Genomic DNA, 115343 nt, shown 5'->3' with positions numbered 1-115343 from the left:
AAAATGCGTTATGAACAGGCAAAATCTATGGCAAGAAATATGGTTATGCAAGATGTTAATAATAAATACATCGAATTGCAAAACAGAATGCAATATCAGCAAACCATGTCTAGGGCCACCGCTGATGAAACGCAGAAATTTGTAAATGAAATTAAAGGAACTGAAAACTATCAAAATATAATGAATTACGCTACTAATGAAGGACTTAAAAAATATTCTCCTTATGAACAAACAGCTATTCGAGAAGCTTATGCAAAAGTAAATGCTGGTGTAGGTAATGCAAGTGATATGATGGTTCTTCGTTCTTTTTGGAATAAAAGTGTAACAGATTTTAATAGTAATAATAATATCTCTACTAAGGATAATACTACTAAAGTAAAGGAACAAATTAATAAAAAAAATAAAATGCCTAGAGTTAGTCAACTTCAAGGTAGTGGCTCCAACAAGGGCAATATTTGGACAATTGATAAAATAAAAGATGCCTTAAATAGAGGTGCTATTGATGAAATACCACCTAATATTCAACAACAAATTGAAAAAGGTATGCTTTTATAAATATATATTTTTAAGAAAGGTGTGTTTTTTTATGGAAACAACAAACACAAAACAGCTTTTGGCGGTAGTAGCTCATACTAAGAAAAAACCGCATTGTATCAAAGTAAATATTCAACTTTTTGCGATTCCTGTACCAACAGAATTACGAAAACAGTATTGGGCAGAAAAAACAATTATGGCTGCTATGAATAATATTTTCTTTGGAAAATTCACTGGTACAGACGCCAATTCTATTATTCAAGTAGATGAAAATCTTGCTAAAACTAAAGGTGATAAAGCATGGTTTAACTTGCTTTTAAAACTTAATGGTGACCCAATCACAGGGGATAATGAATTGGAAGGTAACGAACAAGATTTAACATATAAAGCATTTGGTGTTACAATCGACCAAAAACGTTGGGCTGTTAAATCTTCTGGTAGAATGGAAGAACAAAAAAGTACATTAAAAGTCTACAAAGATGCTAAAGCTGCACTTGAAACACAAATTGCTGAATGGTTAGATAAAGAATTGTTCAAAGTATTAACTGCTAACCCAACATCTAATCGCGTTATTTATGCTGGTGGTAAAACATCTGAAAGCGCAATTACAACAACTGATGTATTTAATACAGACATTATTGGTATAGCAAAACGTAAGGCGCAAATGGCGAACCCAATTATTCGTACTGTTAACGTAGAAGGTGGAAATTATTATGTAATGGTAATTGATCCATATCAGGCACGCGACCTCAAAAAAGATGAAAAATGGTTTAATGCACAAAAAGATGCTAATATTCGTGGGCTTAAAAATCCTATTTTCAGTGGTGCATTAGGTATTTGGGATAAAGTTGTTGTTCATGAAGCAGAAACTTGTCCTCGCACAAAAACAGGTGCAGAAAGTGCTATGGTTGGTCATGCTTTATTGTTAGGTCCACAAGCAGGTGTCATTGCTCGTGCTGCTAAACCGCATTGGGACGAAGACACATTCGATTATAACAATAAATGGGGTGTGGCACTTTCTCAAATTCTTGGTATTGCTAAAACTAAATATACATTACCTACTGTGGGTGAAACAGATTTTGCAACCATCAACATTATTACTTCTTCTGCTGATGATGCTGCATAATGGTGGTGTTTTAAATGACTACTGTAAAAAATGCAATACAAAAAATAAGACTTCTTGCTCATGACGAACAGGAAACTGGATATGATGATATTGTTATTTTACAGGCAATAAACGATGGGATTGATTTTGTTGGGCGTATTATTAAAAATATACGTCCTAATTTATTATCTATAGAAGAACAAGGAAAAATAAATGCGTATGAAAAATCAATTATTACTAAAAATAAAATTGCTGGAATTTTAGATGTTAGAATAGACGGAAAGCGGTTATTGCCTACAAACAGAATGTGTATAAGTGATTTTAATCTTACGTCAAATTATGTTAAACAATATTATATGATTGGGTTTTTAGGGATAAATGTTTATCCCATTCCAAACAAAAATGTAAATTACGATATTCAATATGTACCAGAATTTGAAGAAGTATCATTGGAAAAAGATACTGAATTACCATTTCCAAATGATTTTCATAAGTTAATAATTGAATATGCAAATGCAAGATTAGCTATGACAAATGAATTTGATACAACACAAGAGATGACAACAATTCAAATGATAACAAGTCAAGTTCAAGATATGTTATATGCTTATCCAGACACACAACATCAAATAAAAGGTTATTGGGATAATGATAACGATGATGATTGTATTAAGGGGTATTTATAATGAGATTATCTACAAAACATGCTAATCAACAATCTGTGATGTTGCAAGACTTTACTGGCGGTCTTAATGTATCCTGTACAGAAAATCTAATAGCAGATAATGAATTATCTGAAGTAGTTAATATGGAAATAGACAGTAATTCTAAATTACTTCGCACAGTGCAGGGCACCAATACTTTATATACTACAACTGAATATACATTTAAAAGTGCAGCGTTTGATATTTTAAATTCTGCACTTATTTTATTTACAGAAGATAATAAAATTCTAGCCACAAAAACAAAAGATTTTTCTGAAGTAAAAGAAGTTGGAACTTTAACTGGTGATGGTGAAGTAATAACTGCTATGTGGGAAGATGGGCTTTTAATTGCTAGTGGCGGTAAGCTTCAATATGCTAAAGGAACGGAAAATGTAGAAACAATAGAAACAAGTCCACAGCATTGTAATGGTGTGTATATTCGTTCTGGTCGTGTACTTGTTTTTGATAATACAGACCAGGTATTATTTTCTGGTGTTGGCGATGAAACAAACTGGACACAAAATACTAATGATCCATCAGCAAGCTTATTTGCTCAAATTGGTTATAAGGTTGGCGGACATATTATTGGTATGGTTAATATGAGTAAAGACATTTTATTCATAAAATCTAACGGTATGGTATTTAGACTTGAAAACGAATATCCTGATTGGCGAATTAGTGAATTAGGAAGAAATATATTCTGTAAAGGTACTGCCAGTTATTGCAACATAATTAATAACGTTTTAATTATGAGCGATATATCCCTGCAAAGTATTCAAACTACGCAGGAATATGGCGATATGAAACCTACAAATATAGGTTCTAAAGTTGCTAGTAAGATTGCAAACCTACCTAGTAATACAAAGCTTCGTTATGTACCACCATTAAACCAGGTATGGTGTATAGGCGAAAATGGTTATGTACTTGTATTAGATTGCAATACAAGTGCTTTTTTTCAGAGGAAATTCAATAGTGTAATAGTTGATGTATTATCTATAAATAATGATGTATATGTGATAAAAGAAAAAACTGTTTGTAAATTAAATGCAGACAGTTTTTATGATGATAATGAGCCACTACGTTTTAAAGTGCAAATGAAAACACATATGGCAAATTATGAGTATTTAGTAAAACGAATAACACTATGTGTAACTTTGTTTAAATATGAACATAGCTATAATAGCCACTTTTTGGTAGGTAATATATGTATACCGTTGCCTAGAATGTATAGTAGCTATTTATTTGATAATACACGTCCGATTGTAGATAATTACGAACCAATAGAACATTTAAGAGATATCTATGTAGATACATCAGATAAACTAGAAGATAGCTATGAAAGTTTATATGAACTTGAATACGATAAAAAAGATATTCAAACGTTAGAAACTTTAAGACGTACAAGAAGAGTAGTATATAGAACTCCAGAAGTACGAATAAGCGGAGCAGGTATTGGAGAACCTTTTATTTTAAATTATATTCAAGCTGATGTAGTAGAAGTATAAGGTGGTGAAAAAATGGATACAGATGCTATTGAGATAAAATATGGATTACCAAAGGCATTACCAACAATTCAAAATGGGAAATTAGCACCAGTATTCCCTTTATATTTTCAATATAGAGGAGATAATGTAATAATTTTTTCAAAAAAATATATGGGAGAAATAGAGCATATTTATGAGCTTTTATATAAAATAGTAACTCACCAAACTATTGATGCAGACAATCCTTTACCGTACGAGTTTAAATTTGAAGAGAATAATTTATATGTAAGAGATAAAACCAACACAAAATGGACATTGATGGGCGATATAACTAAGTTATATTTTGGAGCTAAAGAATATGCTGACGAAACCTTCATTAAATCATTAAAAGCAGATGATGCAACAATCGTATTTACTAAGGGAGATAATTCCACAGGTAGTTTAACAATAAACAATGTAGCTCATGCGGATACAACCTTAAAAGATAACAAAAATCAGCAAATTGATACTACTTATGTAAAAGGTGTAACAGGCTCTAATGCTGAACTTACTATCACCAAAGGAAATGGTACAACTTCAAAAGTTACTATTAACAATGTAACTCATGCGATTAATTCAGATAATGCTAATTATGCTACAAAAACATTGCAAGATAATTTAGGTCAACAAATACATCAAACTTATATAAAAAAGTTATCAACTTATGGTGGTAACATAACAATGTATAAAGGTGATGGCGGTACTTCTATTGTAAAAATAAATAATGTTGAACTTGCTCAAAGTGCTGTTAAAGCTGCAAAAGATAACTTAGGACAACAAATAGATGTTACTTATGTAAAAGATGTATTAGAAAGTAATGGTATAGTAACTGTAACCAAAGGAAACAAACAAAGTGAAGTATTATGTTTTACTTCTATTACTAATGACATTATTGATGATATTTTAAAATTAAATGAAGATACAACTCTAGAAGAAAAAGAGGCTATTATTGATGAAACAATAATAGATATTTTTCTCAATAAAGGAGATGGATATATAACAGTATATAGTTTAAATTCTGCCATTGATACAGATACTATTGATGACTTGTATTTAAATAGTGGTTTATATCCTGAACCATCTGGAGATGAATGTATTAATTCTAGTGAAATGGAAAACATATTTATTAATGGAGGTGTAGTACATGAAGTTTTTAGATGCTAACGGATTAGCATTATTTACAAAAAAGATTTTTAGTAAGTTTGTATCTAATATAACTGGTGCAGACAACAAAATAACTATTACTAAAGGTGATGGAACAACAAATGAAATTAATCTAAACGAAGTTGTTAAAACTGATGTAATAGGTGAAGATCCGCCTGATGATGATAATTCAAATAAAATAGCAAGTACAAGATGGGTACAAAAATTTGTAACAACTATGGTATTTAAATTGATATCTAAATTAGCAGGCACAGAAGAAACAGGTGTAAGTAGTAGTGGAAGTTTTTTAGGTGTTAATTGGTTGATAGCTCAAAATGGTTATATTTGCTTAGGAAAATTATTTGGCGGACTAATTCTACAGTGGGGAATGTTTGTTACAAATGTAGAACAAGGGAAAAATAATACTTTTACATTTCCAATAGCATTTAAAAATAATTTATATTTTTATTGGGCTTTTGATTATACAGGATATTTTTATAATTTAATTATAAAAAACAAAGATATTAATTCTTGTTATATTTATGGAGCATATCCTAATGGAACAGAACAAACAGGGGAGCTAGCACCTACAGGTGTTAGTGGAATATCGGTGTTTATAGGAAGTTAATTATTTTCCGACAATTAGATAGTAGTGTTTTGTATCTGCATTATATGGATTTCTTCCTATTGTTAAAGTGGGCAATGTAGCATGAATATAACAATAAGTATTTATTAAGACATTACATGTAGATATTCCGCATACTACTATTTTTAAACTAATTGGCAAATTTAACGATTCTTGCACATAATTACTATCTGGCTCTTGCGTATGGTCTTTTTTTAATATTAATAATCCCCACTGTTTATATGAAACCTATGCTACCCCACATATATCCTCCTACAGTGTTTGTATAAAATCTAAAATTAGTTTTATCTGGAGCTACTGTATAAAACATATTAGTATAAATTAAAGTTCCATGTTTATTAACCCATGTTAAATAATTATTTTTAACAGTTAATGGTAAAGAAATTATATTTTCTACATCTTTCTGATTATCTTCAAGTTTAAAATATCCCCACTGTTTAAAGATATGAAATAGTAGCATATAAAACAGCATATTTTTCATTTCCCAAATTATGGCAAATAGAAAATGTATTAACAGTTTGGCTATTATCCATAAAAGCATTTGATATCGCTTGAGGTGTAGATGGTGATTTTTTTAATATATTTGTTGTTATAGCAAGTGTTTTGGAACTTATAGGAAGATTAACACTTATTATGTTATCTTTGCTAAATGCTGTAAATGCACATCCCCACTGTAGGTTGATACATCAACAGTGGGGATTAATTGTAGGTAGTGATAAATTAGTAAATATACCGACAAATATTACAATAAAACAATTATTATATTGTAATGCCTGTGATGGTATATCTAGCTTCGAAAATGATGGAATAGGTTATTTTTTAGGTGTAGCAGATGTAACACCAACTAACATTATTTTTAGGTTCAAAGAAAATCCTCAAACTTTTAGATGGTTTATATTAAGTAAATAATTATTTTCCTACAAAAAACACTCTAATTTGACCATTACTTCCTCCAGTAACGACACCTTTAATATTTACAATAATATTATTTAATTCTGTTGATGTTGATTTTACAACAGATATTAAATTTGCTTCTGAATCTGATGCTGGTGTAGCTATAGCAAATGATAGTTTTTCTTTAAAAGTTATTGCTGTATTAATTTTAACTGTTCTCAAATCGCCAGTATAATTTTCATCTAATCCGAACATTCTCCACTGTCTAATGAAAGGTTGATGCATATGTTTAATAATATATATACCAAAATAAAAAAACTATTTAACACGAAAGTGGTTGTAGAACCTAAAACAAAAAAGAGATTGAGTTCAAAAGCAAAATACCTGAGTATACAATGTGGGTACTGCCTACAACTTTAGAAGAAGAAAACAAAAAAAGAGATTGAGTTCAAAAGCAAAATACCTGAGTATACAATGTGGGTACTGCCTACAACTTTAGAAGAAGAGGACATATCTAATCAATATCAATGGGGAAGCTCAGATATGGTAAACATACATTTAACAAAAGAGGATATCGAAGAATTATCTTATATCTGGAGTACGGAGTCTAAAGAAATAATAGATACTATAAATAGTAGGACTAATGGTCATATTTATATTTCGCAAGAAGATTTAAGGCTACTATTAAATAAACTATATGATAATACGCAAGATTTATCTGTATTTACAGCAAATCATTTAGATAGTGATTACCATTGATATTTTTATAAATTATATATATAGAATAAACCGTTGCAATTAAAGGCTTAACAGATTTTGCAACGGTTTTTAAGTTTAAAAATATATTGTTTTAATGATTTTTAGAAGTAACATTAGTAACACTAGTATATACAGATAAATCCTTATTTTTACAAGTATTACTAAAATATAAGTATCTTATTAGTAACAATTATTTTATTTTGTTTATTGCTTTTCGTAGCTGCTTAAGATTTTTATGAGTATATACAGTATCTGTAACATCTCCTGTCGCATGACCGAGTATTCTTCGTTTGGCATTTTCGTTTGCCTCTGCATTATCTAATAAAGTTGCGCAGGTATGTCGACAATCATGGGTACTATGTTTTGCGTTTATTTGTTGCATAATTCTATTCCATAAAGTTCGATATTTACTGTAATTATAAGGGGTTTTGTTATTATCAGAGATTAGATACTTACCAGGTATATTCATTCTGTTATAAATCAATGGAAATATTTTATCATGAATAGGTATAGCCCTTAATCCAGACTTTGTTTTAGATTTAGTAATTTTGATGTATTTTTGTCGCATATAAATATTTTCTTTAGTAAGATTTAAAAGCTCTCCGACTCTCATTCCCGTATAAATTAGGATTAATACAGTATCGACACCTTCAATATTTAAATTAGACCATAACTTATTTATTTTTTGTCTTGTAAAAGGTTTGTGTGGACGGATTGCTTTATTTTTACCTAAATTTAATAGATTGGCATAGTTCTTATTGCAATACTCCATCATAATTCCATATTTAAACATAAGGCTAATTAAAGAACGGATTTTCTTACAACTACTGTAGGAAAGTCTTTTTTTCTTAACAGTATCAATTACATCTTGTAGATGATAATATTTAATTTTTTTTAATGGCATTTCATGTAAAGGTAGGCAATGTTTATAAGAATTTTTATAGCTATTTATGGTACTTTTGCTAGGTTGGTATTTATCTATATGGAATGGTAGCCACCTGTAATAAAGTTCCGAAAATGTAATTTGATGACCATGGAGGATTTTACTAGTATGCTTTTTATTATATTCTGCTGCATAAATTTCTGCTTCTGCTTGTGTACAAAAATAAGAAATAGGCTTTTGCTTTCCTTCGGCGGAGATGAGAAAAACGTAAGGTCTCCGCCTTTTACCACTTAATTTTTTAATGCTACCATATCCATTTGGTTTGCGCATTTAAATTACCCCTTTTTTAATAAAATAACAAGGAGATATTATAATGACTACAACATATTTTGCAAAATTCAATGACGAAGGATTGCCAGAAGGATTCATTCCATCGTTTCATGTTAATAATTATGGCGGAAAAAATAAACTCACGTCTGATGGATATATTGAAATTCCATTAGAAGAATACAATTACTATATAGGTAATATGAGTAATGAAGATAATAATTATGCTAAATTTAAGAGAGATAACCAAACAGGAAAACCAGTTATTTATATACCACCTGAACCAACACAAGAAGAATTACAGGCAAGAGCTTTAGTTGCTTTAGAAGTAGAATATAATGCACAAAAAGAAGGATTTAAACAAGATTTAGATACTGCTACGCTTGCTGGAAATACAGAGGCTATACAATCTATACAACAAGAATTTATGGAATTTAATCAGGCGTATGAGGTAGCTAAACAAGAAATATTAAAAGGAGAATAAATATGGATTACTTTATATGGCTTACACTTCTGGACACGGATACTATTAAAATACTTACACCGATTATTATATTATTAATAATTGGAGCGGTAATATATCTATATTATTTCAAACGCAAATTGCTTAATTTATTTGTACGAGATAAAGATTTCACGTCTAAAATGAAAAAATGCAAAACAAAAGAAGAATCGAATAAACTTGTATATGAAACATTAATAAAAAAATTAACTCAGGAGGATAAATAAAATGGCATTTTTTACTAGAAAAGAACGTTGTAAATATTGTGCAGGAGAATTAGCAGATGGTAAATGTACTAATCCTAATTGCATTGCATATCAAAATACAACAGAAAATGTAAATAAAAATAAAGAAGGTACAGACAATGCGTAAATTATTATTAGCGTTATGTTGTGCCTTCTTTTTATCTACAGCAACTGCAAGTGCTAATAGCCTGCATGATATACAGGATAATATTCCAACAGATAAAGCTTTACATTTTATGGCAGGATATGTAATTCAAGACCAGCTTCAGCGTAATGTAGGTTGCAGTGCGTTTGAAGCTTTTTTAATTACTTCAGCTATTGCCTGGGCAAAAGAAAAGTTTGTCGATGACCATGTAGATAATAACGACGCATACGCTACAATGGCTGGCGGTTTGTTTTATCAAATTAAATTTTAAGAAGGTGATTAAAATGCAGGAGTTTTTGGCGGATATGGTTTCATTTTGCAAGACGATTATACCAGTCCGATTAGAAATTGAATGGGGAGCGTGTTTCGCTACTGTGGGGACTATATGTAGTCATTTGTTTGGTAGTTGGTCTAATTTGTGGGAAGCTATTTTGTTACTAATGGTGTTAGATTATATAACAGGTCTTTTATCAGCCTGGATAAACCCTAATAAAAAATTAGACAGTAGAAAAGGTTGGCGAGGATTAGCAAAAAAAGCTGTCATCGTCATTATTATTATGGTGGCACATACGGCAGATATTGTTTTCAATCAGGGAACGATAACACGAGATATTGCGATTTTATTTTATATCGCAAATGAGGGCTTGAGCATATTAGAAAATGCTACAAACTGTGGTGTACCAGTTCCAACTAAATTAAAAAATAACTTAGCACAGTATGCTATGCAAAAAGAAAAAATTAGAAAATAAAAAGAAAGAAGGATTAATAATGCAAGAACAAGCAAGAAAAATTGTAATGGAATATTTTAATTCTCACGTAGATAAAACAGATAATAAACAAATTACATTAGATGATATTTATGTAGTTTGGTTTTCTAAAACATTGCAAAATTGGAAAGCTCTTGTAAGCACTACAGTTAGTGATGGTATGTACTACGAAATAACTCATAACGGCAATGAAAATGAAACTTATGTAGATGTTTATAAAAAATGGGAAAATTATACTGTTAAAGGAGAATAAAAATGAAAAATTATATTAGCGTAAAAATGATAAAAGCAGAACCATGCAAAGCATGGAAAGACTTCAAAGGTCATATGACTGGAGATGAAGGATATAAAATTTATTATCCTGATGGTTATATATCTTGGTGTCCTAAAGATATCTTTGAAGCACAGTATTTAGAACTAGAAAAAGAAGATACTATTACTCAAAAAGATGTTTGCAATTTTATTACAAGCACATCAATTACTGGAGCAAACCATGAAATTATCGAAACATCATGTAAAAATGGTTTTGTAATTACTAATTTCTATAATATGGGCATTGGTAAAGAAAATCATGAAAGATATATTTTTGCACAAATATATAATTTGCTTACATTTTTACTTCAATCTGCTAGAAAAGGATTTAATAATAAATAATGGGAAGTAATTCTATAAAAGTTTTAGGTGCAAGCAATCATGCTAAATCAAAACGTGAAGAAAATGATTTTTATGCAACTGAACCTAAAGCAACTATTTTATTAATGGAAAAAGAAAAATTTAATAATGTTATTTTAGAACCAGCATGTGGACAAGGACATATGAGTGAAGTTTTAAAAAGTTATAATTATAATGTTTTATCAAGTGATTTAATAGATAGAGGGTATGGGATACAAAAAGATTTTTTTGATTATAATAAATGGGCAGGTGATATAATAACTAATCCTCCTTATAAAATAGCTTTACCATTTTTGAAACATGCTTTGAATATTATTAATACTGGTTCAAAGGTAGCATTATTTTTAAGATTATTATTCTTAGAAGGTATAGAACGTGGTAAATTTTTTAAAGAATTTCCACCTAAAAAAGTTTATGTATCTAGTGCAAGATTAAATTGTGCTAAAAATGGAGATTTTAAAACATATAGTAAATCAACAGCAATGGCTTTTGCTTGGTTCGTATGGGAAAAAAATTTCAAGGAAAATACTATTATTGATTGGATTTAGAAAGGTGAAATTATGGAATTAAAAGATACTGTTAAATTAATGTTAAGTGCTGATTTTAAAGAAAGATTTCAAGCTGAATACGCACAGGATAAAAATAGAGCAGAAGGTTTAGCAAAAATGTTAAAAGCTTATAAAGCAGGAACATTACCATTTAAGCCTAAATGCAGTTATGAGCTTTTATATGAACAATTAATTTATATGAGAGCTAAATTAAAAGTATTAGAAAAACGTGCAGAAATTGAAAATATTGATTTGGCGGTGATTAATGATGAAAGTAATTGATATTTCTGCTTGGCAAGAATGGATCGATTGGCAGGCAGTAAAAGACGCTGGAATTGAAGGAGTTATTCTAAAAATAGGAGAACATTATAGTTTAGATGAAAAGTTTATAGAACATGTAAATAACGCTGTAGCGTATGGATTACGCTATGGCGTTTATTATTATAGTCATGCGTCATTTATTCGTGAAGCTGTAGCAGAAGCTAATTGGGTTGATAAACAGATTAAGACATATCTTAATGGGAAAAATCCTGAACTTGGTATCTGGTATGATGCTGAAGATAAAGATATGCTAGAAGGATACTTAAACGTAGTTTATCCTATTGCTAATTTTATCAGTACATTATTAGATAAAGGATATAACTATGTAGGCTTATATAGTTCTTATGATTGGCTCACAAATATTATAGACTTAAAAGCATTGCCTGATTATGTACCTATTTGGGTAGCTCAATATTATCCAGAAAATAGTTTTGCCATAGAAAATCCTAATCGTATATGTCGAATGTGGCAATACACCGATTGTGAACGAATTGGAAATATGGGGCTTGATTGCAGTGTCTACTATGAATGATTACCAGGATATAATAGATAATTTGCCAAAACCGACAACAGATTTAGAAGAACAATATTTATATTCAATAGTAATGGCAATGGCTGGTAAAGATTATCAGCCATTTACTAATCCTTTTTGGCGGAAAGAACAATATTTAAAAGCATGGTGGGAAATAACTAAATTGCAAGTAGCAGAAGGAAATATTCCAAATGATAATTCTGTAAGTACAGAAAAAATAATTGATGGTGCTGTTACCTTAATTAAGCTTGCAAAAGAAGTAATTGATAAACTATTAGCTGATGACAAAATTGAAACAAGCATGATAAAGAATTTATCAATAACTACAGAAAAAATAGTTAATAATGCCATAAGTGCGGAAAAAGTGTCAGATGATGCTATTATATTGAGTAAATTGTCTAAAGAAGTAACAAATTTGCTCTTAACCGCAAACCATGTAGGAATAATACAACAACCTCAAATAAATCAAATTACAGAAAGCGGAGATATGCTCACGTTAGATATAATAAAAAATAAAATTAACGAGATAATTCAATTATTAAATAACGCAGAAATAACAAAATAAAGGAGCGGTTTATCATGATTAAAACTATTAAACTTGTAAGTAAAGAACCAATTGAAGGTATTACAAAAGCAAAGATTAAAGATATTTTTGAAACATCTAAAAATCCTAACCAAGTGCTATTAGATAATGTACCTGAATTTTGCTTTATGCAAGGCGATGTACTTTATTTTGCAGGGCTTAGAGCATTAAATCCTTGTATTGAAGAAATGGAAGTGAACACACTTGAATGATGTGCTTAGTAAGATTAAAAAATATAAATATATTATTATTGGCGGTATTATTATTGTGGTCTTGTATGTGTGCAGTCTGTGGAGCGACAGAAAAGACGTATACGATAACGGAAAGCCAACTGACGCAATTAGAAACGAACTTGACCGAGCTGAAGGAGCAAAACAAGACATTGCAGGAACAGCTTCAAATATCGAAGGAACAAGTACAAAACTTGAAAACGCAATCGGAACAGCTACAGACGCAAGTGAACGATTTGACCAGCTCATTAACGAATGCCAATCAATTATTGACGCAGTACGAAAACAATCAACAGATTAACAAAGAAAAGAATTATGCTATTGGTCTAGGTATTGGAAATAATGGTATCGCCATAGCTGGGGATATAAAAAATACCTGGATAATCGCTGATGAAAAGACAGTTATTCTAGGTTATAAATTCAAGTTTTAATGCCATTTTTCCCACGTGGGAAAAATGGTTTATTTATGGGATTTTTTATATGAATAATACATTAGATGAATATATAAAAAAATATGAGCAAAAAACAAAAGATAAGTTTAAACCAAAAGAAGGGTTTAAGCTTTTTTATTTGCCTTCTCGTGGCTTTTGTGAAATTGGCACTACTCAAGATAATAGTATGCTAATGATTTATCAAATGGCTGGTGATGGCAAATTTTGGCGAGATTTTGCCACAGTATTTGCTCAAATGCTAGGAATAAAAAAAATAGGTACAATATGCATACGAGAAAATATAAAAGCTTATATTCGTTTTTGGGAATATAAGATAACTAAAAAAGAGCCGCTTCATGACGGCTCTTTTATCTATTATGCAGAAAACAAAGAAGGTAAGAAGGCTCGTATATCACCTGTACATATGCATGATGATATAACAAGGATTTCTTATTATGTAACATGGGATATTTAGATATAGAAAGTAGGTGAGGCTATGCATGCATACAAACCTAAAATTTATTATATAGATTTGCAGTTATTCAAAGGAAATACAACGGTAAACAACCAATCGTATCAACCAACAGAATATGAGCTACAGCTGCAAAAAGTTCAAGCTGACTTAGCTAATCAATATGCACCTAATGCATCATGGTTAAATGATACTGCTAAAAATATTCTGCAAAACTCAATAGGTGCTGTTCAATATGATTTTAACACAGCTAATAATCAAGCACAAAGTCAAATAAATCAAGCAAACCAAAATAATCAAGCTTTGGCTAATGGACAATTACCGCAAGCAGCACTAGACAATATAACTAATAATGTATCAACCATAGCTCAAAATAGTATGGGTAATTTATTAAATGGACTTGCTAATAATGGTGTATTGAATAGTTCTGTAACAACTACAGGAATTAAAGATTTATCTGATAGCGTGAATAATACTATTTCACAACAACAGCAAAGTTACATGAACTTATTAAATGGAATAAATAATGGAAATATCAATAATGCATCGGCAGGAATAACAACAGCAGCAGGAGCACAAGAAGCGGCCCAACAGCCAGCACTTAATTTATGGAATGCTTCAACAGGGCTTGCAAGTTCAGGTAATTCTACGCTTAATGCATTAGCAGGTAAAGGAACGACTACAACTACTCAAACCACTAGCGGTGGCGGATTACTTGGTGGATTATTTGGCGGATTATTTTAAGAAGGGAGTTTTTAATAATGGCTGGAAATTACAATTCAACTGGTCAAGACTGGTATCAACAAAGATTAAATCAAATAGCATCGATGATGAGTATGCAAAATTCAGATCCGAATTATTTACTTGGTTCATTAATTGGAGATACATTAAGAAAACCTTTCCAAAACTGGTTAGATAATAAAGTATTACCAACAATTACGGGGAGTGGGAATAATGATAATAATAAGCAAGCATTATCGTTAAAAGAAGAATTACTAAACACGCCTATTACTGGATATGATATAAATACTGCTGCACAAGCAAACAATCAAAATATGGATTTAAGCAGATTAGGGCAACAACAAGAACAGCCACAAACACAAGCTCAAATAAATGAAAATAATAATAACTTAACCAATCAAGCAGTAATGCAAGAAGCACAAAAAGATAATGGCTCGTTAAGTGGTAATAATATAATGTCTGACTTAGGTCAAAATGTAGTTAACAATGCAATTTCAAATGTATTTGGTATACCTTCTTTTTATCAGGCCTCATCACTAAAAACTGGTGGTGAGGCTAATTCTTATAATGGACAATCTATTGAACAAATGCTATATCAACAAATAATTGACGCTAAAAATAAATATGCTAGTGCTCAACAAAATGGAGATACTCAAGGAATGAAACAAGCTCAACAACAGGCAAATGGAGCAAGACAACTTGCTGATTTATACGGCATAAAATTAGATGTAGCAGGAGAAGAAAATACAGTTGAAGAAGTACAAAATCGCTTAAATAAAGTTCAAAATTTTAATGAGCCAACTTATGATGATATAAAAATGCAATTATTAAATGGTGTTTTGCAATCTAAACAAGACTATGCAAATGCTCAACAAAATAATAATACGGAAGATATGCAAAATGCGAATATGAGAGCAGAAGCTGTTAGACAATTAGCAGATGAAAATGGTATATCAATTCCAGAAGCTGGCTCTGATGTGAGCTTAGAAAACTTAACACGAATGATACAAGGAGAACAAGCTCAACAAAATGCTAAAAAACAACAAGAAGAAACTGAACGAATAAATAATTTAACGCCACAAGAATTGTTAAATCAACCTGATATTACAGTAAGTCCTAATATTTTTTATCAGCGAGCATATCAAAGTTTAAGCGATAAAGGTATCCCAGAATATAGAGCAAGACAAAAAGCTTCTGATATGGCTATGCAGTATGAAGCAAAATATATGAATAATCTTCAAAATGTCATGAATACAACAGGAGTTAATCCAGACGGTTCTTTAACTAATATGGGTATTGCTTTATTATCACAAGCAACATTAGCAAACAATCCTGAAATGGCTCAATTATATGCTAATCAATTTGCTTCACCTCGAGAACAATGGGGATTTGCTCGCGATATAGATAAGGCAAATTTACAACAAAAATTTAATCAAGAAAACATCAACACTAAATATAATCAAGATATTGATATGCTTGCTAGAAAAACAGCAGCTCAAAAAGACGTTAATTCTTTTAATACAGGATTACAACTACAAATAAGAAATCAAAGTGAACAAAATGAAAAAATTGCTCGTATGAATGCAGCTCAACAATTAGTAAGTGCTGGAGTATGGGACCAAGGACAGGGATTACTTTATGTTTTAACTGGTAAAATGCCTGATAGTGATAATAACTCGTCATCTGATAAAGCACCTGCATGGTCAAGACCATTAGCGGAAGGATTTTCAAAGGCAAAAGGAACGTTAGATGCTGAAGATATTGACGATTTTAAAAATGAGGTAGCTAAATATTTACCAGAAATGGACGAAGAAGATAGCACGTATGCCAATTCAATGATATTAGCACTTGAAGGACGGAGAGAACTTGAAGCTGGATATACCGATATGGCTGAAAAATATTTCAGTGGAATACCAGATAAATACAAAAAAGAATTAATTCCTGGATATTAAAAATAAGGAGATTATATTATGTCTAAATTTTTACAGAAATTTATTAATGCTACTGGACCTGTCGGAACTTATAACGCAGAAGAAGAAAAAAAACGACAAGAAGAAAATGAGTCTACATTAGATAAAGTATTCGATACTGCTGGTGATATAGCCAGCGGTATTTCTAATAATTATAATTGGGTAAAAAATACCTTAAGCGAAAATTTGCCTGAAGGTGTTCAAAATACATTAGCACCATTTGGCGACGCTTCACCATTGGCTTTATTGTTTGCTGGATTATCAGGTGCTAATGAACTTGAACATAATATGGAAAAAACATATGCACCAACTGCTGCTGAATATAATTATAATTTTGGTAAAGGTGCTGTTAGTGGAGCAAGTTCTGTATTTGGTGGTATTGCTGATATATTCGGTGCAGAAAAAACAGGAAATGAATTTAATGCTGTTACTAATTTAAATAAAAGAGATAAAGAATACAGCGGAGCAGATAACATTTTATCGTTAGACTACATAACCAATCCAGACGGATTAGTTTACGACGCTGGTAATATGGTCGGCTCAATGGCTGCATTATATCCATCTTCATTCTTAGCAACAGCTACAAAAGTAACATCAGCAGCACAAACATTAAAAAAATTACCTTTTTTACGTGGATTAAGCGACGATGCTTTAGAAACAATGATAAGAGGTTCTATAACATCTGTACCTGAAAGTTTATCTGAAGGTGGTAATGTAGTAAGACAAGCAAAAGAAGAAGGATTGGACGACCCTTATTTACGCGGTTGGAAAACTGCTGGATTGAATTTGCCAGCATTGGCAATATCGAATGGTCTTGAATATGGATTACTTGGCGGAAAGATATTTAAACCAGCTGGAAAAGTTGGTGAAAGTGTTCCAGAAAGAATGGTCAAAGGTGTATATCGTTCTATACCAGCAACAGTCGCTACATCAGCTCAACAAGGTTTAGAAGAATATGTACAGCAAGGCATTTCAAATGCGCAAACAGATAAAGACTGGGGATTATTACCTTGGAACGCTAGTCAAGACCAGATTGACTCTCTACTCATAGGAGCACTTACAGGAGCACCGATGAGTGGAGCTGCTTCTTATACTCGCTCAATAACCAATCAAAGACCAGAACAAGAAGCTAATACAGGCAATAAAGATATTGATTCATACATTAATGAGGCTTCTGTTACGTATGGAATACCAACGAATATTATTCAAGCTCAAATGCAAGCTGAAAGCAATTTTGACCAAAGTGCGGTATCGGGAGCAGGAGCGATAGGATTAATGCAACTCATGCCAGGCACTGCAGAAGAATTAGGTGTAGACCCTAATGATCCAAGACAAAATGTAATGGGTGGTGTTAAATATCTAAAACAAATGTATGACGCTACTGGCAATTGGCGTGATGCATTAATCGCATATAATGAAGGATTAGGAGCGTGGCAAGAAGGACATAGATATGCTGAAAGTGTAGCGTATGCAGATAAAATATTAAATAACTTAGATGGAGATATTAAAGCACCTACATCATCTTCAATTGATGATATAACAATTAATTTTACAAACGATATATTAAATAGCACCTTTAATGATGACGGTTCAATGAGAGGTGCAAATGAAGATGCATATAATTTCTTTAAAGATAAAACAGTTAAAGATAGTAATGGAAACTTTAGATTTAATGCTACAGACGAAAATATTACAGCTTTAAATAAAAAATATGGAGAACAAATACAATCTTATCGTTATAAAAATAATGAAACGCAAGATAATTTAACACTTAATAGTACAAATAATATTAATAAGCGTGGTAATGAAAATATAAATGCAACAAATAATAACGTTAAGATAAATACGCCTAATCTTGATAAATTGCGTGAATTTGCAAGACAACGAATTAAAACGAGTAGAAATCCAGCAGAAATAAACGACTTACAATCATTATTTAAGAATAATAACGAAGATAGTCAATTTTTAGATGATAATGCAGCTAAAAACTTTATCCTAAGAAATTATGGTAATGAATATAACAATTTTGTAAATAATAATAAAAAACAAGAAAATAAAATAACTAATTATGAAGAAGTAAAACAATCTGAATTAGATAGTAACTTAGTAAAAAATATAAATTCCTATAGACAAGCAGTTAATAGTGGATTTAATAGAAGTAAAAATAAACAAAACTCACTATCACCATTATCACTAATTTTTTCAAGAGATAGTATTCAAAAAGCACAAGATATCGTAAGAAAACTAGATGATAATAAATTACAAAATAGATTTAGTAATTTATTTGGTAATTTTAATGAGGATACATTAAATCCTAATACTGTTGGTGGCAATATTGCGGAAAATGAAGTCATAAATGGAACAAATGTTCCTGAAGTAGAACAAACGGGATTAATGCAGGGTATGTTTGATGATTTAAAAAACAAACAAAAAATAAATGAAAATGTTCAAAATTTATTACAACAACAAGCAACGCAAGAAGCTTTATATCAACAGCAATTGCAACAACAACATGTACCATATAAAACATACCAGGAAAAGAAAAGACGTGAAGTTGAACAGCAATATGCTAACGATATTTATAATGATACAGAAGTACCAGCAAGCGTAGGAACACAAGCAAGAAAAACAGAAAATCACGGTAGAACAAAAGCTAATAAAGATATATTAGATAAATTTAGAACTACTGAAAATCCAATTTTAAAACAAGGATACATTGATAAATTAGCTGAAAATATAAGTAATATGTTCTCTAGTGGTTATTCAGCTAAGAATAATAAAGGTTCATTAAAAAAACTATCTGATTTTATAAATGCTGAAAGTAGAAGAAATGAATTTTTAAAGCAATTGACAGAAGAAGAACAAAACGTATTAATGTATCTTGACTATACTTTTGAAAATACAGGCAAGGCGTTTAAAGATGTTCTTCAAGAAGCAGAAAACGAACGTAAAAAAATAATAGATAGATACAAAGATATTTTACGTTCACAAATGAAACAAGGTGTAACACCTCGTAGCGTTGCTTATAATAGGGAAACTGGAGAATATATAAATAGTCCAGGTTACTCTAATAATTATCAATGGTATAGAGATATGACCGCTAATGGTACACGTCGTATTAGTAAAAAAGAACTTGAAGATAATTTGGATTATATCGCTGTAGAGCATTTAACTGATGGATACTTTGACCCTCAATATGGCTGGCAAATACCAGGTGGGGGCGATGAACAATTTCATGAAATGGAGGATACAATAAATGTACTTAACTCAATCGCAACAAAAGCAGAAGCCTACGAAGCAGAACGCTTCATACCAACAAAAAATAAAAGAGGCGTTGCAAATAATAAAGGGAATGTGCAGCAAACAAAACAATCAGAAAAAATAGATTTAATAGGTTTAAAAGCTGTAACACAGGGATTATTAAATCGTTTAAGTGAAGCAAAAGAAAATGGAGAATTACAAAATCCTTCAAGCGTAAATATCAAAAAAGTAGAAAAAGATATTAATAGCGATAACTATACTAAGCAAAAGAAAGCTATTGATTTCATTGGTAATAAATTAGATGAAGTATTACCAGTTGAAGAAAAACAATCCATAAAGGAAAATATTTCAAGAACAATTTCTAATACATCTGAAACGGATACTGCTATTAAACAAAACAAACAAAATAAAAATAATGAACAGGAAACAGAAGCTACAAAAGAAAAAAATGTTGTAACTGTAACTGGTGATGAATTTGGTAAATATGTAGATTTAAAAGATTTACGTCAAAAGGCAAAAACATATTATAAAGAACATTTACAAGGAACTTCAGTTGAAAATAGTATTTTAGGTAGAGTTAATTTACCTGATAATACAATAGATTTTACAAGACGAGGTATAAGTAAATCAGTTTCTACCAGTGCCAAAGAAAATAAGTTACTACTTATAAAATATTTGCCTGATTTAATTCGCAATGCAACGGATATTTCTTCAAACAAAAATCAAAAAAACAAACGTGAAGCTATACAATATTCATATTTAAAAAGTAAAGCTATTATTGATGGAAAAGAGCAAAATGTTGAGATAACGATATTTACTGATGTTAATGGTAATAAATATTATAATCATGTCTTACCGGAAGAAGAAAATAAAAAAAGAAGCTTGTCCGTGTATCCGGTGCAAGCTCCTGAAAGGAACGGCATTCCGGCCATAAGACAACAAGCTTCTTCTACTAATAGTATATCAAATAGTGAAACTACTAACAACACTAATCATATATCATTAAATGAAGAAAGTATAAAAAAAGAAGATACAACGGTACATACGGAACCAGTATCTTCACAAGAAGCCCTCGGCACTCCGTCCGGCGTTATATCTTCTACTAATATTATATCAAATGAAGATATTAACAGTAATGAAGATGTGATACAATTAAAAGAAAATAAAAAAGATAGTCAAGAAAAGCAAACTTCATTTGTTGATGTAAAAACAGCAGAAGATGATTTATTGAAAGCGTTTGGATTAAAACGTGCTAATACTGAAAAACATAAGCAAAAAAAACGTGTAAAAATTGTAGATGATAGTGATAATGCATTAGAGGCTGAATGGGATAAATTAAACAAAGCACTAGATAATTTGTCAGCTAATCCACTATTTAATCCTGAAGTAGTAGTTCCTTTATTTAAAATAGGTATGATTTATGCTCAACGTGGTATAAATAATTTTGCTAATTTCTCTGAACGAATGATTGAAAAAGGTGGAGAACGTATAAAGCCTTGGATAAAACCTGCATGGAATATGACAGCTTCATATCAAGGTGATGATTTAGATGAGAATAAATTAGCGGCTGCATTTCAATATGTAGGTTCTAAATGGGAAAACGGAACAAAATCATTAGATAAAATAAAAAGCGATTTTGAAGAATTGGTAGGAAATGAACAAGCTGAACCATATATGCAATATATTGAAGTAGCACATAAAGGAGCACAAGCTTATTTCAATCCAGATATACCAGTGGTACAATTAAAAGAAAATGACAATATAGAGGTGAAAGAAAATGTTGATGGCAGCACCAGCAACAATACTGAACGAGATAGCGAAGGGAACAATAAAAACCCAGTGGGGGCAGATAATGAAAGCGAAGGATCCATTAGAGGAAATGGAGAAGAAAATAACGGACAGACTTCACAAGACAGAAAAGGACAGCGTAGTATACGCGTTCAGTCTAGTAGCTCCGATACTAGCAGAACGACTAGCGATAGCACAGTTCGCAAAGAAAGTTCCACAAATACGAATGGAAGCACCAGAAATACTAACTTATCAGGAAGCATTAGAGATAGCTATGAAGGAAGTACCGTATTTGACGAAGGAAGAACAGAACCAATTAGTAAACCTTCTGAAGAACGACAGCTCAATGAAGGAAATTTATTAAAACAAGATAAAGCAATTTCAAAAGAAAAGGCAAGTAGGCTTGATGATATTAAGCATGACTTGCCTATTTTATTGCCTGAACAACAAGGCGATGTATTGTTCGCGGAAGAACGTCTTATTGAAAATAAAAAACCTGGTGTAATGTTTACTAATGGTACAGGAACGGGAAAAACATATACAGGGCTTGGCATATTAAAAAGATTTGTAAATCAAGGTAAAAAGAATATTTTAATTGTTACTCCTAGCAATGATATCAATAAAGCATGGATAGACGCTGCTAAAAAAGATTTTGATATTAAAATCACTCCGCTAGAAAATACAAATGATATTGGAAAAGATGTTGTTGTTACAACATATGCTAATATGGGATATAACAATAATCTTGTTAATAGAGATTGGGATTTAATACTATGCGATGAATCACATCGTTTGATGAGCAGTGAGCAAGCGAAAGTTACAGCTTCATTAAATAATTTAAGAGCATTAACATATAATCATAATGGACTATATGAACGTTTCCAAAGATTAAGAGCTGAAGAATATAAAACTGTTGATGATTATGCACAAAAAATAAAAGCTGGAGAAGCTACTGAAAAAGAAGAGAAAGCAAGACAAGATTTAATAGATAAGTTATCAAAAGAAAGAGAAGAATTATTTAAACAATGGCAAGAAATAAAAGAAGAAGATAAGCCAAAAGTAGTATTTTTGTCTGCTACTCCATTTGCATATGTTCCGAATGTTGATTATGCCGAAGGCTATTTATTCAGTTATGGCGAGGATAAAGAAGAAGTTCGTTCTTATAATCAACCTAGTCCATATGAAGATTTCTTTATTAAACATTTTGGTTATCGCATGAGATATAACAAGCTAACAAAACCTGATGCCGATGTAAATACATCTCTTATGGAAATGGAATTTCACAAATTCCTTGAAGATAGTGGGGCTTTATCAGGAAGAATTTTAACTACAAGTCAAGATTATGATAGAGGCTTTATTTTAGTTGATAGTGGCGTTGGTGCCAAAATTGATGAAGGTATTCAATTCTTATGGGATAATAATAAAAAATATGATTTATTATTGGATCGTGTAAGAAATAAACTAAAAGGAAATAAAACTCGTTATATCTTAGAAGCAATAAAAGCAAAGTCGGCAATTGATTTAGTAAAAGAATATCTAAAAGGAAATAAAAAGGTAGTTATTTTCCATGACTTTAAAAAGAATGAAGCAAGCAATCCATTTGTTTTGACAAAAGAAGATTTCATTTATGTTGATGATGAGGGTAAAAGTGGATATAGCAAAGAAGCTATGGAGCAATACGAATTATTTAAACGTGAACGACCAGATTTATTGAATTTAAATTTAAAAGATTTAACATCACCTATAAATAGATTTATTGAAGCTTTTGGAGATAAAGTTGGTATATATAACGGAAGCGTAGATAAAAAGACAAGAAGCAATATGATAAAAGAGTTCAACAAAGATAATGACGGATTAGATGTAATTTTAATTCAAAGAGCGTCAGGTAAAGAAGGTATTAGCTTACATGATAGAACAGGTAAAAAGCAACGTGTTCTAATTGATTTAGGTTTACCAACTAGACCAACAGACGCTATTCAATGTGAAGGTCGTATCTATAGAGTAGGTGTAAAATCAAATGCTATATTCCGTTATTTAAATACGGGCACAAATACAGAAGCATATATCTTTTCATCAGTAATCGCCGAACGTTCATCAACAGCAGAAAATTTAGCGTTAGGTGAAAAAGCAAGAAATTTAAAAGAGTCATTTATCGAAACCTTTGAAGAAAGTAGAGATAGTGATAGCTGGAAAAAATATTTGCCTAATAGTAAAACAGAAGGTACGGGCGGTGTACAAAGAGATAGACAGCAACAGTTAAATATTACGCCTTTTGAACGAGCTAAAAGTTATTATTATGCTAACCAAAAGAAAACAAGCAAAAATAAAGCAAGAGAAGGTATAGACTATTATCCGACTCCAGAACCTATCGGTTATAAGATGGTTGAATTTGCTGATATAAAATCTGGTGATAGTGTACTTGAACCAAGTGCAGGTCATGGGGCTATTGCAAGATTTTTCCCAGAAGATACAAAAAATGTAGCTATAGAACCAAGTTCAGAATTAGCAAATACAATACGTTTAAGATTTAATAAAAACGGTCGTGTGATAGAAAGTACGTTTGAAAACTATGATGTGCATAATAAATTTAATGAAATTGTAATGAATCCACCTTATGGCACTGCTGCAAAAACAGCTATGGAGCATTTGGAAAAAGCATTTAATCATCTTCGTGATGGCGGTCGTATTGTTGCACTTTTACCTGCTGGAAACTCTATGGGCAAGCGATTAGATAAATGGTTAAATGGTGTACCTAATGCTAAAACAAAAGCTGAACGCGAAGGTGAAAAACGTGCAGTAATAATGAAAAAAATAGAGTTACCATCAGTAACTTTTGAAAGAGCAGGTACTAAAGTTGTAACAGACATTTATATAATTGATAAATACGAAAATGAAGCTGATAGAGAAGAAGCTTTAAAAATTAAAGAAGGTACTTTATCTTTTAGAAATATCGATGCAATAAATACGCTTTTTGATGAGATAGAAGATGTAATTGCCCCAAGAAGAATTTTAAAAGGTGAAGTTATTCGTGAAGAACAAAATACTCCAGTAGCTCAAGATAAAAAACAAGATTTATATAACAATCGCATAGTGGTAGGTACAATACCAAAAACAAATAAAGATGTAGAAATAGATGTTAATGATATATCGTTATCTAATGATGGAAAGAAAGTTTTTGAAAAAGCATATTCATTTTTGGATAATCAATCCAAGAATAGCTCTAGTGATATGTCCGATGATGAAAATAAAACTGCTGCTATGTTTATTGCGTATAGAGCAGATACAATATCCAATATAATCAAAGAAGTTTATCACGAAAATTATTCTCCTATTGATTATTGGGAAAGTTTAAATATTGAGTTTAAAGCACCTAAATATGACCCAATAAGAGGTGGTTTTGTTGCAGGAAGATTTGAGAGTTATATAAGATATTCACTTCAAGATGAATATACTTTGGGAAAAGTAATAAATAAACTAGACGAAGAAATAAAATATCTTGGTAAAGATGATTCTAGGATTATTGTAAATAATGAAAGTTCATCTCAAGCACTTTATCATGAATTAGGTCATAGATTTATACTTGATTTGTATTTATTAACAAAACAAGATAATTGTCCTCAACAATTAAAAGATGACTTTAATAATATTAGAGAGTGGATAACTACAGGAGAAAAAACAAACAAGGAATATTTACATGTTAAAAATTATGGAAGCAGTAAAGAAAATATAAACGAAGAAAAATTTGCAGAAAGTATAATTAGATATTTATATAAAGGTCAAACACCTATAAATAGATTAAATAAAGCTATTTATAAAATAAAAAAACGTATTGAGGAATTAGTTAATAAATTTATTAATAATTATCAAACAGAAAAATATAATGTTCCTTTAAATGTTGAAATACCTAAAAAGGTAAAATCTGCAATGGATAGATTAATATATTATCCAGGTTTAAACGAAAATATTTCTAATAGTGAACAAGAAAATAGCTTTGAAGATGATATTTTCATTTTAGATACTCATACAGATACTAGAAATGGCGAATTAAAATATCGTGTAAAAGTAAAAGAGCAAATGAATTTTCAGCAGTTGAAATCATTAGCAAAACAATCTGGCGGTGGATATAGTAGATTTGCTAAAGGTTTTTTATTTTCGTCATCAGAAGATAGACAGAAATTTGTTAATGCGGTTAGAGGAATAACAGATAAAGAACAATCTAGTAATTATTCTTTTGCTGAAGATATGTATAAAAAATTAGATGAGTATGTAGATATTAGGGAAAAAGCTGATTTCGATAATGTTAAAATTGGCGACTATGAAAAAGAAATATCTGCAATCGGTGATAGAATGGGAACTCCAATATATTGGTTTACAGGTCCAAAAGGATTTAGAGGTTGGCACTCTCACGGTACAACATATCTTAATGTAAATGGTAACTGGTCCCACCCTAAAGTATTTTGGCATGAAACATTCCATTGGATAGCCAGAAATAATCCTAGTTTGTTTAATGATATGTTAAATGATATGAAGAAGAGAATAACATCTAAACAAATTAATGATTATCGTAAAATTGTTTGGCGTGGTGATAAATTATCTGAAGATAAAATTATTGAAGAAATGATGGCTGATAGTTTTTATGATGTAGTTAAACGTGTTAAATATTTAAGAAATTTAGGCAAAGAAAATAAATCTTTGGCCAAAAGATTAATTTCATTTATTCGTGATTTAATGAATAAATTTACTGATTTCTTAAACAATCCTAAAGCTAGACTTACTACAACTCAAAAGAAATCAATGCTCAAAAACTTTAATAATCTAGCGTTATCTATTGTTGATAATCAGGGGAATAAACTATTTGAACGTGGAAAAGATGGCGAGATAAAAATTAATGATAATAGAGATTTTTATTCTATAAGTAAAGAAGAAGAGGAGTCTTTAATTCGTCAATATGGTGAGGATTATATGAGCGTTTTATTTGACGATGACGAATATAACTCTCAATTTTCTGCTGACAATGATAAAAGTGTTGATAGTGCTACAGGTATTTTTAAAGGTGCTTTTAAAAATATTAAAAATAGATTTACTAAAAATAAAAAAGATGAACGTATAAAGATATACAGTAAAAGTGCACATGATAAAAAAGTTGATGAGCTTGGTAATATTGGTGGTTTTGAATCTATATTATCATCACCAGCACGATTAGCCGAAAAGTATGTAGCATTTAAACCTGTACTTACTTATGCTGATAATGCTATGCGCAAATTGCTTAAAAATCGTAGTTACTATAATAAACAATTAAATGAAGCGTTTGATTATCTTGAAAACAAAGATAAGGATATAGAGGAATTAAATGACTTGATGTTTAAAGGTGATGCATTAAGCGAAGAGTATGGAAAAGGCATAACTGATTTTGAAAAACGTGCAGATAAAATCGTAGAAGAAACAGGAGTAAAAAAAGGTACAGCTAAAGCATATATTGCTATTAGAGGTCTTTTAAATGAGTGCTATGAGTTAATAAATAGAGCTAGAACGCAAATACAAACAAAATCAGAAATTATTTCTAAAAGTAAACTTGAAGGATTAAAACAAAATAAATTCGTCAATATCTTAGATGAGGTTCAAAGTGAAAAAGATAAGGACGATGTTTTGGTAACGTATGAGATTCGCCCTAGTCATATAAGACAAGATGTTTGCAATAAAGAACAATTAGAAGCTCTAAGAAATAATGAAGCTATTCAAATTTTAGAAGAAAAAGAAGGAGTAACGGAAAAAGATGGAAGCACTCATATTTACGGCGATGATTACAGTACACCAAAAGGCGAAAAAATAAACCTTGATAATAACAAGCTATATACTGTTAAATATCGTGAAGCTATTCCAAAAGTAAATAAATTAGAAGGATATGTACCACACTTTTTCCATGATTTCTATGTAGTACTTCAAAATGATGATGGAACTACTACAACTGTGGATAGTGGAAGAAATGTAAAAGAAGCCTATAAAAAAGCAGAACAGTATTTAAAAGACAATGAAAATGCTAAGTTAATAATTTGCCCTAAAAGGTTTGATTTTAATGAGGTCGGAATTGATGAAGAATATTATGCTGAAATGGTTGGCGATGGTGCTTATAAAAAAATAAATAAACGTATTGCAAATGAATTTGATATGAGTATTGATGTCGTCAAACAACTTTTGAATAAAAAAGGTGATAATAAAAACAAGGTAAGACGCTCTAGTAAACATCGTTTCTTTGGAAATATCCAGCATAGAACAGGTGCTAAAGGATATGAAGATAAAGATTTAAATTGGGTGTTAAGACATTACTTCAATAGTGCTTGTAGATATGAAGCATTAGAAACAGAATTTAAACCTAAGGCCATTTCTTATTTTGAACGTATATATGGAAGAATTGGTACGGATAATAAATATCTTAATGGTACAGCTAGATATATCAAAGACTATATCAATGATGTAAACGGTAATCCATCAGCATTAGAAAATTCTATAAGTACATGGCTCAATAATCGCAGACTGTGGAGATATTTATTTACATCGCGTTATGGTGAAAGAGCTGCATTATCTGTTGCTGGTAATATAACAAATAAAATATCTATTTTAAAACTCGGTGTATGGAATGTGTCATCGGCTATGCTTAATTTAACACAACTTTTAAATACGACAGCATTACTAACAGATAAAAATCCTATAAAAGCTGCTAGTGAAGTAATGAAGGCTGCAAAAGATATCGCTGCTTTAAAAGAAAGTCAAACAGAAAAGAGAATAGCAAAATTAAAACCTGATGAAAGAAAAGCCATGGAAGATACGGGCGTACTTCATGAATTAGGGCTTGATAGTGGTGCTGGTTATAGTAAAACAAGCTTTGGTAAATGGGGCGACCGCTCAATGATTTTATTTAAAGCTTCAGAAAGATTAGCACGTTGTGCAACTATTCTTGCAGCATATAGAAAAGCAAGAAATGTATTAAATAAAAATCATGATGATGCTGTTAAATATGCTCGTGATATAAACCGTAAGGCTAACTTTGATTATGGCGTAAATGATGCTCCAAACGTATTCAGACGTGGAAGCATTATAAGCCAGGTGTTATTTCAGTTTATGAAATATCCTATAAAACAATTTGAGTTAATGCGTGATTTTATTCCGTTTAATGGTAAAAAAGACGCAACATGGCAACAAAAAGCTACATTCTGGGGTGGTTGGATTTTCTTTGCGGGTGCATTTGGTTTACCAGCAGAAGATTTGTTATGGGCTCTTGTTGGCTTGATTTCTGAACCTGTATTTGGTGTAAGTCCAAAACAAGCAGTAAGACAATTTTTATTAGAAGCTAGTAAAGACGCAAATTTGCCAGAAAGAGTAGCTATAAGAACATTATTGTATGGTGGTTTGAGTAACGTTGGTATAGATATTAGTTCTCGTGTTGGTATGAATGATATAATACCAGGATTAGGAGAAGATTATAACAAAGATGCAAACCCTGTAATTAAAGCTATGGAAAAATTCGGCGGTGCTACTGGCGGTACTATTGCTCAATTTTATTTAAATGCTACAAAAGGTGATAATTTAGGAATGTTACGTTCTATATCACCAGGTATGTATAATATATATACCGCTGCTATTGGTGAAAGCAAGGACGGAAGAGGACGAATTACAACAAAATATGATGATGCTATGAGTAGAATTATTCGTGGTATGGGCTTTAAATCTACAAATGAAGCTATAGATACCGAATTAGGATCGCTTAAATATTACAATATGAATAAGACATCAAAAGAAAAACAAAATGCTATTGATGATTACCTCGATGCAGAAGAGCGAAAAGAAAACCTTGCACCATATGCAAAAAAATTAAAAGAGTTAGGAGTGAAAAGAAGTACAATAGTAAAAGCTAGAAAAGACCGTAAAAAAGATAGAAGAGAACGATTAAAAGAAAAAGATACTCCAGAATACTATCAAGGAGCAGAAGCTCTAAGTTGGTAAAATAAAAGGCTAGGAACGTTAATTCCTAGCCTTTTATATAAATATAGTTAATTAAATAATTTACATAAAAATGTAAAAATTCATTGACTAATACATATTTTTGATATTATACTTTAAATATAAAGGTTATTTTGCATGTTTTTTGCACGGTTTTTGCGTGGTATTTTTGGGGGACTTTATTATGGCAACAAAGAGCATTTTAAAAAATATTGTTATTAAAGATAAAAAAAGTTGTCGTTCATTAATTAATGCACTAGAAAATGCAAAAGGAAAAACAAGAAAAGAAGTTGTATTTTCTAGGGGTTATAGAACTGCAACAGAAGATGACATTGATAGAATTTTTTAATAATAGGGGTTGTTGAATGGAAGGTTATTTATTAGTAAAATTAGATGATGTTTTAAAAAAGAAAACCGAAGATGAAACAAAAAATATATTGTCAACATTTGAAAATAATTTAAATTCAGATGTTGACAATTTTTTGCATTGTAAGGCAATAGAATTTTCTAAAAAAGGATTATCAAAAACACAATTAGTTCTTGCTTCATATAAAAATAAATATGAAATTGCTGGCTATTTTACTATTGCTAATAAAAATTTTTCAGTAAAATCAAGGTCAAAAGCTATTAGTAATACAATGCGAAAAAGGATTGCTAAATTTGGCACTTATGAACCAAACTTTAAAATATATGTTATAACCGCTCCATTAATAGCTCAATTAGGGAAAAATACAAGATTTCCCTCATTGATTACAGGTGATGAATTATTAGAACTTGCTTGTAAAGAAGTAGAAAAAGTACAGGCTGTTGTTGGTGGAAAAATAGTTTATCTTGAATGTGAAGATAATGAGAAATTAAAGGAATTTTACAGTAGAAATGGATTTGTGGCATTTGATAAAAGACCATTAGATGCTGATGAAGAAGTTGATTTTAAAGGTAAATATCTTGTACAAATGTTGAAATATTTACATTAATAAAAGGCTAGGAATTAATATTCCTAGCCTTTATTTTTATTTACATAACTTTTATAATGCCCATTTGACAAGCTCCTGCTAAAGTGGTATGTAGTATTTCGCTTCTAGCATCAAAATATAATTGAGTCGATATATTGTTTTCTACTGTGGTAACAGTATGGTTTTCACCTTTTATATATCTACCATTAAAAACAATACTTTGTATTTTATTTTTTAAGGTGTTTTCTTTCACCCATTCATAAAGCTGGACCCACTTTAGCGGGTCTTTAATTTTTTTAATAAAAACATTTCCTTTGTTATCGTAAACATCTATATAAATTTTTGATATATAAGGTGGCTCTATTTCTCTTATGGCTTCATTGGCTGTTTTATCATTTATTAAAGCTTTGCCATTACTTCCACCAGTTTTATAATCAAACCTACGTTCATTTAAAACACATTCGTATTCTTTTTTTATTTGAGAATACATTTTAAAATTACTTTCAATTTTTTTGAAAATAATACTTTTATCGAACAATGATGATGACATATATACATTCCTCCTTTAAGTCCTGCCTGACTAAAGAAGTTATTTTTTAAAATGGAATTTCTTCATCTGGTGGTATTTCACTTCCAAAACTTTTAGCAGCTTCTGGAACTGCACCACCAGTATTAGTTGTAGATTTAGACCCCATAAATTCAACTGATTGAGCTATGACTTCAGTTACATAACGCTTACTTCCATCTTTAGCATCGTAGTTTCGTATTTGAATACGACCTTCAATTAAAACTTGAGTACCTTTTACCAGGTAATTTCCACATACTTCAGCTAGTTTATCCCATATAACAATTGGAATAAAATCGGCTTGCTGTTTATCTTTTTCTTTTGTAAACCTACGATTAACAGCTAAAGTGAAGCTCGCCACTGCTTTTCCTGTTTGTGTATAACGTACTTCTGGGTCTTTAGTTAGCCTTCCAGCTAATATTACTTTATTCATATAATCACTTCTTCCTCATGCTTATTATCAACTAAAAATATCTTACCTTTGCTTGTATCAAATGAATTATTTTCTTTCATTATTTTTATTAAGGCTAATAGCGATTGCTTAGAAGCAACCGCTATATTAATTTTATTTTCATTACTAAAAGGTTTATATACTAACTTCACTTTATCACTCCTTTTCTTCTTCTTTAAATTCAGCATCAATACATTCTCCTTCTCTAACTCTTCTATTCCATTGATTAATGGCAAACTCTATAGCTGCTTTATTTTCTGCTTCACAACAACTATATATAGTATCTGTTTCTTTTTCAACACCACATATAGTGCATTTTATTACTAGGCTAAATAAATTGATATTTGGGTTCATTAGTTTTCCTGTGTCTGAAATAACCAATGTATCTAAATCTGAATCATCAATATCGCGACCATATAAAACAGCTTCGCCACCACAAAATGGACAAGGTTTTATATATGGCAAATTTCTTTTTGCTGCTGTTATCATTTCGTTGTAAGAAAATCTCACCATATTTTCAAAGTGTCTTTCTCTTTCTGCTATCTTTTTTTTAATAATTTTACTTCTATAATAATCAATGCCTTTATTTTTCTTTGGCAAAATATTTTTTCATGGTTTATATATATCAATCATTTGTTTGCTCCTCGTTTATACTTTCAAGAAATCTAACCATTAAAGCCATAGCCTGAATGGCTTCTTCTTGAATATGTTCAATACCGCCTAAATGTTCTTTGGTTCTGTTTGGTAAATAAGTTTCATTGACAGCCTCTGTCATTTCGCCTATCTCTTCTGCTATAAGTCCTAACCATTGATGAGGTGATAAATGTTTTTCATCACCCCATTGTTCTTTTTGCTTTTCTACCATGTGTAAAATATCATATATTGCCATGCCAGCATAAGACATTTTACTATATCTTTCTAGCTTGTATGGTTTATTGAATAAAAAACAATGTTCTTGTTTTTCTTTGTATTCTTTATTTGTTTTAAGGTTCATTATTCTGCCTCATATAAATTAATTAGTGGTTGATTTTGGTTAAATATTTTCATTATTTTTTCTTTGTTAGCTTCAGCTTCTTCTACCGATTTAAAACAATTTCCTGTTAGAAATGAAGCTATATCAGTAAAATAATTATTCCATCTAGAACAATAAATATTTTTGCCGTCAAAATAATAATATTCTTCATTTAGTTTTGGCTTCCATGCCGATATGATTTTAAAGTTATTATTAAATAAAATATTTGTTAATGCTTCTTCCACTGCTAATGTCCAATCATTAAATAATGACGAAAAAACATATACTTCTGGTACGTAGTTATTTGTGGATTTAACTATTTTATATCTTTTCGTTTTGTTATCTATACTAACAAAAAAAGGCTCATCATAACTTAAATTATTTTCTTTCATAAAATCGTTCAATAAATCTTCATTTTTCATTTATTCCACCTCGTTTAAATCAATCAACGGTTTATTTCTTCTACATAATTTTTTTATTTTTTCTAGATTAGCTTCAGCTTCTTCTCTAGTTCTAAAACAATTACCAATTAGAAAGAACGCACAATCACAATCATTGCTTTCACTAAAAGTATCTTTAATAATATCCCAGCCATGAATAATTCTATAATATTCTCCTCCATTTTTAGGCTTAAACGGAATTTTAACAACCTGTACTGTATCGTTAAATACAATATCATAAAGAAGTTTATCTTCATCAAGTGGATTAGACATATCTTCTCTATCATCTTTCCAACGATTTTCAGAATCATAAAATCCTTCTATTGAAACAACGCTCACAAAACTTTTTCCATTACAAATACGTTTAATAATTTTTACTATGCCCTTTTTTTGTATATCTTTATATTCTTTAAACCATTTCCATTTAATAATAAATGGTTCATCGTATTTCAAATTATTTTCCTTCATGAACTGTTCAATCAAATGTATATTTCTCATCGTTACCACTCCTAACCCATATATTTAAAAGTAAGTTCTGATTCTAATACTCTTTCACCATTTTTATAAAATGTTATTAATCTCTCTTTATTTCCATTTATTTTGATTAGCACCTACAAAGAAGGCACAAACCAAAAATCCAATTATTCCACCAAAAACAAAAACTCCTAAAGTAAGCATCACATCACTTCCTTGAAAATGATATTTGGATATTTTTCAAGAAGCTGCTTTTTCTTGTTGATGTAAACTCTTGTTTTCATGCCTTTTACATCAACTACTTCTTCGTGACCATCTGTATATTGGACCACAAAGTCAGCTTTGTAGCGAACAGCTTTTATTCGCTCACCGTTTTCTCTGGTGAATGCTTCTTGAAGTGTGAAGTCTTTTTGCATCACAAAAGATTTCACTACACCAGCTTTTTTCAAGAGCAAAAGCTCGGAATAATATTGAGCCTCTGCCTTGCTGTCAAATATAATACCGTCTGTTTTTGTTTTAACGGCGTTATATTTGTTTTTCTTTATTATTTTATCCGTGCTTATTTTTGTGTTGCTTGTGGGCTTGATATTCTTTTTGTAGCTAAGTTTAAGAATATCTTCCTCGGTTACGTTCTCCCAACCTTTCATAGAACATCATCAACCCAATACTCGACAGCCTGACCGCCGAATCCTTCTAAAACTTTTTTCTGTGCTATTTCTTTTTTTGCATAAACACCTTGAATAAATCCTTCATCGATAACTATATATATTTTTCTTTTTGGAAATATAGTATCTTTTAAGGTATTGTTTATTTGTGTTAGTTTGTTTTTTATTTCATCGTTATTAGCTTCGTTTAAATTTATTTTGCTAATTAACTCGTCTAGTTCAAAACATATATCATTAACTTTCATTATTCGATACCTTCTATTTCTTTTTTCATTCGTTCAAAACTCTTAGATATATAAAAAAAAGTCTTTCCTCTTTCTATGTGTACTATTTGTAGCTTGTTATTTTTATAGCAAGTAGCTATTATTCTATATCCACTTGTTGTATAATCAGGTTCTGATATCTCCAAACAAAATATATCTTCTTTTCTAACTATCCCCACATTTCCACTTATAAATTCACTCATGTTTATCCTTCTCCATTTTTTCATATTGTTTTCGTAAATTTCTGATTAAATTTTTATATCCTGATGTACGCTCTGTCATTTTTTTGTATAATGCTAATATTTCAGGCAGTATCTCTATGTTTTCCATTAGTTTAAAAATTTCTTCTTCGCTGTATTTATTCATGTTGTCTAATAAAACATAAACTAATTTTGTTAATATAAATGCATTAGTATTAACTTTTAAATCATCTATACTAGCTGATATCTGTGTAAATGCGTTATAGCCTTCATGACCTGAAATAGCTAAAACAAAGCCATCTATTTTATCATCTGGCATTGTATTTAAAATTTTTATCATTTCGTCCAAAATATCTTTTTTATTCATAAAAATAACCTCACTTATGTGCCCAAAATAAATCGTTTGACAATCTTTTAACAAACATTTCTTTTGGCATTATATGTTTTTCTGGGACTTGTTGTTTAGGCTTTCTAGTTTTTATTTCTTTGCCTTTTTCTTGTGCTGCTTTTTTTTTCAAAGCTCTTCGACAACATTTTTCGCAGCAGTAAATGTTGTTCTTTGTTTTTTGCCAAAACTCTTTGCCACAATAAGCGCAACGGCTTACTCCTGGTGTGAAGTTGCTTCGTCCATGTCTTTTTTCACGACGTTTGCGATTGATGGCGTCTTTTTTACATTCATCGCAACAGTATTTTTCTGTTGATGTTTTGCGAATAAATATAGTATCGCAACCATCATTTGCACATTTTACTGGTTCTCCTATTTTGCCCATAATTGTTACGCTCCTTTTACAAATTCAATTGCGTCTTTACCGTTGAGCATTCTCTCATTGGCTTTTTGCGTCAATGTCATCGGTGCTTCAATACCGTTGAAAAGGTCTAAATTTTGCTGTGCTATTTGATAGCATATTTTGTTCTCGTAGTTATTTTCTTTTCTAGCTATGAGGCTTTCATAAACCTTAGCAAACCTAGGAAATATATCATAGGTCGCTGTGGCTATTTCATAAGCACCAATAAGCTGAACGGTACGACGGATAATTGGGTGGCTCCAGTCGATACCGTTTCGAGATACGCTCCCTAATTTTCTCTTTACTTCGTCCCATGCAGTATATACATCTGGCGGTGCGTTCTTTTTTACGCTGGCCATAATGTTTTTTGCTTCTTCGCGTATCTCTCCTGGAAGAGGTAAAATTGATATTTGTTTTTTACGCAAAATCTTTATAACTGCCATTTTACCGACATCGTAAGTGATGTCAGACAAAACTAAGGACCATACTGGGGCAGCATTTTCTAAGTCAAATTTTTGTGTATTTGGCATTACGCAAGTGAAAATTGCTATTAATTTGCTTGCTTCATCAGTAGTCATCATCATCACCCCACATATCGCCAATATCTCCTAATGCTGGAGTATTGGTGCTTTTTTCTGCTGCACTTCTTAGACTTTCCAATGCAACATTTTTTACCACTGGTACTGCTTTTGGCTTATTGTCAATGATTGTAACCGTATCCGTTATATCCTCATCGTTCCATCGTTCGCCATTTAGCCACGAAGAAGGATAAGGAATGTATTGACCGTTATCCTTTAGCCAATCTAGCGATTTCTTTTCTCGCTCGATGCAGTCTAGCATTTGCTGTAAGAGTTCGTTATTTGGCTTTATCTTCATGAAAACCTTGTAAGCTCTTTTTTTATCTCTGCGTTTTGGGTATGCTTTCCAAAACTTATTAAACATTTCATCGATGTTTTGAGGTGCTTGTGCGCAAGTTTCAGTTGCGCATATATTATTATTCTCTGTAGTATTCTCTGTAGTATGCTCTGTTATATGGGAATTACGTTTTGTGTAATTCCCGTTTTGCGTTTTGTGTAATTCCCGTTTTACACTTTGTGTAATTCCCGTTTTCACATCTGTAGTATTTTGCGCACTTATTTGCGCACTTTTTTTTGTATCGATTTTTGAATTTATATTGCATAAATATTCGTCAAGCAACTCACCTATTTTTTCATAGTTAGGACGAATATGAGGTGTTGGCAATCCACAAAATTTATATTTAGCTATTACGATAATATTTTTATCTAACAAGCTTTTAATTGCTCTATCATATTGACGATCTGTTATACGGATTTCGTCCCACCAATCGGAACGTTTTTTGGCAATCCAATATTCACCGTCTTTTTTTATTTGGGCACGTATGGTGCCGTTTTTATCAGGGCTAAACCAATACATGATTTGCCCAAGTAATGTACCTTCTACTAAACCACCTGCAATATCTATGTATGCATGCAACGTGTGATTGAAGTTACTTGCAAATACATTGTTGGCTATAAGTTCTAATCTATTCATGTTTGCACCTCCTATTTTTTCAATATTCAGTCTACATTACATTTAGTTGGTACTAGGATTACGTTAATATTACATTTACCTAGTACCAACACTACATTTAAACTACATTACTATTAAATAAACTCTGCAAAAATATCTTTACGTGAGCGTTTTATTTCTTCTTTTTTCTTTTTATTAGATGAGAATATATCGTTTAATTTTAATTCTTTTGTTGTACTCTCTCTTGTTATCATGGTCGATCTTTGATTTACTAAATCAAAAATTTCATTCATGCTGGAAGAAGGTAAACTCAATCCAGCTAAAACTATTACATTTATCTTTCTGTTATTAAATGTATAGAATGCATCTAATGGATAACCAACAGAAGTCTGAATATCTTTTAATAAATTCTGTTTAGCGTTGGATAAAGCTATATATTTAACAAAACCATCACATTCGGTATCAACTAAAATTGATGGCTTAACTTTATGATTGTTTTCATCAGTTACTGATATATTAATCATTAAGTTACAAGATAAAATTGTATTCATTTCCTCGATGTCGATATTTCCTTTAGAAGATTTATCTTCATCAGGTATTTTAAGAAATTCCATTAGGTCATCGACAAAATATCGGTTTATGATAAATTTGTTCTCATGTTTATTGTTGTCTAAGAAGAACATACTCCCTAGATTTTCGATTTTTATAAGCTCGCGATAACATTCACAGGCGTTATACTGTGCCTTGAATGGCTCGTTCTTAGATGGTATTACTGCATATACACAAACATTTATATTTGAATATTCGTTTGCGATTAGTTTGGCGAGCATAGGACCGCCACCACTACCACTGCCACCACCCATGGTAAAACCGATGAATATATGTTTAATAGTGTTGTTAGTATCTAGAATATTGTTGATTACTGCCAAGATGTTTTCAAAGTCATTAACAACTAATTTCTTAGACTTATTGCGGTCTTTTCCGCAGCCTTGTCCGTTTTTAATTAAGTATTTATGTTTAACATTTAGTGTGTCTAGGTCTTGCTTGCTGGTATTTATTGCAAGATTTAATATTCCTTGCTGTTCCATCAATTGCCCAATGTTTCCAGCACCTTGACCAAAGCTGATATTTAAAATACTATTCTTGAACATTCTTTTCTCCTGCCTTTTCTGTTTCTTTGTAGCCTTTACTGGATAGATAATAACTATTCTTATGACCTATCTTTAAACCAGTATTTATATATCCCCTATTTAAAAGCGTTTTTAATGCCCTTCTTATGGTTTCTCTTTTATATTCTTCAAAATCACTGGGTAAAGAACCGTGGATATCTTCCACGGTCCCTGCACCAATGACAGAAGTCATATTTTGTTTTCTGCATGTTAGTAATATAGCTAACTGTAGATAGGTTCTCATTTGTTATCAACTGCTTCTGCTAGTGTTGGTTGTTCATCAACTTTTACTTTTTCTTCGTTTTTACTAGACAAGATTTCTCCTGTTTCCATATCTACATTGTTAGGTGCTTCGGCTTCGATTAATTTTTCTTCATCGTCAAAATCGCCTGTAGCTACAGCTTCAGCCAGAGCAACCATACCAGGCGTTGGCTTTGTTTTGTAGTCAATGCTCATAACGCCCCATTTGCCGATTAGTTTTCTGTAAACTGTTTTAAGTGCCATAGCATCAAAGTCTTGTCGCCAGCCTTTACCCATGTACTGGCCTTTGCGGAATTTTAATTCGTGATTGATTACTTCTTGCTTACTCATAAAAATGGTTTTTTCCATACCGTTTACTAATCTGTAGTATCCGACATAGCCGATAATTTTTCTTGAATTGCGTTCTTCTTCGTCCTGAATCCAATCAAACTCGATATCCTCTGTGAGTCTGTTAAACGATACGAGTTCGCCCTCTCTAACATCAAGAACGTTAATCTTTTGATACACACCACTTCTACATGCAAGTTGATGCATACCTTTATAGCCCATAATAAAAGTCGCTTCCATACGTTTTGTACCATTTACTGTATTATTAAATGGTACAATATATGCGTATCCAAGATTAGGATCGATTGGTAAATCATAGGTCGCTGCCTTTAAACAAGCTTGTATGATTGTTAATGGTGCGTCGTTAAAACATTGTTTTAGCTTATCATCAGCATTTATTAAAGTAACCATACTTGATACGAATTGAGGAGCTCTAGCTCCTAAGAGCTCATCGAAGCGACGTTTAAAACCATCTCTTTCGAGATAACTATTCAACATAGCTGATATATTCACTCCTTGTTGTTGTACTGCTGTTTTATTTTTGGCGAGTAATCCGCCTTTTGTTGTTGCCATAATTAAGCACCTTCCTGTTCTTTTTTGTTTTGTTGTTTTTCCATTTATTTATCCTCACTTATTAATCAACATATTTACAAGAAAAACGGCGTGATGGTGAACCTGTTTTAAGGTATGCCATATATATATCTGGCTTTTCTTGTTTTAGTTTTTTACTATCAATGCTTGTTCTGCCTTTAACAGTGTTCCAAGAAAATTGATAGTTACCTCGATAGGCTTCTTCATTGTCGCCCATTTCTTCCTTGATTTCATTCTGAAGTAAGGAAATATCAATCTTGATATTTCTTTCTTGCTCCTGAAGCTCAAGGAGTTTTTTTGCTTTGTCCTCTGCTGTAGAGGAAAGCTCAACAGGTTCTTTTTGCCCACCTATGAACTTTTTATTTAATGCCTCTGTAGAAGCCTGTGAGCCGTCTATTGGTGGTTCTATGTTGTTCATAACCATGTACCAAAAATCTTTTTCAATGGTGATAAGTTCTTTTATATCATCGTCATTGCGTGGGATTTCTTTCCATATACAGTTATTACCACCGATTAAAACAGCTATATACCATTTATCACAGCCAGTAACGGCCATGTAATGTTGGCACTGGATATAATATTCATCTGGTACTTCGTCAAGTTGCCATTCCTTAGACTTGTAACCAGACGCTGTTTTTATTTCAAGGCCAGCATTTTCACCTACGACAAGTCTATCTACACTTGCCAGCATGAATGGGTTCGCTATAGACTGCATAAGTCCAGCACGTTGTACTTTCTTACCAGTCGTTTCAGTAAACCAGTCAGCAATGACTGGCTCAAGCTTATGCCCCCAGTAAATATATTGGTTGTCTGATAAATCTTCATGTTCTATCTTATTTGTTTTCTCAAGCCAAAGAGCATGAGGACTTTTATATCTATTTAGTCCACATACAGCGGAAGCTTCACTTCCGCCGATGCCCTTCATTCTCATTTCGAGCCATGCTTTTTCGTCCTGCATTTGCTCGATCGTCATAATTTTTTTGTAGAGCATATTTATATCTCCCTTCTAAAACCAAAACTACCGCAACACATGTAGTTTTCAGTTTCTTGATAATTACTTACAACTATTTCATCGTTGTAATCACATGCTAATTCGTTTATGTTGCAAACATAAGAATGAGTACATTCTTCGCAGCATTTATTTTCAAATTCGTCATAATCAAACATCTTAATCACCTTCTGTTGTTATTGTTGGTAATTCTTTTTCTATAGAGATTGGAATATTTTTTTCCATAACCTCTTTTTTCCATTTATTCCATTGGGCTTCTGTATATTGAAATGCCCAATGATTGCCATTTATTTCAACCATTTTGGCTCTAGCTTCTCCCCAACTATTAGCTAGAATAGGCTGAACAAAGCCTTCATTCTTTTGGCCACAACCAAAAGTAAAATAATATAAATTTTTCATTTTGTTTTCACCTTTTTTGTGATATAATTTATAAGAAATAAATATTTTAGTTTTCATTCTTTGGGAATTGGCTTTCGTGGGGACGTGAGCCAATTTTTATTTTCTGCCCAACATTTAAATTCGCTGAAATAATATTATTTTTAGTTTTAATGCTGTGAATGAATTCCAGTATATTTTCTTCATCGGTGCAGTGCTTACTTGCTATACTCCAAAGAGTATCACCAGGTTGAACAACATAATAAATTTCATCTTGTTTATTTATGTCTTTGGCTTGTGTATGCGTTCCTATTGCTACTGCACCCGCTAATAAGAAAATACCCGCTAATCTGCGGTATTTATATAATTTTTTCATTTGGTTTTTCTCCTTTCGTTTAAACCCCTCGAATTCGAGGGGTTTAATTGATTGTTAAGTGTTAAAATGATTGAATGTTATTTCGGTCTACCGTATAATATTTAATAGTTAAATAGTGTAGGTTGAAGAAGGGTCATTATTTATCCAATAGTCTATTAATCTTCCCTGACAACCGTATAATTTATCCATGGCTCGTACCACATCTTTTGGTATGGGCCTATTTTTATTCTCATATGAATATAGACTTGGCAAGCTTATATTCAACTTTTCTGCAACGATAGATGGTGGTATGCCTAATCTATCGCGAATGCGTTTATACGGAGTAACAATTTTTTTTATTATCACTTCTGTATAAAGTTCATTGTCCAAAACACTTTCTTTTTTATTCATATTCTCACCACCTTTCAAGGTTAAAATATATTAAATAGCTTTTGCTGTTTTCCTAAAGCTATTTATATATGCTTCGATGTCATCGACTATGAATTTTTTACTGCCCCCAAAAGGAACTTCACCAATGATGCCTTGTTTTCCAAGCTCTCTAATTTGGTATTCAGATAATCCATAAATTTCTTTAGCTTCTTTAGCGGTTATTAATTCAGTTTTTTTATTATCAGTGATAATTTCTTTTAAACGAGCGTTTTCATCAAGCGTATTTTCCAAAACAAGAGTTAATAACTCCATATCTTTTTTCGCCTTTTCCAGTGCCTCTCGTGGGTCGATGAGGCTTATTACGTTGTTCATACATATATTCCTTTCTGCCGTGCACTATACGTCCGACAACAATTGCGGTGCGTAAATAAAAAAGAGCAAGAAATTTAAATTTTGTATATACTTATGGGTTTATTTATTTGGAGGATTGTGTTGTCGGACTTATACTGCACGGCTAGTATAAGCTTATTTATTCTGCTTTTTTATCATTGCCGTTAGGTTCGTCTTTAAGTAAACGATAAATTTCAGCAGTTAACATCGATTGATTGCCTAATAAGATAACTAAAATGGATTTTAATTCTTCAATTGCTTCTTTATCGTTTAAAAGGGTATCTTCTTCAATGCCTTTTTTAACAACATTTGATATTGCAAACCCTTCTAACATAGCTTTTTTTACTGCAGTTCTGTGGTTGTTATGCATAATTTGTGCGTTATTCATTGTTTTTTCAATATCAATTAACGCTAAATCTCTTTGAATGTTTTTTAATGCGTTAAGTGCGTCAAAAATACTTTTTTTATTCGACATATATAGCATCTCCTTTAAGCTGTTTCTTTAAGCTATTTTGTTCTTTTTTTTTAAAGAGGCTAAGCCTTCTAAAATTAAGATTCTTAACATTTCAGATTGTGAGCGATTATAAAAAAATTTTTTTGCTTCATCTAAGATATTTTCTATATCTGGAGTAACCGCAAAAGTTATTCTTTTTAGTTTAGTTGGCATAGGTTATGCTCCTTTCTGTTATTAAATTTTAAACAGGTTCATACAATATGACCTTAATAAGATTATAGTTCACTTTGTATGAACTGTCAATAAATTATTTAGAAAAAACATATGAACTGATGTATAATATGAACTATAAAATATAAAATATTGGAGGAATTATTATGCCTACAAAAAAACCACGTTATACACTTATTGTTGAAGAAGAACTATTAGAAAAAATTGATGACTACAGATTTCAAAATCGTTTAGCTAGTCGTTCTTTGGCAACTGTAGAATTAATAAAATTAGGTTTAAATAGTTTAAAAGATAATATAGTTAGAGAAACTCAAAGTGAGTATGATGCTTCTTTTTCAAAAGATGAGATTGATATAATAGATAAATATAGAGAGCTATCTGATAAAGCTAAAAGAAAAATAAAAATTAATGTAGATCTTGAATATGACGATGTGATTGATGAAAAAGAGCAGAAAACTAGAAACGCTTAAAAGATAAACTTGAAGAAAATTTCAGACAACTTTTAAGTTTAAGCAAAGAAAAAAGACACAATGATAAAACATTGTGTCTTGAAAATATTTTTATAAAGAAGTGAACATATGGAAGTTGCCAAAATAATATTATTCATCATTTTTATTTTTGTAGGAATAGCTTTGATTGTTGTAACTTGTGAATATATGAAAAGAAATAATGTCGAAGAAAAGTTAGAAAAATTAAAACATGATTTTACATTGAGAGAATGTGAGTTTAATGTAAAAAAAATAAAAACAGATAAGGAAAAAGAAATAGCTGAAGGCAAAATTAAAGAATTATCATATGAATTAAATAAAATAAAGAAAGAAAATCAACAAATAATAATTGAAAAAGAACAAATTATAAATAGAAATAAGCAAATAATAGAAAAATATAGACAAAAAATAGTTGAGTTAGATAAAATACTTATTTTATGGAAGTATTCTATGGAAAATAGACCAGAACATTCTATTAAATATTTAAATAAAAATGATGCTAATATATGGAAAAATAAATATGATGAGTTAAATAAAAAATATATAAAAACTCATGATGAAGTTATTTATCTTAGGCGTGCTTATGATAAAGAACATGCAAAGTTAATATCACTTGAAAATGAATTAGAGATATCTCATAAAAAGATTATTGAATTGCAAAAAAATAATATGCAAAGGTATAGAAAAGAAGATATTGATAATATTAATGATTGGAGAAAGTTTGAACAATTTGTAGCAAAACAATTTAAAAGAAAGAATTTTAAAGTAATATTAACTCCACGAACTAACGATGGTGGGAAAGATATCGTCATAGAAAAAAATAGTATAAAGACATATATTGAATGCAAATATTGGAATAGTAATAAATCTATTGGTAGAGAAGAAATTCAAAAACTTGCTGGTGCAGCAATGATGGACGGTGTAAAAAATGCTATATTTATAACTACATCTACATATAATGAAAATGCATTTGAAACCGCAAAAGCTTTAAATAAAAATGGATTTAATATAAAACTTTGGACTACAAATGATTTATTAGTTTTTATTAATGAATAAGAATGTATAAAACTTTAAAGAATAAAATAATACAGCAAAAAGCTGGTAATAATAAAATATTAAAAGGAGATATCGTATATGGAAATATTAGATAGCAAAATAAATATTATGAAACAAATAAATATGAAAATGTTATTTAATTTAAATTATAAAAAATTAAAATATATGTATAGTAAAAAAAAACTTGTTCACTATACATCTGCTAGTGTTGCTCGTGAAATCATAGAAAAAGAACAACTTTGGCTAAGAAAAACTATATTTATGAATGATTATAGTGAGATAAAATATGGTAAAAAATGCTTAGATAACTTATTAAATGATCCTGAAATTAAACTTATGTTAAATAATATATTAAAATTATTTAATACTAATTTAGATAATTTAAAAAATATATATCATATAGTTACTCATGATATTAAAAAAATTATATATATTTCGTGCTTCTCTGAACATTTACCAGAAGAAGATAATATAGGTAGATTATCTATGTGGAGAGCCTATGGTAATTCATCTGGAGTAGCCTTAGTTATAAATTCTAAATTACTAGTAGGTTTAAATCCTTCATTCCTTACTATACCAGTTATTTATTCTGAAAAAATTTTTAAAGAAAATTTTCTAAAAATCTTAAAAGATATTGATGATATTATTAAACATGATCTTAAGAATTCACAACAGCTTAATGAATTTTCATCGGATATTTTGAACAGCTTATCTTATGCTATGTATATTTATATTATTATATTAAAACATCAAGGTTTTTGGGAAGAAAGAGAATGGCGTATTATTCTATCTCTCTTTTTTGAACCCCTTATTTCATCTTCTATTGCTTCAAATGATATTGAACGTAGTATAGAAAATATCAAAGGTAATCCAGAAGTTATATATAAACTTAACTTAAACAAACTTTCGTTTATAAATCCTAAAGGTGAATCTTTCTTAGAAAAAATAATTATAGGTCCAACTGCTAATTCAGAAATATTAATAGATAGCTTTAGTGAAATACTAAGAAATAAGGGTTTTGATGACGAACAGATTAAAAATATGATAACAGTATCAAATATTCCTCTTCGTTATTAAATTTTTAATTATATATTTTTTATAAATGAGGTGAATTAACATGTTTAGAAATCTAAAAAGACAAACAGCATTTATTTTATTAGTATTAGTTACTTTATTAATGACCATGAGTACAGCACTAGCTACTACTTATGTAGGTTCCGTAAATTCAGACAAATTCCATTATACTTACTGTAGATATGCGAAAAGAATTTATGATGAAAATAAAGTTTATTTCTATAGTAGAGATGAAGCTATTAATAGTGGATATGTTCCTTGTAAAGTATGTTGTCCATAATAAAAAGAAAAAGCCTAACCTTTTGGCTAGACTTTTCTTTGATACGGTTCCCGTGTGGTATTGAATGAAACAAAAAAACGTAACGCATATTTAATTGTAACAGGATTGAATATGTGCATGTTCTAACATTCCCATTTATGCCATGGAATGTTATATATATATTATACCATAAAAATAGAAATAGCACCGTACTTGCGGTGCTATTCATGTCAGGCAGGATATGTTTATAACCAGTAAAAACAATTAAGATTATATCATATTCGCCCCGACATAGAAAGGGTGATGTATTTTTGGCTACACAAGGAAAAATATTAGTTTACAAAAGGCAAGGAAAAAAAGGAATTACCTACACATATAGAATAGAAGCAGGTCGCGATCCAGTAACAGGGAAAAGAAAATGTATTACTAAAAGTGGCTTTAAAACAGCCAAAGAAGCTAGAGCAGCTGCACAACCTATACTCAATAAATTATTGTTAGGGAAAAATATTATAGAATCAGATATTACTTTCTTTCAATTTGCCAATGAATGGCTAGATGATAGAAAAAGTAGCTTAAAATTAGCAACACAACATAATTTAGGAATTAGTATAGATATAGCAAACAAATACTTCAGCAATAAAAAAATGAAAGATATAACATCGTATGAATATCAGCAATTTATAAATGATTATGCTACAAAAGTTAAATATTCTACTTTAAACACCAGGCATCATGCTATAAAAAGTATTTTTAATTATGCTGTTAAATTTGGTATTATACTCAATAATCCAGCAACTGATGTGGAATTACCAAAAATAAAAATACCCAAAAAAGAAATAACAGATTTGTATTTAACAAAAGAAGAGCTAAAAGACTTCTTATATTTTGTAAAATATAAAAGATATGGCGGTCCGTCAGATTATTTTTATCCGTTATGTGTTATGCTTGCTTATACTGGTATGCGTGTTGGAGAAGCGTGTGCTTTAACGTGGGAAGATGTAGATTTTAAAAATAAAACTATATTTATTCATTCAACTATGTTTTCTAAAAATTACACGCACTATGAACGACAAGATACACCAAAGAATGAATCTAGTATTAGACATATATTTATGGGAGAAACATTGATTAATGTTTTAAAAGACTGGAAAAAACTTCAATTACGATTACGATTGAAAAATGGTGGATTAACTAATAAAATAGATAAAGAGAATTATGTATTTACTAAGTTTACTAGAAGTGTAGATGGCAAACATAAAGAAATAGTAGTAATACCAAATGTTATTAGAAGTATATTTGATTATATGAATAGAATAGGTGCATATCCAAAACATATGCATGCACATATGCTGCGACATACTCATGTGTCTTTGCTGGCTGAAACTAGAAAAGTAAGCCTAACAGATATACAAGCTCGTCTTGGCCACTCTAACGATAGGATAACAAAAGAAGTATATTTGCATGTTACGGAAAAATCAAAGAAAGATACAGCACGAATATTTGAAGAATATATAAAATAAAATGATAACAAAATGGTAACAAATAAGAAAATAACATCTTTAAAATATTAAAAATAAAGGCTTTTTAGAAACTTAAACGATTTGCAGGCGAAATGCCAGAAGAAATTTTAAATGCTGGACCAAGACTTGAAGACTGAGAAGAAATTGGTTTTTGTAGAAAAATTATAAATATGATTTTAAAGTTTTTAGGCAATAAATAAATTTAATGGCGATAACTTAATTAATGAGAAAAGACTACCAAAAATAAATATGGTAGTCTTTTTTTTACTTATTTTTTATTTAAATCTTTATTGATGATTGGCATGATTTCATCTTCATCAGGTGTTACATATAAAGTTTTATTATTTGTAAAGATGACAAAACCAGGTTTAGCTCCTGATGGTTTTTTTAGATATCTACATTCTACATAATCAACAGGAATTTTAGAAGAACCACGAGCCTTACTGAAATATCCTGCGATTTGGGCAGCTAAAAATAGAGTATCCTCATCTACTTCATCGCCTTTAGTATCAATGATAACATGAGAGCCAGGGATATCTTTTGTATGCAACCAAATATCATCGCTATGTGCTGTTTTAAAAGTGAGTTTATCATTTTGATAATTGTTTTTGCCGACGAATAAAAACATTCCATTAGGTAGAGCAAATTTAAATGGTTTAGATGGAGCAATAGAAGCTTTTTTCTTATTTTCAAGTGGTAAAAATCCAGCTTTAATCATTTCAGCTTTGATATCTTCAATATCGGCTATAGTAGTACAAGCATCTATAGCAGTTTCTATAGTTAGAGCATATTCTCTATCTTTTTGGCAACGTTTTATTTGGATTTCTAACATTTGCGTAGAGCGTTTTAACTTATCGTATTTTTTATAATAAGCTTGCATATTTTGAATTAGAGTTAATTTCGTATCCAATGCAATAGTTATAGGCGCATAATTTTCATCATAAATATTAGCTACAGAAATTTCTTTGTCTTGATGGTCTTTAAATTGGTATTGATAAGTCATTAAGTTATCAGCTTTTATCTTATATTTTTCAGCTTTTTGCGCTTTAGCTAATTCTTCTGTAAGAATTTTTTCTTTTTTAGTTAAACGATTAATTTCATTATGGATTGTTTTACGATAGAAATCTTTTTCTGGCAAATTATAATAGCTGTTAGTATAGTTTTTGGAGTCTTCTAATAGAGCATTAATATCTGCATATGTTTTGAGGGTGAAGTCTTTTTCGTTAAAAATATGCAAAGCAAATGGTGCCATAGCTTTAATTTTACGTTTTTTATCTAAGACTAATGTTGGTGAAAAGTTTTTTTCTTGATACATGATTTTTAATTCATCAATGATATTAGTCAAAGAAGAAAAATCCATTTCGTCCATATCTTTTATCAATAAATCGTTACTAAAGCCAGCTAAAAAGATGATTTCTTTTGCTGTTATTGGACCAAAGCCCAATCCACTAGCGATGATTGCTTGATATAAAGTCGCTTCTTGATATGTTTTTAAGCGTTCAATAAATGAATTTGTATCGGTGGTTAAAATATTTATTTTGTCTTGAATAGGTGGGACTTCATAATTTTGACCAGGTAAGACAGTACGTACGCGATTGCTATTTTCACCTACACGGCGAAAAGCTTCAATAATAGTTCCGTCTTGCATTAAAATAAGATTGCTATATTTTCCCATAAGTTCAGCTATTAATGTTTTTGTAATGATAAGACTTTTTGGCCCTAAGGTATCAATATCTATTAAAATCATGCGGTCTAAACCATATTGAGAAATAGAAGCAATACGACCACCTTCTAATTGCTTACGTAAAACCATGCAGAAAACTGGTGGTTCAGGTGGATTATCTGGTTGAAATTCAGTTATATTTGCCATAGGATTTTGAGGATTTATAGAAAGATATAAAATATATGTCTGTCCAGGTTGGCGAATATATAAATAAATATCTTGCTTGTTTGGTTGGCAGATTTTATCTATTCTACCACCTGCTAATTTGTCGTTTAGTTCATTTATTAAAGGATTTAATGAAAATCCATCTAAGCTCATAGTTTAATTCATTCCTTTCGTTAATTTCTTAGGTTAAGAGATTAATATCTAAAATATTATATCATAGGTATTTTTATTTGATAAATTATTAATTGAGCAGTTTTTGCTAAGTTTTTTGTCATTAATTAGTATTTTCTTTAAAAAGATGAATAATTATAATAATATGAGCAGGATTGTTGATATTTAATAGCGAATTAATATTAGTTATAGTTATAATATAATAATTTAGTTATTATCTATAATGAGCCTGAATAGATTTTAAATTTGTAAAAATAAATACATTGTTTTAATAATGTGTTTAAGGAGGATTTTATCATGGAATTTAATTTTTCTAAATGGCAAGCTTGTGGAAATGATTTTGTATTAGTAAATGCTTTCAATAATGAAGATATCAGTGAAATAATCGCAAATGCAGAAAAAATTTGTGATCGTCATTTTGGTGTAGGTGCTGATGGTGTTATATTTATTTTGCCATCTAAAGTAGCAGATTTTCGTATGCAAATCATCAATAGTGATGGCAGTGAAGCTGAAATGTGTGGTAATGGTATACGTTGCTTTGCCAAATGTGTAAAAGAAGCTAATCTTACAGATAAAAATAAATTCACTGTAGAAACTGGTGCTGGTATAATCGTTCCTGAAATTATGGAAGATGGCACTGTTCATGTAGATATGGGTGAACCTATTTTAGAAGGCGATAAAATTCCAGTATCTGGCTTTGGCAATAATCAAGTAGTAAATGAAGATATCACCGTAGATAGTCAAACTTATAAAATGACTTGTGTATCTATGGGAAATCCTCATTGTATCGTTTTTGTTGATGATATTAATAGTGTAGAACTTGAAAAAATTGGTCCAAAATTTGAAACTAATCCAGTATTTCCTAAGAAAACAAATACAGAATTTGTAGAAGTAAAAAATGATAAATATGTTCGCATGCGTGTTTGGGAACGTGGTGCAGGTATCACTTGGGCTTGTGGTACTGGTTCTTGCGCTACATTAGTAGCTTGTGTATTAAATAAACGTACACAAAGAACAGCTCAAATTGAATTAGATGGTGGTATTTTAACAATACAGTGGGCTGATAATAATCGTATTTATATGACTGGCCCTGCTACAAAAGTTTTCACAGCAACATGGGCTGATTAATAATCTTAATTAGGTTTGGGGAGGTATTTTTTTGATAAGAAGTATGACGGGCTTTGGCTCAGCAACTTTTGATAATGGAATATATAAAATTGGCGTAGAAATGAAAGCGGTAAACAATAGATATCGCGACATTTCCATTCGTATGCCAAGTGGACTACGTGCTTTAGAAGCAAGTATAGTTGAGGCTTTAAATAAATATGCTCTTCGTGGAAAAATAGATATTTACATTAATTTTGTAAATAACAATGAAGAAAATAAAAAGTTAGCCATTGACAAAGATTTGTTGATTGCTTATTATAAAAGCTTACAGGAAATCAATACAACTATTAAAAGTGTAGATAAAAAAGCAAAATTAAAAAATATATCTTTAATAGATTTGGCAAATTTTCAAGGCGTGATAAATTTAGCTGATGATAGTTTAGATTTAGAAGCGATAAAACCATTATTAGTGGCTACTGTAGAAGAAGCTACAGAAGAATTTGTCAAAATGAAATGTATTGAAGGTGAAAATCTAAAAAAAGATTTACTTCGTCGTTTAGATATCATTGCTAAGCATACAGAAAAAATAAAAGTAATAGCGCCTGAACGCTTAGTAAATTATCGAACTCAATTGATAGAAACACTTAAATCTTTATTGAGTGAACAAAATATTGATGAGAATAGAATAATCCAAGAATGTGCGATAATGGCAGATAAAATGGATATTACAGAAGAAATTGTACGCATGGGAAGTCATTTACAGCAGTTTAAGGCTAGTTTGGAAATGGACGGTAATATTGGTCGTAAATTAGACTTTATTGTCCAAGAAATGAACCGTGAAACAAATACAATGGCTTCTAAAGCTAATAATGCTGAAATTGCTAATTTAGTAGTAGAGATTAAAGGCGAATTAGAAAAAATTCGTGAACAAATCCAAAATATTGAATAGGTAAAAATAGGTAAAGAAGTTATGCAGGCAAGATTAGTTAATATTGGTTATGGTACAATTATAGCTGTAGATAGAATTATCGCAGTTGTCGCTCCAGAGTCAGCACCAATAAAGCGTATAGTCCAAGAGGCAAAAGAGTTAAAGAACTTAATTGATGCCACTTATGGACGTCGTACACGTTCAGTGATTATCATGGATAATTCGACTGTTGTTTTATCGGCTGTACAGCCAGAAACAATAACAAATAGAGTAAATATGGATATTATAAAAGAAAAGGGTAGAGTAAATGAAGAATAAGGGTAATTTAATCGTTATTTCTGGACCATCTGGTACAGGAAAAGGGACTGTTTGCAAAGAATTATTAAAAGCACAGCCAGAAATTGTATTTTCCATATCAGCAACAACACGTAAACCTAGACCAGGCGAAGTGAATGGTAAGGATTATTGGTTCTTATCTAAAGAAGAATTTCAGCAAATGATAGCAGAAAATCGTTTGTTAGAATGGGCTGAAGTTTATGGAAATTATTATGGAACTCCAGCAGATAAAGTACGCGAAGTATTGGAAAGTGGTAAAGATGTATTACTTGAAATCGATACTCAAGGTGCTTTAAATGTACAGAAAATGTTTTTAAAAGAAGGTACATTCATCTTTTTATTACCTCCTTCTCTTGCAGAACTTGAAAAACGCATTCGCGGACGTGGTACTGAAACTGAAGAAGCAATAAAACGTCGCCTCAGCGCTGCTATTGAAGAAATTCCACGCGGAAATAATTATGATTACATCATCACTAATGAAGTTGTCAGTGATGTTGTAAATAAAATTTTGCATATTATTGAAGCTGAACGCTGTGCAGTGTATAATAATTTAGATAAACTTGTTCAACTTGAAAATGAAAAAGTTTAAATTAAAATATTGCAAAGGAGCGATTTATAATGGATATAGTACATCCTTCTATGGACCAACTTTTACCAAAAGTTGATAGTAAATATACTTTAGTAGTTTTAGCAGCTAAAAGAGCTAGACAAATTTTAGCAGGTTCTTCTGTAAAATCCGTACTTCAATCTCATAAAGATGTTACAAATGCTTTAGAAGAAGTTGCAGAAGATAAAATTACTTTTGCACGTGTGAAAAAAAGCATTTAATTTAAAATGAAAGGCAAGCTACTACTTGCCTTTTTTGCTAATTAAGACGGTAAATATTAATTTATTTTATATAAGAGGTTTATTATGTTAAAAGGCAAAAATATCTTATTAGCAGTTTGTGGTGGTATTGCAGTTTATAAAGTTGTAGATGTAGCTAGCAGATTAAGAAAATTAGGCGCTAATGTACATGTAGTAATGACTAAAGAAGCTACAAATTTTGTTACACCACTTACATTTCAAGAAATTAGTGGAAATCCTGTAAATGTTTCTATGTGGGATAAAGTTACAAATTGGAATGTAGAACATATTGCTCTTGCTAATTTGGCGGATTTAGTTTTGATTGCACCTGCAACAGCAAATATTATTGGTAAAATAGCAAATGGTATTGCTGATGATATGTTATCTACTGTGATTATGGCGACTAAAGCACCTGTTTTTGTCGCTCCTGCAATGAATAGTAATATGTATCAAAACCCAATAACACAAAAAAATATAAATACTCTTCGTGAATATAATTATCATATTATTGAACCAGCAAGTGGTCATTTAGCTTGTGGTGTAAATGGTATAGGTAGACTTCCTGAACCTATTACTTTAGTAGAGACTATAAAAGATTATGTTGAAAAACAAAATAATCAGTCTTTAAAAGGTAAAAAAGTGATTGTAAGTGCAGCAGGTACAAGAGAACCAATTGACCCTGTTCGCTACATCAGTAATCGTTCTAGTGGAAAAATGGGATATGCTATTGCTACAGAAGCTGCTAGTAGAGGTGCTGAAGTAGTTTTAGTTTCAGGTATTACAAATATTAAAGCGCCTGAAAATGTAAAATTAATAAAAGTAGAGTCTGCACGTGAAATGCAAAAACATATTGAAGAGCATTTTGCAGATTGTGATATTACAATAATGTCAGCAGCTGTTTCAGATTATCGTGTAAAAGAAGTAGCTAGTCAAAAAATAAAAAAATCTGATGAAGTCATGACTATTGAGCTTGTAAAAAACCCAGATATTTTGAAAGGTTTAGGCGAGAAAAAATCAGATAAACAGTATTTAGTTGGCTTTGCTGCTGAAACACAGAATGTTGAAGAATATGCTAAAGGCAAATTACAGCGCAAAAATCTTGATATGATTGTAGCAAATGATGTAAGCCAAGCTGGTGCTGGATTTAATGTAGATACTAATATAGCTAAAATCATCACTTGTGATGGAGAAATAAAACAAGCTCCACTTATGCAAAAGACAGAACTTGCTAAATTGATTTTAGATACAATTGAAGAAAAAATGAATAAATGATAAATAAAAACTCCTATTAGTTTTTGAAGCTAGTAGGAGTTTTTTATAATTAGTTGTTATGATAAAATATAAGTTAAATGATGTAAAAAAATAAATAAAGAAGGTATTTATATGTTTGATAATTTAAAATTAGGTTTTATTGGTTTTGGCAATATGGGACAAGCTATAGCTACAGGTTTAATCAATCAAGGAGCTATACAGAGCAATCAAATTTTTGCTTGTGCTAAGAATTGGGATAAACTTTGTAAAAATACACAGGAAAAACAAATCAATCCTTGTAAAAGTGCAAAAGAAGTTGTTGATAATGTAGATATGGTCATCATAGCTGTGAAACCATATATGATAGAAGAAGTCATTACACCAATAAAAAAAGAATTACAAGAAAAAATCGTTATTTCTATTGCAGCAAATTTTCCTTTTGCTAAATATGAACAAATTCTTTTACCAAATACACATCATTTAAGTACAATACCAAATACACCAGTAGCCATAGGTGAAGGTATTTTTATTTGTGAAAATACACATTCTTTAAGTGATGAAGAATTGGATTTATTTACAAAATTATTATCCACAATTTCTATAGTTCAATTTGTAGAAACTAAACAATTATCCATTGGCGGAACTGTAGCAGGTTGTGGCCCTGCTTTTGCCAGTATGTTTATCGAAGCTTTAGCTGATGCTGGTGTAATGCATGGTCTTGCTCGCCCTGTAGCTTATAAATTAGCAAGTCAAATGATAGTGGGAACTGGTAAATTGCAATTAGCTACAAATAATCATCCAGGTGCAATGAAAGATGCAGTATGTTCTCCATCTGGTACTACTATTGTGGGTGTAGCAACTTTAGAACGTAAAGGCTTTAGAAGTGCAGTGATTGACGCTATTGATGCTATTGAAAACAAATAAATTTATATAAAAATATGATATAATATAACTAATAATTATTCAAAGTGAGGCGATAAATATGAAAAGATGAAAAAAAGTTTTAGCTCTTAGTGCTATAGGTTTAATTTTAACAAGTGCAAGTTATTAATTATCTATAGATAATACAGCACAGACAAGACCATTACCTAGAGCTGAAAGAGTATTACCACAAATGCGTATTAATAATGAAATGCAAAATATAAGTGAATATTTTGGAGTAGATAAGCAAACATTAGTAATGTATTATAATAATGGTTGGGAAATGCCGGAACTTCGTAGAGGTGCTTTTTTAGCATATGCTTCACATAAGTCTTTTGATGATGTTATGAATTTAAGAGAGAATAATTCTTGGGGTCGTGTAGAATATTTAATTGGGCTTACACCAAATGATTTAAAGACAACACAAGATGATATTATATCAACACAGATAGCTAATAAATTAGATATAAATAAAAGTATTGTAACTTTTTTAGTTAAACAAAATTATGAAGTAGATGAAGTTATTCATGGCATACTTTATTCTATGTATGTAGATAAATCTCCAGCTGATATTATAGAAATGTATAATCCACCAACATCTAATTGGGAAGTGGTAGCAGATGATTTGGGTATTACTCAAGAAGAATTAGATGAAATACATCAAAAAATGGAAACATTGGATTTAGGCATGATTAAAGGTCCAAAAGGACCTGAAGCGATGAGATTTTAAAATTAAATAACATAAATAAAAATAAGCACTAATTGATATAGTGCTTATTTTTTATGAAGTAATTTATTTTATTAGAAGAAACAAGATTTTCCAATAAATTCTCTTAGTATAGAATTATTTGGTACATCATCATCGTTTGAAATATCTTCAAAGTAATCAAGAAAATCAATTAAGCGTTTAGATATATTATATTCTGGTAAATCAGGCGTGATTTTTTCTAATAAAGGTTTAGCGTATTTCTTTAAAATACCTAATTCATAAATTAGAGCAGAATTAAACATGACGTCTGCATTTTCTTGGAATGGGAAAATATTTTTATCTTCACCTTTGCGCACATCAGGCCATTGTTTAATTGTTTTTAAAGCGTGAGCACCTCTAAATTGATTATCGCGAACAATACGGCGAATAATGCGAGCAGCTGTAGTAGGAATGCGGTTGTGTGCATCTATAGCTAATTGAGTTAAGGCGCTGACATAAATTTTATATTTTACATGAGAAGGAATATCTCTTGTTAATTCATCATTTAAACCATGAATACCTTCGATGATGATAGGTTGATTAGGTTCTAATTTTACAATATGATTTTTCCATTCACGGTAGCCTGTGGTGAAATTATAAACTGGTAATTCAACGCTCTCTCCTTTTAATAATGCCATCATATGTTTATTGAATAATGGCAAATCCAAAGCTTCTATAGATTCAAAATCATATTGACCTTCAGGTGTTTTAGGAGTTTTATCTCTATCTAAGAAATAATCATCTAAAGATATGGATAGAGGATTTATACCATTGACAAGCAATTGTATGCGCAATCTTTGAGCAAATGTTGTTTTTCCAGAAGATGATGGACCAGCTATTAAAATTAAACGAAGGTCTTCTATAGATTCAACTATATGATCGGCAATTTGAGCGATTTTCTTTTCGTGTAATGCTTCGGAAATACGAATTAATTCACTAATTTTATTTGAGTGAATATATTCATTCAAATTGGTCACATAATTACATTTTAAAATGTAAGACCATCTATCGGCTTCACTTAATATCATAGATAGTTTCTTTTGTTTCATCTTTGGCGGAATTACATTAGGATTGCTGATTAAAGGTGTTCTAACAATCAATCCTGGCTCATAAAAGTCTATAGCGAATTTATCTAATAATGAAGTGTTATAAAGCATTGGACCATAAAGATAATCATAATAGCCTGCGCAGTAATAAAGGCTTACATAGTCTTGCTTTAAGGATTCAAGAAGTTTTGATTTAGCGATTTGTTGAGATTCTCTAAATAAAGCAACAGCATCTTCACGAGGCAAAATGCATTTTTTTATATCTTTTGCTTTAGAAACAAATTCAAACATTTTTTCTTGAATTTTGCCGACCATTTCTAGTGTTAAATCACCTTTAGGCAATAATTCACAATAAATACCATTATTTACGGAATGTTCTACTACTACCTCTTTATCAGGATAAAGCATATTTACAGCAGCCATCATGATAAATAAAATACTTCGTTGATAAGCTTGGACACCATCTTCAGTGGTCATATCAATGAATTCTACTTTGTCTTCTGGTGTAACTTGCGTTTGTACATCACGTAGGACATTATTTATTTTTACTGCTGTTATCAAATTTTTGTGATTTTTCTGTTCTTTTAAGACAGTATCTAATAATGAGTATTTTATTTGGCAATCCATAAAGAACACCTCCTAATTTTTCTTAAATATATTATAACAAAAACATTATAAAAACGATAATATTATTTTAAAAAATAAGGCAATGATTTTATACTTTTATAAACAAAAAACGCACCTCCAAAAGTTGGTTTTTATCCAACTTTCAGGGTGCAGTTGTTTTTTTGATTTTCAATTGGTCATTATAAGCCAAATACATAGCACATTAAGGAATAAACTAATGCACCAACAATGGCTGTACAAGGAATTGTTAAAACCCATGCCATAAGCATTTGTTGAGCTGTTCCCCAACGAACTGCTCCAATGCGTTTTGCACTACCTATACCCATTATAGAACCAGAAACGACATGTGTAGTACTTACTGGTAAAGAAAGTAATGTAGCAGAGAAAATTATGACAGAAGAGTTTAAATCGGCAGCAAAACCAGATATTGGCTGGAGTTTGAAGATACGACCACCTACAGTTTTGATGATTTTCCAACCACCAATAGCAGTACCACAAGCCATAGCTGTTGCAGCCAAGATTTTTACATAATAAGGAACTTCAAAAACATCGATATAACCACCACTTAAAAGAGCAAGTGTGATAATACCCATAGATTTTTGAGCATCATTTGAGCCATGAGAAAAAGCCATAGTAGCAGCTGTTATAATCTGCATGCGTTTGAATTTATTATTGAGCGACGAGGGCCTAAATTTACCAAATAATAAATAAAATATATTCATAATGATAAAGCCGACAACGATAGCAATAATAGGTGATAAAATCAAGGATAATACAATTTTACCAATGCCCCAGAAATTCAAGCCAATAGCACCTGTGGAAACGAGTACAGCACCAATAATACCACCAACTAAAGCGTGAGAGGAACTACTTGGCATTGCTATCCACCAAGTGAATAAATTCCAAACAATAGCACCAATTAAAGCAGCAACAATGATATGTTCATCAATATGTTCTGCTGATTTTACAATGTCGCCACCAATTGTTTTAGCAACACCTGTACTATACATAGCACCAAAGAAATTCAAGAAAGCTGCCATTATGATAGCTGTTCTAGGTTTTAAAGCTCTTGTTGATACAGATGTAGCAATAGCATTAGCTGTATCATGAAACCCATTAATAAAATCGAATACTAAAGCTAGGATAATAACTGCTATGATAAGAAATTGTAACTCATGCATATTTCATTACCACGCCTCTCACCAAATCAGATAATTTTTCGCAATGGTCTAAAGTATCTTCCATATAAGTCAAAATATCTTTCCATTTGATAAGCTCAATTGGGTCAGTGATATGTTCAAATAAGTAAGCAACCTCTTCACGATAAATACGGTCGCCTTCGCTTTCAAGCTTGCTAATTTTATAAGTACATTCTAAAATTTCGTGTTCATGTTTTGTAACTTCATGAAGCATAGAAAACGCTTTTAAGATTTCATCTGTTGCTGATACTAATAATTCAGATAAAGCGATAGCTGCTTTGCTTGTATCTACTAAATGATACATAACAGCTCTTTGGAGTGTTCCTTGGAGAAAGTCAACCCCATCATCAAGACCATTAGCTAATGCATAAATGTCTTCACGGTCAATAGGAGTGATGAATGTTTTGTTTAGTTTATCAATGATTTTGTCGTTAACAGCATCAGCTTCATGTTCGATATTAATGATATCTGATAGTTTAGCTTCTGCTTTATTGTTGCCAGACATAACATCATTAATTAATTTTGCACTACTGTTAAAGTGTTTTGCACTAGCTAAAAATAAATCATAAAATTCCGTATCCTTTTTTGTAAAAAAGTTGAACATGCCCATTTGTTACTGTAAATCTCTAAACTAAAATTAAGCTAGAGAATATTCCTTGTTCATAGTATTCACTAAAATTATTAATGTTTGATGCAATACTCCCAAGGCTTAACATCCCGGCGATTTCCGGTACAATATTACTAAATAGTAATACCAGTAACTCTTATCCTTTCCTTGTTATTCATCAAATATATACTTCACTTATATTTAAAGTGAATGCGATTATTATTATGGAGATACATATATTTTAATTTTAAAGTAAAGAAAAAGTAAAATATGGATAAATATAATTTTACTTTTTCTTTACATCTGAAATTAAATCATACGCTTTCCATAAATCTGTAAATAATTATACCATATTAGAAAAAAATAGGCGATAAATTTACTAGTAAAATGTAAAATTTATCGCCTATTTGTAAAATTTTTATGAAATATTCATTAAGATATTAGATATTTAAAAATGTATTTACAGCTTTAATCATATCTTCTTTTGCACATAAATTATTATGCAAAATAGGTAAAGATTGTAATTGAGCCAAGCCTTGAGGAATTTTATCTTTATTCAATGTAGATAATTTATCTAATAAAGCAAATTCATCTTTATCGGAGATATCTTCACCAAGAGCAGATAAAACGCTATCACTAAATTTATATGGGCTAGCAGTAGATAATACAACCATAGGTGTTTTATCTTGTGTAGATTTTTGATAATCTTGAGCTACTTGCCATGCAACAGCAGTATGTGTATCTGCTACATAATTATCTTGTTGATAAATATCATGAATACATTTTTTAGTAGCGTTATCATCTAAATATCCAGCAGAGAAAGTTTCTTGAATAGCTTTTAATGTTACTTCATCAACTTGATAGCAACCTGTTGATTGAAGTTTTTCCATATAGGATTTTATTTTAGTTGCATCATTTGTAATATGATAAAGTAAACGTTCTAAATTACTGGAAATTAGAATATCCATTGATGGAGATATAGTTTTGAAAAATTCACGATTGCGGTCATAAGTGCCAGTTTTCAAGAAATCTGTCAATACATTATTAGAGTTAGAAGCACAAATTAAACGATTGACAGGAAGACCCATGCATTTTGCGTAGAAACCAGCTAAGATATCGCCAAAATTACCAGTTGGTACAGTAAAGTTGACTTTATCACCCATAGTGATTTTTTTATCATTAACTAAATCAGCATATGCACTGAAGTAATAAACTATCTGTGGCAATAAACGGCCCCAATTTATGGAGTTTGCAGAAGAGAGTTTAAAACCTTTTTCATTTAGATATTCATTGTATTTACTATCACTAAAGATTTGTTTAACACCGCTTTGAGCGTCGTCAAAATTACCTTTAACAGCGAATACAGATACATTATCACCTTGTTGTGTGAGCATTTGTAAACGCTGAATTTTACTTACGCCTTCTTGTGGATAAAAGACAAGAATTTTTGTTTGGTCAACGTTTTTAAAGCCATCTAAGGCTGCTTTACCTGTATCACCAGAAGTAGCTACTAAAATAACTAATTCATCTTTATCACCTAATTTTTTTAATGAAGTAGAGATGAATTGTGGCAATAATTGTAATGCCATATCTTTAAAAGCACTTGTTGGACCATGCCAAAGTTCTAAAAGATAGTTATTTTTTTCGACTTCTACTGTAGGGACAATTTTATCAGTGTCAAATTTTTCTGTAGTATAAGCGTTATCAACACATGGATTGATTTCTTCAGCAGTAAAATCTGTTAAATATAAAGAAAGAATTTTTTTTGCACGTTCTTGATAAGATAAATCAAGAAGTGAAGTTAAAAATTTTTCATCAATAATAGGTATATTTTCAGGAACAAACAATCCACCATCTTCTGCTAATCCTTTTATGATGGCACGTGCAGAAGTAACAGCACAATTATGACCACGTGTACTTATATAATTCATAGAATGCCCCCTTAATTTATAAATATCTATTTATATTCGATTTAATGATTAGTCTTTAAAGAATTCATCATGAATAGCATTTACAGCTTCTTTGATTTTATCAGCTTTAATTAAGCAAGAGATGCTGATTTCAGATGTACTGATTACATCAATATTGATATTAGCATCAGATAAAGCTTTGAACATTCTAGCAGCAATACCAGGGTTACCGAGCATACCTGCACCAACGATAGAAACTTTAGCTACGTCTTGTTCGATTAATACTGCAACAGCATTTAATTCATCAGCAACTTTATCTACAATTTGTTTTGCTTGACCGAGGTCATCAGCAGTAACAGTAAATACCATATCAGTAACATTTTTTTCCATATTGCGAATGCTTTGTACAATCATATCAACATCAACATTATTTTCAGCAAGTTTGGAGAAAATTGCATGTGCAATACCTGGAGTATTTGGAATACCTAATACAGCGAATTTAGCTACATTAGTATCATGAGCTACTCCTCTAATAATAAACTCTTTCTCTTCCATTGTATATTCCTCCCTAATAATTGTGCCTGGTTTGTTAGTGAATGTAGATCTTACATGAATTGGAATATTGTATAAACGACCAGTTTCTACGGAACGTGGTTGCATAACACCAGCACCTAAACGAGCCATTTCTAACATTTCATAATATGTGATTTCTTTCATTCTACGAGCGCCTTTAGCAATACGTGGGTCAGCAGAATATACGCCATCAACATCAGTATAAATTTCACAAACATCAGCTTTCATAGCACCAGCTAGAGCAACTGCAGAAGTATCAGAACCACCACGACCTAAAGTAACAGGATCGCCTAAATCATCACAACCCTGGAAGCCAGCTACAATAACAATATTGCCTTTATCTAATTCTTCAAAAATACGTTTAGGTTGGATATCTTTGATTTTACCTTTTGTGTGAACAGAATTAGTTTTTACACCAGCTAATGCTCCAGTAAGAGAAATAGCTTTTTGTCCTAAAGCTTTAAATGCCATAGTCAATAAAGAAATTGAAACTTGTTCACCAGTAGTAAGTAACATATCCATTTCACGAGTATATTGATATGGATCTTTAGTAATCCCTTTTGCCAATTGAATTAAGTCATCTGTTGTATCCCCCATAGCGGAAACAACTACTACAATTTTATCATCTGGCTGTTTTTCATCTAAAATACGTTTTGCAACAGCTTTGATTTTATCAATATTTCCAACAGAGCTGCCACCAAATTTTTTTACAATTAGTGCCATTGTTACCCTCCTAAAGTATTTATGTATTTACATAGTGTATAAATTAAGTTTGCCTTTTACATTTATTATACAATGCAAACCATATATAATGCTTTTATTATAGCAGCTTATGTTTATTGTGTCTATCATAATTATAATCTATATAATTATTTGATTTTATAAAAATACTTATATTTAATTTTGTTAAATGAAAATTTCTTATTTATTATAATAGGAAATAAGAAGAAAATTTTTGGTAAAAATAGCGTAAACAAGTGATTTGTCAAATTAAAAAAGATACAATAAGAATATAAAAAAATTTTATTTCTTTATATTTAGTAATTTTTATCTAGAAGTTTTCAAGGTTACATTTTTGCAAAATTTAAAATTATCTTAGAGTGAAAATTTCTATCCTTTTTATAAAAATATGTAAAATTTTTATAAGCTATATACATTGAAGTTTTAAGTTTATTCTGTTATAGTAATTATTGTACTAATTAAATAAAACTACTCAGGAGGTTGATGATTTAAATGAAAGTAGCTGTAGTAATGGGCAGTGATTCTGATTTTCCCATTTTAAAACCGGCTGTTGATTTATTACATCAGTTTAATGTAGAAACAGAAGTAATCGTAGCTTCTGCACACCGTACCCCTGGCAAAGTCCGTGGCCTAGTTTCTTCTGCGGAAGAAAGAGGTGTTGGCGCATTCATCTCTGCCGCTGGTGCTGCTGCACATTTAGGTGGAGTTATCGCATCTTATACTACTTTACCTGTTATTGGAGTACCAATTAATGCAACTCCATTAAATGGTATGGATGCTTTATTAAGTACTGTACAAATGCCATCTGGAATTCCAGTTGCAACTATGGCAATTAATGGTGCTAAAAATGCTGCTATTTTTGCTATAGAAATCTTTGCTGTAAGCGATATGAATTTAAGAAAACAACTTAAAGAATATCGCGAAAAAATGGTTGAAGAAGTTGAAGCTAAAGCTGCAAAAGTTGCACAACAACTTCAAGCATAATTAACGAAAAAATTCATCTAAAATTAATATAAAATCGTATAACTCATTTTTATTTAGATTTTAGTTAATGACTTGGGAGGTCAATTAATAATGGAAAACAAATTATTATATGAAGGCAAAGCAAAAAAAATCTTTTCAACAGAAAATCCTGATGAATTATTAGTTTATTACAAAGATGATGCAACTGCTGGTAATGGTGCAAAAAAAGGTACTATTGCAGATAAAGGCATTTTAAATAATAAAATTACTAATTTCTTCTTTGGTTTATTAGAAAAAGAAGGCATTAAACATCACCTCATTAAAGTTCTTAATGACCGTGAAATCCTTGTAAAAAAATTAGATATCGTTCCTCTTGAAGTTATTATCCGTAATGTAGCTGCTGGTAGCTTAGCAAAACGTCTTGGTCTTGAAGAAGGCGTAAAAATGTCTAAACCTGTAATTGAATATTGCTATAAATGTGATGATTTAGGTGACCCTATGGTTAACCGTTATCATATCACAGCTATGGGTTGGGCAACAGCTGAAGAACTTGATCAGATTGAAGCGATGTCTCTTAAAATCAATGATGTTATGACAAAATATCTTGCTACAAAAAATATTGACCTCATTGACTTTAAATTAGAATTTGGTAAATATCATGGTGAAATTCTTTTAGGCGACGAATTATCTCCAGATAACTGCCGTTTCTGGGATAGTCAGACACATGAAAAACTTGATAAAGATAGATTCCGTCGTGATTTAGGTAATGTTGAAGATGCTTATAAAGAAGTTCTTCATCGTTTAACAGGCGAAACTTTATAATTAAATAAAATACTAAGCATAAATTATAAAATATTTATGCTTAGTATTCTTAATTTATATTGTATGTATTGAGTAGGTTTATGATTAAAATATATGTATAGGAGAATGTAACTAATGGTTGACATTACGTCAAATAAGTGGAAAGAAGAATGTGGCGTCTTTGGTGTATTTTCTCGTACTGAAGATGTTTCTATGTTAACATATCTTGGGTTGTATGCACTTCAACATCGTGGTCAAGAAAGTGCTGGTATAGCTGTTACTGATGGCGCTTGGATGGACGTTACTCGTGATATGGGGCTGGTAAATGAAGTATTTCGTCATCAATTACCTCATATGGAAAATCAATATATTGCTATTGGTCATGTACGTTATTCAACAACTGGCTCTAGCTTATTATCAAATACACAACCTTTAATTGCTAATTATTCCGGCGGAAAAATTAGTTTAGCCCATAATGGTAATTTAACAAATGCAGCTGAACTTCGTCGTTACTTAGAAGAACAAGGTACAATTTTTCAAACTTCTATAGATACAGAAGTAATCGTTAATCTTATCGCACGTTCTCGTAAATCAAGTATTGAGGAAAAAATCATTGAAAGTGTACAACAAGTAAAAGGTGCTTTTTGCTTGGCTATTATGACTGAAAATAAATTAATAGCTGTACGTGATCCACAAGGATTTAGACCTCTTTGCATCGGTAAAACAGAAGAAGGTTCTTGGATAATTTCTTCTGAATCTTGTGGTCTTGATGTTGTAGGTGCAGAATTTATTAGAGATGTTGAACCAGGCGAAATGATTGTCATGGGTGATGATGGTTTAAAATCCTATAAATACACAACTCCAGAGAAAAAAGCTGCATGTGTTTTCGAATATATATATTTTGCTCGTCCAGATAGTGTAATTGATGGACAAAGTGTTCATGCTGCTCGTTTTATGATGGGTCGCATGCTTGCTCGTGAAAGTAAATTCAAAGGTGATATTGTTATATCTGTACCAGACTCTGGTAATACAGCTGCTACAGGTTTTGCTTATGAATCAGGCATTCCATTTTGCGAAGGCTTAATCAAAAATCGTTATATTGGACGTACATTTATTCAGCCAACACAGAAAAAACGTGATACAGCTGTTCGCTTAAAATTAAATGCTATAGCTGAAGCTGTTCGTGGTAAATCTGTTATTATGGTAGATGATTCTATCGTTCGTGGTACTACTAGTGGTAAAATCGTAAAAATGCTTCGCAAAGCAGGTGCAAAAGAAGTTCATATGTGCATTAGTTCTCCACCAATTGGCTATCCTTGCTACTATGGTATTGATACTTCTGTACGTAAAGAATTAATCGCTGCAACTAAATCAGTTGAAGAAATTCGTCAATTTATAGGTGCAGATTCTTTACATTTCCTTTCCTTGGAAGGTCTTAAAGCTTCTATGACAACAGCTAATCCTGAAGATATGTGTTATGCTTGCTTTAACAATGCTTATCCAATTGAAATGTCAAAAGAAACAGTAACTGGTGCTGATAAATACGTATTTGAACAAAGAGCAAAATAATTTGCACTTTTTGGAGGTTAACATGACTGATAATAAACAGACAAATCTTACGTATCGTGATTCTGGTGTTGATATTGATGCTGGAAATTATTCTGTAAAACTTATAAAAGATAGCGTAAAAGCAACATATCGTCCAGAAGTTTTAGGTGATTTAGGCGGTTTTGGTGGTCTTTTTGCTTTAAATAGTGGAAAATATAAAGAACCTGTATTAGTATCTGGTACTGATGGTGTTGGTACAAAATTACGTCTTGCATTTATGCTTGATAAACATGATACTATTGGTCAAGATGCTGTAGCTATGTGCGTAAATGATATCTTAGTGCAAGGTGCAGAACCACTTTATTTCTTAGATTATCTTGCTGTAGGAAAATTAGATCCAGAAAAAGTAGCTACTGTAGTAAAAGGTGTAGCTGGTGCTTGTAAAGAATCTGGCTGTGCTTTAATCGGTGGTGAAACTGCTGAAATGGCTGGTTTTTATGCTGATGGCGAATATGATATTGCTGGTTTTGCTGTTGGTGTAGTGGATAAAGCTAATATCATCACTGGTGAAAAAATCAAAGCTGGCGATGTTTTGTTAGGTATTCCTTCTAGTGGTGTACATTCTAATGGTTATTCTTTAGTTCGTAAAATCTGCTTTGATGTAAAAGGTTTTAAAGGTGAAGAAAAATTCCCAGAATTAAATGGCAAAACATTAGGCGAAGAACTTTTAACACCTACACGTCTTTATCCATCTGTTTGCTTACCATTAATTGAAAAATATGATATTCATGGTATGGTACATGTAACTGGTGGCGGTTTCTATGAAAATATTTCCCGCATTTTACCAGAAGGTACTGGCGTTGAAGTAGATGCTAGCACATGGGAAATGCCAGCAATCTTCAAACTCTTACAAGCTTGGGGTAATGTAGATTGGCATGAAATGTACCGTGTATTCAATATGGGTATCGGTATGATTTTACTTGTATCTGAAGAAGAAGCAGCTAAAATTCAAGAAGACCTCAAAGCAAAAGGCGAAAAATCCTATATTATTGGTAAAGTTGTTGAAGGCAACCAAACTGTAGAAGTAAAAGGCGGAGTTTTCAATGAATAACCAAATAATTTTAGGTGTATTGGCTTCTGGTCGTGGTAGTGATTTACAATCTATCATTGATGCAATTGAAAATGGTCAGATTAAAACTAAAATAGGTGTTGTACTAACTGATAAACCAGAAGCAATGGCATTAGAACGCGCTAGAAAAGCAGGCATTCCTGCTGTTTGCGTTGATCGAAAAAAATGTTCTACAAAAGAAGAATTTGAACAAAAACTTGTAGAACAATTAAAAAAATACAATGTAGGTCTAGTTGTTTTAGCTGGATTTATGCGTATTTTAAGCCCTTATTTTGTCAATGAATTTAAAAATTGTATTTTAAATATACACCCATCATTATTACCTTCTTTTGGTGGAGCTCATGCTCATCGTGATGTTTTAGCATATGGTGTGAAAGTATCTGGTTGCACTGTGCATTTTGTAGATGAAGGTATGGACAGTGGCCCTATCATCATGCAAAAAGCAGTACCTGTTTTAGATGATGATACAGAAGAAACTTTATCTGCTAGAGTGCTTGAACAAGAACATATAATATATCCAAAAGTTATTGAATTGTATTTAGCAGGAAAAATACATGTCAATGGTCGTCATGTGACGATTGATGATTGATTTTATATAATCACATTAAGAGGAGGCTTTTATTATGCCTATTAAAAGAGCGTTATTAAGTGTTTCTGACAAAACTGGTATTGTAGAATTTGCACGTAAACTTCATGAAGCTGGTGTAGAAATCATTTCTACTGGTGGAACAATGAAAGCAATTGACGATGCTGGTATACCTGTTACTTATGTTAGTGATGTAACTAAATTCCCTGAAATTATGGATGGTCGTGTAAAAACTTTAAATCCATATATTCATGGTGGTATTTTAGCTGTTCGTGATAATCAAAGTCATGTAGCACAAATGCAAAAATTTAATATTCAACCTATTGATTTAGTTGTTGTAAATTTATATCCATTCCGTGAAACTATAGAAAAACCAAATGTAACTCTTGCTGAAGCAGTAGAAAATATCGATATCGGTGGTCCTGCAATGATTCGTGCTGCTGCAAAAAATTTCAAATTTGTTACAGTTGTAGTAAATCCTAAACATTATGATGAAGTTGCTGAAATGATAGCTAAAGATGGTTGCACTACAGGAAAATTCCGTATGCAATTAGCTCAAGAAGCTTTCTGTCATACATCTCATTATGATGATTGCATTCAAGAATATCTTACAGCTCAGTTAAGCAAATAATATATTTTAGCGCACTTATTGATATGCTAATAATTGGCACTATTTAAGTGCGTTTTCTTTTAATAAGTTTAATAAGGGGGTTATATTTTGGATATTTTAGTTATTGGTAGTGGTGGACGTGAACATACACTTACATGGAAATTAGCTCAAAGTAAACTTGTGGATAAAATTTATACTGTGCCAGGAAATCCAGGCATGGAAAAAATAGCACAATGTATACCAGGTTCAGTAGAGGATAATGAATTTTTAGTAAAAGTGGCTCAAGAGAAAAAAGTCGATTTAGTGGTGGTAGGGCCAGAAGTTCCATTGACAAATGGAATTGTTGATGATATGGCTAAAGTGGGAATTGCTTCTTTTGGACCACAAAAAGCTGCTGCTCAATTAGAAGGTTCTAAATCTTTTTCTAAAAATATTATGAAAAAATATGGCATTCCTACTGCAAAATATGAAGTTTTTACAGATGCAGTGGAAGCTAAAAATTATATAGAAAAAGAAGGCGCACCAATAGTAATTAAAGCAGATGGACTTGCTGCTGGTAAAGGTGTTATTGTTGCAGAAACAAAAGAGCAAGCTTTAGAAGCAATTGATGAAATTATGTGCGATAAAACTTTTGGTAATGCTGGTAATAGCGTAGTTATCGAAGAATTTATGGCTGGCGAAGAAGCTTCTGTATTGGCTTTCACTGATGGTGAAACTATTATCCCTATGATACCATCTCAAGACCATAAAAGAGCGTATGACGGCGATAAGGGGCCGAATACAGGCGGTATGGGAACATATGCACCAGCTCCAGTAATCACAGAAGATTTAATGAAGCAGGTACAAACAAAAATTTTAGAGCCAACTATAAAAGCTATGAAACAAGAAGGTTATGAATACAAAGGTTGTTTGTATGCTGGTTTAATGATAACAGCAGAAGGTCCAAAAGTTGTAGAATTTAATGCTCGTTTTGGTGACCCAGAAACACAAGTTGTATTGCCATTGTTAGAAAGTGATTTAGCTGAAATCATGTTAGCTTGTGCAAATGGTACACTTGCAAATTGTGATATAAAATGGAGCAAAAAAGCTGCTGTTTGTGTAGTTATGAGTGCCGGTGGATATCCTGCTAAATATGAAAAAGGCAATGAAATTCTAGGTTTAGATAAGGCTGAAAATGAAAATGTCTTAGTTTTCCATGCTGGTACAGCTAAAAAAGATGGAAAAATTGTAACAAATGGTGGACGTGTATTAGGTGTAGTGGCTTTAGGTGATGATATAAAAACTGCTGTAGATAAAGTTTATACAGATATAAAACTTATTGATTTTAAAGATGTATATTATAGAAAAGATATCGCACATAGAGCTTTTAACCGTAAATAATTAAAATAGTATATATAAAAAAATAAAGGAATAATAGATTGATATTATTCCTTTATTTTTAATTAATTATTGATTTATTTTTTATTGAGATTAGATTATTTTTTTACTACTTATATGATTTTATTGATGAGAACATAGATACATTTGACAATGAATAGCATTACAAAAAATAATTAAATAGTAAAATATCTGTAAAGCTATTAGTTTAATAATGATAACTTTGAATATTTTGTTAATTAGAAAAATAACATATAGTACTAATAAATAGCCTATTATTATCTATTGTATATTGTGTTCAATGCATTTGTACACTTATGATAAGTCTATATGTTAATATATAGGTGGTGGCAATGGTTATGAAGAAGACCGTTGGAGAAAAAATTAGAGCTTTTCGTCAACAAAAAAAATTAACTCAAGAGCAATTAGCTTTAGGAGCTGAAATTAATCCAGTCTTCTTGGGTCATTTGGAACGTAATTTAAAGAGTCCAACAATTACAACATTAGAGAAAATAACAAGAGCTTTAGGAATTACTATGTCTGAATTGTTCTTAGATGTGCCTAACAATGACAGTGAAATCGAGGTTAGACAAGCAAGCATTCAGCATATTAACTATCTCTTAAAAGATTTGTCCAATGAAGAATTGGATAAAATCACAGGTATTTTAAAAGAAATAATTGACTGGAAAAAAATGTAATGACATTTTTAAGTACCTATAATTTTTATTATAGGTACTTTTTTATATTATGTAAAAAATAAATGTAAGAAATACATAAGTGGTTGAGGTTCAGTTATTATAATAGCATATTTTTTATAATTGCAATAGATATTTTTAAGGATTAATTAAGTTTATTGAAGGTTTGCTATTTTAAAGGTATAATATAGATATGCTTTTAATTGTATATGTATGATTTTAAAAAATATCCCATTTCTTCTATCGGGATTATGAATTTTATATAAATTAATTAAGCAAAATCTGCAAATATAATATATTAATTTTATTTTGAATAAAGGAGATATTATTTTGAATTTACAAGAGAAAAATATTTATTGTGGTTTCAGATTGGATAAAATATCCCATATATCTGAAATTTCATCTAATGCATATGAATTTTATCATGAAAAAAGTGGCGCAAAATTATTATTTATAGAAAATAATGATGATAATAAAGTATTTTCTATAACTTTCCGCACTACTCCTACTGATGATACTGGTGTAGCTCATATTGTAGAACATTCCACACTTTGTGGTTCTCGTAAATTTCCTACTAAAGAACCATTTGTGGAATTAGTAAAAGGTTCTTTGAATACTTTTTTAAATGCAATGACATTTCCAGATAAAACTATGTATCCTATAGCTAGCAGAAATGAAAAAGATTTCCGCAATCTTATGGACGTTTATCTTGATGCAGTATTTTATCCAAATATGCGTACAACACCTGAAATCTTAATGCAAGAAGGTTGGCATTATGAAATTGATAATGTAGATGCTCCATTAGCTTATAGTGGTGTAGTTTATAATGAAATGAAAGGTGCATTGTCTTCTCCAGATGGATTATTGGAAAGAAAGATTTTAAATAATCTATATCCTGATACAACATATCAATATGAATCTGGCGGTGATCCTGTAGCTATCCCAGATTTAACACAAGAAATGTTTATTGATTTTCATAGCCGTTATTATCATCCTGCAAATAGTTATATTTATCTTTATGGTGATATGGATATGATGTCAACTTTATCTTTCTTAGATGAAGAATATCTCAGCAATTTTAATAAAATTGAAATCGACTCTCATATTGATGTACAAAAACCATTTACAGCTCGTAAATTGATTAAAGATATTTACCCTATAGCTCCTGGTGAAGCAAAAGAAAATAAAACATTTTTAAGCATGAATTATTCTATTGCAACTTCTTTGGAAAAAGAAAAGATGTTGGCATTTACTGTATTAGAACATGCTTTATTAAAAAGTGAAGCTGCGCCACTTCGCAATGCTTTGATTAAAGCTGGTCTTGGTAGTGATGTAATTTCTTCATTTGATAATGGTATTTTACAGCCAATGTTTAGCATTATCGTCAATGGTTCTGAGGCTAATAAAGTTGATGAATTTACAAAAGTTGTAACTGATACTTTAAATGATATTGTAAAAAATGGCATTGATGATGAATTATTACAGGCTTCTATTAATAGTATGGAATTTAAGCTTCGTGAGGCTGATTTTGGTCAATATCCAAAAGGATTGATTTATAATATTAACCTTATGAATAGCTGGTTATATGATGGTGATGCTACTGTGTATCTCCATTATGAAGAAGCTTTGAAAACTGTAAAACAGTGGGCAAAAGAAGGTAAGTTTGAAGCATTAATTCAAGAATATTTATTGGATAATACTCATAGTCATATTTTGATTTTAGAACCAGATGAAAATGTAATCACTAAACAAGAAAAAGATTTAGCTGATAAATTAGCACAGAAAAAAGCTTCTATGAGTAAAGAAGATATTGAAAAAATTATTGCGGATACTCAAAAATTAAAAGAGCGTCAACGTTCTGTGGATAAACCAGAGGATTTAGAAAAAATTCCATTATTGAAAATTGAAGATATCACTAAACAATGTGATAAATTAATTATTGCTGAAGATGAAATAGCAGATACAAAAGTTTTAAGACATGATATTGATACGAATGGAATTTGTTATTTAAGAATGTTATTTGATATAAGCAATATAGCTTATGAAGATATAAATTATCTATTCTTATTGGAAGAATTCATTGGTAGAACTGCTACAAAAAATTACACATATGAAGCATTGGCTAATGCTGTAAACTTGCATACTGGTGGAATGAGATTTGCTGTAGCTACGTATGATAAAGAGGGCGATGTTGACTCTTATATGCCAAAATTTGTATTTAAAGCTAAAGTTTTGGTAGATAAGATGCCAGAATTGATAAAATTACTACAAGAAATAATTTTCAATAGTTCCTTTACTTCTAAAGAACGTATTAAAGATTTGGCAATGCAATGTCGCAGTGATTTTGAAATGTCAATATTGCGTTCGGGTCATCAGTTAGTTCTTGATGAATTGATGGCATACTTTACACCAAAAGAACGCTATGATAATTTTGGTGACTTAAAATTCTATGCATTTATTAAGAATTTCTTAAATGATTTTGATAATGAATTTAATAAAATGCAAACAGCTTTTGCTAAAATTTTACCAATGATATTTAATAAGGCTAATTTATTGACAAGTATTACTGTATCTAAAAATGATTATAAAAAAGTAATATCTGCAATTAAGCCTTTATTAGAAGTATTGCCAAATGAAACTTATCCAAAACAAGAAATACCATTTGCAGTAGAAAAGAAAAATGAAGGTTTTATCACATCTTCTCAGGTACAATATGTTGCCAAAGGTGCTAATTTCATACGCTTAGGATATAAATATACAGGAGCTATGAAGGTATTAGAAACTATTATGCGTTATGAATATTTGTGGACTAATATTCGTGTTCTTGGCGGAGCTTATGGTGCATTTGTAAAATTCCGTCGTGATGGCAATATGTATTTTGGTTCTTATCGTGATCCTAATTTAGTAGAAACTTTAAATGTATATGATAAAACAGCAGAGTTTTTACGTAATTTTAATGTCAGTGATAGAGAAATGACAAAATATATTATCGGTACAATTAGTAATATTGATATGCCACTTACTCCTGCATTAAAAGGTGAATTAGCTTCTTCTGCGTATATTGCTGAAATGACAGACGAAATGCGTCAGCAACAGCGTGATGAAATTTTAGCTACAACTCAAGAAGATATTAGAGCTTTAGCCGATTTAGTAGATGCTTGCATGAAGGAAAATGCTATCTGTGTTTTAGGTGGAAGCAATAAAGTAAACGAAGCTAAAGATGTATTTAAAACAGTAACTATTATTTTATAATCTAAAAAAAGAAGACTCTCATAGTAATATGAGAGCCTTTTTTTATATATTTTCATTAAATTTATATCCTATTCCCCAAATTGTAATAATGTATCCTGGTAACATTTGCAAAATTAAGATTTGCGACCACATGGATTCTAAAAACCAACCTGTTTGAAATAGTGATATATATATATCGTTTGTAAATGAATGTCTGTTAATTCACTGTATAGTAATCCATTTGTAATAATGCTGAAGCAATAAGAACAGAGAACATATTTCCAAAATTTGAAAATGCTGTTATTTTGATATATTTAATCATATTGGCGTATGTTTTACGACCTTCAATTATACTTTGTTCTAAAACCATTAAATCTTTTTCTAAAAGAATTATATCAGCAGATTCTTTGGTAATATTTACGGCATTGTCTACAGAAATAGCTATATCAGAAGATTTCATTGCAGTGGCATCATTCATCTCCCATGAAACCAACCGTATGACCATTTTGGCGGAGCAATTTTACAATTTTTGCTTTTTGTTCTGGTGATAATTTAGCGAAAACATCAGTTTTTTCTACAGCTATAGCTAAATCTTGTTCTGGTAGTTGCTCAATATCTGAACCAAGTAAAAGATTATTAACTTTTAAACCAACTTGTTTACATATAGAACGAGCAACTTTATCATTATCTCCTGTTAAAACTTTTACTTTAACACCATATTCTTTTAATGCTTTTAAAGCTTTTACAGTTGATTCTTTTGGCGGGTCTAAGAATGCTAGATAGCCAATAAGCACCATATCACATTCATCTGCTATGCTGAATTTATCTATTGGTGATGGATTATTTTTTTGAGCAACAGCTATTACACGCATACCTTTGTCATTTAGTTTATCGACAGTTTTTAGGATTTCTTTTTTGATGCGTTCATCTAACGGTTTAATTTTTCCTTGATATTCAACATGAAAGCAGATAGATAACATTTCTTCGACTGCACCTTTAGTTATCATTTGGCATTTTTGATTTTTGTCCTTTACTACTATAGAAAGGCGACGACGTGAAAAATCGAAAGGTATGTCATCTACTTTTGTATAGGCACTAGATAGATTTATTAAGTTAGGATTATCTTGTTCAATTTCTTCTGTTTTATTGATGATAGCTATATCCATTAAATTTTTATAGCCTGTTTGAAAATAACTATTTAGGTAGGCATGACGTAAGACACGACTATCTTCATTTCCCAGTACATCTAAATGGTATTCTAAAACAACTTTATTCATGGTTAATGTACCAGTTTTATCAGTACAAAGAATATCCATAGCACCAAAATTTTGAATGGAATTTAAGTTTTTTACGATAGTTTTTTTCTTAGACATAGAAACGGCACCTTTAGCTAAGCAAGTAGTAACTATCATAGGTAACATTTCAGGTGTTAAGCCTACAGCAATGGAGATAGCAAATAAAAAAGCTTCTACCCAATCATTTTTAGTTATACCATTGACAAAAAATACTATGGGTACCATAAATAACATAAAACGAATTAAAATCCAAGAGACGGAATTGACACCTTTAGTAAAATTTGTTTCCACAGGTGTAGTAGAAACAGATGAAGCGATTGAACCAAATAAAGTATTATTACCAACACCGATTACTACAGCAGTAGAACTGCCACTTATTACATTACTTCCCATGAATAAAATATTATTATAATCAGTAATAGAAAGATTTTTTTCTTGATAAGTTTTAGCAAATTTTTCTACTGGTTCACTTTCACCTGTTAATGATGCTTGGCTAATGAATAAATCTTTAGCTTCTAAAATTCTAGCATCAGCAGGAATCATATCACCAGCACTTAGATGAATAATATCACCAATTACCACATCTTCTAAAGGAATTTCTGCTTTAGGGCGATATTGTCTAGTAACAGTGCAAGTAGTTGTTATTAAAGATAGAAGTTTTTCGGCTGCATTACCGGAACGGCTTTCTTGAACAAAACGCAAAGAGCCAGATATAAAAACCATTGTAAGAATTATAATAACGGTTACAGGATTTACATCATCAGGGCTATTTTGCATGGTAGGAATAATAATATCAGTAAAAATAGAAACTATAGCCAAACAAAATAAAATTGCTGTAAATGGGTTTATAAAAGCATTGGCAATACGTTTAGTTAAAGATAATTTTTTTCCATGTACAATTTTATTATTGCCATATAAATTACGATGTTCTTTAATGGTTTGTTCACTTAATCCCATAAAAGAAGTGTTAAGAGCTTGTAATATTAGCTTAGTTGAATTGGTGGCACAAAAAATAATCTGTTCGTTCATTTTTTTTAGTGTTTTTGGATTAGTTGTCACAATGCTCCCTCCATAAAAATAAAATTAATAAATCACGTAACAAAGTATAAATTATTTATTTATCTAATCCTATGGCAGAATTCTTGCGATTTTATTACTTTTTTATAAAGATTTGAAAGAGCATATTATTTAATGAGATTTTAATGAAAGTTTTAAAGGGTTTTAATTTGTATTTTTAGAATATATACAGTATAAATAAAACAATCGAAATCCTTAATGAAGGAGGGGTTTTTATGAATTTACAATTTTTAGGTGCGGCTCATACAGTTACAGGTTCTTGTTATTTATTAGAAGCAAATGACCATAAAGTTTTGATTGATTGTGGTATGTTTCAAGGTGCGAGAAATTTACGTGATTTAAACTACAATGATTTTCGTTTTGTACCGTCAGATATAGATTGCGTACTTTTAACTCACGCTCATGTTGACCATTGCGGTCTTATTCCTAAGTTATGTAAACAAGGATTTAAGGGCGATATATATGCGACAAAAGCGACTTGCGATTTAGTAAATATCATGCTCCCAGATAGTGCACATATCCAAGAGTCTGATGCGCAAATAACAAATCGTAAAGGGCAACGTATGGGAAAAACACCAATAGCTCCTTTATATACTATTGATGATGCTATGGCTTCATTAAAACAATTTGTGCCAATTGATTATGATCAAGAAATCAATCCAGTAAAAGGAATACGAGCTATTTATAAAGATGCTGGTCATATCATGGGGTCAGCAATTATTGAAGTTTATGTAACGGAAAATGGCGAAGAAACTAAAATTGTATTTACAGGCGATTTGGGGCAACCTGACCAGCCTATTATAAAAGACCCTACACATATAAAAGAAGCAGATTATTTAGTAATTGAGTCTACTTATGGTGATCGTAAACATCAAATTTATGATAAAGAAACTCCATTAGCAGAAATTATAAATGATACTATGGATAGAGGCGGAAATTTAATTATTCCATCATTTGCAGTTGGTCGTACACAAACAATGTTATATTATCTATTCAAATTATGGAAAGCCAATCGCATAGAGGATTATTCAGTTGTAGTAGATAGCCCACTTGCTGTTGAAGCTACAAGAATTTTTGCCAAGAATACAAAATATTTTGATGATGAAGCAACTGAATATATTAGAAAACATGGTAAATTACCACAGATGCCACAGTTGCGTCTTTGTGAAAGTGCAAATGAATCTAAGGCCTTAAATACAGAAGAAAGTTCACATATTATTTTATCGGCTAGTGGTATGGCGGACGCTGGACGTGTACTTCATCATTTAAAACATAATCTTTGGCGTCCAGAATCTACAATTTTATTTGTAGGTTATCAAGCAGAAGGAAGTTTAGGTAGAAAATTATTAGAAGGCGCTAAAAAAGTAAAAGTCTTAGGTGAAGAAATCAGTGTAAAAGCTAGAATTGTAAATATGGACGGATTTTCTGCTCATGCTGATTATTCACAGATGGAAGAATGGTTACAACATTTAACTATGTATAATGCTAAACAGGTATTTGTAGTACATGGTGAAGCTACTGCTAGTAAAGCTGTAAAAGAAATGATTGAAGAAGAATTCGGCTGGAATGCGTATATTCCATTTTATGCAGATAGAGCTATCATGACGAAGAATACTTGTGAAATCAAAGCTGCTAATATACCTCAAGTATCTGTGGAAAAAGATATGGAAGACTTCTTTGTTGATGTTGATGCAGATTATAGACAATTACGTCGCAGAATTATTAATCTTGTGGTTAAAAATCCAGAACTTATGCCAGCAGCTATGAATACAATTCAAAAAGGTTGGCGATATGTTAAACGTTTATTCAAGGATTTTGGCATTAGCTAAGATTTTTAATGAAATATTTATCTACTTTTTACGATAAATATTTTGGCAAGAAGAAAGAAATATGTTATGATTAGAGTAAAGTTAAATCTTAGGAGGATTATATAATGGAAGAATTAAAAAACAATTCCGTTGTTGAAGAAGATACTGAAGGTACTGTAGTTGTTATTACTGATGAAGAAGGTAATGAATACAATTATGTAGAAGAAATGGTTTTCGATGCAGGTAGCGATAAATATGCTATTTTAGTTAGCATTGATGGCGATGAAGAATGTGAATGCCATGAACATGATGAAGAATGCGGTTGCGAAGAAGAAGTAGATGTAATCTTAGCAAAAATCGTTAAAGATGAAAATGGTGAAGTTGAATATATTGAACCAACAGATGAAGAATTTGAAATTGCTCAACAAGCTTATGAAGAATTAATGGATAAACTTGAAGCAGAAGAATAATCATCTGAAATTGTTTAAAGTTTAATACGTATCAAAGAAGGTACCATAGAAAAATGGTATCTTCTTTTTTGTGAATATAAATTTTTATTTGAGGTAGATTTATGGAAAATTTAGTAGAAAATATTAGTAAATTAGTAGCTATTGAATTGCTTTTTGAAGAAATGCCAACAAGACCTACTGCAAATGCTATTTTTCGTGAAGCTAGAAAAATATTTGGTGATATAAATATCATCAATAGAGATGAAAATGATATTGAATTTAGCGTAGATAAATTTGTAGCATATAATGAAGATAATACAACTTCTCCAGTAGTACTTGCTATGGGAAATATAACAGATTTTGATGATAAAGTAGCTGTAAGTGAATTTGAACGCACACAGATTTGGAATGTAGCTAACAGTGAAGAATTATTGAGTAAATATAAATATGCTGTAAAAATATGGGATGTAAATGCTCAAAGACAAATTCCTAAAGAACGTGCTATTATGTTAGTGGATTGGCTTAATGTAGCTTTAAAATTATATCCTAAATGTCAAGCTATTTGGATAAAATCAGCAGGTAAATTACAATTAGCACAATCCATTAAGAATTTAAAAGAAACAGGTATAGTTAAATATTTATATAGTATGGTTAATATTCGTTTCTTCAATGTGCCTAATACAAATGAATTCATTGTAGATAGTGTAGGATTGGCTAATATTGGTTTAAGTGATGTACAATTCCATTTCAAAGGTATGAACCCTAATAAAGTAGCTAATCTTGCATATAGCTTAGCTCGTTATATTTTGAATAATGATAATATCATGATTAAAGATGGCGATACCATTGATGGCATGAATGATGAGGGCAAAATGACACCAGAAGTTCAATGGATTTGTAGATATGAAGATTCTTTAATCGAACCACTTCGTCCTGTTTTAGATATTGATACTGGTAAATATGCCGCTGGCGATAGAAATTAAAAAAAACACTTTCTAATTTTAGATATTTTCTAAGTTAGAAAGTGTTTTTTAGTTAAGTATAAAATTATTTGATTAAGTTAAATTTACGCATTGCTGTTTTTAATTGTTCAAGATGAGCATCTTCCATTTCGCAAAGTGGCATGCGTAAAGGACCCATATCAAAGCCCATTAAACGAAGTGCAACTTTTACAGGAATTGGATTTACTTCACAGAATAATGCTTTGATTAATGGGAAATATTCAATTTGTTTTTTCGCTGCTTCTTCAACTTTGCCATCAAAGAATAATTGGCACATATCATGTGTTTCTTGTGGCATAACGTTGGAAAGTACGGAGATAACACCTTTTGCACCTAAAGATAATAATGGAACGATTTGGTCATCATTACCAGAATAGAAAGTGAGTTTATCACCGCAAAGAGACATTGTTTCAGCAACTTGACTGATATTGCCACTAGCTTCTTTAACTGCTGCAATGCGTGGATGTTCTGCTAAAACAGCGTAAGTTTCTGGTGTAATACCTACACCTGTACGAGATGGTACATCATAAAGAATGATAGGTACATTTACATTATCAGCAATAGATGTGAAATGTTTGATAAGTCCTTTTTGTGTACATTTATTATAATATGGAGTAACTACTAATAAAGCATCAGCACCTGCTTTATCTGCATGTTGAGATAAATTAATAGCATATCTAGTATCATTAGAACCAGTACCTGCAATAACAGGAACACGTTTATTTACATAGTCAACAGTAAATTTAATAATTTCTTCATGTTCTTCATCTGTCATTGTAGCAGATTCGCCACTTGTACCAGCAATTATGATAGCGTCTGTACCATTGTTTAAGTTGAAATCAATTAAACGAGCTAATTCATCATAATTGATACCGTTTCCGTTTTCATAAAATGGAGTAGCAATAGCTACGCCTGCACCTTTAAATATTACATCTTTCTCCATAAAGAAAGCCTCCTTAATGCCATCTTTTGATGTGTTATCATAAATTATACAGGTAAATATTTATATTGTCTATAATATTTTAATTTTATGTATGATTTTAAAACATTTTTCTCTATTTTTATTTTTTATTATTGTAATGTTATAACTTTTTATTATTTGCGTAATAAATTGTAAAAGTGTATTTATTTATGATATAAAAAAGACTTGATTTATAAATTTTAAAATCAAGTCTTTTTATGTTTAATAATTATTTATTGTCATCTTTCCACCAATAAATACCGTCTTGTTTTGGTAAGATACTAGCTTTAAATACAGGATCTTTAATACCTTGTTTTTTCTGTTGAGTATAATCATCTAAAGCAATAAAAGCATATTTGCCTAAGAGTAAAATAGCAATGATATTTGTGATTGCCATTAAAGCCATGAATAAGTCTGCTAAATTCCAAACTAAGCTCAATTCAGCAACAGAGCCGAAGAATACCATAATTACAACAAGAATACGGAAAATATTTAAATATAATGGGTTATCAGACAAGTGTTTTATATTGATTTCTCCATAATAGTAGTTACCTACGATAGAAGTAAATGCAAATAATAAAACGATAATAGCTATACCAGTTGTAGCGATATCACCAAAATATAAGCTTAAATCGTATTGAATGAGCTGAATACCAGTTAAACCTGTTGCTTGATAATCACTGCTGAATAATACGATGAAAGCAGAAGCAGTACAGATAAATAATGTATCTACGAATACACCAAAAGCTTGGATAAGACCTTGTTTTACAGGGTGACTTACTTCAGCAGTAGCTGCGGCATTTGGAACAGAACCCATACCAGCTTCATTGGAGAATAATCCACGTTTAATACCTGTCATGATAGCAGCACCAAAGCTACCACCAGCAACAGATTCAATACCCCAAGCATCTTTGAAGATGACAGATAAAACAGTTGGTAATTCTGAAATATTATATATAGTGATAGCAAAAGCGATAAGTAAATAAATACCAGCCATGATAGGCACCATGTATTCAGTAACTTTAGCAATGCGATGTAAACCACCAAATACTACAATTCCAGAGAATACAGCAATAACAATACCAATCATAGTAGCATCAAAATTGAATGCAGTTTGTAAAGATAAGGAAATCGTATTGGATTGTACAGAATTGAAGATAAGTCCATAAGTAATACTGATTAAGATAGCAAAGAATACAGCTGTTTTAGGGCTATGAAGTGCATTATTAATGTAATAAGCAGGACCACCAAGATAGCCATTGCTATCAGTACGAGGTACTTTGTAAATCTGTGCTAAAGTACTTTCCACAAAACCAGTTGCAGAACCTAAGATAGCAATAATCCACATCCAGAAGATAGCACCTGGACCGCCGAGAACTACTGCAATAGCAATACCAGCAATATTACCAACACCTACACGAGAAGCTGTACTTACACAGAAAGCCTGGAAGGAAGAAATTTGTTGTCCTTCCATTTTATTGCCTGCATCACCAGCAATAAGACGTATCATTTCTTTGATAAATCTTATTTGTACAAATTTTGTACGAATAGTAAAAATAATACCAGCACCGATAAGTAAAATAATTAAAACATAACTCCATAAAATATCATTGATTTGACCGACTAATGAATTCAATAACTCCATTTAAACACCTTCTTTATAAATTAATATGTATATAATAACATATTTACAATATTTTGGGTAGAAATATATTTTATTAGTAATAATAGATTTATGTTACACAACACTTGTGATAAAATAAAGACAAAATATGTTGAAAAGAGGTGTTTGTGTAATGGAAAATTACATGAAAAAGCATTTCTTAAAATATAGGATATCAATAAAAATGTTAATCTGAATAATTATAATAATGATTATAATAAAAAATAGGTAGATTAAGATATTAATAATGATAAATAATAGTTAAAAAACAAGGTATTATGCTATTTATTTTAAAAATAATGAGTTAAATAAGTAATTTTATGACTTATTATATATTTGATGGAAAATGAAGATATAGTTTATTAATAATTTGTAAACATAGTGAAAAATAAAACTAAATCATAAATTTTTATATTAGAAGATAATTGATGGAATGTTTAAATTATCTTCTTTTTTATATTGTTATTTTAATGAAGAAAAAGAAGCTTTTATATTTGGTATAGATTTATTTTCTTTATAATAATCATATGTTAAAATTATTTTACTTAATATATTAGCTTTAATTTTATTTTTGAAGATATTTTATTATTTTAGAAAGAGAGGTCATAATGAAATTAGAAAAATCTGATGTAAATACTGTAGTTGAAAATCATATGGATTTTACTCATTTGCATGTGCATACAGAATATAGCTTATTAGATGGTGCTAGTAGAGTAAAAAAATTAATTGCACACGCAAAAGAATTGGGCATGAAATCTATAGCGATCACTGACCATGGTACTATGTATGGAACGATTGCTTTTTATGAAGAAGCTTTGAAACAAGGAATAAAGCCTATTATTGGTTGTGAAGTTTATGTAGCACCAAAATCTCGTTTTGATAATTTTGAAGTGGAAGGCACTCGTTATTATCATCTAATTTTGTTAGCAGAAAATAATAAGGGATATCAAAATCTCATTAAATTGGTTTCTCTAGCAAATATTGAAGGTATGTATTATAAACCTCGTGTGGATAAAGATTTATTGCGTCAGTATCACGAAGGTATTATTTGTTTGAGCAGTTGTATAGCGGGCGAAATTCCTCAAGCAATTATTCGTGATAATATGGAACGTGCGGAAAAATTAGTGCAGGAATATGTAGATATTTTTGGCAAAGATAATTTCTTTTTAGAAATTCAAAATCATCAAATTCCTGAAGAAGCTAAAGCGAACAAAGGATTAATCAGTTTAGCACAAAAATATGATTTAAAATTAGTGGCTACAAATGATATACATTATATAAAAAAAGAAGACAATGATTTTCATGATGTGCTTTTGTGTATACAAACAGGCAGAACTTTAGATGATAAAGATAGAATGAAATTTTATAATGATGATTTCTATTTAAAATCTGGTGCTGAAATGCTTGCTTTGTTTAAAGATACACCAGAAGCTATTACAAATACTTTGGAAATTGCAAATCGTTGTAATGTGAGTTTTGAATTTGGTCATTTACACTTACCAAACTTTCCTTTGCCAGAAGGTATGACTGATGAACAGTATTTGCATAAATTGTGTAAGGAAAAAATTCATAATAGATATGCTGAAGTTACAGAAGAAATACAACAAAGGCTAGATTATGAATTATCTATTATTCACCGCATGGGCTATGATAGTTATTTTTTGATTGTATGGGATTTTATAAATTTTGCTCGCAGTCAAAATATAGCGGTAGGGCCTGGTCGTGGTTCGGCAGCTGGTAGTATTGTAGCGTATATTTTGGGAATTACAGATATTGACCCACTGAAATATAGTTTACTCTTTGAACGTTTTTTAAATCCTGAACGTGTAACAATGCCGGATATAGATATTGACTTTTGTTATATTCGTAGAGATGAAGTTATTGAATATGTAAAAAGAAGATATGGCGATGACCATGTAGCACAGATAATTACTTTTGGTACGATGGCGGCAAAAGGTGCAGTGCGAGATGTTGGTCGTGTCATGAATATGCCTTATAACGAAGTGGATAAGATAGCAAAGTTAATTCCGCAAGAATTAGGCATGACTTTGGATAAAGCATTAAAAGATTCATCAGAGTTGTTGACTTTATATCAAGAAAATCTTGAAGTTCGTAAATTAATTGATTTTGCCAAAGATGTAGAAGGTATGCCACGCCATTCTTCAACTCATGCTGCTGGTGTAGTTATTTCTAAAGATCCTGTTACAGATTATGTACCTATTCAGATATCTGAAGGTACATTTGTAACTCAGTATGATAAAGATTGTGTTGAAGAATTAGGTCTATTGAAAATGGACTTTTTGGGATTGCGTACACTTACTGTTATTGCTGATGCTTTGACAAATATAAAAAATAATCGCGGTATAGAGATAAATTTAGATGAAATTCCACTTGAAGATGAAAAGACTTCGCAAATGCTTTGTCGAGGAGAAACAGGAGCAGTATTTCAGTTAGAGTCTGCTGGCATGACTACTTTGGTAAAAGATTTGCAACCAACTGGATTTGCTGATTTAATTCCTGTTATGGCATTGTATCGACCAGGGCCTTTGGGCAGTGGTATGGTAACAGATTTCATCAATGGTAGACATGGCAGAAAAAAAGTAACATATATTCATCCAGATTTAGAGCCAATTTTAAAAGAAACTTTTGGCGTGATTTTGTATCAAGAACAGGTTATGCAGATAGTTCAAGTATTAGCTGGTTTCACTTTAGGGCAAGCTGATATTTTGCGTCGTGCAATGGGTAAGAAAAAGCATGATGTCTTGATGTCGCAAAAAGAAAATTTCTTAAAAGGTGCCAAAGATAATGGTGTAGATGATAAACTCGCAGAAACTATTTTTGATTTATTATTACATTTTGCCGATTATGGTTTTAATAAATCTCATAGTGCTGCTTATGCACTTGTGTCATGGCGAACAGCATATTTAAAAGCTCATTATCCGCAGGAATTTATGGCGGCTATTTTGACTAGCTTGATGACAAGTAATAAAATTGGCGAATATATTGAACAATGTAAACATATGGGAATTGATATTTTGCCACCAGATATAAATGCTAGTCGTGATACATTTACTGTAGATAAAAATAGTATTCGTTTTGGTTTAGCTGCAGTAAAAAATGTAGGTGAAAATGCTTTAAAAACGATTGTAGATATTCGTGAAAAAGATGGTCTATTTAAATCTTTAGAAGATTTTTGTTCACGAGTTAGCAGTAGATGTATCAATAAAAGAGCTTTAGAAAATCTCATAAAATGTGGTGCATTTGATTCTTTGGGTTATAATCGCGCTCAATATATGGCTGTTTTAGATCAAGCTATGGATTTAGGCTCTAGACGTCAGAAAGATTTAGCTAGTGGACAGATGGATTTATTTGGTGATTTTATGGAGGAAGAAAAGAGCATTGATAAATTGGAAATGCCAAAAATGCAGGAATTTCCTAAAATAGAATTATTAAATATGGAAAAAGAAATCACAGGCTTTTATATCACAGGGCATCCACTAGAAGAATATAGAGAAAAAATACAGTATTTGACTACGATTGAAAGTCTAGAAAAGCAAAAAGATGGAAAATATATCTCTGTAGCAGGAATTATTCGCAAAGCAAAAAGAGTAACTACAAAAAAAGGCGATATGATGTGCTTTTTAGAAATCGAGGACTTTTTAGGTGTAGTAGAAGTCATTGTATTTCCAAAGGCATTTTATGATAATATTAATTATTTAGTGCCAGATATTCCTGTTGTAGTTAGAGGAAAATTAGATAAAAGTGATGATAATAATAAAATCATCGCTGATAAAGTAATTGGTTTAGAAGATTATACACCAGAATTTTGTATTATTGTAAAACCAGAGCAAGAAGATAATGCTTTCTTTAGCAAAATAACAGAAACATTGCAAGAAAATGCTGGCCCTTGCCCTGTTTATATGTATTTTATGAGCAGTAAAAAAATGATTAAAGGCAATCGAGAATTTTGGATTGATGGCAGTGAAACTGTAGTCAATAATCTAAAAAATCTTTTAGGCAAAAACTCAATTAAACAAAGATAATTTTCAATTAAAAATCCCCCAAAATAGATGAGTATTTTGGGGGATAAATTTATATTAAGGGTTATAAAAGAAATCTTCAATTGCTAAGCGAATAGCTGAATAATTAAATCCTTTACGATAAAGATAGCCTTGACATTTTAATTTGTCAGATTTGCTAGGAATATAACGGCTATTTAATAATCGCAAACAAACAGTATATTCATAATCTATTTCATCAATATCTGTTTCTTCTTGAGCATTTTGAATATCACTTTGAGAAAATCCTTTTTCCATTAATTTATATTTAATAGCTTTTATACTGCGATGTTTTTCATTGATATATGCTTGATATTGACGTTGGCATAAATCTGTATCGTCTAAATAATGTCGAGCAGTTAAGCGGTTAATGGCTTCTTGAATTTCTTCTGGTGCGTATTCTTTGCGTTTTAATTTTGTAATTAATTGCTGGGTACTATAAGGTCTTATAGCTAATAAATCAACAGCATAAATAAGTGCTGTTTTTGTATTATTTTGCTGTTTCATTATCAGCCGTTACTTTAGATTTTTTAGTTGGTTCTTCAACTTTTTCTTCAGTTTGTTCTTCTTGAACAAATAATTTTTCACGAATTTTATTTTCAATTTCTAATGCTGTGTCAGCATGTTCTTTTAAATACGCTTTTACGTTTTCTTTACCTTGACCTAAGCGAGTGCCTTGATAAGAATACCATGTACCACTCTTATCTAAGATTTCAAAAGCTGTACCCATATCAATTAAGCTACCTTCACGAGAAATACCTTCACCATACATGATATCAAATTCAGCTTGTTTAAATGGAGGAGCTACTTTATTTTTTACAACTTTAATTCGTGTTCTGCTACCTACAGGGTCATTGCCTTGTTTAATTGTATCGATTTTACGCACATCTAAACGAATGGAAGCATAGAATTTTAAAGCTCTACCACCAGTTGTAGTTTCTGGATTACCAAACATAACACCAACTTTTTCACGAATTTGGTTGATGAAAATTGCTGTTGTACGAGATTTGCTGATAATACCTGTTAATTTTCTCATAGCTTGAGACATTAAACGAGCTTGTAGACCAACATGAGAATCGCCCATATCACCTTCGATTTCCGCTTTTGGAACAAGTGCTGCTACTGAGTCAACAACTACTACATCAATAGCGCCACTGCGAACGAGTGCATCGGCGATTTCTAAGGCTTGCTCACCGTTATCTGGCTGGGAAATCAATAAATTGTCGATATCTACGCCTAATTTTTTGGCATAAACTGGGTCAAGAGCATGTTCAGCATCGATAAATGCAGCCACACCACCTGTTTTTTGTGCTTCAGCAACGATATGAAGTGCTACAGTTGTTTTACCAGAAGATTCAGGGCCGAAGATTTCTACTATACGTCCGCGAGGAACACCACCAACACCAAGGGCTGCATCAAGTGGTAAACAGCCAGTATGAATTACTTCGATATTCATATTAGCAGAAACATCACCTAATTTCATGATGGAGCCTTTACCAAAATCACGTTCAATTTGTTTTAAAGCACTTTCTAGTGCTTGTACTTTATCCATTTTATCCATGGGAATAAATCACCTGCTTTTTAAATCTTATCTAGAAATATATATAAATTATACTCTATCTATTCCTAAATAATCAAGCAAAATGTTCAGGTTTCCGAACAAAATAAACGGGATTATTTTTAAGAAAATTAGCTTTAATTTAGAATATATTGTATAATATCAAATATAATTATTTATTGGAGGGATATTTTTTATTAAATGGACAGTTTTGATGACCAGCATATTTTGTTAGAGGAATTATACGAGGATAGTTTTTATCCAGACTTTTTGATTGATAAAATCAAATATTTATTAGAAGATTTTATTAATTTTGTGGAACAAAAACCAAAAAATATGGCAGATGTTGGTGATAAAATTTATGATTTAATTCAAAATGCCAATAGTTTGCAATATGAATTTCTCGATAATGACAGCGAATATGATAATATAGCTAGAGAATGTCTTATTCGCAATTTAGAATATATTATTCAATGGTTTCATTTACCAATTAATTTAGAAGAAGCATTAGCAGAACGTGAATGGGATTAAGCCTATTTAATAATAAATGTTATTAATTTAAAAGCATAAAATTTTATGTTATACTTATAGTAGTTTATTTATTTGGAGGATTGTTTAATGTTATTAAATAAAAAGTCTGTAGAACTTTTAGCTCCAGCTGGCAATTGGGAAACATTAGTAGCTGCCATTGATGCTGGGGCTGATGCTATTTATTTGGGTGGAAAACATTTTAATATGCGTATGCTCAAATCAGACGCTAATTTTGATAATGAAATGTTAAAAAAAGCTGTAGAATATGCTCATGCTCATGGAGTAATGCTTTATATTACTATTAATAATTTAATTAGTGATGAAGAAATTCCAGAGCTTGAAGAATATTTGACTTATTTAAATGAAATACAGCCAGATGCTATTTTAATTCAAGATTTAGCTGTAGCTCAAATTGTGAAAAAACTTGGATTGAATATAACTATGCATGCATCTATCATGATGAATTCTCATAATAATGCTGCTATAAAAAAATTAAAAGAATATGGCATTCGTCGTGTCGTTGTTAGCCGTGAAATGTCTTTAAAAGAACTCAGTGAATTAAAAGCTGTAGACAGCGATTTTGAACTTGAATATTTTGTTCATGGTGATATGTGTATTTCTGAAAGTGGACAATGTATTCATTCTGGCGTTTTATTTGCTAATAGTAGTAATCGTGGTCGTTGCATGAAAGCTTGTCGTTGGCCATATAAAATCATTGATGAACAAACAGGTCAAGAACAAGAAACTACAACAGATGGCGATTATCGTTTAGCATTAAAAGATATGTGTATGTATAGAAATATTCCAGATTTAATTCAAGCTGGTGTATATTCTTTTAAAATTGAAGGCCGTATGCGCAGTGCTGATTTCGTGGCAAATATTGTAAGTATTTATCGTCGTGCCATTGATAATTACGTAGCTGATCCTGCTGGTTATCATATAAATGAAGAAGATTGGAAAAATCTTTTTGAAAATCGTGTGCGTGATTATTCCACTTGTTTTGCTATGGATAAACCTGAGAGTAGAGCTATTGGCTATACTGGAAAACGCGAACCAAGATTTTTCAGTTATGCAGCAAAAGAAGCAGATTTAGATTGTGAATGGCTCAATGATTTAGAAGCTATTAAAACTGCTGATAATAAACCAAAACTTGCTGTTAAAGCTGCAACTTTAGCACATGCTCGTGAAGCTTTAGCAAATGGTGCTAATATTCTTTATGTAGCAGGCGAAGTTTATCGTCCACATACTCCATGGACTTTAGGAGATATAAAAACTATTTTACAAGAAGCTCATAATGTTGGGGCAAAAGTAATAGTTAATACTCCTAGAACAACTTTAAAAGATCAATGTAGTGAATTAGAACAATTATGTCATGATTTAAATGAAATAAAACCAGATGGTATCATGGTAGGAAATTTAGGCGCAGCTACTATTGTACGTGAACTTACAGATTTACCTATTTATGCTGACCATAGTTTCAATGTATTTAATCATGTAGCTACAGAATTTTTACAAGAAAATGGCATTGTAAATGCAACAGCTTCTTATGAATTGCCTTATGCTCAAGTGAAAACTTTAGTTGAAAGCAGTAAATTACCAATGACAATCACTGTTCATGGTAATGTAGAAGCTATGATTTCTGATACAAATATTCCTGCATTGAATTTAAAATATGACCCACTTACTAATCCAGAATTTAATGATAAACATTTTGCTTTATTGGATACAGTTGGCGGAAAACATTCTATGCGTGTAGACCAATTTGGTAGAATTCATATTTTATTTACTAATGATTTATGTCTTCTTCCTTATATTGATAAATTAATGGGAGCAGATACTCTTCGTATCGAAGCTCAAGATTATACACTAGAAGTTACTGGTATGTTGACTAAAATTTATCGCGACGCTATTGATAATGGCAAAAATAACGATATGATCGAAAAAATCAAAGAAGTAAGTCCTCGTCCAGTTGGTATTGGTGTTTATCGTCATAAAAAATCTTATTAATTATTCATAGTCATTTTAGAATTGTCATTTTTATTTTAGGCTTTATGGCTTATTATATTAATGACAATTCTTTCTAATGTTTATTATCAATATTATTTATACATAACATTAGAAAATATAAAAATAATGAAAGGAAGTATATTATGTCTCAGTATTTAGGTCCTGAAAAATGTCTTGAAAAGAAAAAGAAATATATCATGCCTTGTTTAGGTCATTTCTTTGCTAATCCTCCTCAATTTGTAAAAGGTAAAATGCAATATCTTTATGACCATGAAGGCAAAAAATATTTAGATTGTTTTGCTGGTGTATCTGTTATAAACTGCGGTCATTGCAATCCTGAAATTACGCAAAAAGTAGCAAAACAAGTACAGACTCTACAACATGTTTGCAATATCTATTTAACAGAAGATATTTATAATTTAGCTGAAAAATTAGCTCAAGTAACACCAGGCAGATTACAAAAATCTTTCTTTTGCTCTACAGGAACAGAAGCAAATGAAGGTGCTTTGCTTTTAGCAAATATTTATAATGGAAAAAGTGAATTATTAGCTCTTCGCAATGGTTTACATGGTAGAACAAAACTCACTATGAACTTGACTGGTATCGGCATGTGGAGAACTGACCCAAATCCTGTAGGCGGTATTCATTTTGCACCAAATCCTTATTGTTACCGTTGCCCAATGGGTAAAAAATTCCCAGAATGTGATTATGCTTGTGCAAATGCTGTAGAAGATATTATCAGCTATGCAACTTCTGGAAATGTTTCTGCTATGATTTGTGAAACTATCCAAGGTAATGCAGGTATCGTAGTACCTCCAAAAGGATATTTTAAACGTTTAAAAGAAATCTTAGAAAAACACAATATTTTATTAATCATTGACGAAGTGCAGACAGGTTTTGCACGTACTGGAAAAATGTTTGCTATTGAAAATTATGATGTTGAACCAGATATCATGACAATGGCTAAAGCTTTAGGCAATGGTGCTCCTATTAGCTGTTTTATTTCTCGCAGTGAAATCGCAGATAAATACACTCGTCCTGGTGCTTCTACATTAGGTGGAAATTCTGTTTCTTCTACAGCTGGTATTGCTGTACTTGATTATATCGAAGAACATAATCTTGTCGAAAAATCTCGTGTTCGCGGAAAACAATTAAAAGATGGATTGATTGCTCTTCAAGAAAAATATCCATTTATCGGTGATGTTCGTGGTTTAGGCTTAATGGTAGGTGCAGAACTTATCAATCCAGATAAATCTCCAGCTCCAGATAAATTAGAATTTGTTGTAGAAACAATGAAAGATAGAGGTTTCCTCATCGGCAAAAACGGTATAGCTAGAAATGTTCTTGCTTTCCAACCACCACTTGTTATCAGTGAAGAAAATATCAATGATTTATTGAATAATCTTGATGATGTTATGTCTCAGGTAAAATAAAAATATAAATAAAAAATAAGTCCCTAGTAATTTATGTTACTAGGGACTATTTTTATAAGTTTTTTAATTAAAATACCCATTCATCGCCGAAGCGTTTTAATAAATTATCTGCTTCTGCAGGGCCATCAGAACCTTGTTCATATGTGAATACAGGAAGTTTATCCCAACGATATAAATCCTTTAAGTGTTCAACAAAGTCCCAACTTGTTTCTATTTGATCCCATTGAGAGAACCAAGAACGTTCACCTTTGATACAAGCTGTAATTAAGCGTTCATATGCTTCAGGAGTGTTTATTCTGCTAGAAATGGAACTACTCTGGCTAAAGTCCATTTTTGCTTGTGTAATTTCATCTGTATCCCCTGGAGTTTTCACATTAAATTGAAGATGTACACCTTCATTTGGTTGGATTTTTATAATTAAGATATTGCGTGGAGCAGAAATAAATGTTTGACGGAAAACGATTGCTATTTGCATTTCACGACAGCGAAGTTTTTTACCTGTGCGGATATAAAACGGAGTATTCCACCAACGTTCATTGTCAATAAATAAACGAAGTGCAGCATAAGTTTCTGTTGTAGAATCTGTAGGAACAGATTTTTCTTGACGATAGCCTTTATATTGACCTAAAACTAAACTATCGCGAACATCTTCTACAGGACGTAGTGCACGAAGTACACGTAATTGAGCATCATGCATAGCTGTAGTAGAGAATTGTTCTGGCCATTCCATAGCTACTATGGATAAGATTTGGAATAAATGGTTTTGAACCATATCTTTTAAAGCTCCGCTAGTGTCATAATAGCCACCACGTGTGCCAATACCTAAATCTTCAAAAGCGGAAATCTGTACAGATTCGATATATTGTGAATTCCAAAGGTTAGCAAATATAGGGTTAGTGAAACGAATAGTTTGGATATTGCGTACCATTTCTTTACCGAGATAATGGTCAATGCGATAAATGTTTTCTGCTGGGAAGAAAGTTTCTAATTGTTTGTTAAGCTCTTTAGCTGATTCTAAGTCTTCACCAAAAGGTTTTTCTAAAATAACTTTACCTAAAGAAGCTTCTTTTACTGCTTTTAATCCACTTGCGATTACGCCGAAAAATTTTGGAGCTACTGCAAGATAAAATACATGGTCATCAATATTTTCAGCAGTATAATATTCGGATAAACGAGCATATTCGTTTAAATCGGAGATATCCATTTTAAAATAAGAGATACGTTTAGCAAAAACTTCAAAAGTTTTTTCTTCATATGGTAAACGAGCGAATTTTTTTACCCAATCACGAACTAATTCACAATACTGTTCTGTAGTATAATCGCGTCTACCAATAATGATAATTCTGGATTGAGCTTCTTCAGCATTTGCTGCAGTCATATTGTACTGTGCAGGCATAAGTTTTCTAAAAGTCAAATCACCAGTACCACCAAAAATTGTAAAAGCTTTATTTAAAGACATGTTAACTCTCTCTTTCATAAATAAAAATAAATATATATTATAAAATTATACCTATAGCATGAGGTACTTTATCTGTATTGATTAATTTAACAATTTTTCCATTTGTTTTATCTAATTGGAAGCTACTCATATCATCAGTATCTTTATTTACGACTAAAAGATATTGTTCATCTTCACTTAAGATAAAATCTCTAGGGTGCATACCACCACTGTTTATTTGTTGAATGATTTTAGGTTCATTTTCAAGGCTGATAACAGTGAGTAAATCTGCTCCACGAGTGGAGATATATATGAAACGATTATCTTTTGTGATACGAATAGCAGCACTAGAAGTGTTATCAAGTTTATCTTTAGGTAGTAGATTTAATTTTGTATTCAAAGTAAATTCTAGATTATCTACGCTAAAATCAAAAAATTCACTGCTTAATTCACTTACTAAATAAAAATGAGAATAATCATGATTAAATACACCATGACGAGGGCCTGTTTTTGCAGGGAATGTTAAAGTTTTTACTAAATCATAATCATTATTTATATCAAAAATACGTACTTGGTCAAGTAGTAAACAAGGAACTATAAGATAGTTTTTATATAATACTACTTGATGGCAACCAGCTTTGTTTTGAATAGATATTTGTTTGATTAATTTTAATTTGTTGTTGACTATTTGATAAACCATAACTACACCATCATGGTAATTTGCAGTGTAAATGAAATCATCATGATGTTTTACAAAACATGGAGAACTGTTTTCTAAAAGTATTTCATCTAGTATAGTTTTGGTAGAAATATCAACTAGAGCAATACCACTTTTATTGTTTTTGCTAGTAGTGATGATAAGAATATTTTCATATCTGTCAACACATTTTGCATCGTCAATACTCAAAAAGGATTGGATATCAGAAATTTTGCCAGAATTTTCTTCATAAGAGAATTGATATATTCCTTTTGTTGATGCAGTATTGTAAGTACCAATATAACCAGTTAGCATAAAATAAACACTTCCTTAATTTTATATTTAAATACTTAGAATAAATTGTATTTAATTGGCACAAGCCATTAATATACTGATTATATAGTATAAATTATAAATAAACAAGTAAGAGTCATATCTTTGGTATAAAAATTTTTTATATAAACGATATGTTAAATTTTATTAAATCAAAAAAATATATAAGAAAAATTAATAATAGATGTACTTGTATTTGAAAAAAAAATAAACTATACTAAATTTAAATCAGTGATATATATTTATATCTTAAGTATATATTTATTGATATAAAAAAATAAGGAGTGTTTTTTTGTGGAACAGATTAAACGTTACAAAGCAGTAATCACAGGCAATGTACAAGGCGTAGGTCTTCGTGTTTTTGTTGTGGACAATGCAAGTAAACTTGGTATTACTGGCTGGGTAAAAAATATGGCAGATGGAACTGTAGAAATGGAAGCACAAGGCAATCCAGATAAATTAGATCAGTTATTTGCTACTATAAAAAAAGGTAACTTTATTATTAAAGTTGATAATATTGATTACACAGAAATTGACTGTGTTGAAGAAACATCATTTATCATTAAATACTAATGATAAATGATATGAAAATTAAAGATGCGTTATATAAGGAATTATGAGAGAGCAATGTCGATAAACTTTGGGATGGAGATTATCGACATTTTTTTATTTTCCAAGAATAAGATTTATACATAAAAATTTTAGTGAATTTGATAATATATTGATAGATAAAAATGAGCTTTAAAAACTAAAATGATGCATAAAATTTATAATAAATTATGAGAAATCGTTGTCAGTATTGACGTATTAATAGGATTTTCGTTATAATTGATATGTAAAATATAGATGTTAGAACTTGCTTAAGGATAGTGATTTTTATGAAAATAAATAAAGTATTAGTTATACATGGACCAAATTTAAATTTACTTGGCACTCGTGAACCAGAAATTTATGGTAGTATGACTATGCAAGATATTAATGAAGATTTAGCAAAACAAGCTAAGGAACATAATATCAAAATAGATTTTTTTCAAAGTAATCATGAAGGAGCTATTATTGATACTTTACATAATGCTCGTGGTCAATATGGCTATATTATTTTAAATGCTGGTGCATTTACACATTATAGTATTGCTATACGTGATGCTTTAGCTGCTATTGATATACCTGTAATAGAAGTACATCTATCTAATATCCACAAAAGAGAAGAATTTAGACATCATTCTGTAATTGCACCTGTAGTTGAAGGGCAGATTTGCGGTTTTGGCTTAGAAAGTTATAAATCTGCGTTATTTATTGCTATTAGTAGACTACAAAAAGAGGATTAAATTATGTGTCAAAATAATCGTATAGAAAAACTTAGAAAAGTATTGCAGGCAAATTATTGTGATGCAATACTTATAAGTAAAGAAGAAAATTTACATTATTTTAGTGGTTTTACAGGTGATGATACATTTTTAGTAATCACTTTAAATGATTGTTTTTTGATTACTGATTCACGTTATACAAAACAAGCTAGTGAACAGACTTCATTTACTATTATTGAACAAAAAACTGGCTTACTTAGCAAAACTGTAGAGCTTATAAAGAAATTAAATATTAATAGTTTAGCATTTGAAGGCAATGCTTTGATTTTTAATCAATATAATTATTTAGCTAAAAATTTAATTGATATTGAAGTTGATTTTTCTACATCTTTAGATTTAACTGAACTTCGCATTATAAAAGATGAAAATGAGATAGAATTGATAAAAAAAGCTATTAATATCAGTGATGAAGCATATTCGCATATATTGAAATTTGTAAAAGCAGGTATGAGCGAACAGGAAATAGCGACTGAATTAGAATATTTTATGCGCAAATTAGGCAGTGAACGACCTGCATTTACTACTATAGTGGCTTCTGGTGTTAGAGGGGCATTACCTCATGGAGTTGCTACAGATAAGTTGATAAATAATGGTGAATTTGTTACAATAGACTTTGGTGCTGTTTACAAGGGATATCATTCAGATATTACGCGTACTTTTTGTGTAGGAAAAGCAAGTGATAGACAAAAAGAGATTTATGATATTGTTTTGCAAGCACAATTATTAGGGCTAAAAGAAATTGCACCTAATAAAAGTGGCAGGGAAGTTGATTTTCCTGTAAGAGAATATATAAAAAATGCAGGTTATGGTGATTTCTTTGGGCATGGCTTAGGGCATGGTGTTGGTCTTGAAATTCATGAGTTACCTCGTTTATCGCCACTTAGTCCAACAGATAAGCTTAAAGAAAATATGATAGTTACTAATGAGCCGGGGATTTATGTGCCTGACTTTGGCGGTGTTCGTATTGAAGACACTGTTTTAGTTACTGCAAATGGATGCCAAGCACTTACACAAAGTGATAAACGGCTTGTTGAAATAATGTGACCGCAATAATTGAGAGTCGGGTATTTCACATTATATAAATAAATTAGATAATATATTTTGGAGGAATGTTTTAATGATTTCCAGCAGTGATTTCCGTACAGGTCTTACACTTGAAATTGATAACGGTGTATGGCAGATTGTTGATTTCCAACATGTAAAACCAGGTAAAGGTGCAGCTTTCGTTCGTACAAAAATTAAAAACGTACAGACTGGTGCAGTTGTAGAACGTACTTTTAACCCTAATGAAAAATTACCAGCAGCTCATGTAGAAACTAGAGCTATGCAGTATTTATATGAAGCAGATGGTATGTACACTTTCATGGATAATGAAACTTATGATCAGATTGAACTTACAAAAGAACAATTAGGTAGTGCATTAAACTTCTTAAAAGAAAACATGGATATTAGCTTACAGTCTTTCAAAGGCAATATCATTGGTATTACTTTACCAAACTCTGTAAATCTTGAAGTTGTTGAATGTGAACCAAGCGTTAAAGGTGATACTGCAACTGGTGCTACTAAAATGGCAAAAGTTGAAACTGGTTATGAAGTTCGTGTACCACTTTTCGTTAACGAAGGCGACGTATTAAGAATTGATACTCGTACTGGTAACTATATCGAACGTGCTTAATTAAATTAAAAAATAGGAATTGCATCTTTCTAATTTTGGAAAGGTGCAATTTTTATATTTTATTTTGATTTATAATTTTAAAATACTAGTTATTTTTTAATAACTTCTTAATGAAGCTGTTAGTTGTATATTTATGAATTTTTTGTTATAATTGATTTAATAATAAAAACTAAAACAATATAGACTGCTTTAGTTTCAAAGGAGGATTTAACATGGACGAAAAAAAAGGAATCAATAATGCATTAGGTACTATCCGCATTGCAGACGAAGTAGTAAGTATTATAGCAGGTCTTGCTGCTACAGAAGTTGAAGGCGTAGCAGGCATGAGTGGTGGTATCGCTGGTGGTATCGCAGAAATTTTAGGTCGTAAAAATTTCTCTAAAGGTGTAAAAGTTGAAGTTGGCGAAAAAGAAGCAGCTATTGATCTTTATATCATCGTAAAATACGGCGTACGTATTCCAGATATCGCATTAAATGTACAAGAAGCTGTAAAAGCAGCTATTGAAAATATGACAGGTCTTAGCACTGTTGAAGTTAATGTACATGTTCAAGGCGTTGGTTTCCCAGAAGATGTAAAAACTGAAGAAGTACGCGTTCGCTAAGTATAAGAAAGAGGAGTAGTATGAGCGTTATAAATCGTATCATCCTGTTCTTTTACGCTTTGGCATTTGGTGCAGTTTCTATTTTGACTATGGTATTATTCGCTAGATTTATTCCCGATGCTCAAATTTGGAATGAGTTCTTGTATTTATGTAGTCGCATGGAAACTGTAGTGGTTGCAGTAGTCATTTTTATTTGTAGTCTATATTTATTAATACAGAGTTTATCTACACATAGTAATGATGTATCAACAAATGAGGCTGTAATTGTGCAAGGGAAAATGGGAGAGGTTAATATCTCCTTAACAGCACTAAAAGATATGGCTGATAAGATTGCCCGTTCTATTACAGGGGTCCGTGATGTTAAAGTAAGATTGAAAATGACTAAGGCACCAACCAAAGATAAAACTTTAATACCTAATTTCAAGCTAAAATTAATTGTTGGTGAAGAAAGCAATATTGTATCAATTAGTGATGAAATAAAACAACAACTCGATATATATTTAAATAAATATATCGGTATTGAAAAGGCTAAAATTGATATCAATGTAGAAAGCATATCTAATAATTCTACTAACAACAAAAAGCGCGTTGTATGAAGTTTTAGCTGAGGTGCACAATGAAAGAATATATTTTAAATTTTATCAAATATCAATTACATGAACATTGTGGTAGAACTATTGGTGTTATTTTAGGATTTATAATTTCTTTAGCTATACTTATATTTGGTTTATTCACTACTTTATTTGTAATAGTTTGTATGGGAATAGGTCTTTATGTAGGTAATTTAATAGATAAAGATGATGAGTTTTCAGATAATATCTTATATAAAATCCAAAAAATCTTACCACCTTATTCACGTCGTTGGTAAAAGGAGCTAGTTTTTTATATGAGTCGCAGACAAGCGAGAGAAATCGCATTACAGTCATTATTTCAATTAGATTTTAATGAATGTGAAGTAGATAGTGCTATTGAAAATGTATTATCACATAAAAAACTTCATGAAGCTGATTGTGATTTTGTAAGAATATTAGTTAGTGGTACTAGAGAAAATTTAGAGTCTATTGATAAAATGATAGCGGAAAAGTCTAAAGACTGGAAAATCGAACGTATGTCAGGTATTGACAGAAATATCGTTCGTCTGGCTATATTTGAAATGAAATTCAGTTCAGATAAACTGGTGCCTAATATAGCAATCAATGAAGCTGTCGAATTAGCCAAAAAATTCGGTACAGATGATTCTGCCCGTTTTGTTAATGGTATTTTGGGCTCAATGATTAAATAACAATGTTTATTTGCCAGGCTAGTTACAGCCTGGCATTTTTATTTATATGAGGATATAATGGCAGGAAAAATTTACACAGTAAGTCAATTAAATAAATATTTACGACAACAATTTGATGATGATATTATTTTGCAAAATATCATGTTAAAGGGAGAAATATCTAATTTTAAAGTCCATTCTTCTGGACATTGTTATTTTACTTTAAAAGATAATTTAGCTAGTATAAAATGTGTAGCATTTCGTTTTAATGCTATGAAGTTTCGTTTTGCTCCGCAAAATGGAATGAAGGTAATTGCAAGTGGATATATTTCAATTTATGAAAAAGATGGCTTATATCAATTATATGTGCAAAATTTAGCGCCTGAAGGTATAGGTGAACTTGCATTAGCTTTTGAACAATTAAAAAATAAATTGAATGATGAAGGTTTATTTGATAGTAAATATAAAAAACAATTACCATTTTATCCTAGGCGCATAGGTGTTGTAACATCAAGAACGGGAGCAGTTATTAAAGATATTTGCCATGTAGCCAAAAGAAGAAATCCTTTGGTGAAAATCCTTTTATATTCTGTCTTGGTACAAGGCGAAAACGCAAGTAAAGAAATTGTTCAAGGAATAGAATTTTTTAATAAAAAATGTCCAGTTGATGTGATTATCATTGGACGAGGTGGTGGCTCACTTGAGGATTTATGGGCGTTTAATGAAGAAAATGTAATTCGTGCGATATTTGCTTCAAAAATTCCTATAATTTCAGCAGTAGGTCATGAAACAGATTATACTTTATCTGATTTAGTAAGTGATGTAAGAGCAGCAACACCTTCTCAAGCAGCAGAATTAGCTGTTGTAGAAAAAGATGCATTAGTAAATTATATTGAAAGTTTAAAAAGAGATTGTAGATATAAAGCATATAATCTTTTTTCAATCAAAGAAAATAAATTTAATTTATTATGGAAACATAGTATTTTTAGCGATAAAGAACGTTTATTGCAAAGTAGACAACAAGAATTAGATTTTTTAAATGAGCGTTTAAATAAAGTAGTAACTGATAAATATGTGAATAAATTTCATCAAATGGAAGTTATTGCCGAAAAATTAAAAGTATTAAATCCTCTAAATGTATTACAAAGAGGTTTTAGTATCGTAAAACAAGATGATAAATATATAAAAAATATAAAAGATATAGATATGGATAAATCACTAAATATCGAGCTTAGTGATGGTACTGTTGAAACTAAAATTGTACAAATAAAAGAAAAATGAGGTTTTTCTCATGGCTAGAAAAAAATTAACTTTTGAAAATGCTATGGAAACTTTAGAAGAAATTGTAAATCAATTAGAAGCTGGAGATATTCCATTAAATGAATTAATAGATAAATATAATGAAGGTATGAAATTATCAGCTTTCTGTTTAGATGAATTAAATAGAGCGAAAGATGCTATATATGCAGAAGTTGATGTAAAAGATAATAAAATAATTGAAAAGAAATTAGATATAGAAGGTGATTATTAAATGATGAAATCTTACATGCAAAGAAAAATGGATTTAATAAATCAGCAATTAAATGAGATTTATACAGAAAATATGGCACTCAATAAAGATTTAGCTAAAGCTATGAATTATAGTTTAATGGCTGGTGGAAAAAGACTTCGGCCTATTTTAATAATGGCTGCAGCTGATGCTTTAGGTGTTGATGGTGAAAAATTCTTGAGATTATCAACATCAATAGAGTTTATTCATACGTATTCTTTAATACATGATGATTTGCCAGCAATGGATAATGATGATTATCGCAGAGGAAAACTTACTAATCATAAAGTTTTTGGTGAAGCTTTAGCCATTTTAGCAGGTGATGCGCTGCTCACTATGGCATTTGAAATAATTGCCACTGATAAAAATGTAGATGCAGAAACTAAAGTAAAAATTATCACTGAAATGAGCAAGGCTGCTGGTGCAGAAGGTATGGTCGGCGGTCAAGTAATAGATATGCAATCAGAAAACAAAAAAATAGATATACAGACTTTAAAACAAATGCATGCTGCCAAAACAGGTGCATTATTTTGTGCTGCTATTCGTTCTGGTGCTATTTTGGCTGGTGCTGATGAAAAACAATTAGCTAATTTGACAGAATATGCTCGTCAATTTGGATTGGCTTTTCAAATTACTGATGATGTTTTAGATGTTGTTGGTGATGAAAAAACTATAGGAAAGCCTGTAGGTAGTGATGAAAAAAATCATAAATCCACATATGTTACTTTGGGTTCATTAGAAAGTGCAAAAGCTTTAGCGCAAGAAGCTGTGGATAAAGCAAAAGCGTCTTTAGTAGATTTTGGCGAGAATGCTGAATTTTTAAGAGCTTTAGTAGATTATTTAATTACTAGAAATAAATAAACTAAAGAAAGAGTGTTATATATGAATATTTTAGAGCAAATACATTCTCCGGCAGAGCTAAAATATTTATCTGAAACTCAGTTAGAAATTGTAGCCACGCAAATTAGAGAATTAATTATAAAAACAGTAGCTCAAAATGGCGGTCATTTAGCTCCTTGTTTAGGAACAGTAGAACTTACTTTAGCTTTGCATAAAGTCTTTTCTTGTCCACGAGATAAATTTGTTTGGGACGTTGGTCATCAGGCATATGCACATAAAATTTTAACTGGCAGATTAGAAAAATTTTCTACATTGCGACAAAAAGATGGCATAACAGGTTTTCCAAATCGTTTTGAAAGTGAATATGATGCATTTGGTGTAGGTCATGCTAGCACATCAATTTCAGCGGCATTAGGTATGGCAGTTGCTCGTGATTTAGACAATGAAGATTATAATGTAATTGCTATTATTGGTGATGGCGCTCTGACTGGTGGCGAAGCATTTGAAGGCTTGAATAATGCAGGAATGTCTAAGCGTAAACTAATAGTCATTTTAAATGATAATGAAATGTCTATTTCACAAAATGTAGGTGCGTTATCAGAGTATTTGTCACTTATTCGCATTGATGAAAAGTATAAACGTGCCAAAAAAGATATTCAGCGTATTTTGGGTAATATACCCAAAATAGGTGGTTCTGTTTTAAAAACAGCTAATTATGTAAAAGATGGTGTAAAAAATGCCATTGTTCCTGGTGGTATTTTTGAAGCTTTAGGTTTTAATTATATCGGAGCATTAAATGGTCATAGTTTAACTGATTTGATAAATGTTTTTGAAAAGGTTAAAGCAAATATTGATGGTCCAGTACTCATTCATGTACAGACTAAAAAAGGTCATGGCTATTTACCAGCAGAAAATAATCCATCTAAATTCCATGGTATTGGTAAATTTGATGTATTGACAGGACTACCTATAGCTTCTAATAGCATTGTACCTACGTATACTGCTGTTTTTAGTAGAGCATTGATAGATTTAGCCGCCAAAAATAAAAATATAACAGCGATTACAGCAGCTATGCCATCAGGCACAGGTTTACAAAAATTTGCTGATGTTTACCCTAAGAGATTTTTTGATGTAGGTATCGCAGAAGAACATGCTGTAACATTTGCTGGCGGTCAAGCTTGTATCGGTAAACGTCCATTTGTAGCATTATATTCAACTTTTGCTCAACGTGCTTATGATCAGGTTATCCATGATATATGTTTACAAAAATTACCAGTAGTATTTTGTTTAGATAGAGCAGGGCTTGTTGGTGAAGATGGCCCAACTCATCATGGTGTATTTGATATAGCATATATGCGTCAAATACCAAATATGGTAGTTATGGCACCAAAAGATGAAAATGAACTTCGTCAAATGGTATTTAGTGCAGTGGAATATAATTGTCCATGTAGCATACGTTATCCACGAGGAAACGCTTGTGGTGTTCCAATTGAAGAAGATGTAGAGATTTTACCTTTAGGCAAAGGCGAAATTTTACAAGATAAGGAAAATGCTACAGTAGCAATAATAGCTGTTGGTTCAATGGTAAAAGAAGCTATGGTAGCTAGTGAAAAATTATCATTAGAAAATATAAATTGTAGCGTTATTAATGCTCGCTTTATAAAACCATTAGATGAAGAATTAATTTTAAATATAGTTAAAAAAGTAAAATACGTAGTAACAATTGAAGAAGGTATATTAGCTGGCGGTTTTGGCAGTGCTATTTTAGAATTATTAAATCAAAATAAAATATATAAACCAGTAATTCGCATGGGTATACCAGATGAATTTATAGAGCAAGGTACACGCAATGAATTATTGAAAGAATGTAAATTAACAAGTGAAGATATAATACAAACAATAAAAGATTTTGAAGAATAGAAATAGGTGTGAAGTTAATGGCAAAAAAACGTTTAGATGTGATGTTAACAGAACAAAATTTAGTATCTAGTCGAGAACGTGCAAAAACAACTATAATGGCAGGCTTAGTATTAGTTAATGGTCAAAAAATAGATAAACCGGGAACTATGGTAAAAGAAGATGCTGTTATCCGTGTTTTAGGTGATAGCATAGGATATGTAAGCCGTGGCGGTTTAAAATTAGCGAAAGCCATCAAAGAATTTAAATTAGATTTAACAGATTTAGTTGTAGCAGATATTGGTGCTTCAACTGGTGGTTTTACAGATTGTTCTTTGAAAAATGGAGCAAAAAAAGTTTTTGCTATAGATGTAGGCTATGGACAATTAGCATGGTCATTGCGTACAGATGAACGTGTAGTGAATATGGAAAGAACAAACATTCGCTATGTTACACCAGAAGATATAGGTGAACCTATAAACTTTGCTTCTATCGATGTAGCTTTTATCTCTTTAGATAAAGTTTTACCTGTAGCTAAAACTTTACTTAGCGATGATGGTAAAATAGTTGCTTTAATAAAACCTCAATTTGAAGCAGGAAAAGATAAAGTAGGTAAAAAAGGTGTAGTTCGTGAAGCTAGTGTACATGAGGAAGTAATCAAAAAGATTGTAGATTTAAGTACACAATTAGAATTTGTACCTAGAGAATTGACATATTCTCCAGTAAAAGGGCCAGAAGGAAATATTGAATATTTAATTTTATTAGATTTAGATAAACAACATCAAAGTAATATTGATGACAATTTGATAAAAGATATTGTACAAAAAGCACATGCACAATTAGATAAATAGGGGGACAATATTTAATGAGAATAGCTATTTATCCTAATGTAACTAAATCAGGAGCTGGGGAGATTTTAGAAAGAGTAATAAAATTTGCTAATCAATATAATATTGAATTATTATTACCGCCAAAAGAAGGTAAATTTTTCTATCATGAAGAATTAATCAATCAAAACATTGAAAAAGAATATATTGATATGGCGATTAGCATCGGTGGAGATGGTACTTTATTAGGTCTTTGTAGAAGACTGGCTAAAAATGGTATACCTGTATGTGGTATTAATATTGGACATTTAGGATTTTTAGCAGATATTGAACCAGGAGAAATTGAAGCCAAACTGACAAAAATCATCAATAGACAATATAAAATAGAAGAGCGATTAATGTTGTCTGCATATATAAAAAGACAAGGGAAAATAAACTATATTGGCAGTGCTGTAAATGATGTAGTTGTAAGTAAATGCGGTGTATCACGTATGCTACATTTTGGTGTAGCTATCAATGATTATATGGTAACAAATTATAAAGCTGATGGATTGATAATATCGACTCCTACAGGTTCAACAGCATATTCTCTATCTGCTGGCGGACCAATTGTAAATCCTAAAGTAAAAGGAATTATATTGACACCAATATGCCCACATTCTTGCTTCATTCGCCCTATGGTTATTGATGAAAGTGAAAAAGTCACTTTGAATATCATCAATATCATTAGTATGACAAAGAGAAGCGTAAACTTAACATTAGATGGACAAGAAGGCGTTGATATTGAGCCAGATGATGAAATTATAATTGAAAAAGCGAATTTTCCAGCACAGATAGTTAGATTTGAAGATAAAAATTTCTATCAAACATTTATGAATAAACTCTGTTTATAATAGATAGATTTTTATTTTAAATTATAATAAAAGAGGAATTTTCCATGCAAAAGCTCAGTAACTCAATTCAGTTAGCACATTGCTTATTAAAAGATAGATTAAATGAAGCAAAAATAATAGTTGATGCTACAGCTGGAAATGGCAATGATACACTGTTTCTAGCTCAAAATGCCTTAAATAATGCTCAGATATATGCATTCGATATCCAAAAAGAAGCTATAGAAAATACAAAAGCTTTATTAATAAAAAATAAAGATAATATAAATTTACCACTAGAAAATATATCATTTATTCATGATTCACATGAAAATATTGATAACTATATACAGACAAAAATAGATATAGCTATCTTCAATCTGGGATATTTACCAGGTGGAGATCATAAATTCACGACAAAAGACGATACAACATTAAAGACCATAGATAAAATCTTAAACAATTTAAATATAAATGGTTATGTTGCAATTGTTATGTATCCAGGTCATGAAGAAGGCTCAAAAGAGTATCAGTCTATAAAACTATTTGTAAAGGATTTACCTAAAAAATCTTTTACAGTAGGTTGGTATAAAATGATAAATCATAATTTTAATGCTCCAGCATTATGTTGGATTGAGAAAGTTGGTGAATATGCATGAAAGCTACACGCCATGCAAGAATTAAGGAAATTATTGAACACTCCGTTATTGAAACACAAGAAGAATTAGCAAATGCTCTAAGAGAACAACATATAGTAGTAACACAAGCTACTGTTTCTCGTGATATTAAAGAGTTAATGCTAATAAAAGTTCCTACAGGCGATGGAAGATATCGTTATGCTTATCCTACAGATAAGGAATTGATGTATTCTAAAAATCGTTTATTAAATTTATTTAGAGATTCTGTAGTTGGTTTGAACTTCAGTGAAAATATCATTGTAGTAAAAACTCTTCCTGGTGCAGCTAATGCAGTAGCTTCTACTTTAGATTATGCTAAATGGCCTGAAATCATAGGTACAGTAGCAGGTGATGATAATATTTTTATAGTAGTAAAACCTATATCTGCTGTAGAAGATATAATGAAAAGATTACAGGATATGCTTAATTAATTTGGGGGATATTCATGTTAAAAACACTATCAATTTGGAATTTTGCTTTGATTGAGCATGTACAAATAGATTTGGATAAAGGTCTTAATATACTTACTGGTGAAACAGGTGCTGGTAAATCTATTTTATTAGGTGCCTTAGGTATGGTTATTGGACGAAGAACAAATATTGATGCTATTCGCAGTGGTTGTGAATTTATGCGAGTAGAAGCTGTTTTTACTTTGGATAACAATTTAGTCAAAGATTTTTTAACTAAATATAATATCTTAGTTGAAGATGATGATTTAATCATAACTAGACAGATAAATATAAATGGTAAAAATAGCGTACAGATTAATAATTGTCATACGACAATGGCTATTTTACGCCAACTAGGTGAGTTATTAGTAGATATACATGGTCAACATGCTAATCAGGCATTACTAAAACCTATAAAGCAATTATCACTTATTGATATGTATGATGGCGATGCTATTCAAAAGCAAAAAGAAGCATATTTAGAAAAATATTATCAGTGGTTACAAATAAAACAAAAATTAGCTGATAGTAAAATAAATACACAAGAAATGGCTCAACGATTAGATATGCTGAAATGGCAAATTAATGAGATTGAAAATGCTAAATTGACTTTAGATGAAGATGAAAAATTAGAATCTGAAATAAAAGTCTTAGCTAATGCAGAGAAGATATCATTATTGACACAAGATGCATATAAATTGCTTTATGAAGGTGAAAATGGTAAATTTGCTATTTTAAGTTCATTGAGTCAAGTGCGCAAGGATTTAGAAAACTTAGCTCAATATGATGAAAATATGGCTAAAGTCCATCAAATATTAGATGAAGCTTATTTCCAAATACAAGATAGTGCAGATGAAATCCGCAATTATGGTGAAAGTATAGATTATAATCCTCAAAAGTTAGATATGATGCAATCTCGATTGAATGATATCGACAAGCTAAAAAGAAAATATGGCAATACTATTGAGGAAATATTGAATTATTTAGCTAAAGCAAAAGAGGAATTGACCTATATTGAAAATTATGATGATAATCTTGCCAAACTAGAACAGGAATTATCTTTATTAGCAAAAGATGTATCCCAAGAAGCCTTAATTTTGCATGAATTACGTCAAAAAAGTGCCAAAGCTTTAGAAATGGCAATCATGAAAGAATTAGCTTCTTTATCTATGGCTGATGCGAAACTCGTCATAAATTTAACCTTGAATGATGATTTCACTGAAAATGGAGCAGATGATGTGGAAATTTTATTTTCTGCTAATTTAGGCGAAGATTTAAAATCCTTAGCTAAAATTGTTTCAGGTGGGGAATTGTCTCGTATTGCTTTAGCTTTAAAAACTATTACCGCAAAAAAAGATGATATTGATTTGATGGTATTTGATGAGGTGGATACAGGTGTTGGCGGTAAAACAGCTCAAATGATGGCTGAAAAAATTGCTCGCATTGCCCTATATAGACAAGTTATATGTATCACTCATTTACCACAGATTGCAGCGATGGCAGATGCTCATTTTTATATCAGTAAAGAGACTAAAAATAATAAAACCTTTACTACTATTGATGAAATTAATTATGATGCTAAACTCGCTGAAATTGCTAGAATGTCATCTGGCATAGATTTAACACAAGCTTCACTTGAAAATGCTGAAGAAATGTTGACTAATGCTAGAAAGCGAAAAGAATTATTACATTTTGATGAATAAATTCAGAGAAGGTGATTTTAAATGATTAAATTTAAATATTATGGACATGCTTGTTTCTTGCTTGAAACAGATAATGAAAAATTATTATTTGATCCATTTTTGACAGGAAATCCAGTAGCCAGTATTTCTGCTGATGAAGTAAAATGTGATTATATTTTATTGACTCATGCTCATGGAGACCATTATGGAGATGCTACACAGATTGCACAAAAAACAGGTGCAAAAGTTATTTCCACTCCAGAAGTTTTGACAAAATTACCAAGTGATTATGAAAATGTTCATGGTATGAATTTAGGTGGTTCTTTTACTTTCCCATTTGGTATAGTAACTATGGTTCCTGCATTGCATAGTGCAGGCGTAGAAGGTGGAATACCTTGCGGTTTTGTAATTAAATTCAATGATGATACTGTAGTTTATTTTGCTGGTGATACAGCTTTATTTAGCGATATGGCTCTTATCGGCGAAAAACAACAAATTGATTATGCTATTTTACCAATTGGCAGTAATTATACTATGGACGCTAAAGATGCAGCTAAAGCTGTTCAATTATTGAATGCAAAGCATGCTATTCCTGTTCACTATAATACATGGCCTGTTATTGCTGAAAATCCTGAAGCTTTTAAATCCTATGCAGAAAGTATTTCACATGCTAGTGTAGATATCGTGCCTGTTGGTTCATCTTTGGATTTAGTAAAATAAGATGGAAAAATTTAAATTAATCGTTATTTTAGGGCCAACTGCTGTAGGTAAAACAAATCTTAGCATAGCTTTAGCTCAAAAGTTATCCACAGAAATAATCTCTGGCGATAGTATGTTAGTATATAAGGGTTTTGATATAGGTACGGCTAAACCTACATTAGAAGAAATGAAGGGAATAGAACATCATATCATTGATATTTTAGAGCCTTGGGAAAATTTTAATGTAAGTGATTTTCATGATAAGGTTAAACCTTTAATTGAACAGATAAATAATGAAGGGAAAATTCCTATTTTAGCTGGCGGTACAGGCTTATATGTAAAATCCTTGCTTGAAGGCTATATTTTTAACGAAACTTCTGGCGATGTTGAATATAGGAAGCATTTAGAAAAACTAGCAAGCGAACACGGCAAAGAATATGTTTATAAAATGTTACAAGAAGTAGATCCACAGACGACTCAAAGATTGCATATTAATAATTTCAATCGCATTATTCGTGCTTTAGAAGTATATCATTTAGGTAAAGAGCAGATTTCACAAAAAAATCATTATGAATTGACTGGTGAATTAATTTATGATGCCTATATTGTAGGCTTGAACCGCAGTCGTCAAAATCTATATGATAGAATTAATCAACGCGTTGATATTATGATGAACTGTGGATTTGTAGATGAAGTGAAATCTCTACTACAAAATGGTGCGAAGATTGATTGGCAATCCATGAAAGGAATTGGCTATCGAGAAATCGCTAGTTATTTAAATGGAGATATTGATTTAGATACTGCTGTTTATGAAATGAAAAAAGCTACTCGTCATTTTGCTAAACGACAGTTTACATGGTATAAGAAAATGCCATATATTTCTTGGTATGATGTAGAGCAATTAAACGAAGATGAATTGTTAACTACTGTATTGAATGACTGCAAGGCACATTTTAATATCTTATAATAATTGACATATAATTTTATTATTGAGATAATAAAAGCACTATAAATAAACTAATTAAATTAGTTAAGAAAAGAATTATATTTTAATTGGAGGACCCTTAAGATGCCAAACAAAACAATAAATTTACAAGATGTTTTTTTAAATCAAGTGAGAAAAGAAAATGTAGGAGTTATTATCCATTTAACAAATGGCTTCCAATTACGTGGAAATGTAAAAGGTTTTGATAATTTCACAGTTATTTTGGATTCTGCTGGAAAACAGATGATGGTTTATAAACATGCTATTTCTACTATTAGCCCTTTACAGCCATTGAAAAATTCTTTTCAAGATAATAAAAGAACAGAAACTGTTAGCGAATAATAATGATTTTATTAAATAAAAAAGCTCTTATTAACTTTGATTATAAGGTTAATAAGAGCTTTTTCTATTTATTGGTTAATTCAAAATAAGATTTGATGTATTTATTTGGTGTTGTATTTTTGTATTTACGGAATGTTTTTATAAAGTAAGATAAATCATTAAATCCACAACTATAAGCTATATCAGTGATGGATTGGTCTTTATCACTGGTTAATTTACTGCAAGCACATTCAATTCGATAATAATTTAAATAGGCAATAGGTGTTTTATTAGTCATACTTTGGAAAAATCGGCAAAAATACTTCGGTGATAATCCAGAAGTATTAGCTAAATCTTCTAAAGTTAATGGTTGACTATATGAAGTTTCAATAAGATGAAATACCTTTTTCAATTTATGAATGTTTTTCTGATTACTACTTATAAAATTTGTAAAAGATTTCGTATAGAGATTGTGTTTTAAAACTAAACCAAAGAAATTAAATAAACAGCCAAGTACGATAAATTCATATCCACTGGATTTTGTCTTCAATGCATCAAATATAGTCCATATGGTGCGGTGAATATCGGTATATTCATTATTAAAATAACTATTGATAATTAAATGATGTTCAAAAAATTTTTGAAGAATATTTTTATCGCCTACATTTGTTTCAAATAATTTCTTATCAAATACCATACATTCATATATAGTATTTTCTAAAAAAGCTTTTCCTCCATGAACACAACCATCTGTGATAAAAATTATATCTCCGGCACTAGCTGTATATTCATTTTCATCTATAGAAATTACAATTTTTCCTTCTAATACACGAATAATCTCATATTGAATATGCCAATGATATGGCATGTTATAGCGTGGATGATGATTAGTTACATAATGATATTCTACAGGAAATGAAAAATTACCACGTTCTCTTTGTTCATTATAACTATCATGTTTCATAACTATTCTCCTAATAAATAAGATTTTATAGTACTATTATACTTATATTTCTAAAAATGTAAAGTTTCATACAATTTTTAAAAAGTGAATATTATTATATTTTTAGTGATAATATAACAAGCATTATTAATATTTAGTTGCTATAATTTAATCATCAAGTGAATAACAAACAAAAAGACATATACAAAATAAAAAAGATTTCTTAGGAGGAATTTTACAATGGCAACAAACAGATTAATTGGAGATTATCCTGTAATTGGTATCCGCCCTACAATTGACGGACGTAGAGGCGTTTTAAAAGTTAGAGAATCTTTAGAAGAACAAACTATGGGCATGGCAAAAGCTGCTGCTAAATTATTTACAGAAAACCTCAAATATTCTAACGGTGAACCTGTAAAAGTAGTTATCGCTGATACAACAATCGGTCGTGTACCTGAAGCTGCTGCTTGCGCTGAAAAATTTAAAAAAGAAGGCGTAGATATTACTTTAACAGTAACTCCTTGCTGGTGCTATGGTTCTGAAACAATGGATATGGATCCAAAAACAATCAAAGGTGTTTGGGGTTTCAATGGTACTGAACGTCCTGGCGCTGTATATCTTGCTTCCGTACTTGCAAGCCATGCACAAAAAGGTCTTCCAGCTTTCGGTATTTATGGACATGATGTTCAAAATGCAGATGCTACAGATATCCCAGAAGATGTTCAAGAAAAACTTTTAAGATTTGGTCGTGCAGCTGTAGCTGTTGCTACAATGAGAGGTAAATCCTACTTACAGATTGGTTCCATTACAATGGGTATTGCAGGCTCCATCATCAGCCCAGAATTCTTTGAAGAATACCTCGGCATGAGAGTTGAATCTGTAGACGAAGTTGAAATTATCCGTCGTATGACAGAAGGTATTTATGACCATGCAGAATTTGAAAAAGCTTTAAAATGGACTAAAGAAAACTGCAAACAAGGTTTCGATAAAAACCCAGATTTCTGCCGTAAAACTGACGCTGAAAAAGAAGAAGCTTGGGAATTTGTTGTAAAAATGATGTGTATCATTAAAGACCTTTACAATGGTAACAAAAACTTACCAGAAGGTTGCGAAGAAGAACAATTAGGTCATAATGCAATCGCTGGTGGTTTCCAAGGTCAAAGACAATGGACAGACTTCTATCCAAACTGCGACTTCCCAGAAGCAATGATGAACTCTTCCTTCGACTGGAATGGTGCAAGAGAACCATATGTACTTGCTACAGAAAATGATACATTAAACGGCGTAGGTATGCTCTTTGGTAAATTATTAACAAATACTGCACAGATCTTCGCTGACGTTAGAACATACTGGAGCCCTGAAGCAGTTAAACAGGCTACTGGTTATGAATTAGAAGGCGTTGCTAAAGAATCCAAAGGATTTATTCACTTAATCAACTCCGGTGCTGCTTGTATCGATGCTTGTGGTGAAGCAAAAGATGAAAATGGTAATGGCGTAATTAAACCATTCTGGGAAATGACTGAAAAAGACCAAAAAGCTTGCCTCGATGCAACTGAATGGTGCCCTGCTGATAATGGTTATTTCAGAGGTGGCGGATTTAGCTCCCGTTTCTTAACAAATAGCGAAATGCCTGTAACTATGGTTCGTTTAAATCTTGTAAAAGGCTTAGGTCCTGTATTACAGATTGCAGAAGGTTGGACTGTAAAATTACCAGATGAAGTATCTGATAAACTCTGGAAACGTACTGACTACACTTGGCCTTGCACTTGGTTTGCTCCACGTTTAACTGGTGAAGGTGCATTCAAATCTGCTTATGATGTAATGAATAACTGGGGTGCAAATCACGGTGCTATCAGCTATGGTCATATCGGTGCAGACCTCATTACATTATGCTCTATGCTCAGAATTCCTGTATGCATGCATAACGTTCCTGAAGATAAAATCTTCCGTCCTGCTGCTTGGAATGCTTTTGGTATGGATAAAGAAGGTCAAGACTATAGAGCTTGCAAAAACTATGGTCCTTTATATAAATAATTAGAATATAATATAGATTAATTGGAGGAGCTTATTATTATGGCTTACGAAGAAATAAAAGAACAGATATGCGATATTTGTCATAAAATGTGGCAATTAGGTTGGGTTGCTGCTAATGATGGTAATATAACAGTAAAATTAGATGATGGCACTTTCCTTGCTACACCAACAGGAATTAGCAAAAGTTTCATCACTCCTGAAAAATTAGTACGTATTAATGCAGAAGGCGAAATTTTAGAAGCTAATGAAGGATATAGACCATCTTCTGAAATCAAAATGCATTTACGTTGCTATGCTGACCGTGAAGATGTAGGTGCAGTGCTTCACGCACATCCCCCAACAGCTACTGGCTTTGCTGTAGCTCATGTACCTTTAGATAGATATGATATGATTGAAACAGTAGTAGCATTAGGTTCTATTCCTATCACCCCTTATGGAACACCTTCTACTTACGAGGTACCTGAAGCTATTGCACCTTACATTCAAGAACATGATGCTGTATTATTAGAAAATCACGGTGCATTGACTGTTGGTTCTAATTTGGTGGAAGCTTATTACAAAATGGAAACATTAGAATTATTTGCTAAAATCAACTTAAATGCTTATCTTTTAGGTGGACCAAAAGAAATTTCTCGTGAAAATATTGATAAACTCATCAACTTACGCAGCTACTATGGCGTAAAAGGTAGACACCCAGGTTATAAACATTATAAAGAAGACTAATTATTTACGAACAGCCCAATATATCATTGGGCTGTTTTTTTATTTAAATTAAAACTAAAGATATATATAATTGTTGTTTATATTTATGATTTTGTTAGTTTATTTTGTTTTATGATTTTATATAAAATTTTCAAATTATTTATTAAAAGTGAATATTGTGCTATTTTTAGTGATAATATAACAAGATTTAATACCTACGTGTTGATATAATAAGGTTAAAAGTTAACAGTGAGGAGTGAAAACATGAAAAAAGATGTTAAGGTTTTAGCCTTAGATTTTGGAGCTTCTAGTGGTAGAGCTATCATTGGTAGTTTTGATGGTGAAAAAATTTCTTTGAAAGAAATTCATCGCTTCACAAATGATCCTGTGATTTTATTAGATACTATGTACTGGGACGTATTAAGATTATTTCATGATATAAAGATTGGTTTGATTAAAGCAAAACAAGAAGGTGAAATAAAAAGCCTAGGTATAGATACATGGGGCGTGGATTTTGGTCTTTTAAATAAAGATGGCAAACTTTTAGAAAATCCTGTTCATTATAGAGATGCTAGAACAAAAGGTATGATGGAAAAAGTTTTTGCTAAATTGGATAAAGATACTGTTTATAGTATTACAGGAAATCAATTTATGGAATTAAATACTCTTTTCCAATTGATGGCATTGAAAGAAAATCAACCTGAATTATTGCAAAAAGCTGAAACTTTATTATTAATGCCGGATTTATTAAATTATTTCTTATCTAATGAAAAATGTACGGAATATACAATAGCATCCACAACTCAATTATTAGATGCTAAAAACAAAACTTGGTCTTCAGAAATTATTGAAAATTTGGATTTACCGAAAAATATATTCACTAAAATTGTTCAACCAGGAACAAAAATTGGTAAGTTAAGCAAACAAATCAGCGAAGAATTAGGAATAAATGAAATAGATGTAATTGCTGTAGCAGGACATGATACTCAATCAGCTATGGTAGCAGTACCAACTCAAGAAGATGACTTCATATTCTTATCTTGTGGTACATGGTCCTTATTAGGTACAGAATTAAAAACACCTATAATCAACGAAACTTCCGCAAGTTTGAATATTACTAATGAAGGCGGAGCAGATAATAAAACTTCCTTCTTAAAAAATATCATTGGCTTATGGCTCATTCAAGAAAGTCGTCGTCAATGGATTAGAGAAGGTAAAGAATATGGCTTCGGTGAACTCGAACAGATGGCTAGTAAAGTAGGCATGATAAATTCCTTCATTGATACAGATAGTGAAGAATTTATTCCAGCAGGTAATATTCCAAAACGAATTCAAGAATATTGCAAGCGCACAGGTCAATACGTTCCTCAAAATGAAGCAGAAATCGTTCGTTGTATCGATCAGAGCTTAGCTGTTAAATACAGATTTGCTTTAGAACAGATTGAAATGGCTACTGGCAAAAAATATGATACATTAAACATCATTGGTGGCGGTATTCAAAGTAAATTATTATGTCAATTAACAGCTGATGTTTGTGGTAGAAAAGTAGTAGCAGGCCCTGTAGAAGCTACAGTAATGGGAAATATTGCACTTCAGTTAATGGCGTTAGGTGAAATAAAAGATATTAAAGAAGCACGCAAAATAATTGCTAATTCTGAAAATGTTACTGTTTATGAACCTCAAAAAGATGAAAATTGGGACGAAATATATAAAAATGTTAAGGAGAGTCTATTATGTTAAAAAATATTCCTAAAATATTATCACCTGAATTATTAAAAGTACTTTGTGAAATGGGTCATAGCGATAGAATTGTTATCGCCGATGGAAATTTCCCAGCAGAGTCCATGGGTAAAAATGCAATAGTAATCAGATGTGATGGACATGGTGTTCCTGAATTATTAGATGCAATTTTAAAAGTTTTCCCATTAGATATTTATGTTGATAAACCTGTTAATCTCATGGAAGTAATGCCTGGTGATACAGTAGAAACTCCTATTTGGGATACTTATAAAGAAATCGTAGCTAAACATGATGAACGTGGAGCAAATGCTATCGGCAATATTGAAAGATTTGCTTTCTACGAAGAAGCTAAAACAGCTTATGCTATTATCGCTACAAGTGAAAAAGCTCTTTATGCTAATATCATGTTGCAAAAAGGTGTTGTAGTAGATTAATTATGTGATTTTTGTTCGTGTATAAATATTTAAGAGAGGTTTTATCATGGAAAATAATGCAAATACATTAAGTGAAAAAAATGTTGCAAATAATAGCAGCAGTATACCAGTAGTTCCTGCCCAATATAGAATTTATTTCTTCTTACTAGTATCTTGTTTTGCTCTTTGGGGCTTATTAAACAATATGACAGATAACTTAGTTCCTTCATTTGCTAAAATCTTTATGATTAAAGCAGTTGACTCTTCTTTAGTACAAGTTGCTTTCTATGGTGCATATGCTGTACTCGCTATGCCAGCAGCATTTATCATTAAAAAATATTCCTATCGTGTTGGTGTTTTAGTAGGTCTTGGTTTCTATATGATAGGTGCATTTGGTTATATCCCAGCTGCTATTTTGCAAAGTTATAATTTATTCTTAGTATCAATCTTTATCTTAGCTGGTGGTTTATCCGTATTAGAAACAACATGTAATCCATTCGTATTATCTTTAGGTGCACAAGAAACAAGCGTTCGCAGATTGAATTTCGCTCAAGCATTCAACCCTGTAGGTTCAATGGCTGGCTTATTCTTAGCAAAATATATTATCTTAGCAAACTTGAATCCTGCTGATTTAGATGATAGACTAGCTATGTCCC

Annotated in this window: 123 protein-coding genes (2 of these 123 only partly in view); 80 read left to right on the top strand and 43 right to left on the bottom strand. The window is 31.0% G+C overall.

Translation table 11 applies throughout. The features are described from left to right. The 6 genes in view from GXM21_RS07015 to GXM21_RS06990 are tightly spaced (at most 31 nt apart) and all read left to right on the top strand, a layout consistent with a single transcriptional unit that may run on beyond the window. Positions 1 to 555: the end of a hypothetical protein gene (locus tag GXM21_RS07015; RefSeq protein ID WP_008537734.1), read on the top strand. 627 nt of this gene lie to the left of the window's left edge; only the last 555 of its 1182 coding nucleotides appear in the window; the start codon falls outside the window, past its left edge; the stop codon is at positions 553 to 555. A 31-nt stretch (positions 556 to 586) separates the two neighbouring features. After that, on the top strand, positions 587 to 1660 hold the full coding sequence (locus GXM21_RS07010) for a N4-gp56 family major capsid protein (RefSeq protein ID WP_008537735.1): 1074 nt from the start codon (positions 587 to 589) through the stop codon (positions 1658 to 1660). Positions 1661 to 1674: 14 nt separating this feature from the next. Then, entirely contained in the window at positions 1675 to 2325 is a 651-nt protein-coding gene (locus GXM21_RS07005) for a hypothetical protein (protein WP_008537736.1), read from the top strand. Then, on the top strand, positions 2325 to 3848 hold the full coding sequence (locus GXM21_RS07000; protein ID WP_008537737.1) for a hypothetical protein: 1524 nt from the start codon (positions 2325 to 2327) through the stop codon (positions 3846 to 3848). The genes GXM21_RS07005 and GXM21_RS07000 overlap by 1 nt, the downstream gene beginning before the upstream one ends. A gap of 12 nt (positions 3849 to 3860) precedes the next feature. Further along, positions 3861 to 5030, top strand: coding sequence for a hypothetical protein (locus GXM21_RS06995; protein ID WP_008537738.1), 1170 nt, complete (start codon positions 3861 to 3863; stop codon positions 5028 to 5030). Further along, entirely contained in the window at positions 5011 to 5637 is a 627-nt protein-coding gene (locus tag GXM21_RS06990) for a gp53-like domain-containing protein (protein WP_008537739.1), read from the top strand. Before GXM21_RS06995 ends, GXM21_RS06990 begins: the two co-directional genes overlap by 20 nt. 235 nt (positions 5638 to 5872) lie before the next feature. Here GXM21_RS06990 and GXM21_RS06985 read toward each other — a convergent pair whose 3' ends face one another. Further along, the gene (locus tag GXM21_RS06985) at positions 5873 to 6127 is read right to left on the bottom strand and encodes a hypothetical protein (protein ID WP_008537740.1); all 255 of its coding nucleotides are present in this window, start codon (positions 6125 to 6127) and stop codon (positions 5873 to 5875) included. Between the two features lie 161 nt (positions 6128 to 6288). Between GXM21_RS06985 and GXM21_RS06980 the strand changes: the two genes are divergently transcribed. After that, complete coding sequence (locus GXM21_RS06980) at positions 6289 to 6564, top strand: hypothetical protein (RefSeq protein ID WP_008537741.1); 276 nt, start codon at positions 6289 to 6291, stop codon at positions 6562 to 6564. Here GXM21_RS06980 and GXM21_RS06975 read toward each other — a convergent pair whose 3' ends face one another. After that, the gene (locus GXM21_RS06975) at positions 6565 to 6804 is read right to left on the bottom strand and encodes a hypothetical protein (protein WP_039881314.1); all 240 of its coding nucleotides are present in this window, start codon (positions 6802 to 6804) and stop codon (positions 6565 to 6567) included. Positions 6805 to 7092: 288 nt separating this feature from the next. On the opposite strand from GXM21_RS06975, the gene GXM21_RS06970 reads away from it, so the two are divergent. Continuing rightward, positions 7093 to 7308, top strand: coding sequence for a hypothetical protein (locus GXM21_RS06970; protein ID WP_154645545.1), 216 nt, complete (start codon positions 7093 to 7095; stop codon positions 7306 to 7308). A 190-nt stretch (positions 7309 to 7498) separates the two neighbouring features. Here GXM21_RS06970 and GXM21_RS06965 read toward each other — a convergent pair whose 3' ends face one another. Next, positions 7499 to 8521 carry a tyrosine-type recombinase/integrase gene (locus GXM21_RS06965; protein WP_008537745.1) on the bottom strand — a complete coding sequence of 341 codons (1023 nt, stop codon included), beginning with the start codon at positions 8519 to 8521 and terminating at the stop codon, positions 7499 to 7501. A 43-nt stretch (positions 8522 to 8564) separates the two neighbouring features. Here GXM21_RS06965 and GXM21_RS06960 point away from each other — a divergent pair, with 43 nt between their 5' ends. From GXM21_RS06960 to GXM21_RS06880, 18 genes are all read left to right on the top strand, one after another. Beyond that, positions 8565 to 9002 carry a hypothetical protein gene (locus GXM21_RS06960; RefSeq protein WP_008537746.1) on the top strand — a complete coding sequence of 146 codons (438 nt, stop codon included), beginning with the start codon at positions 8565 to 8567 and terminating at the stop codon, positions 9000 to 9002. Between the two features lie 246 nt (positions 9003 to 9248). Next, positions 9249 to 9392 (top strand): hypothetical protein, encoded by a 144-nt coding sequence (locus tag GXM21_RS06955; protein WP_008537748.1) that lies wholly within the window; start codon positions 9249 to 9251, stop codon positions 9390 to 9392. Continuing rightward, on the top strand, positions 9385 to 9681 hold the full coding sequence (locus GXM21_RS06950) for a hypothetical protein (protein ID WP_008537749.1): 297 nt from the start codon (positions 9385 to 9387) through the stop codon (positions 9679 to 9681). The genes GXM21_RS06955 and GXM21_RS06950 overlap by 8 nt, the downstream gene beginning before the upstream one ends. 13 nt (positions 9682 to 9694) lie before the next feature. Next, a complete protein-coding gene (locus GXM21_RS06945; RefSeq protein ID WP_083826925.1) occupies positions 9695 to 10159 on the top strand; it encodes a phage holin family protein in 465 nt (154 codons plus the stop codon). A 19-nt stretch (positions 10160 to 10178) separates the two neighbouring features. Then, a complete protein-coding gene (locus GXM21_RS06940; RefSeq protein ID WP_008537751.1) occupies positions 10179 to 10430 on the top strand; it encodes a DUF6275 family protein in 252 nt (83 codons plus the stop codon). A 2-nt stretch (positions 10431 to 10432) separates the two neighbouring features. Beyond that, positions 10433 to 10831 (top strand): hypothetical protein, encoded by a 399-nt coding sequence (locus GXM21_RS06935; RefSeq protein WP_008537752.1) that lies wholly within the window; start codon positions 10433 to 10435, stop codon positions 10829 to 10831. After that, a complete protein-coding gene (locus GXM21_RS06930) occupies positions 10831 to 11397 on the top strand; it encodes a conjugal transfer protein (protein ID WP_008537753.1) in 567 nt (188 codons plus the stop codon). Before GXM21_RS06935 ends, GXM21_RS06930 begins: the two co-directional genes overlap by 1 nt. A 12-nt stretch (positions 11398 to 11409) precedes the next feature. After that, the gene (locus tag GXM21_RS06925) at positions 11410 to 11679 is read left to right on the top strand and encodes a crAss001_48 related protein (protein ID WP_008537754.1); all 270 of its coding nucleotides are present in this window, start codon (positions 11410 to 11412) and stop codon (positions 11677 to 11679) included. Beyond that, a complete protein-coding gene (locus tag GXM21_RS06920; RefSeq protein WP_008537755.1) occupies positions 11663 to 12250 on the top strand; it encodes a GH25 family lysozyme in 588 nt (195 codons plus the stop codon). Before GXM21_RS06925 ends, GXM21_RS06920 begins: the two co-directional genes overlap by 17 nt. Next, on the top strand, positions 12201 to 12815 hold the full coding sequence (locus GXM21_RS06915) for a hypothetical protein (protein WP_154645547.1): 615 nt from the start codon (positions 12201 to 12203) through the stop codon (positions 12813 to 12815). Before GXM21_RS06920 ends, GXM21_RS06915 begins: the two co-directional genes overlap by 50 nt. 14 nt (positions 12816 to 12829) lie before the next feature. Beyond that, complete coding sequence (locus GXM21_RS06910; protein WP_008537757.1) at positions 12830 to 13045, top strand: hypothetical protein; 216 nt, start codon at positions 12830 to 12832, stop codon at positions 13043 to 13045. Between the two features lie 67 nt (positions 13046 to 13112). Beyond that, a complete protein-coding gene (locus tag GXM21_RS06905) occupies positions 13113 to 13364 on the top strand; it encodes a hypothetical protein (protein ID WP_154645548.1) in 252 nt (83 codons plus the stop codon). A gap of 179 nt (positions 13365 to 13543) precedes the next feature. Continuing rightward, on the top strand, positions 13544 to 13969 hold the full coding sequence (locus tag GXM21_RS06900; RefSeq protein WP_008537760.1) for a hypothetical protein: 426 nt from the start codon (positions 13544 to 13546) through the stop codon (positions 13967 to 13969). A 21-nt stretch (positions 13970 to 13990) separates the two neighbouring features. Beyond that, complete coding sequence (locus tag GXM21_RS06895) at positions 13991 to 14710, top strand: hypothetical protein (protein WP_008537761.1); 720 nt, start codon at positions 13991 to 13993, stop codon at positions 14708 to 14710. 17 nt (positions 14711 to 14727) lie between these two features. Continuing rightward, the gene (locus tag GXM21_RS06890) at positions 14728 to 16659 is read left to right on the top strand and encodes a hypothetical protein (RefSeq protein WP_008537762.1); all 1932 of its coding nucleotides are present in this window, start codon (positions 14728 to 14730) and stop codon (positions 16657 to 16659) included. A gap of 18 nt (positions 16660 to 16677) precedes the next feature. Beyond that, positions 16678 to 29724: a transglycosylase SLT domain-containing protein gene (locus tag GXM21_RS06885; RefSeq protein WP_008537763.1), complete on the top strand. Its 13047-nt coding sequence runs from the start codon at positions 16678 to 16680 to the stop codon at positions 29722 to 29724. Positions 29725 to 29905: 181 nt separating this feature from the next. After that, a complete protein-coding gene (locus GXM21_RS12845) occupies positions 29906 to 30070 on the top strand; it encodes a hypothetical protein (RefSeq protein ID WP_008537764.1) in 165 nt (54 codons plus the stop codon). 16 nt (positions 30071 to 30086) lie between these two features. Beyond that, positions 30087 to 30695, top strand: a complete 609-nt coding sequence (locus tag GXM21_RS06880; RefSeq protein ID WP_008537765.1) for a hypothetical protein — start codon at positions 30087 to 30089, stop codon at positions 30693 to 30695. Between the two features lie 40 nt (positions 30696 to 30735). On the opposite strand, the gene GXM21_RS06875 is transcribed toward GXM21_RS06880, so the two are convergent. From GXM21_RS06875 to GXM21_RS12840, 25 genes are all read right to left on the bottom strand, one after another. Next, positions 30736 to 31224 carry a hypothetical protein gene (locus GXM21_RS06875; RefSeq protein ID WP_008537766.1) on the bottom strand — a complete coding sequence of 163 codons (489 nt, stop codon included), beginning with the start codon at positions 31222 to 31224 and terminating at the stop codon, positions 30736 to 30738. Between the two features lie 46 nt (positions 31225 to 31270). Then, a complete protein-coding gene (locus GXM21_RS06870; RefSeq protein WP_008537767.1) occupies positions 31271 to 31672 on the bottom strand; it encodes a single-stranded DNA-binding protein in 402 nt (133 codons plus the stop codon). Next, a complete protein-coding gene (locus GXM21_RS06865) occupies positions 31669 to 31842 on the bottom strand; it encodes a hypothetical protein (RefSeq protein ID WP_008537768.1) in 174 nt (57 codons plus the stop codon). Before GXM21_RS06865 ends, GXM21_RS06870 begins: the two co-directional genes overlap by 4 nt. Positions 31843 to 31846: 4 nt before the next feature. Then, the gene (locus GXM21_RS06860) at positions 31847 to 32290 is read right to left on the bottom strand and encodes a Lar family restriction alleviation protein (protein WP_008537770.1); all 444 of its coding nucleotides are present in this window, start codon (positions 32288 to 32290) and stop codon (positions 31847 to 31849) included. Between the two features lie 25 nt (positions 32291 to 32315). Next, positions 32316 to 32684: a hypothetical protein gene (locus GXM21_RS06855; protein WP_008537771.1), complete on the bottom strand. Its 369-nt coding sequence runs from the start codon at positions 32682 to 32684 to the stop codon at positions 32316 to 32318. Continuing rightward, positions 32684 to 33124 carry a hypothetical protein gene (locus tag GXM21_RS06850; RefSeq protein WP_008537772.1) on the bottom strand — a complete coding sequence of 147 codons (441 nt, stop codon included), beginning with the start codon at positions 33122 to 33124 and terminating at the stop codon, positions 32684 to 32686. Before GXM21_RS06850 ends, GXM21_RS06855 begins: the two co-directional genes overlap by 1 nt. After that, entirely contained in the window at positions 33125 to 33640 is a 516-nt protein-coding gene (locus tag GXM21_RS06845) for a hypothetical protein (protein ID WP_008537773.1), read from the bottom strand. A gap of 179 nt (positions 33641 to 33819) precedes the next feature. Continuing rightward, a complete protein-coding gene (locus GXM21_RS06840; protein ID WP_008537775.1) occupies positions 33820 to 34263 on the bottom strand; it encodes a DUF1064 domain-containing protein in 444 nt (147 codons plus the stop codon). Next, the gene (locus tag GXM21_RS06835; protein WP_008537776.1) at positions 34260 to 34526 is read right to left on the bottom strand and encodes a hypothetical protein; all 267 of its coding nucleotides are present in this window, start codon (positions 34524 to 34526) and stop codon (positions 34260 to 34262) included. Before GXM21_RS06835 ends, GXM21_RS06840 begins: the two co-directional genes overlap by 4 nt. Beyond that, positions 34526 to 34747 carry a hypothetical protein gene (locus GXM21_RS06830; RefSeq protein WP_008537777.1) on the bottom strand — a complete coding sequence of 74 codons (222 nt, stop codon included), beginning with the start codon at positions 34745 to 34747 and terminating at the stop codon, positions 34526 to 34528. Before GXM21_RS06830 ends, GXM21_RS06835 begins: the two co-directional genes overlap by 1 nt. Continuing rightward, positions 34740 to 35111 (bottom strand): hypothetical protein, encoded by a 372-nt coding sequence (locus GXM21_RS06825; protein WP_008537778.1) that lies wholly within the window; start codon positions 35109 to 35111, stop codon positions 34740 to 34742. The genes GXM21_RS06830 and GXM21_RS06825 overlap by 8 nt, the downstream gene beginning before the upstream one ends. Positions 35112 to 35121: 10 nt before the next feature. Further along, entirely contained in the window at positions 35122 to 35514 is a 393-nt protein-coding gene (locus GXM21_RS06820; protein ID WP_008537779.1) for a hypothetical protein, read from the bottom strand. A gap of 5 nt (positions 35515 to 35519) precedes the next feature. Beyond that, on the bottom strand, positions 35520 to 36107 hold the full coding sequence (locus tag GXM21_RS06815; protein WP_154645549.1) for a hypothetical protein: 588 nt from the start codon (positions 36105 to 36107) through the stop codon (positions 35520 to 35522). Beyond that, complete coding sequence (locus GXM21_RS06810) at positions 36097 to 37080, bottom strand: LvrA C-terminal domain-related protein (protein ID WP_008537783.1); 984 nt, start codon at positions 37078 to 37080, stop codon at positions 36097 to 36099. The genes GXM21_RS06815 and GXM21_RS06810 overlap by 11 nt, the downstream gene beginning before the upstream one ends. Before the next feature lie 113 nt (positions 37081 to 37193). Further along, on the bottom strand, positions 37194 to 38210 hold the full coding sequence (locus GXM21_RS06805) for an FtsZ/tubulin family protein (protein WP_008537784.1): 1017 nt from the start codon (positions 38208 to 38210) through the stop codon (positions 37194 to 37196). After that, positions 38197 to 38472 carry a hypothetical protein gene (locus GXM21_RS06800; RefSeq protein ID WP_008537785.1) on the bottom strand — a complete coding sequence of 92 codons (276 nt, stop codon included), beginning with the start codon at positions 38470 to 38472 and terminating at the stop codon, positions 38197 to 38199. Before GXM21_RS06800 ends, GXM21_RS06805 begins: the two co-directional genes overlap by 14 nt. Continuing rightward, the gene (locus GXM21_RS06795) at positions 38469 to 39389 is read right to left on the bottom strand and encodes a phage-derived integrase/recombinase RecT (RefSeq protein WP_008537786.1); all 921 of its coding nucleotides are present in this window, start codon (positions 39387 to 39389) and stop codon (positions 38469 to 38471) included. Before GXM21_RS06795 ends, GXM21_RS06800 begins: the two co-directional genes overlap by 4 nt. A 61-nt stretch (positions 39390 to 39450) precedes the next feature. After that, positions 39451 to 40398 carry a YqaJ viral recombinase family nuclease gene (locus GXM21_RS06790; RefSeq protein WP_008537787.1) on the bottom strand — a complete coding sequence of 316 codons (948 nt, stop codon included), beginning with the start codon at positions 40396 to 40398 and terminating at the stop codon, positions 39451 to 39453. A gap of 2 nt (positions 40399 to 40400) precedes the next feature. Beyond that, on the bottom strand, positions 40401 to 40574 hold the full coding sequence (locus GXM21_RS06785; RefSeq protein ID WP_008537788.1) for a hypothetical protein: 174 nt from the start codon (positions 40572 to 40574) through the stop codon (positions 40401 to 40403). Position 40575: 1 nt separating this feature from the next. Beyond that, positions 40576 to 40815: a hypothetical protein gene (locus tag GXM21_RS06780; RefSeq protein WP_008537789.1), complete on the bottom strand. Its 240-nt coding sequence runs from the start codon at positions 40813 to 40815 to the stop codon at positions 40576 to 40578. A 46-nt stretch (positions 40816 to 40861) separates the two neighbouring features. Continuing rightward, complete coding sequence (locus GXM21_RS06775; RefSeq protein WP_008537790.1) at positions 40862 to 41167, bottom strand: LysM peptidoglycan-binding domain-containing protein; 306 nt, start codon at positions 41165 to 41167, stop codon at positions 40862 to 40864. 108 nt (positions 41168 to 41275) lie between these two features. Continuing rightward, positions 41276 to 41557, bottom strand: coding sequence for a helix-turn-helix domain-containing protein (locus tag GXM21_RS06770; RefSeq protein WP_008537791.1), 282 nt, complete (start codon positions 41555 to 41557; stop codon positions 41276 to 41278). Between the two features lie 30 nt (positions 41558 to 41587). Next, complete coding sequence (locus GXM21_RS06765) at positions 41588 to 41908, bottom strand: helix-turn-helix domain-containing protein (RefSeq protein ID WP_008537792.1); 321 nt, start codon at positions 41906 to 41908, stop codon at positions 41588 to 41590. Positions 41909 to 42065: 157 nt separating this feature from the next. Then, positions 42066 to 42401, bottom strand: coding sequence for a hypothetical protein (locus GXM21_RS06760; protein WP_008537793.1), 336 nt, complete (start codon positions 42399 to 42401; stop codon positions 42066 to 42068). A 27-nt stretch (positions 42402 to 42428) separates the two neighbouring features. Beyond that, a complete protein-coding gene (locus tag GXM21_RS12840; RefSeq protein ID WP_008537795.1) occupies positions 42429 to 42593 on the bottom strand; it encodes a hypothetical protein in 165 nt (54 codons plus the stop codon). Positions 42594 to 42757: 164 nt separating this feature from the next. Here GXM21_RS12840 and GXM21_RS06755 point away from each other — a divergent pair, with 164 nt between their 5' ends. From GXM21_RS06755 to GXM21_RS06735, 5 genes are all read left to right on the top strand, one after another. Then, entirely contained in the window at positions 42758 to 43081 is a 324-nt protein-coding gene (locus tag GXM21_RS06755; RefSeq protein WP_008537797.1) for a hypothetical protein, read from the top strand. A gap of 108 nt (positions 43082 to 43189) precedes the next feature. Continuing rightward, on the top strand, positions 43190 to 44155 hold the full coding sequence (locus GXM21_RS06750) for a restriction endonuclease (protein WP_008537798.1): 966 nt from the start codon (positions 43190 to 43192) through the stop codon (positions 44153 to 44155). A gap of 78 nt (positions 44156 to 44233) precedes the next feature. Continuing rightward, the gene (locus GXM21_RS06745) at positions 44234 to 45232 is read left to right on the top strand and encodes a DUF2971 domain-containing protein (protein ID WP_008537799.1); all 999 of its coding nucleotides are present in this window, start codon (positions 44234 to 44236) and stop codon (positions 45230 to 45232) included. Positions 45233 to 45272: 40 nt separating this feature from the next. Beyond that, a complete protein-coding gene (locus GXM21_RS06740) occupies positions 45273 to 45509 on the top strand; it encodes an Ada metal-binding domain-containing protein (protein ID WP_008537800.1) in 237 nt (78 codons plus the stop codon). A gap of 290 nt (positions 45510 to 45799) precedes the next feature. Further along, complete coding sequence (locus GXM21_RS06735; protein WP_008537801.1) at positions 45800 to 47008, top strand: site-specific integrase; 1209 nt, start codon at positions 45800 to 45802, stop codon at positions 47006 to 47008. A 268-nt stretch (positions 47009 to 47276) separates the two neighbouring features. Here GXM21_RS06735 and GXM21_RS06730 read toward each other — a convergent pair whose 3' ends face one another. After that, a complete protein-coding gene (locus tag GXM21_RS06730) occupies positions 47277 to 49049 on the bottom strand; it encodes an Rqc2 family fibronectin-binding protein (RefSeq protein ID WP_008537802.1) in 1773 nt (590 codons plus the stop codon). Positions 49050 to 49364: 315 nt separating this feature from the next. Here GXM21_RS06730 and dapF point away from each other — a divergent pair, with 315 nt between their 5' ends. The 8 genes from dapF to GXM21_RS06690 all read left to right on the top strand — a co-directional run bounded on the left by dapF (position 49365) and on the right by GXM21_RS06690 (position 55186). Next, positions 49365 to 50195, top strand: a complete 831-nt coding sequence (dapF, locus tag GXM21_RS06725) for a diaminopimelate epimerase (RefSeq protein ID WP_008537803.1) — start codon at positions 49365 to 49367, stop codon at positions 50193 to 50195. A gap of 31 nt (positions 50196 to 50226) precedes the next feature. Then, the gene (locus tag GXM21_RS06720) at positions 50227 to 51123 is read left to right on the top strand and encodes a YicC/YloC family endoribonuclease (protein ID WP_008537804.1); all 897 of its coding nucleotides are present in this window, start codon (positions 50227 to 50229) and stop codon (positions 51121 to 51123) included. A gap of 21 nt (positions 51124 to 51144) precedes the next feature. After that, positions 51145 to 51420, top strand: a complete 276-nt coding sequence (locus GXM21_RS06715) for a DUF370 domain-containing protein (RefSeq protein ID WP_008537806.1) — start codon at positions 51145 to 51147, stop codon at positions 51418 to 51420. Further along, positions 51410 to 52027, top strand: a complete 618-nt coding sequence (gene gmk, locus GXM21_RS06710; RefSeq protein WP_008537807.1) for a guanylate kinase — start codon at positions 51410 to 51412, stop codon at positions 52025 to 52027. Before GXM21_RS06715 ends, gmk begins: the two co-directional genes overlap by 11 nt. Positions 52028 to 52056: 29 nt before the next feature. Next, positions 52057 to 52266 (top strand): DNA-directed RNA polymerase subunit omega, encoded by a 210-nt coding sequence (gene rpoZ, locus GXM21_RS06705; RefSeq protein WP_008537808.1) that lies wholly within the window; start codon positions 52057 to 52059, stop codon positions 52264 to 52266. Positions 52267 to 52350: 84 nt separating this feature from the next. After that, on the top strand, positions 52351 to 53556 hold the full coding sequence (coaBC, locus tag GXM21_RS06700) for a bifunctional phosphopantothenoylcysteine decarboxylase/phosphopantothenate--cysteine ligase CoaBC (protein WP_008537809.1): 1206 nt from the start codon (positions 52351 to 52353) through the stop codon (positions 53554 to 53556). Between the two features lie 111 nt (positions 53557 to 53667). Further along, positions 53668 to 54459 (top strand): pyrroline-5-carboxylate reductase, encoded by a 792-nt coding sequence (gene proC, locus GXM21_RS06695; protein ID WP_008537810.1) that lies wholly within the window; start codon positions 53668 to 53670, stop codon positions 54457 to 54459. A gap of 190 nt (positions 54460 to 54649) precedes the next feature. Then, complete coding sequence (locus tag GXM21_RS06690; RefSeq protein WP_008537811.1) at positions 54650 to 55186, top strand: hypothetical protein; 537 nt, start codon at positions 54650 to 54652, stop codon at positions 55184 to 55186. 71 nt (positions 55187 to 55257) lie between these two features. Here the strand turns inward: GXM21_RS06690 and GXM21_RS06685 are convergent, their stop codons facing one another. The 5 genes from GXM21_RS06685 to GXM21_RS06665 all read right to left on the bottom strand — a co-directional run bounded on the left by GXM21_RS06685 (position 55258) and on the right by GXM21_RS06665 (position 61889). Next, entirely contained in the window at positions 55258 to 56877 is a 1620-nt protein-coding gene (locus GXM21_RS06685) for a nucleoside kinase (protein ID WP_008537812.1), read from the bottom strand. Between the two features lie 179 nt (positions 56878 to 57056). After that, complete coding sequence (locus GXM21_RS06680; protein ID WP_008537813.1) at positions 57057 to 58058, bottom strand: inorganic phosphate transporter; 1002 nt, start codon at positions 58056 to 58058, stop codon at positions 57057 to 57059. Beyond that, positions 58051 to 58680, bottom strand: coding sequence for a DUF47 domain-containing protein (locus tag GXM21_RS06675; protein ID WP_039881391.1), 630 nt, complete (start codon positions 58678 to 58680; stop codon positions 58051 to 58053). The genes GXM21_RS06680 and GXM21_RS06675 overlap by 8 nt, the downstream gene beginning before the upstream one ends. Before the next feature lie 443 nt (positions 58681 to 59123). After that, on the bottom strand, positions 59124 to 60614 hold the full coding sequence (gene thrC / locus GXM21_RS06670; RefSeq protein WP_008537815.1) for a threonine synthase: 1491 nt from the start codon (positions 60612 to 60614) through the stop codon (positions 59124 to 59126). Between the two features lie 48 nt (positions 60615 to 60662). Next, positions 60663 to 61889 (bottom strand): aspartate kinase, encoded by a 1227-nt coding sequence (locus tag GXM21_RS06665; protein WP_008537816.1) that lies wholly within the window; start codon positions 61887 to 61889, stop codon positions 60663 to 60665. Between the two features lie 510 nt (positions 61890 to 62399). Here GXM21_RS06665 and purE point away from each other — a divergent pair. The 9 genes from purE (at position 62400) to GXM21_RS06620 (ending at position 72868) form a co-directional block, all read left to right on the top strand. Next, positions 62400 to 62891 (top strand): 5-(carboxyamino)imidazole ribonucleotide mutase, encoded by a 492-nt coding sequence (gene purE / locus GXM21_RS06660; protein ID WP_008537818.1) that lies wholly within the window; start codon positions 62400 to 62402, stop codon positions 62889 to 62891. A 90-nt stretch (positions 62892 to 62981) separates the two neighbouring features. Further along, positions 62982 to 63692, top strand: coding sequence for a phosphoribosylaminoimidazolesuccinocarboxamide synthase (gene purC / locus GXM21_RS06655; protein WP_008537819.1), 711 nt, complete (start codon positions 62982 to 62984; stop codon positions 63690 to 63692). 114 nt (positions 63693 to 63806) lie between these two features. Beyond that, a complete protein-coding gene (purF, locus tag GXM21_RS06650; RefSeq protein ID WP_008537820.1) occupies positions 63807 to 65240 on the top strand; it encodes an amidophosphoribosyltransferase in 1434 nt (477 codons plus the stop codon). Positions 65241 to 65262: 22 nt separating this feature from the next. Further along, the gene (gene purM / locus GXM21_RS06645; RefSeq protein WP_008537821.1) at positions 65263 to 66330 is read left to right on the top strand and encodes a phosphoribosylformylglycinamidine cyclo-ligase; all 1068 of its coding nucleotides are present in this window, start codon (positions 65263 to 65265) and stop codon (positions 66328 to 66330) included. After that, positions 66323 to 66937 carry a phosphoribosylglycinamide formyltransferase gene (gene purN / locus GXM21_RS06640; protein WP_008537822.1) on the top strand — a complete coding sequence of 205 codons (615 nt, stop codon included), beginning with the start codon at positions 66323 to 66325 and terminating at the stop codon, positions 66935 to 66937. The genes purM and purN overlap by 8 nt, the downstream gene beginning before the upstream one ends. Positions 66938 to 66971: 34 nt before the next feature. Next, a complete protein-coding gene (locus GXM21_RS06635; RefSeq protein WP_008537823.1) occupies positions 66972 to 67565 on the top strand; it encodes an IMP cyclohydrolase in 594 nt (197 codons plus the stop codon). Positions 67566 to 67652: 87 nt separating this feature from the next. Next, positions 67653 to 68924 (top strand): phosphoribosylamine--glycine ligase, encoded by a 1272-nt coding sequence (gene purD, locus GXM21_RS06630; RefSeq protein ID WP_008537824.1) that lies wholly within the window; start codon positions 67653 to 67655, stop codon positions 68922 to 68924. 356 nt (positions 68925 to 69280) lie between these two features. Beyond that, positions 69281 to 69619 (top strand): helix-turn-helix domain-containing protein, encoded by a 339-nt coding sequence (locus GXM21_RS06625; RefSeq protein WP_008537825.1) that lies wholly within the window; start codon positions 69281 to 69283, stop codon positions 69617 to 69619. Positions 69620 to 69946: 327 nt separating this feature from the next. Further along, complete coding sequence (locus tag GXM21_RS06620; RefSeq protein WP_008537826.1) at positions 69947 to 72868, top strand: insulinase family protein; 2922 nt, start codon at positions 69947 to 69949, stop codon at positions 72866 to 72868. Positions 72869 to 73064: 196 nt separating this feature from the next. Here GXM21_RS06620 and GXM21_RS13215 read toward each other — a convergent pair whose 3' ends face one another. Both GXM21_RS13215 and mgtA read right to left on the bottom strand, forming a co-directional pair. Further along, positions 73065 to 73325 carry a hypothetical protein gene (locus GXM21_RS13215; protein WP_208854421.1) on the bottom strand — a complete coding sequence of 87 codons (261 nt, stop codon included), beginning with the start codon at positions 73323 to 73325 and terminating at the stop codon, positions 73065 to 73067. Next, positions 73318 to 75201, bottom strand: coding sequence for a magnesium-translocating P-type ATPase (gene mgtA, locus GXM21_RS06615; protein WP_008537828.1), 1884 nt, complete (start codon positions 75199 to 75201; stop codon positions 73318 to 73320). The genes GXM21_RS13215 and mgtA overlap by 8 nt, the downstream gene beginning before the upstream one ends. A gap of 233 nt (positions 75202 to 75434) precedes the next feature. Here mgtA and GXM21_RS06610 point away from each other — a divergent pair, with 233 nt between their 5' ends. The 3 genes from GXM21_RS06610 (at position 75435) to GXM21_RS06600 (ending at position 78459) form a co-directional block, all read left to right on the top strand. Further along, positions 75435 to 77048, top strand: coding sequence for an MBL fold metallo-hydrolase RNA specificity domain-containing protein (locus tag GXM21_RS06610; protein ID WP_008537829.1), 1614 nt, complete (start codon positions 75435 to 75437; stop codon positions 77046 to 77048). 104 nt (positions 77049 to 77152) lie between these two features. Then, a complete protein-coding gene (locus GXM21_RS06605; RefSeq protein ID WP_008537831.1) occupies positions 77153 to 77497 on the top strand; it encodes a DUF1292 domain-containing protein in 345 nt (114 codons plus the stop codon). A gap of 101 nt (positions 77498 to 77598) precedes the next feature. Continuing rightward, complete coding sequence (locus tag GXM21_RS06600) at positions 77599 to 78459, top strand: DUF4261 domain-containing protein (protein WP_008537832.1); 861 nt, start codon at positions 77599 to 77601, stop codon at positions 78457 to 78459. Positions 78460 to 78523: 64 nt separating this feature from the next. Here GXM21_RS06600 and dapA read toward each other — a convergent pair whose 3' ends face one another. Next, positions 78524 to 79420, bottom strand: a complete 897-nt coding sequence (gene dapA, locus GXM21_RS06595) for a 4-hydroxy-tetrahydrodipicolinate synthase (protein WP_008537833.1) — start codon at positions 79418 to 79420, stop codon at positions 78524 to 78526. Between the two features lie 247 nt (positions 79421 to 79667). Beyond that, a complete protein-coding gene (locus tag GXM21_RS06590) occupies positions 79668 to 81083 on the bottom strand; it encodes an alanine/glycine:cation symporter family protein (protein ID WP_008537834.1) in 1416 nt (471 codons plus the stop codon). Positions 81084 to 81709: 626 nt separating this feature from the next. Between GXM21_RS06590 and GXM21_RS06585 the strand changes: the two genes are divergently transcribed. Further along, on the top strand, positions 81710 to 85144 hold the full coding sequence (locus tag GXM21_RS06585; protein ID WP_008537835.1) for a DNA polymerase III subunit alpha: 3435 nt from the start codon (positions 81710 to 81712) through the stop codon (positions 85142 to 85144). A gap of 54 nt (positions 85145 to 85198) precedes the next feature. Here GXM21_RS06585 and GXM21_RS06580 read toward each other — a convergent pair whose 3' ends face one another. Then, positions 85199 to 85666, bottom strand: a complete 468-nt coding sequence (locus tag GXM21_RS06580; protein ID WP_008537836.1) for a regulatory protein RecX — start codon at positions 85664 to 85666, stop codon at positions 85199 to 85201. Beyond that, the gene (gene recA, locus GXM21_RS06575) at positions 85650 to 86720 is read right to left on the bottom strand and encodes a recombinase RecA (RefSeq protein WP_008537837.1); all 1071 of its coding nucleotides are present in this window, start codon (positions 86718 to 86720) and stop codon (positions 85650 to 85652) included. The genes GXM21_RS06580 and recA overlap by 17 nt, the downstream gene beginning before the upstream one ends. Before the next feature lie 198 nt (positions 86721 to 86918). Between recA and GXM21_RS06570 the strand changes: the two genes are divergently transcribed. From GXM21_RS06570 to GXM21_RS06560, 3 genes are all read left to right on the top strand, one after another. Continuing rightward, entirely contained in the window at positions 86919 to 87248 is a 330-nt protein-coding gene (locus tag GXM21_RS06570; RefSeq protein ID WP_008537838.1) for a DUF5713 family protein, read from the top strand. Between the two features lie 87 nt (positions 87249 to 87335). Beyond that, positions 87336 to 89255 (top strand): peptidase U32 family protein, encoded by a 1920-nt coding sequence (locus GXM21_RS06565; protein WP_008537839.1) that lies wholly within the window; start codon positions 87336 to 87338, stop codon positions 89253 to 89255. 143 nt (positions 89256 to 89398) lie between these two features. Beyond that, positions 89399 to 90688 carry an aspartate aminotransferase family protein gene (locus GXM21_RS06560; RefSeq protein ID WP_008537840.1) on the top strand — a complete coding sequence of 430 codons (1290 nt, stop codon included), beginning with the start codon at positions 89399 to 89401 and terminating at the stop codon, positions 90686 to 90688. 67 nt (positions 90689 to 90755) lie between these two features. Here the strand turns inward: GXM21_RS06560 and zwf are convergent, their stop codons facing one another. Continuing rightward, positions 90756 to 92147 (bottom strand): glucose-6-phosphate dehydrogenase, encoded by a 1392-nt coding sequence (zwf, locus tag GXM21_RS06555; RefSeq protein ID WP_008537842.1) that lies wholly within the window; start codon positions 92145 to 92147, stop codon positions 90756 to 90758. Positions 92148 to 92184: 37 nt separating this feature from the next. Beyond that, positions 92185 to 93138, bottom strand: coding sequence for a beta-propeller fold lactonase family protein (locus GXM21_RS06550; protein ID WP_008537843.1), 954 nt, complete (start codon positions 93136 to 93138; stop codon positions 92185 to 92187). Between the two features lie 312 nt (positions 93139 to 93450). Here GXM21_RS06550 and GXM21_RS06545 point away from each other — a divergent pair, with 312 nt between their 5' ends. The 20 genes from GXM21_RS06545 to hfq all read left to right on the top strand — a co-directional run bounded on the left by GXM21_RS06545 (position 93451) and on the right by hfq (position 108876). Beyond that, on the top strand, positions 93451 to 93729 hold the full coding sequence (locus GXM21_RS06545; protein ID WP_008537845.1) for an acylphosphatase: 279 nt from the start codon (positions 93451 to 93453) through the stop codon (positions 93727 to 93729). Between the two features lie 305 nt (positions 93730 to 94034). After that, positions 94035 to 94484, top strand: coding sequence for a type II 3-dehydroquinate dehydratase (aroQ, locus tag GXM21_RS06540; RefSeq protein ID WP_008537847.1), 450 nt, complete (start codon positions 94035 to 94037; stop codon positions 94482 to 94484). A 3-nt stretch (positions 94485 to 94487) separates the two neighbouring features. Then, the gene (locus tag GXM21_RS06535) at positions 94488 to 95567 is read left to right on the top strand and encodes a M24 family metallopeptidase (protein WP_008537848.1); all 1080 of its coding nucleotides are present in this window, start codon (positions 94488 to 94490) and stop codon (positions 95565 to 95567) included. Between the two features lie 73 nt (positions 95568 to 95640). Then, positions 95641 to 96198, top strand: a complete 558-nt coding sequence (gene efp / locus GXM21_RS06530) for an elongation factor P (RefSeq protein ID WP_008537849.1) — start codon at positions 95641 to 95643, stop codon at positions 96196 to 96198. 212 nt (positions 96199 to 96410) lie between these two features. Continuing rightward, on the top strand, positions 96411 to 96800 hold the full coding sequence (locus GXM21_RS06525; protein ID WP_008537850.1) for an Asp23/Gls24 family envelope stress response protein: 390 nt from the start codon (positions 96411 to 96413) through the stop codon (positions 96798 to 96800). A gap of 20 nt (positions 96801 to 96820) precedes the next feature. Further along, a complete protein-coding gene (gene amaP, locus GXM21_RS06520) occupies positions 96821 to 97396 on the top strand; it encodes an alkaline shock response membrane anchor protein AmaP (RefSeq protein WP_008537852.1) in 576 nt (191 codons plus the stop codon). Positions 97397 to 97416: 20 nt separating this feature from the next. Continuing rightward, the gene (locus GXM21_RS06515) at positions 97417 to 97668 is read left to right on the top strand and encodes a DUF2273 domain-containing protein (protein ID WP_008537853.1); all 252 of its coding nucleotides are present in this window, start codon (positions 97417 to 97419) and stop codon (positions 97666 to 97668) included. A gap of 18 nt (positions 97669 to 97686) precedes the next feature. Further along, complete coding sequence (gene nusB, locus GXM21_RS06510; protein WP_008537854.1) at positions 97687 to 98082, top strand: transcription antitermination factor NusB; 396 nt, start codon at positions 97687 to 97689, stop codon at positions 98080 to 98082. A gap of 57 nt (positions 98083 to 98139) precedes the next feature. Next, positions 98140 to 99342: an exodeoxyribonuclease VII large subunit gene (gene xseA / locus GXM21_RS06505; RefSeq protein WP_163604691.1), complete on the top strand. Its 1203-nt coding sequence runs from the start codon at positions 98140 to 98142 to the stop codon at positions 99340 to 99342. A 10-nt stretch (positions 99343 to 99352) separates the two neighbouring features. Then, complete coding sequence (xseB, locus tag GXM21_RS06500) at positions 99353 to 99592, top strand: exodeoxyribonuclease VII small subunit (RefSeq protein WP_008537857.1); 240 nt, start codon at positions 99353 to 99355, stop codon at positions 99590 to 99592. Next, positions 99593 to 100471 carry a polyprenyl synthetase family protein gene (locus GXM21_RS06495; protein ID WP_008537858.1) on the top strand — a complete coding sequence of 293 codons (879 nt, stop codon included), beginning with the start codon at positions 99593 to 99595 and terminating at the stop codon, positions 100469 to 100471. Positions 100472 to 100492: 21 nt separating this feature from the next. Next, complete coding sequence (gene dxs / locus GXM21_RS06490) at positions 100493 to 102370, top strand: 1-deoxy-D-xylulose-5-phosphate synthase (protein WP_008537860.1); 1878 nt, start codon at positions 100493 to 100495, stop codon at positions 102368 to 102370. 17 nt (positions 102371 to 102387) lie between these two features. Next, positions 102388 to 103197, top strand: coding sequence for a TlyA family RNA methyltransferase (locus tag GXM21_RS06485; RefSeq protein WP_008537861.1), 810 nt, complete (start codon positions 102388 to 102390; stop codon positions 103195 to 103197). Between the two features lie 14 nt (positions 103198 to 103211). Then, positions 103212 to 104066, top strand: coding sequence for an NAD(+)/NADH kinase (locus tag GXM21_RS06480; protein ID WP_008537862.1), 855 nt, complete (start codon positions 103212 to 103214; stop codon positions 104064 to 104066). A gap of 44 nt (positions 104067 to 104110) precedes the next feature. Beyond that, the gene (mnmM, locus tag GXM21_RS06475) at positions 104111 to 104701 is read left to right on the top strand and encodes a tRNA 5-(aminomethyl)-2-thiouridylate-methyltransferase MnmM (RefSeq protein ID WP_008537863.1); all 591 of its coding nucleotides are present in this window, start codon (positions 104111 to 104113) and stop codon (positions 104699 to 104701) included. Continuing rightward, the gene (gene argR, locus GXM21_RS06470) at positions 104698 to 105150 is read left to right on the top strand and encodes an arginine repressor (RefSeq protein WP_008537864.1); all 453 of its coding nucleotides are present in this window, start codon (positions 104698 to 104700) and stop codon (positions 105148 to 105150) included. The genes mnmM and argR overlap by 4 nt, the downstream gene beginning before the upstream one ends. Positions 105151 to 105164: 14 nt before the next feature. After that, a complete protein-coding gene (gene recN, locus GXM21_RS06465) occupies positions 105165 to 106871 on the top strand; it encodes a DNA repair protein RecN (protein ID WP_008537865.1) in 1707 nt (568 codons plus the stop codon). Positions 106872 to 106892: 21 nt separating this feature from the next. After that, positions 106893 to 107570, top strand: a complete 678-nt coding sequence (locus GXM21_RS06460) for a metal-dependent hydrolase (protein WP_008537866.1) — start codon at positions 106893 to 106895, stop codon at positions 107568 to 107570. Between the two features lies 1 nt (position 107571). Next, positions 107572 to 108516, top strand: coding sequence for a tRNA (adenosine(37)-N6)-dimethylallyltransferase MiaA (gene miaA, locus GXM21_RS06455; protein WP_008537867.1), 945 nt, complete (start codon positions 107572 to 107574; stop codon positions 108514 to 108516). A 102-nt stretch (positions 108517 to 108618) separates the two neighbouring features. Continuing rightward, the gene (gene hfq / locus GXM21_RS06450) at positions 108619 to 108876 is read left to right on the top strand and encodes an RNA chaperone Hfq (RefSeq protein ID WP_008537868.1); all 258 of its coding nucleotides are present in this window, start codon (positions 108619 to 108621) and stop codon (positions 108874 to 108876) included. A gap of 64 nt (positions 108877 to 108940) precedes the next feature. On the opposite strand, the gene GXM21_RS06445 is transcribed toward hfq, so the two are convergent. Next, complete coding sequence (locus GXM21_RS06445) at positions 108941 to 109819, bottom strand: AraC family transcriptional regulator (RefSeq protein ID WP_008537869.1); 879 nt, start codon at positions 109817 to 109819, stop codon at positions 108941 to 108943. Between the two features lie 219 nt (positions 109820 to 110038). Here GXM21_RS06445 and GXM21_RS06440 point away from each other — a divergent pair, with 219 nt between their 5' ends. The 5 genes from GXM21_RS06440 to fucP form a co-directional block, all read left to right on the top strand. Next, positions 110039 to 111832, top strand: coding sequence for an L-fucose isomerase (locus tag GXM21_RS06440; RefSeq protein WP_008540270.1), 1794 nt, complete (start codon positions 110039 to 110041; stop codon positions 111830 to 111832). Positions 111833 to 111871: 39 nt separating this feature from the next. Further along, positions 111872 to 112555: a class II aldolase/adducin family protein gene (locus GXM21_RS06435; RefSeq protein ID WP_008540268.1), complete on the top strand. Its 684-nt coding sequence runs from the start codon at positions 111872 to 111874 to the stop codon at positions 112553 to 112555. Positions 112556 to 112798: 243 nt separating this feature from the next. Beyond that, the gene (locus GXM21_RS06430) at positions 112799 to 114274 is read left to right on the top strand and encodes a rhamnulokinase (protein ID WP_008537870.1); all 1476 of its coding nucleotides are present in this window, start codon (positions 112799 to 112801) and stop codon (positions 114272 to 114274) included. Beyond that, the gene (locus GXM21_RS06425; protein WP_008537871.1) at positions 114268 to 114708 is read left to right on the top strand and encodes an RbsD/FucU family protein; all 441 of its coding nucleotides are present in this window, start codon (positions 114268 to 114270) and stop codon (positions 114706 to 114708) included. The genes GXM21_RS06430 and GXM21_RS06425 overlap by 7 nt, the downstream gene beginning before the upstream one ends. 46 nt (positions 114709 to 114754) lie before the next feature. Then, on the top strand, positions 114755 to 115343 hold the start of the coding sequence (gene fucP / locus GXM21_RS06420) for an L-fucose:H+ symporter permease (protein ID WP_008537873.1). The gene runs 755 nt beyond the window's last position; only the first 589 of its 1344 coding nucleotides appear in the window; its start codon is at positions 114755 to 114757; the stop codon falls past the right edge of the window.

The sequence above is a fragment of the Megamonas funiformis genome (assembly GCF_010669225.1).
GTDB lineage: Bacteria > Bacillota > Negativicutes > Selenomonadales > Selenomonadaceae > Megamonas > Megamonas funiformis.
The sequence above is the reverse complement of the archived record's forward strand: the minus strand, read 5'-3'. Positions and strand labels throughout refer to the sequence as shown.

What these genes read in the sequence shown, in the direction of transcription:
- GXM21_RS06690 (WP_008537811.1), top strand. Translation starts at nt 54,650, where the DNA reads ATGCGTATTAATAATGAAATGCAAAATATAAGTGAATATTTTGGAGTA.
- GXM21_RS06840 (WP_008537775.1), bottom strand. Translation starts at nt 34,263, where the DNA reads ATGAAAGGTTGGGAGAACGTAACCGAGGAAGATATTCTTAAACTTAGC.
- GXM21_RS07000 (WP_008537737.1), top strand. Translation starts at nt 2,325, where the DNA reads ATGAGATTATCTACAAAACATGCTAATCAACAATCTGTGATGTTGCAA.
- dxs (WP_008537860.1), top strand. Translation starts at nt 100,493, where the DNA reads ATGAATATTTTAGAGCAAATACATTCTCCGGCAGAGCTAAAATATTTA.
- GXM21_RS06755 (WP_008537797.1), top strand. Translation starts at nt 42,758, where the DNA reads ATGCCTACAAAAAAACCACGTTATACACTTATTGTTGAAGAAGAACTA.
- GXM21_RS06870 (WP_008537767.1), bottom strand. Translation starts at nt 31,672, where the DNA reads ATGAATAAAGTAATATTAGCTGGAAGGCTAACTAAAGACCCAGAAGTA.
- GXM21_RS06855 (WP_008537771.1), bottom strand. Translation starts at nt 32,684, where the DNA reads ATGAACCTTAAAACAAATAAAGAATACAAAGAAAAACAAGAACATTGT.
- GXM21_RS06495 (WP_008537858.1), top strand. Translation starts at nt 99,593, where the DNA reads ATGATGAAATCTTACATGCAAAGAAAAATGGATTTAATAAATCAGCAA.
- GXM21_RS06460 (WP_008537866.1), top strand. Translation starts at nt 106,893, where the DNA reads ATGATTAAATTTAAATATTATGGACATGCTTGTTTCTTGCTTGAAACA.
- GXM21_RS06525 (WP_008537850.1), top strand. Translation starts at nt 96,411, where the DNA reads ATGGACGAAAAAAAAGGAATCAATAATGCATTAGGTACTATCCGCATT.
- gmk (WP_008537807.1), top strand. Translation starts at nt 51,410, where the DNA reads ATGAAGAATAAGGGTAATTTAATCGTTATTTCTGGACCATCTGGTACA.
- nusB (WP_008537854.1), top strand. Translation starts at nt 97,687, where the DNA reads ATGAGTCGCAGACAAGCGAGAGAAATCGCATTACAGTCATTATTTCAA.
- GXM21_RS06785 (WP_008537788.1), bottom strand. Translation starts at nt 40,574, where the DNA reads ATGTTTGATTATGACGAATTTGAAAATAAATGCTGCGAAGAATGTACT.
- GXM21_RS07010 (WP_008537735.1), top strand. Translation starts at nt 587, where the DNA reads ATGGAAACAACAAACACAAAACAGCTTTTGGCGGTAGTAGCTCATACT.
- GXM21_RS06960 (WP_008537746.1), top strand. Translation starts at nt 8,565, where the DNA reads ATGACTACAACATATTTTGCAAAATTCAATGACGAAGGATTGCCAGAA.
- GXM21_RS06435 (WP_008540268.1), top strand. Translation starts at nt 111,872, where the DNA reads ATGGCTTACGAAGAAATAAAAGAACAGATATGCGATATTTGTCATAAA.
- GXM21_RS06605 (WP_008537831.1), top strand. Translation starts at nt 77,153, where the DNA reads ATGGAAGAATTAAAAAACAATTCCGTTGTTGAAGAAGATACTGAAGGT.
- GXM21_RS06880 (WP_008537765.1), top strand. Translation starts at nt 30,087, where the DNA reads ATGGAAGGTTATTTATTAGTAAAATTAGATGATGTTTTAAAAAAGAAA.
- purM (WP_008537821.1), top strand. Translation starts at nt 65,263, where the DNA reads ATGACTGATAATAAACAGACAAATCTTACGTATCGTGATTCTGGTGTT.
- GXM21_RS06675 (WP_039881391.1), bottom strand. Translation starts at nt 58,680, where the DNA reads ATGTTCAACTTTTTTACAAAAAAGGATACGGAATTTTATGATTTATTT.
- GXM21_RS06590 (WP_008537834.1), bottom strand. Translation starts at nt 81,083, where the DNA reads ATGGAGTTATTGAATTCATTAGTCGGTCAAATCAATGATATTTTATGG.
- GXM21_RS06445 (WP_008537869.1), bottom strand. Translation starts at nt 109,819, where the DNA reads ATGAAACATGATAGTTATAATGAACAAAGAGAACGTGGTAATTTTTCA.
- GXM21_RS06940 (WP_008537751.1), top strand. Translation starts at nt 10,179, where the DNA reads ATGCAAGAACAAGCAAGAAAAATTGTAATGGAATATTTTAATTCTCAC.
- purN (WP_008537822.1), top strand. Translation starts at nt 66,323, where the DNA reads ATGAATAACCAAATAATTTTAGGTGTATTGGCTTCTGGTCGTGGTAGT.
- GXM21_RS06730 (WP_008537802.1), bottom strand. Translation starts at nt 49,049, where the DNA reads ATGAGCTTAGATGGATTTTCATTAAATCCTTTAATAAATGAACTAAAC.
- GXM21_RS06820 (WP_008537779.1), bottom strand. Translation starts at nt 35,514, where the DNA reads ATGGGCAAAATAGGAGAACCAGTAAAATGTGCAAATGATGGTTGCGAT.
- GXM21_RS06790 (WP_008537787.1), bottom strand. Translation starts at nt 40,398, where the DNA reads ATGCTCTACAAAAAAATTATGACGATCGAGCAAATGCAGGACGAAAAA.
- GXM21_RS06885 (WP_008537763.1), top strand. Translation starts at nt 16,678, where the DNA reads ATGTCTAAATTTTTACAGAAATTTATTAATGCTACTGGACCTGTCGGA.
- GXM21_RS06585 (WP_008537835.1), top strand. Translation starts at nt 81,710, where the DNA reads ATGAAATTAGAAAAATCTGATGTAAATACTGTAGTTGAAAATCATATG.
- GXM21_RS06980 (WP_008537741.1), top strand. Translation starts at nt 6,289, where the DNA reads ATGTTATCTTTGCTAAATGCTGTAAATGCACATCCCCACTGTAGGTTG.
- GXM21_RS06565 (WP_008537839.1), top strand. Translation starts at nt 87,336, where the DNA reads ATGTTATTAAATAAAAAGTCTGTAGAACTTTTAGCTCCAGCTGGCAAT.
- GXM21_RS06685 (WP_008537812.1), bottom strand. Translation starts at nt 56,877, where the DNA reads ATGGATTGCCAAATAAAATACTCATTATTAGATACTGTCTTAAAAGAA.
- GXM21_RS06745 (WP_008537799.1), top strand. Translation starts at nt 44,234, where the DNA reads ATGGAAATATTAGATAGCAAAATAAATATTATGAAACAAATAAATATG.
- GXM21_RS06765 (WP_008537792.1), bottom strand. Translation starts at nt 41,908, where the DNA reads ATGAACAACGTAATAAGCCTCATCGACCCACGAGAGGCACTGGAAAAG.
- GXM21_RS06750 (WP_008537798.1), top strand. Translation starts at nt 43,190, where the DNA reads ATGGAAGTTGCCAAAATAATATTATTCATCATTTTTATTTTTGTAGGA.
- GXM21_RS06515 (WP_008537853.1), top strand. Translation starts at nt 97,417, where the DNA reads ATGAAAGAATATATTTTAAATTTTATCAAATATCAATTACATGAACAT.
- GXM21_RS06810 (WP_008537783.1), bottom strand. Translation starts at nt 37,080, where the DNA reads ATGAATAGATTAGAACTTATAGCCAACAATGTATTTGCAAGTAACTTC.
- GXM21_RS06800 (WP_008537785.1), bottom strand. Translation starts at nt 38,472, where the DNA reads ATGAGAACCTATCTACAGTTAGCTATATTACTAACATGCAGAAAACAA.
- GXM21_RS06890 (WP_008537762.1), top strand. Translation starts at nt 14,728, where the DNA reads ATGGCTGGAAATTACAATTCAACTGGTCAAGACTGGTATCAACAAAGA.
- GXM21_RS06935 (WP_008537752.1), top strand. Translation starts at nt 10,433, where the DNA reads ATGAAAAATTATATTAGCGTAAAAATGATAAAAGCAGAACCATGCAAA.
- GXM21_RS06715 (WP_008537806.1), top strand. Translation starts at nt 51,145, where the DNA reads ATGCAGGCAAGATTAGTTAATATTGGTTATGGTACAATTATAGCTGTA.
- GXM21_RS12845 (WP_008537764.1), top strand. Translation starts at nt 29,906, where the DNA reads ATGGCAACAAAGAGCATTTTAAAAAATATTGTTATTAAAGATAAAAAA.
- coaBC (WP_008537809.1), top strand. Translation starts at nt 52,351, where the DNA reads ATGTTAAAAGGCAAAAATATCTTATTAGCAGTTTGTGGTGGTATTGCA.
- amaP (WP_008537852.1), top strand. Translation starts at nt 96,821, where the DNA reads ATGAGCGTTATAAATCGTATCATCCTGTTCTTTTACGCTTTGGCATTT.
- recN (WP_008537865.1), top strand. Translation starts at nt 105,165, where the DNA reads ATGTTAAAAACACTATCAATTTGGAATTTTGCTTTGATTGAGCATGTA.
- GXM21_RS13215 (WP_208854421.1), bottom strand. Translation starts at nt 73,325, where the DNA reads ATGAATGATGCCACTGCAATGAAATCTTCTGATATAGCTATTTCTGTA.
- GXM21_RS06680 (WP_008537813.1), bottom strand. Translation starts at nt 58,058, where the DNA reads ATGCATGAGTTACAATTTCTTATCATAGCAGTTATTATCCTAGCTTTA.
- GXM21_RS06610 (WP_008537829.1), top strand. Translation starts at nt 75,435, where the DNA reads ATGAATTTACAATTTTTAGGTGCGGCTCATACAGTTACAGGTTCTTGT.
- zwf (WP_008537842.1), bottom strand. Translation starts at nt 92,147, where the DNA reads ATGTCTTTAAATAAAGCTTTTACAATTTTTGGTGGTACTGGTGATTTG.
- xseB (WP_008537857.1), top strand. Translation starts at nt 99,353, where the DNA reads ATGGCTAGAAAAAAATTAACTTTTGAAAATGCTATGGAAACTTTAGAA.
- GXM21_RS06795 (WP_008537786.1), bottom strand. Translation starts at nt 39,389, where the DNA reads ATGGCAACAACAAAAGGCGGATTACTCGCCAAAAATAAAACAGCAGTA.
- GXM21_RS06990 (WP_008537739.1), top strand. Translation starts at nt 5,011, where the DNA reads ATGAAGTTTTTAGATGCTAACGGATTAGCATTATTTACAAAAAAGATT.
- miaA (WP_008537867.1), top strand. Translation starts at nt 107,572, where the DNA reads ATGGAAAAATTTAAATTAATCGTTATTTTAGGGCCAACTGCTGTAGGT.
- GXM21_RS06845 (WP_008537773.1), bottom strand. Translation starts at nt 33,640, where the DNA reads ATGAGAAATATACATTTGATTGAACAGTTCATGAAGGAAAATAATTTG.
- GXM21_RS06770 (WP_008537791.1), bottom strand. Translation starts at nt 41,557, where the DNA reads ATGAATAAAAAAGAAAGTGTTTTGGACAATGAACTTTATACAGAAGTG.
- GXM21_RS06760 (WP_008537793.1), bottom strand. Translation starts at nt 42,401, where the DNA reads ATGTCGAATAAAAAAAGTATTTTTGACGCACTTAACGCATTAAAAAAC.
- GXM21_RS06955 (WP_008537748.1), top strand. Translation starts at nt 9,249, where the DNA reads ATGGCATTTTTTACTAGAAAAGAACGTTGTAAATATTGTGCAGGAGAA.
- purC (WP_008537819.1), top strand. Translation starts at nt 62,982, where the DNA reads ATGGAAAACAAATTATTATATGAAGGCAAAGCAAAAAAAATCTTTTCA.
- GXM21_RS06560 (WP_008537840.1), top strand. Translation starts at nt 89,399, where the DNA reads ATGTCTCAGTATTTAGGTCCTGAAAAATGTCTTGAAAAGAAAAAGAAA.
- GXM21_RS12840 (WP_008537795.1), bottom strand. Translation starts at nt 42,593, where the DNA reads ATGCCAACTAAACTAAAAAGAATAACTTTTGCGGTTACTCCAGATATA.
- GXM21_RS06600 (WP_008537832.1), top strand. Translation starts at nt 77,599, where the DNA reads ATGGAAAATTTAGTAGAAAATATTAGTAAATTAGTAGCTATTGAATTG.
- GXM21_RS06970 (WP_154645545.1), top strand. Translation starts at nt 7,093, where the DNA reads ATGGTAAACATACATTTAACAAAAGAGGATATCGAAGAATTATCTTAT.
- GXM21_RS06535 (WP_008537848.1), top strand. Translation starts at nt 94,488, where the DNA reads ATGTGTCAAAATAATCGTATAGAAAAACTTAGAAAAGTATTGCAGGCA.
- GXM21_RS06430 (WP_008537870.1), top strand. Translation starts at nt 112,799, where the DNA reads ATGAAAAAAGATGTTAAGGTTTTAGCCTTAGATTTTGGAGCTTCTAGT.
- GXM21_RS06945 (WP_083826925.1), top strand. Translation starts at nt 9,695, where the DNA reads ATGCAGGAGTTTTTGGCGGATATGGTTTCATTTTGCAAGACGATTATA.
- GXM21_RS06815 (WP_154645549.1), bottom strand. Translation starts at nt 36,107, where the DNA reads ATGACTACTGATGAAGCAAGCAAATTAATAGCAATTTTCACTTGCGTA.
- GXM21_RS06665 (WP_008537816.1), bottom strand. Translation starts at nt 61,889, where the DNA reads ATGGCACTAATTGTAAAAAAATTTGGTGGCAGCTCTGTTGGAAATATT.
- purF (WP_008537820.1), top strand. Translation starts at nt 63,807, where the DNA reads ATGGTTGACATTACGTCAAATAAGTGGAAAGAAGAATGTGGCGTCTTT.
- GXM21_RS06635 (WP_008537823.1), top strand. Translation starts at nt 66,972, where the DNA reads ATGCCTATTAAAAGAGCGTTATTAAGTGTTTCTGACAAAACTGGTATT.
- GXM21_RS06975 (WP_039881314.1), bottom strand. Translation starts at nt 6,804, where the DNA reads ATGTTCGGATTAGATGAAAATTATACTGGCGATTTGAGAACAGTTAAA.
- GXM21_RS06900 (WP_008537760.1), top strand. Translation starts at nt 13,544, where the DNA reads ATGAATAATACATTAGATGAATATATAAAAAAATATGAGCAAAAAACA.
- GXM21_RS06965 (WP_008537745.1), bottom strand. Translation starts at nt 8,521, where the DNA reads ATGCGCAAACCAAATGGATATGGTAGCATTAAAAAATTAAGTGGTAAA.
- mnmM (WP_008537863.1), top strand. Translation starts at nt 104,111, where the DNA reads ATGCAAAAGCTCAGTAACTCAATTCAGTTAGCACATTGCTTATTAAAA.
- GXM21_RS06825 (WP_008537778.1), bottom strand. Translation starts at nt 35,111, where the DNA reads ATGAATAAAAAAGATATTTTGGACGAAATGATAAAAATTTTAAATACA.
- GXM21_RS06995 (WP_008537738.1), top strand. Translation starts at nt 3,861, where the DNA reads ATGGATACAGATGCTATTGAGATAAAATATGGATTACCAAAGGCATTA.
- GXM21_RS06875 (WP_008537766.1), bottom strand. Translation starts at nt 31,224, where the DNA reads ATGTCATCATCATTGTTCGATAAAAGTATTATTTTCAAAAAAATTGAA.
- aroQ (WP_008537847.1), top strand. Translation starts at nt 94,035, where the DNA reads ATGAAAATAAATAAAGTATTAGTTATACATGGACCAAATTTAAATTTA.
- GXM21_RS06910 (WP_008537757.1), top strand. Translation starts at nt 12,830, where the DNA reads ATGATTAAAACTATTAAACTTGTAAGTAAAGAACCAATTGAAGGTATT.
- thrC (WP_008537815.1), bottom strand. Translation starts at nt 60,614, where the DNA reads ATGAATTATATAAGTACACGTGGTCATAATTGTGCTGTTACTTCTGCA.
- GXM21_RS07005 (WP_008537736.1), top strand. Translation starts at nt 1,675, where the DNA reads ATGACTACTGTAAAAAATGCAATACAAAAAATAAGACTTCTTGCTCAT.
- hfq (WP_008537868.1), top strand. Translation starts at nt 108,619, where the DNA reads ATGCCAAACAAAACAATAAATTTACAAGATGTTTTTTTAAATCAAGTG.
- xseA (WP_163604691.1), top strand. Translation starts at nt 98,140, where the DNA reads ATGGCAGGAAAAATTTACACAGTAAGTCAATTAAATAAATATTTACGA.
- GXM21_RS06930 (WP_008537753.1), top strand. Translation starts at nt 10,831, where the DNA reads ATGGGAAGTAATTCTATAAAAGTTTTAGGTGCAAGCAATCATGCTAAA.
- GXM21_RS06780 (WP_008537789.1), bottom strand. Translation starts at nt 40,815, where the DNA reads ATGAAAAATTTATATTATTTTACTTTTGGTTGTGGCCAAAAGAATGAA.
- argR (WP_008537864.1), top strand. Translation starts at nt 104,698, where the DNA reads ATGAAAGCTACACGCCATGCAAGAATTAAGGAAATTATTGAACACTCC.
- efp (WP_008537849.1), top strand. Translation starts at nt 95,641, where the DNA reads ATGATTTCCAGCAGTGATTTCCGTACAGGTCTTACACTTGAAATTGAT.
- GXM21_RS06580 (WP_008537836.1), bottom strand. Translation starts at nt 85,666, where the DNA reads ATGAAACAGCAAAATAATACAAAAACAGCACTTATTTATGCTGTTGAT.
- GXM21_RS06740 (WP_008537800.1), top strand. Translation starts at nt 45,273, where the DNA reads ATGTTTAGAAATCTAAAAAGACAAACAGCATTTATTTTATTAGTATTA.
- GXM21_RS06480 (WP_008537862.1), top strand. Translation starts at nt 103,212, where the DNA reads ATGAGAATAGCTATTTATCCTAATGTAACTAAATCAGGAGCTGGGGAG.
- GXM21_RS06570 (WP_008537838.1), top strand. Translation starts at nt 86,919, where the DNA reads ATGGACAGTTTTGATGACCAGCATATTTTGTTAGAGGAATTATACGAG.
- proC (WP_008537810.1), top strand. Translation starts at nt 53,668, where the DNA reads ATGTTTGATAATTTAAAATTAGGTTTTATTGGTTTTGGCAATATGGGA.
- GXM21_RS06625 (WP_008537825.1), top strand. Translation starts at nt 69,281, where the DNA reads ATGAAGAAGACCGTTGGAGAAAAAATTAGAGCTTTTCGTCAACAAAAA.
- GXM21_RS06985 (WP_008537740.1), bottom strand. Translation starts at nt 6,127, where the DNA reads ATGCTGTTTTATATGCTACTATTTCATATCTTTAAACAGTGGGGATAT.
- dapF (WP_008537803.1), top strand. Translation starts at nt 49,365, where the DNA reads ATGGAATTTAATTTTTCTAAATGGCAAGCTTGTGGAAATGATTTTGTA.
- GXM21_RS06925 (WP_008537754.1), top strand. Translation starts at nt 11,410, where the DNA reads ATGGAATTAAAAGATACTGTTAAATTAATGTTAAGTGCTGATTTTAAA.
- purE (WP_008537818.1), top strand. Translation starts at nt 62,400, where the DNA reads ATGAAAGTAGCTGTAGTAATGGGCAGTGATTCTGATTTTCCCATTTTA.
- GXM21_RS06425 (WP_008537871.1), top strand. Translation starts at nt 114,268, where the DNA reads ATGTTAAAAAATATTCCTAAAATATTATCACCTGAATTATTAAAAGTA.
- GXM21_RS06805 (WP_008537784.1), bottom strand. Translation starts at nt 38,210, where the DNA reads ATGTTCAAGAATAGTATTTTAAATATCAGCTTTGGTCAAGGTGCTGGA.
- GXM21_RS06440 (WP_008540270.1), top strand. Translation starts at nt 110,039, where the DNA reads ATGGCAACAAACAGATTAATTGGAGATTATCCTGTAATTGGTATCCGC.
- dapA (WP_008537833.1), bottom strand. Translation starts at nt 79,420, where the DNA reads ATGGAGAAAGATGTAATATTTAAAGGTGCAGGCGTAGCTATTGCTACT.
- GXM21_RS06895 (WP_008537761.1), top strand. Translation starts at nt 13,991, where the DNA reads ATGCATGCATACAAACCTAAAATTTATTATATAGATTTGCAGTTATTC.
- GXM21_RS06850 (WP_008537772.1), bottom strand. Translation starts at nt 33,124, where the DNA reads ATGAAAAATGAAGATTTATTGAACGATTTTATGAAAGAAAATAATTTA.
- recA (WP_008537837.1), bottom strand. Translation starts at nt 86,720, where the DNA reads ATGGATAAAATGGATAAAGTACAAGCACTAGAAAGTGCTTTAAAACAA.
- GXM21_RS06830 (WP_008537777.1), bottom strand. Translation starts at nt 34,747, where the DNA reads ATGAGTGAATTTATAAGTGGAAATGTGGGGATAGTTAGAAAAGAAGAT.
- rpoZ (WP_008537808.1), top strand. Translation starts at nt 52,057, where the DNA reads ATGGATATAGTACATCCTTCTATGGACCAACTTTTACCAAAAGTTGAT.
- GXM21_RS06775 (WP_008537790.1), bottom strand. Translation starts at nt 41,167, where the DNA reads ATGAAAAAATTATATAAATACCGCAGATTAGCGGGTATTTTCTTATTA.
- GXM21_RS06835 (WP_008537776.1), bottom strand. Translation starts at nt 34,526, where the DNA reads ATGAAAGTTAATGATATATGTTTTGAACTAGACGAGTTAATTAGCAAA.
- GXM21_RS06550 (WP_008537843.1), bottom strand. Translation starts at nt 93,138, where the DNA reads ATGCTAACTGGTTATATTGGTACTTACAATACTGCATCAACAAAAGGA.
- GXM21_RS06950 (WP_008537749.1), top strand. Translation starts at nt 9,385, where the DNA reads ATGCGTAAATTATTATTAGCGTTATGTTGTGCCTTCTTTTTATCTACA.
- GXM21_RS06485 (WP_008537861.1), top strand. Translation starts at nt 102,388, where the DNA reads ATGGCAAAAAAACGTTTAGATGTGATGTTAACAGAACAAAATTTAGTA.
- GXM21_RS06920 (WP_008537755.1), top strand. Translation starts at nt 11,663, where the DNA reads ATGATGAAAGTAATTGATATTTCTGCTTGGCAAGAATGGATCGATTGG.